The organism is Halalkalibaculum sp. DA384 (assembly GCF_043951955.1).
Classification (GTDB): domain Bacteria; phylum Bacteroidota; class Rhodothermia; order Balneolales; family Balneolaceae; genus JAMQKA01.
On record NZ_JBINJE010000009.1, the window covers coordinates 1 to 115,343 of the forward strand.

The 115,343-nt window shown below is 49.2% G+C and carries 69 protein-coding genes, 1 other RNA gene and 2 pseudogenes; 15 read left to right on the forward strand and 57 right to left on the reverse strand.

The features are described from left to right. The 22 genes and pseudogenes from ACG2E4_RS07055 to ACG2E4_RS07160 all read right to left on the reverse strand — a co-directional run. A pseudogene (locus ACG2E4_RS07055) lies at positions 1-191 on the reverse strand (sugar phosphate isomerase/epimerase); the annotation flags it as partial. Positions 192-512: 321 nt separating this feature from the next. Beyond that, on the reverse strand, positions 513-2,012 hold the full coding sequence (locus ACG2E4_RS07060) for a sulfatase-like hydrolase/transferase (RefSeq protein ID WP_395276117.1): 1,500 nt from the start codon (positions 2,010-2,012) through the stop codon (positions 513-515). Positions 2,013-2,082: 70 nt separating this feature from the next. Then, positions 2,083-5,280: a PVC-type heme-binding CxxCH protein gene (locus ACG2E4_RS07065; protein WP_395276118.1), complete on the reverse strand. Its 3,198-nt coding sequence runs from the start codon at positions 5,278-5,280 to the stop codon at positions 2,083-2,085. 137 nt (positions 5,281-5,417) lie between these two features. Beyond that, the gene (locus tag ACG2E4_RS07070) at positions 5,418-6,857 is read right to left on the reverse strand and encodes a RagB/SusD family nutrient uptake outer membrane protein (RefSeq protein ID WP_395276119.1); all 1,440 of its coding nucleotides are present in this window, start codon (positions 6,855-6,857) and stop codon (positions 5,418-5,420) included. Between the two features lie 114 nt (positions 6,858-6,971). Continuing rightward, positions 6,972-10,424 carry a SusC/RagA family TonB-linked outer membrane protein gene (locus tag ACG2E4_RS07075; RefSeq protein ID WP_395276120.1) on the reverse strand — a complete coding sequence of 1,151 codons (3,453 nt, stop codon included), beginning with the start codon at positions 10,422-10,424 and terminating at the stop codon, positions 6,972-6,974. Positions 10,425-10,437: 13 nt separating this feature from the next. Beyond that, on the reverse strand, positions 10,438-11,514 hold the full coding sequence (locus ACG2E4_RS07080; protein ID WP_395276121.1) for a FecR family protein: 1,077 nt from the start codon (positions 11,512-11,514) through the stop codon (positions 10,438-10,440). Between the two features lie 243 nt (positions 11,515-11,757). Further along, positions 11,758-12,414 (reverse strand): RNA polymerase sigma factor, encoded by a 657-nt coding sequence (locus tag ACG2E4_RS07085; protein WP_395259032.1) that lies wholly within the window; start codon positions 12,412-12,414, stop codon positions 11,758-11,760. A 960-nt stretch (positions 12,415-13,374) separates the two neighbouring features. After that, positions 13,375-14,784: a sulfatase gene (locus ACG2E4_RS07090; protein WP_395259035.1), complete on the reverse strand. Its 1,410-nt coding sequence runs from the start codon at positions 14,782-14,784 to the stop codon at positions 13,375-13,377. Positions 14,785-14,832: 48 nt separating this feature from the next. Further along, positions 14,833-16,221 (reverse strand): sulfatase, encoded by a 1,389-nt coding sequence (locus ACG2E4_RS07095; protein ID WP_395276122.1) that lies wholly within the window; start codon positions 16,219-16,221, stop codon positions 14,833-14,835. 30 nt (positions 16,222-16,251) lie between these two features. After that, positions 16,252-17,763 carry a RagB/SusD family nutrient uptake outer membrane protein gene (locus ACG2E4_RS07100; RefSeq protein ID WP_395276124.1) on the reverse strand — a complete coding sequence of 504 codons (1,512 nt, stop codon included), beginning with the start codon at positions 17,761-17,763 and terminating at the stop codon, positions 16,252-16,254. A gap of 24 nt (positions 17,764-17,787) precedes the next feature. Beyond that, complete coding sequence (locus ACG2E4_RS07105; protein ID WP_395259045.1) at positions 17,788-21,159, reverse strand: SusC/RagA family TonB-linked outer membrane protein; 3,372 nt, start codon at positions 21,157-21,159, stop codon at positions 17,788-17,790. Positions 21,160-22,191: 1,032 nt separating this feature from the next. Then, a complete protein-coding gene (locus ACG2E4_RS07110) occupies positions 22,192-23,559 on the reverse strand; it encodes a sulfatase (protein ID WP_395276125.1) in 1,368 nt (455 codons plus the stop codon). A gap of 1 nt (position 23,560) precedes the next feature. Next, positions 23,561-25,057 (reverse strand): RagB/SusD family nutrient uptake outer membrane protein, encoded by a 1,497-nt coding sequence (locus ACG2E4_RS07115; RefSeq protein WP_395259051.1) that lies wholly within the window; start codon positions 25,055-25,057, stop codon positions 23,561-23,563. Between the two features lie 42 nt (positions 25,058-25,099). Next, positions 25,100-28,603 (reverse strand): SusC/RagA family TonB-linked outer membrane protein, encoded by a 3,504-nt coding sequence (locus ACG2E4_RS07120; protein ID WP_395259054.1) that lies wholly within the window; start codon positions 28,601-28,603, stop codon positions 25,100-25,102. Positions 28,604-28,629: 26 nt separating this feature from the next. Then, a complete protein-coding gene (locus ACG2E4_RS07125; RefSeq protein WP_395276126.1) occupies positions 28,630-29,658 on the reverse strand; it encodes a FecR family protein in 1,029 nt (342 codons plus the stop codon). Positions 29,659-30,114: 456 nt separating this feature from the next. After that, positions 30,115-30,678 carry an RNA polymerase sigma factor gene (locus ACG2E4_RS07130; protein WP_395259060.1) on the reverse strand — a complete coding sequence of 188 codons (564 nt, stop codon included), beginning with the start codon at positions 30,676-30,678 and terminating at the stop codon, positions 30,115-30,117. A 332-nt stretch (positions 30,679-31,010) separates the two neighbouring features. Continuing rightward, positions 31,011-31,811: a DUF1080 domain-containing protein gene (locus ACG2E4_RS07135; RefSeq protein WP_395276127.1), complete on the reverse strand. Its 801-nt coding sequence runs from the start codon at positions 31,809-31,811 to the stop codon at positions 31,011-31,013. 116 nt (positions 31,812-31,927) lie between these two features. Further along, positions 31,928-33,640: a RagB/SusD family nutrient uptake outer membrane protein gene (locus ACG2E4_RS07140; RefSeq protein ID WP_395276128.1), complete on the reverse strand. Its 1,713-nt coding sequence runs from the start codon at positions 33,638-33,640 to the stop codon at positions 31,928-31,930. A 43-nt stretch (positions 33,641-33,683) separates the two neighbouring features. Further along, positions 33,684-36,812 (reverse strand): SusC/RagA family TonB-linked outer membrane protein, encoded by a 3,129-nt coding sequence (locus ACG2E4_RS07145; protein ID WP_395259067.1) that lies wholly within the window; start codon positions 36,810-36,812, stop codon positions 33,684-33,686. A 691-nt stretch (positions 36,813-37,503) separates the two neighbouring features. Next, a complete protein-coding gene (locus tag ACG2E4_RS07150) occupies positions 37,504-40,881 on the reverse strand; it encodes a VCBS repeat-containing protein (protein WP_395276129.1) in 3,378 nt (1,125 codons plus the stop codon). Positions 40,882-41,198: 317 nt separating this feature from the next. After that, positions 41,199-42,005, reverse strand: coding sequence for a DUF1080 domain-containing protein (locus tag ACG2E4_RS07155; protein WP_395276130.1), 807 nt, complete (start codon positions 42,003-42,005; stop codon positions 41,199-41,201). A gap of 155 nt (positions 42,006-42,160) precedes the next feature. Continuing rightward, on the reverse strand, positions 42,161-44,848 hold the full coding sequence (locus tag ACG2E4_RS07160; RefSeq protein ID WP_395259075.1) for a heme-binding protein: 2,688 nt from the start codon (positions 44,846-44,848) through the stop codon (positions 42,161-42,163). 429 nt (positions 44,849-45,277) lie between these two features. Between ACG2E4_RS07160 and ACG2E4_RS07165 the strand changes: the two genes are divergently transcribed. Then, positions 45,278-45,745, forward strand: coding sequence for a plastocyanin/azurin family copper-binding protein (locus ACG2E4_RS07165; protein ID WP_395276131.1), 468 nt, complete (start codon positions 45,278-45,280; stop codon positions 45,743-45,745). Between the two features lie 121 nt (positions 45,746-45,866). Here ACG2E4_RS07165 and ACG2E4_RS07170 read toward each other — a convergent pair whose 3' ends face one another. From ACG2E4_RS07170 to ACG2E4_RS07220, 11 genes are all read right to left on the reverse strand, one after another. Continuing rightward, entirely contained in the window at positions 45,867-46,307 is a 441-nt protein-coding gene (locus ACG2E4_RS07170; RefSeq protein ID WP_395276132.1) for a Dabb family protein, read from the reverse strand. A gap of 146 nt (positions 46,308-46,453) precedes the next feature. Further along, positions 46,454-47,377: a sugar ABC transporter substrate-binding protein gene (locus ACG2E4_RS07175; RefSeq protein ID WP_395259083.1), complete on the reverse strand. Its 924-nt coding sequence runs from the start codon at positions 47,375-47,377 to the stop codon at positions 46,454-46,456. 67 nt (positions 47,378-47,444) lie between these two features. Next, the gene (locus tag ACG2E4_RS07180; RefSeq protein WP_395259085.1) at positions 47,445-48,431 is read right to left on the reverse strand and encodes an ABC transporter permease; all 987 of its coding nucleotides are present in this window, start codon (positions 48,429-48,431) and stop codon (positions 47,445-47,447) included. 8 nt (positions 48,432-48,439) lie between these two features. Beyond that, entirely contained in the window at positions 48,440-49,942 is a 1,503-nt protein-coding gene (locus ACG2E4_RS07185) for a sugar ABC transporter ATP-binding protein (RefSeq protein WP_395259086.1), read from the reverse strand. A gap of 145 nt (positions 49,943-50,087) precedes the next feature. Further along, positions 50,088-51,305: a hypothetical protein gene (locus ACG2E4_RS07190; RefSeq protein ID WP_395259087.1), complete on the reverse strand. Its 1,218-nt coding sequence runs from the start codon at positions 51,303-51,305 to the stop codon at positions 50,088-50,090. Between the two features lie 50 nt (positions 51,306-51,355). Continuing rightward, positions 51,356-52,411, reverse strand: coding sequence for an aldose 1-epimerase family protein (locus ACG2E4_RS07195; RefSeq protein WP_395259088.1), 1,056 nt, complete (start codon positions 52,409-52,411; stop codon positions 51,356-51,358). Between the two features lie 137 nt (positions 52,412-52,548). After that, the gene (locus ACG2E4_RS07200; protein WP_395259089.1) at positions 52,549-53,703 is read right to left on the reverse strand and encodes a Gfo/Idh/MocA family protein; all 1,155 of its coding nucleotides are present in this window, start codon (positions 53,701-53,703) and stop codon (positions 52,549-52,551) included. A 43-nt stretch (positions 53,704-53,746) separates the two neighbouring features. Further along, positions 53,747-54,787 carry a sugar phosphate isomerase/epimerase family protein gene (locus tag ACG2E4_RS07205; RefSeq protein WP_395259090.1) on the reverse strand — a complete coding sequence of 347 codons (1,041 nt, stop codon included), beginning with the start codon at positions 54,785-54,787 and terminating at the stop codon, positions 53,747-53,749. A 462-nt stretch (positions 54,788-55,249) separates the two neighbouring features. After that, positions 55,250-56,539: a class II aldolase/adducin family protein gene (locus ACG2E4_RS07210; protein WP_395276133.1), complete on the reverse strand. Its 1,290-nt coding sequence runs from the start codon at positions 56,537-56,539 to the stop codon at positions 55,250-55,252. Between the two features lie 371 nt (positions 56,540-56,910). After that, positions 56,911-57,186: a hypothetical protein gene (locus ACG2E4_RS07215; protein WP_395276134.1), complete on the reverse strand. Its 276-nt coding sequence runs from the start codon at positions 57,184-57,186 to the stop codon at positions 56,911-56,913. Positions 57,187-57,324: 138 nt separating this feature from the next. Further along, on the reverse strand, positions 57,325-57,921 hold the full coding sequence (locus ACG2E4_RS07220) for an RNA polymerase sigma factor (RefSeq protein WP_395259093.1): 597 nt from the start codon (positions 57,919-57,921) through the stop codon (positions 57,325-57,327). A 384-nt stretch (positions 57,922-58,305) separates the two neighbouring features. Here ACG2E4_RS07220 and ACG2E4_RS07225 point away from each other — a divergent pair, with 384 nt between their 5' ends. Together ACG2E4_RS07225 and ACG2E4_RS07230 are read left to right on the forward strand one after the other, a co-directional pair. Beyond that, positions 58,306-59,265, forward strand: coding sequence for a sugar-binding transcriptional regulator (locus ACG2E4_RS07225; protein ID WP_395276135.1), 960 nt, complete (start codon positions 58,306-58,308; stop codon positions 59,263-59,265). A 273-nt stretch (positions 59,266-59,538) separates the two neighbouring features. After that, the gene (locus ACG2E4_RS07230) at positions 59,539-60,870 is read left to right on the forward strand and encodes an IPT/TIG domain-containing protein (RefSeq protein ID WP_395259095.1); all 1,332 of its coding nucleotides are present in this window, start codon (positions 59,539-59,541) and stop codon (positions 60,868-60,870) included. Between the two features lie 343 nt (positions 60,871-61,213). Here ACG2E4_RS07230 and ACG2E4_RS07235 read toward each other — a convergent pair whose 3' ends face one another. The 3 genes from ACG2E4_RS07235 to ACG2E4_RS07245 all read right to left on the reverse strand — a co-directional run bounded on the left by ACG2E4_RS07235 (position 61,214) and on the right by ACG2E4_RS07245 (position 64,493). Beyond that, complete coding sequence (locus ACG2E4_RS07235) at positions 61,214-61,603, reverse strand: L-rhamnose mutarotase (protein WP_395259096.1); 390 nt, start codon at positions 61,601-61,603, stop codon at positions 61,214-61,216. A 177-nt stretch (positions 61,604-61,780) separates the two neighbouring features. Continuing rightward, positions 61,781-63,070 carry an L-fucose:H+ symporter permease gene (fucP, locus tag ACG2E4_RS07240; RefSeq protein WP_395259097.1) on the reverse strand — a complete coding sequence of 430 codons (1,290 nt, stop codon included), beginning with the start codon at positions 63,068-63,070 and terminating at the stop codon, positions 61,781-61,783. 112 nt (positions 63,071-63,182) lie between these two features. Then, on the reverse strand, positions 63,183-64,493 hold the full coding sequence (locus tag ACG2E4_RS07245) for an L-fuconate dehydratase (RefSeq protein ID WP_395259098.1): 1,311 nt from the start codon (positions 64,491-64,493) through the stop codon (positions 63,183-63,185). Between the two features lie 704 nt (positions 64,494-65,197). Between ACG2E4_RS07245 and ACG2E4_RS07250 the strand changes: the two genes are divergently transcribed. Next, entirely contained in the window at positions 65,198-67,696 is a 2,499-nt protein-coding gene (locus ACG2E4_RS07250) for a hypothetical protein (protein ID WP_395259099.1), read from the forward strand. A 463-nt stretch (positions 67,697-68,159) separates the two neighbouring features. Here the strand turns inward: ACG2E4_RS07250 and ACG2E4_RS07255 are convergent, their stop codons facing one another. From ACG2E4_RS07255 to ACG2E4_RS07280, 6 genes and pseudogenes are all read right to left on the reverse strand, one after another. Further along, a complete protein-coding gene (locus ACG2E4_RS07255; protein ID WP_395276136.1) occupies positions 68,160-69,620 on the reverse strand; it encodes an arylsulfatase in 1,461 nt (486 codons plus the stop codon). A 138-nt stretch (positions 69,621-69,758) separates the two neighbouring features. Beyond that, positions 69,759-73,061, reverse strand: coding sequence for a VCBS repeat-containing protein (locus ACG2E4_RS07260; RefSeq protein WP_395276137.1), 3,303 nt, complete (start codon positions 73,059-73,061; stop codon positions 69,759-69,761). Between the two features lie 386 nt (positions 73,062-73,447). Continuing rightward, entirely contained in the window at positions 73,448-75,001 is a 1,554-nt protein-coding gene (locus ACG2E4_RS07265; protein ID WP_395276138.1) for a RagB/SusD family nutrient uptake outer membrane protein, read from the reverse strand. Positions 75,002-75,025: 24 nt separating this feature from the next. Beyond that, on the reverse strand, positions 75,026-78,088 hold the full coding sequence (locus ACG2E4_RS07270) for a SusC/RagA family TonB-linked outer membrane protein (RefSeq protein WP_395259103.1): 3,063 nt from the start codon (positions 78,086-78,088) through the stop codon (positions 75,026-75,028). Between the two features lie 334 nt (positions 78,089-78,422). Beyond that, a complete protein-coding gene (locus ACG2E4_RS07275; RefSeq protein WP_395259217.1) occupies positions 78,423-78,593 on the reverse strand; it encodes a hypothetical protein in 171 nt (56 codons plus the stop codon). Positions 78,594-78,751: 158 nt separating this feature from the next. Then, positions 78,752-79,285: pseudogene (locus ACG2E4_RS07280) on the reverse strand (alpha-L-fucosidase); the annotation flags it as partial. Between the two features lie 506 nt (positions 79,286-79,791). Between ACG2E4_RS07280 and ACG2E4_RS07285 the strand changes: the two are divergent. Then, positions 79,792-80,667 (forward strand): AraC family transcriptional regulator, encoded by an 876-nt coding sequence (locus ACG2E4_RS07285; protein WP_395259104.1) that lies wholly within the window; start codon positions 79,792-79,794, stop codon positions 80,665-80,667. Positions 80,668-80,712: 45 nt separating this feature from the next. Here ACG2E4_RS07285 and ACG2E4_RS07290 read toward each other — a convergent pair whose 3' ends face one another. The 4 genes from ACG2E4_RS07290 to ACG2E4_RS07305 are packed head-to-tail and all read right to left on the reverse strand — an operon-like array spanning position 80,713 to position 87,569. Further along, complete coding sequence (locus tag ACG2E4_RS07290; protein WP_395276139.1) at positions 80,713-82,872, reverse strand: TIM-barrel domain-containing protein; 2,160 nt, start codon at positions 82,870-82,872, stop codon at positions 80,713-80,715. Positions 82,873-82,921: 49 nt separating this feature from the next. Then, a complete protein-coding gene (locus tag ACG2E4_RS07295) occupies positions 82,922-85,300 on the reverse strand; it encodes a GH92 family glycosyl hydrolase (RefSeq protein ID WP_395276140.1) in 2,379 nt (792 codons plus the stop codon). A 14-nt stretch (positions 85,301-85,314) separates the two neighbouring features. Next, positions 85,315-86,145 carry an amidohydrolase family protein gene (locus tag ACG2E4_RS07300; protein WP_395276141.1) on the reverse strand — a complete coding sequence of 277 codons (831 nt, stop codon included), beginning with the start codon at positions 86,143-86,145 and terminating at the stop codon, positions 85,315-85,317. A gap of 53 nt (positions 86,146-86,198) precedes the next feature. Beyond that, entirely contained in the window at positions 86,199-87,569 is a 1,371-nt protein-coding gene (locus ACG2E4_RS07305; protein ID WP_395276142.1) for an Nramp family divalent metal transporter, read from the reverse strand. 566 nt (positions 87,570-88,135) lie between these two features. Here ACG2E4_RS07305 and ACG2E4_RS07310 point away from each other — a divergent pair. Beyond that, a complete protein-coding gene (locus tag ACG2E4_RS07310; protein ID WP_395276143.1) occupies positions 88,136-88,921 on the forward strand; it encodes an SDR family oxidoreductase in 786 nt (261 codons plus the stop codon). Positions 88,922-89,495: 574 nt separating this feature from the next. Here ACG2E4_RS07310 and ACG2E4_RS07315 read toward each other — a convergent pair. The 4 genes from ACG2E4_RS07315 to ACG2E4_RS07330 all read right to left on the reverse strand — a co-directional run bounded on the left by ACG2E4_RS07315 (position 89,496) and on the right by ACG2E4_RS07330 (position 95,288). Continuing rightward, positions 89,496-91,334: a rhamnogalacturonan lyase gene (locus tag ACG2E4_RS07315; RefSeq protein WP_395276144.1), complete on the reverse strand. Its 1,839-nt coding sequence runs from the start codon at positions 91,332-91,334 to the stop codon at positions 89,496-89,498. A 148-nt stretch (positions 91,335-91,482) separates the two neighbouring features. Further along, positions 91,483-92,652 (reverse strand): dienelactone hydrolase family protein, encoded by a 1,170-nt coding sequence (locus tag ACG2E4_RS07320; protein WP_395276146.1) that lies wholly within the window; start codon positions 92,650-92,652, stop codon positions 91,483-91,485. Positions 92,653-92,752: 100 nt separating this feature from the next. Continuing rightward, on the reverse strand, positions 92,753-94,561 hold the full coding sequence (locus tag ACG2E4_RS07325) for a TIM-barrel domain-containing protein (protein ID WP_395276147.1): 1,809 nt from the start codon (positions 94,559-94,561) through the stop codon (positions 92,753-92,755). After that, positions 94,527-95,288 carry a hypothetical protein gene (locus tag ACG2E4_RS07330; protein ID WP_395276148.1) on the reverse strand — a complete coding sequence of 254 codons (762 nt, stop codon included), beginning with the start codon at positions 95,286-95,288 and terminating at the stop codon, positions 94,527-94,529. Before ACG2E4_RS07330 ends, ACG2E4_RS07325 begins: the two co-directional genes overlap by 35 nt. Before the next feature lie 233 nt (positions 95,289-95,521). Between ACG2E4_RS07330 and ACG2E4_RS07335 the strand changes: the two genes are divergently transcribed. Next, positions 95,522-96,343: a tetratricopeptide repeat protein gene (locus tag ACG2E4_RS07335; RefSeq protein WP_395276149.1), complete on the forward strand. Its 822-nt coding sequence runs from the start codon at positions 95,522-95,524 to the stop codon at positions 96,341-96,343. A gap of 1 nt (position 96,344) precedes the next feature. Here the strand turns inward: ACG2E4_RS07335 and ACG2E4_RS07340 are convergent, their stop codons facing one another. The 3 genes from ACG2E4_RS07340 to ssrA form a co-directional block, all read right to left on the reverse strand. Next, positions 96,345-96,713 (reverse strand): hypothetical protein, encoded by a 369-nt coding sequence (locus ACG2E4_RS07340; RefSeq protein WP_395276150.1) that lies wholly within the window; start codon positions 96,711-96,713, stop codon positions 96,345-96,347. Positions 96,714-96,973: 260 nt separating this feature from the next. Next, positions 96,974-99,313, reverse strand: coding sequence for a TonB-dependent siderophore receptor (locus ACG2E4_RS07345; RefSeq protein ID WP_395276151.1), 2,340 nt, complete (start codon positions 99,311-99,313; stop codon positions 96,974-96,976). 320 nt (positions 99,314-99,633) lie between these two features. Beyond that, positions 99,634-100,003: a transfer-messenger RNA gene (ssrA, locus tag ACG2E4_RS07350) on the reverse strand. Between the two features lie 666 nt (positions 100,004-100,669). Between ssrA and ACG2E4_RS07355 the strand changes: the two genes are divergently transcribed. Continuing rightward, the gene (locus ACG2E4_RS07355) at positions 100,670-100,993 is read left to right on the forward strand and encodes a polymer-forming cytoskeletal protein (RefSeq protein WP_395276152.1); all 324 of its coding nucleotides are present in this window, start codon (positions 100,670-100,672) and stop codon (positions 100,991-100,993) included. A gap of 275 nt (positions 100,994-101,268) precedes the next feature. On the opposite strand, the gene ACG2E4_RS07360 is transcribed toward ACG2E4_RS07355, so the two are convergent. Then, complete coding sequence (locus tag ACG2E4_RS07360; RefSeq protein WP_395276153.1) at positions 101,269-103,857, reverse strand: bifunctional aspartate kinase/diaminopimelate decarboxylase; 2,589 nt, start codon at positions 103,855-103,857, stop codon at positions 101,269-101,271. 323 nt (positions 103,858-104,180) lie between these two features. On the opposite strand from ACG2E4_RS07360, the gene ACG2E4_RS07365 reads away from it, so the two are divergent. The 5 genes from ACG2E4_RS07365 to glyA all read left to right on the forward strand — a co-directional run bounded on the left by ACG2E4_RS07365 (position 104,181) and on the right by glyA (position 110,022). Further along, positions 104,181-106,439: a TonB-dependent receptor domain-containing protein gene (locus ACG2E4_RS07365; RefSeq protein ID WP_395259147.1), complete on the forward strand. Its 2,259-nt coding sequence runs from the start codon at positions 104,181-104,183 to the stop codon at positions 106,437-106,439. Positions 106,440-106,445: 6 nt separating this feature from the next. Then, positions 106,446-107,339 carry a DUF4249 family protein gene (locus ACG2E4_RS07370; RefSeq protein WP_395259148.1) on the forward strand — a complete coding sequence of 298 codons (894 nt, stop codon included), beginning with the start codon at positions 106,446-106,448 and terminating at the stop codon, positions 107,337-107,339. 117 nt (positions 107,340-107,456) lie between these two features. Continuing rightward, positions 107,457-108,137 (forward strand): DUF4159 domain-containing protein, encoded by a 681-nt coding sequence (locus tag ACG2E4_RS07375; protein WP_395259149.1) that lies wholly within the window; start codon positions 107,457-107,459, stop codon positions 108,135-108,137. A 140-nt stretch (positions 108,138-108,277) separates the two neighbouring features. Next, positions 108,278-108,724 (forward strand): ribose 5-phosphate isomerase B, encoded by a 447-nt coding sequence (gene rpiB / locus ACG2E4_RS07380; RefSeq protein ID WP_395259218.1) that lies wholly within the window; start codon positions 108,278-108,280, stop codon positions 108,722-108,724. Further along, positions 108,724-110,022, forward strand: coding sequence for a serine hydroxymethyltransferase (gene glyA / locus ACG2E4_RS07385; protein WP_395276154.1), 1,299 nt, complete (start codon positions 108,724-108,726; stop codon positions 110,020-110,022). Before rpiB ends, glyA begins: the two co-directional genes overlap by 1 nt. 11 nt (positions 110,023-110,033) lie before the next feature. Here the strand turns inward: glyA and ACG2E4_RS07390 are convergent, their stop codons facing one another. After that, positions 110,034-110,201 carry a twin-arginine translocase TatA/TatE family subunit gene (locus ACG2E4_RS07390; RefSeq protein ID WP_395259151.1) on the reverse strand — a complete coding sequence of 56 codons (168 nt, stop codon included), beginning with the start codon at positions 110,199-110,201 and terminating at the stop codon, positions 110,034-110,036. 422 nt (positions 110,202-110,623) lie between these two features. On the opposite strand from ACG2E4_RS07390, the gene tatC reads away from it, so the two are divergent. Further along, positions 110,624-111,463 (forward strand): twin-arginine translocase subunit TatC, encoded by an 840-nt coding sequence (gene tatC / locus ACG2E4_RS07395; protein WP_395259152.1) that lies wholly within the window; start codon positions 110,624-110,626, stop codon positions 111,461-111,463. Positions 111,464-111,568: 105 nt separating this feature from the next. Continuing rightward, positions 111,569-112,075: an FKBP-type peptidyl-prolyl cis-trans isomerase gene (locus tag ACG2E4_RS07400; protein WP_395276155.1), complete on the forward strand. Its 507-nt coding sequence runs from the start codon at positions 111,569-111,571 to the stop codon at positions 112,073-112,075. 174 nt (positions 112,076-112,249) lie between these two features. On the opposite strand, the gene alr is transcribed toward ACG2E4_RS07400, so the two are convergent. Further along, on the reverse strand, positions 112,250-113,329 hold the full coding sequence (alr, locus tag ACG2E4_RS07405; RefSeq protein ID WP_395276156.1) for an alanine racemase: 1,080 nt from the start codon (positions 113,327-113,329) through the stop codon (positions 112,250-112,252). Positions 113,330-113,629: 300 nt separating this feature from the next. Beyond that, positions 113,630-115,240 (reverse strand): phytoene desaturase family protein, encoded by a 1,611-nt coding sequence (locus tag ACG2E4_RS07410; protein ID WP_395276157.1) that lies wholly within the window; start codon positions 115,238-115,240, stop codon positions 113,630-113,632. Positions 115,241-115,343: the final 103 nt, after the last annotated feature.

The following is a 115,343-nucleotide window of genomic DNA, read 5'->3' on the forward strand; positions in this document are numbered from 1 at the left end:
TCCAGGGTGGCGGCCAGCTTCTGCGGGTCGGCCAGCTCCCCCATCCAGTAGGCGATCGGCTCGATCCCGTCAAACCCCGCCCGGGCCGTCACCTCAATCATATGGCCCAGTTCACCTTCGTGGGCCTCCCCGTTGCCATCCATAAACCAGGTGTACACTTCCGCTCCAAATCGAAATGGTAGGTCTGTCATAATGTTAAAGTTTGGTTTAATTAAAAATAGTTTTATTGAATTTCACTAATGATCTCTTCGTAAAAAGGGTTATTTACCGATATCTGTACACTCATTGAGGGCTTTGCAAAACCCTCACTTATTCGTTCTGAGGGAGTTGTACTCCCGTTAAAAGGTCAATAAGGTCGGCAGTACAACTACCTCCCAGCAAAATAGCAGGTTCTGCAAAGGTCTCTCATTATACGTTATATCTCAATATCTCATGAGCTATTAATTAAAGCTTAAAATATTCCCGGGAGCTATTCCTGAACAAAAAAGCCGGGCGGTTCAACGCTTATAAAATCAGAACCACTCAAGATAAAATTTGGAAAGAACAAGGTTATCCCCTGTCTCCTCCTGCAGTTCTGAAAGCTGCTTCATGAGCCGTTTAATAATTGGCGTTGAATCTTCCTGCCCAGCCAAATCCTCTGTTTCATATGGATCCTCTTCCAGATTATATAATCGGACCTTCGGAATATCGGGATACAAAATAAGCTTGTGAGGCCATTCAATGACGGATCGCTGCTTGTCCAGGTAAGCCCCGTATATCGCCGGATGAAGCTCCGTTTCTTCACCACGAATAAGTGGTAACAGAGATCGAAACTGATAGGAGTGGGGCACCGCGCCACCGGCCAGCTCAATCGTCGTGGGAACGGCATCCTGCAGGTATATAGATGCATCGAATACCTCTCCCGCGGGAAGACCCGGTCCCTTCATAATAAAAGGAACTTTCAGGGAATGCTCATACATATTCTGCTTTCCCATAAATCCATGTTGTCCTGCTGCAAGGCCGTGGTCCGAGGTAAACACGAAAATCGTTTGTTCCAACTCTCCTCTCTTCTCCAGTTGGTCCAGAATATACCCGATCTGTTCATCCATATGTGATATAATCGCGTAGTACTCCTGCCGGTGTACGCTGACGGCGTATTCGGTACGGGGAAACGGAGCCAGGCGTTCATCACGAAGGTATGGACTCGACTCTATCACTTCCCGTGGTGTTCCTGGAGGATGCGGGCGATTCCGTTCATTAACACGTCCGGCTCCAATCGGATTTTTAAAAGGGTATTCCGGAAGATAGTTTTCAGGGATTTCCAATTCATCCGGATTGTAGGATTCAACAAATTTTTTGGGCGACTGCCGGGGATCATGCGGGGCGTTAAAGGCCAGGTACATGAAGAACGGCTTGTTGCGTTCTGAGGCATCGTCGATAAAATTAATGGCATCATCGGCCAGTACCTCCGACCAGTGTTTGCCTCCCTCCCAGAATCCACCGAATGTTGTGTCATAAGGACTCCAGGGATCTTCTTCCCCCTTATGAGGACGATCGTATCCGGCCTCGGTCTGATCCGGCATTCCCGGACGAACGTGGACCACATGGTCAAACAGATCCCCGGGATCAAGACCCGGGACGTGCCACTTCCCCGTAAAATAGGTCTCATAACCTGCCGTTTTCAGCCTTTGACTCCAAAAATCACCGGACTGGCGAATCTGCCGGTAATCTTCGCTACGCGCTTCTTCAGCGTTCCAAAGATATCGTCCGGTGTTGAGCATCGTGCGGCTGGGCATGCAAACGGCCGGGGACCATGATCCCATATTGTAGGCGCGGGTGAACCTGATGCCCTCTTTCGCCAGTGCATCAATATGAGGGGTTCGAACCTCGCTGTTTCCATAGGCGCCGACGTCATGATAGCTGAGATCATCCGCAAATATGAATACAATATTAGGCTGCTGTGCCTTCCCAACTTGTGTTAAGAGCAGCAGGCACAGCGCCATTACTATGTTAATGCCCCATGATCTCAACATATCTTGTTCGCCCAATTAAAACCCATGAATTTATCTGGTCATTTCATATCAATTATTCCTTGACGCGGCATCACTCCTCAAGAGGATGCTCGTTCAACAACTCCTCCGGGGTATAAAAACCGGATTTATCCTGAACGGAGGCCCGCACCTCTTTTACCTTTTCCGGGGAAACGGGCGCGGCCTCGTTCCCGAATGCATTCCTGACGTAGGTAAGCACGGCAGCGACCTCCTCGTCATTCAGCATGCCGCCAAAGGGTGTCATCGGGACCTGCCCGGGATATTCTTCGCCCAGCACCTCTATGGGACCCTGCAGTCCCTTCAACACCAGTTTTATCAGCCGCTCCTCGTCTCCAAGGACCCACTGCGTACCCGCGAGGGGCGGAAATCCGGAGGCAGCCAGCCCTTTGCCGTTGGGCTGGTGGCAGGTCTCGCAGCTGCCATCGCGGCTATAGATCTTCTCGCCCAACTCATACAGCTCCCGGTCGGCCCCTTCCAAGTCAGTCTGGGCCATCTCCTCACCTTGTTCGGCCGGGATATAGGATTCGCCCTGGATATGGGCCATCGCCGCATTAAAGGTGGGGGCGATCCAGCGGTCGAGCGGTTTCTTGCTGGCTTCGGCCAGGATCGGCAGCCCTTCCTCTTCGTCCAGCCATGAGGCGGCCACAATCGCTTCCAGACGTACCCGCCCGTGATCATCGCCTGCGGCCTGCATCAGCAGCTCTTGCTGAGCCTCAACCTGATGCCCAGAGTAGCGCAGTACGCGTACCGCTGCTGCGCGCACCCGATGGTCACTGGATTCCATCAGCTCCCGAAGCAGCGTTTCATCTACGTCGTTGAGTCCCCATGTGACCCACAGTGCCTCCAGCAGGTGATGCTCGTATTGCGGATCTTCCTGGTCCAGGTCCGCAGTCCATTCTGTAATATGCGAACGGACCTCGGCAGCGTCCCGGCCACGCAGTTCGCGGCGGGTGCGATAGCGCGTCCGGTACTCGGGCAGCTTGAGATTATCGAGCAGCTGTTCGATGGATGCACCGGCGATCTCGGCCGGTTCCACCAGCGGTCGTGATGGATAGGTGATGCGATAGATGCGCCCGTGCTTGTGGTCGCGCAGCGGGTCACGCGCATTATGCTGCATATGCCCGACCAACACGTTGTGCCAGTCGACCAGGTAGAGCGAACCGTCCGGGGCAAATTCCATATCCACCGGCCGAAAATTCCCGTCAGATGACTTTACCAGATCCAGGCGGTGCCGGGTGCTGTACCCGGTTCCTTCCTCGATCACCTGGTGCTGCTTGGTTCCCAGGAAACCGATGGTATTGTTGATCAGCATGTCGCCCTGAACCTCTTCGGGGAAGTGGCGGCTGGAGACAAATTCCAGGCCGGAGGTTGGCCGGACCATGTGATCCTGCTCGATCAGTTGCTCCGATTTGGGAGAAAACTCACCGTACAACGGTTTAATGCTACCGGGCATCATCCAGCGTACGTTCGGGCTGGAAGTCTCGGCAAAAAAGTTTTGTCCCCACCGGTCAAAGGCGATACCCCAGGGATTGGGAATCGAAAGCTGGGCGGTACGTTCCAGGTGGCGGCGTTGCGGGTTATAGCGGTAAAATCCGCCGTTGGTCCCCCGGACCGGTCCATACGAGGTCTCCACATTGGTCCGCAGGAAGACCCCTTCCCCCATATAGACTGCCCCGGAGGGATCGGCCGTATAGGCACTGTGGGCATGGTGAGTGTCGTGATCATCAAACCCGCTCAAGACGATCTCCACGCTGTCAGCCTGGCTGTCTCCGTCGGTGTCAAAATACTGTTTAAGGTTTGTTCCCTGAGAGACCAGCACGCCATCAGAGGTTATTTCAAAACCAACCGGCAGGTGCAGGCTGTCGGCAAAGGTAGTCTGTTTATCGGCACGACCATCCCCATCCGTATCTTCAAGAATAAGCAGCTTATCGTTTGGCTTACCATCACCTGGTTTCCAATGTGGGTAGCTGGGCATGACCGCCACCCACAGCCGCCCCCGGTTGTCAAAGGAGAGCTGCACCGGGTTGGCCAGGTCAGCAAACTGCTCCTCGGAGGCAAACAGCTCAATTTCATATCCGGGGGCCATATCGAAGGTTTCTAGCGCCTCTTCCCCGTAAAGGTACCGGGTATCACCGGGTCCGTCCGGCTCATCTTCATAGTTGGTTTCTACCTCGGGGAGCTCCAGGGTATGGGCATCCGCGGCCGCCAGATCCGTCGTTTCTCCCCGAACTGCCTTCCAAATAGCCGTGTCCCGAATAGCGGTCATCTGGCGAATCTTCTCAATTTCGTAGGGATAATTGTCGGGTCCGAACGGCTTGTAACGCCGCCCGTATGCGTGGACCCCGTTGGGAATCTTGTAGTCGTTGTGCCAGGTCCAGTTTTTTTCCATCACCGCGTCATGGACCAACTCCTTGTGTTCTTCGGCCCTGGGCTCGACTTCGCCAAAGACCCGGTCGGCCAGCAGTTTTGAAAACCGCTTGTACCCCTCACCGGAGAGTTGGAACCCGTCGATCGTCAGGGGCTTTTCACTCTGTTCAAACCAGGCTTTCGTTGGCGTAAACGTATCTACAAAGTGCACATCGTCATACGCGGCGGTGACCTCTTCCATCGCTTCGGTGTACATCTGCAGGTTTGCGTTTTCCTGCTCCCCGTCGGGCAGGTCTTTACGGTCGGAAAGGTCTTCAAAGGCGATGGGAGAGACAATGGCCAGTTTGGGGGGCGTTTGCCCATTATAGGTCTGGCTCAGGGTGTGCTCGATAAACGCCTCGAGCTCCGCCTTGTAGGTTTCCAGTCCCTCTTCGCCCCGGAAAGACTCATTGTACCCAAAAAAAGCGATGATGATATCGGCTTCCAGCTGGGTCAGCCACTCGTCAGGTGTCGGGAAGTGGCCGATACTGGGAGCCTGGAATGCCCGGGCACTGTCCGCAATAAACGACAGATCATCAATAAACTGTTCGGCTCCCGGAAACGCCCACGGTGAATTTCGTGCCGCATGCGGCCTGAAAACGGGGGTATTTCCGGGATCCGACATATTCCGGATGTACAGCGTGCTGTCGGGATAGCGCAGATGCATCTCGGTTTCGAAATGACCGAAGTTTAACATACGCGAGCCGAGATTATTTCCCAGCAGGACAATATGGGAATCTTTATTTAAATCGACCCTGGGTTGATCCGAACAGCTGGCCAGAAATGTTGCCAGCCCGAGTGAAACTGCGAGCAAATGTATTATTCGCGATGAAAAATTATTCATAAAACGAACCTTTCGATAGTATTAATGGCTTTTTGATGATAGAATGAAGGATGGAGCCCACATTAAAGCAGACCCCATCCTGACATTCCTCATGTATTATAGTAGGTTATTATGATAAAGCCCAGAATTTTATCCCATTAATAACCGGGATTTTGAGTGAGGTTCTCGTTGTTGCGTCGTTCGGGGGCCGGTATCGGAAACAGCAGCTCCCGCTCCGAAAGCGTCGGGCCATAAACAAAAGTATGTCCGACATAATCCTCGAATTTTTCTCCATTTCCCAGGTTATAGGCCTTGCGCAGGCGAACCATGTCGAACCATGCTTTATTTTCGAAGCTGAGTTCGTGGAATTTCTCCTCCCAGACCTCTTCCCTGAACTCCTCCTGGGAAAGCCCGGCAAGATCCGGGATATCGGCCCGGTCCCGAATGGCGTTCACCGCATCGTAGGCGTCCTGTGTAGGTCCGCCGTTGACCTCGTTTTCTGCTTCCGCAAAAATAAGCAATACTTCCGCGTAGCGAAACAGCGGCCAGTTCATCCCGGAGACGGCAGTCTCAACATTAGCCTCCTCGTCAAAGAATTTCCAGAGATACCAACCGCCCAGGTTCTTGGTCACACTGCGGTCGGATGCCGGTGAAAACTCACTATAGTAGAACCCTTTTTCTTCGGCTCGCTTGTCACCGGATTCGTATGACTCCACAAACTCTTCCTGTGCAAAGATACCCCCAGTCTCGGCAGAGAACACCGATATATCCTGGTTGTAGGGAAGGGTTACATACTGCAGACCGTTGTGATCAACAATATCGGCATCGAACTGCACCATAAAGATGTGCTCTCCGGTATTCTCCAGGCTCTCCTGTTTGAGTTCTTCATAGGTATCAAACAGGCGGTATTCGCCGGAATCGATAACCTCTTTTGCTTTGTCCCTGGCAAGCTGGTAATACTGGTCGCCCCCCTGTAACGGGTAACCCGCCATCGTCAGGTAGACGCTGGACAGCAGGGTTTTAACGGCTCCCATTGTAGCTCTTCCGGTTTCATTATTAAAAGGCAACCCGGAGTTAGACTCCACCCACGTTAAATCACTGACTATTGCGTCGTACACGTCTGCAACCGGGGCCCGTTCCGGAGCCAGGTTTTCCGAATCTAAACCGACAGGCTCCAGAATAAGGGGGACATCCCCGAAGATCCTGACAAGATTATAATAGTAGTACGCACGCAGGAATCGTGCCTCTCCCAGCAACCTGTTTTCCGTGGCTTCATCCAACTGCTCAATATTGGGAATATTGGCCAGGGCCTCGTTGGCATTGGCGATACCGCGATAATGGCTGTTCCAGTAGGTTTGGCCATAACCGTTATCGGCACTGTTGTCCAGGGCCCGGATATCAAGGCTATTCGTCGCCTGGCCGAGTTCCGTGTTTGCCAACCCGGTTTGAAACTCCGTCATAAGCCAGGGAGCGCCCCCGAACCCTCCTCCTCTGACTGCTCTCAAGTCTTCATAAATAGCATTGACTGCAGCTTCAGCGTGGGCCGGTTCGGTATAATAGTTGTTTTTTGTAAAGCTTGTAGGATCCGAATGCGACAAGAAGCTGTCACAGCCAGAAGCTACAAGTGCAATAAAACTACCAAGTATTAAATATGAAGTTAACTTTCTCATAGGTATGGAAATAAAATTTTATAGTTAAAAAGGCGCATCATTTTATAATCCAAGGTTGACACCCAAAATAAATGTTCTGGATTTTGGGTATTCAAAGTACTGTGCCCTACCTCTGGAAAATGGCGCACCTGAAGTCGATATTTCAGGATCATATCCCCGGAATTCCGTAATAGTGAACAGATTCTGCGCGGTGGCATAAACCCTCAGATTACGTATGCTCAGGGGACTCAAAATGTCCTGGGGAAGATTGTATGACAACGTAAAGTTTCTGCCCCGGATGAACGAACCGTCTTGCATCCTGTGGGTGTCGTTGTCGGTATCATACCCCGCCTGTGTAGGCCGCAACTGTGCAATCGGGGTGTCCTGGTTATCCGGCGTCCAGGCGTTCAGTACGGAGCCCAGGCTGTTGGCGATTCCCACCCGGTCTTCCGTTGAGTGCACTGCTTCCCACATAATATCGTTACCATACATGAATTGGATATCAGCGGAGAACTCAAAGTTTTTGTATGTAAAGGTGTTGATAAGGCTTCCGTACCCATCGGGCACACCGTTTCCGATCGGAACACGGTCGTCCTGGTTGATAGCCCCGTCGTTGTTTACATCTTTATATTTCACATCTCCCGGAAGGCGATTATACTGGGCTGCTTCCTGAGCTTCATCGGTATTCCAGGTACCCAGGGAGATATAGCCCATAAATGTATTTACAGGCAACCCTTCGCGGATAATGCTTCCCGCACCGCCGCCGTGCACGCCGCCGCCGGTCTCGATATCGGATCCACCGTGAAGCTTGAGGACCTCGTTTTCATTAATTGAGATGTTGAAGTCCGTGCTCCAGGAAAAGTCGTTGCCCTGGACATTATACGTTGTTAATGCCAGCTCAATACCCCTGTTTTCCATGCTGCCTATGTTTTCAAACACGGTAGCATACCCACTTGTGCGGGGCAGAGGTCGTTCCAGAAGCATATCCTCCGATTTTCTGCGGTACACATCCGCTTCAACCGAGATCCTGTCATTAAAGAGTCCCAGTTCAATTCCCAGGTCAATCTGTTTGTTAACCTCCCATTTCAGGTCGGGATTGGCCAACCGCTGAACACCGACACCGATATTCCGGCTTCCGCCAAATATAGCTGTATAGGTTCCCAGGCCAGCCTCATACTGGTAGTTGGAAATTTCCGAATTCCCGGTCAACCCGTAGCTGGTTCGAATCTTCAGGTTGGATATCACCGAGTTGTTCCGCAGGAAATCCTCCTCGGATACTCTCCATCCCAGTGCAGCTGAAGGGAAAAATGCGTATCGATTGTTTGAACCGAACTTTGAGGATCCGTCCACACGACCCGTCACCGTAAACAGGTACTTGTCGTTGTAGGTGTAGTTGATTCTGCTGAATACCGATGACATCGAGTATTCGCTGGTAGACGAATTGGGCGGACGTGGATTGTCGGCTATGCCCAGGTTGTTGTATTCAAAATAATCATCGATAAAACCCCAGGCCTCAGCTGTGGAGCTGGAGCTGTGAGAAGTTTGAATCGACTGACCCAGCATGGCATTGAGTGAATGCACTTCACCAAAGTCATTACTGTAGTTCAGGATGTTTTCAAATTGCCAATTGGCATTTTGCGATGGCGAAATACTTGCAATACCGTTTTGGTCGCGTGACAGGAATGGAAGCGTGCGACCAGAATACCGATCCTGTTCCTGGGTAATCACATTTGTACCCAGCATCGTTCTCAGCTCCAAGTTGTCGGTAAAGGTGATATTGGTATGGATGTTGGCAAGTATATTCTGGGTATTCAGCAGGTGAATACTCTCCTCGGATACTCTCCGCTGGTTGGGTCCACCTTCCATCCCGGGATAATCTTCATTACCGGCCCATGTTCCGTCCGGGTATTTAACCGGTACAATCGGAATGGACTCATACAACATTCGCATGGACCAGGGATGAAGCTCTTTTTGTGATTGGTTGCTGTACGTGAGGCTACCTCCCGCGCTCAACCATCCTGCAATTTCTGTTTCCACATTAAATCGACCGGAATAGCGCTCTAACCAGGAATCCTTCATCACACCCTGCTCATCGTCATACGACAAGTAGAGTCCGTAGGTGGTTCCCTCGTCTCCCCCGGCAACCGAAAGGTTATGCCTGTGGGTTATCGCCTGTCGGAAGGCTTCATCCTGCCAGTCGGTATCATACAGCGGATTTCCACTTGAATCGAACAGGCGGGGATCGGTTCTCTTGTCCACCGGGTTGGTGTACTTGCCCGACGCAAAACCTGCGGGATCATATTTTTCCGCATTGGAGTAGGCGATCTCTTCAACCCTGAGAAACTCCTCGGCATTCAACACATCAATCTTTTTGGCTACCGTACCGGTACTGACAGATGCATCGTAATTCACACGCGGGCCTTCACGGGTTCCTTTTTTGGTCGTGATCAGAACGACACCATTGGCCCCCCGTGCCCCGTAAATTGCCGTAGCGGAAGCATCTTTGAGCACCTCAATGGACTCAATGCTGCTTGGAGGAATGGAATTGATTGCGTGTGTTCCACTCTGCATGCGTTCTACATTCAGCATCACTCCGTCAACAACATACAACGGGTCGTTCGTATTGCTTACTGAGCTGCTGCCGCGAATACGAATAGTGGGAGAACCTCCTGGTTCACCGGAATTCAGAGAGACATCAACCCCGGAAACGCGACCTGCCAATGCCTGAGAGACGTTGGTGGAGGGCCGCTCCTGGAGAACCTCCTCATCTACCGTTCCCACGGAACCGGTCAAGTCGGATTTCTGCTGGGTACCATACCCCACGACCACGATATCCTCACCCATAATGGCTTCGCTGGTCATGCTTACATCAATGGTAGTACGACCATCGATCGGAACCTCCTGTATCTCAAATCCGATGAATGAGAACACCAACGTATCTTGGAGAGAAGGTACATTTAACGAATAGGTGCCATCACCAGCGGTGGCGGTTCCCGTCGAGGTTCCTTTTACCGTAACGTTCACGCCCGGCATGGTGTCGCCGGTCTCGGCGTCTGTTACCGTTCCGCTGACGGATTCAATTTGGGTGGTTTTCTTGAAATCGTTTCCTCGAAGCACAACATAACCACCATCGAAAGCAAAATACTTGATATTTGTCTGCTCAAATATCTTGTCGAGAGCCTCACCCAGCGATACCTGTTCGAGGTTCACCGAAACGCGGGGATTCTCAGCCAACAGCTGCTTGTTGTATGAAAATTGGATCTCTTTTTTTTGCTCCAGGTAAGCCAGAAGTTTCTCAACAGTAACCTCGTGATATTTCAGCGTTACCTTCTGTTGTAGCAGTTCTGAGCTCGAACGCTCCAGGTTCAACTCCTGAACCCGGGCATCAGTGTACAGGTTCATCCTGTCCTGTGCCTCTGCTGTTCCACTCAACCCAACCGTGAGTATGAAGCAAAAAATCATTGCCCATATCGGTCGTTCCGATATTCGCATATTCCTATGGTATTTTTTTGTCATTGGTTCTATCCCTTTAGTTAGAATTAAATACTACTGTGTTTTCGCGTATTTCATAATCTATATCGAGAGAGAAAGCAATAATTCCAAGCACCTTCTCCACTCGTTCTCTTTTAAAAGAAGCTTTTAGCCGTTTTGTCAGCAGCGTGGAATCCGCCACTTCAAAGTTCATATTATATGCCCGTTGCAACCGTTTCATAACGGTTCGCATCGGGGTCCCGTCAAATATCATCTCTCCATTTACCCAGGCCAGGTGCGGGGCAAGCGACACATTTTCGGGAGTGGCAGGCCGGCCTCCCGGGACAACCGTTGTGCGTTGTCCTTTGTTCAGAATAACGCGATCGTCTTCTGGGTCGACTTCCGGTACCTGCTGCCTGCCCGTTGATCCGCCATCAGTCCTTACGGAATTGACCGCTACCGTCCCGTCTCGCACCACTACTTCAACCGCTTCATTTTCCTGGTAGCTGTTGACATTAAACTCGGTGCCCAACACGTTGACCTCGACCCCATTGGCATGCACCACGAAGGGGCGCTCCTCGTTGTGAGCAACCTGGAAAAAGGCTTCGCCCTCCAGGTACAACTCCCGGCTGGTTCCCTCAAAAGCTTTTGGGAAACGCAACGTACTCATGGAATTCAGCGTCACCTTGCTTCCGTCACTAAATTCCATGCTGGCGCGTTCTCCGCGGGCCGTCTGAATATTCTGCATGGCAACTTCGGTTTCAGCTGTAGTTTCCGGGACTGTACCTTCTGACGCGATAAAATAGTAGGCGGGTATTGCAATCAGCAACAAAATGGCCGCTACCCGCAGCAACTGGCGTACCGGGTGGCTTTTTGAACGTGGATGGGTACGAATTTTGGGGCGGGACGACTCAACTGACGAAGATGCCGTTTCTTCAAATTCTATTCCCAGGCGCTCGCTGAACCGCTTCCAGTCCTCGTCAAAATCGACCTCTACATTGTAGAGCGGGCTGATGCGCCATACTTTCTTTATTGCGTCAAAAAATTCCTGGTGAGCCGGATTTTCTGCCAGCCAGTTATGCAGCCGCCGCTCTTCCCGCGGTGAGCATTCCCCCGATAGATAGCGGTGAATCAAATTCCAAATTCTCTGATCTTGCATATAATAACAGCACGATTATGGGTTCTCAGTCTCTGCTTAGTCCTGCCAGGCAGATTATACATGATTTCCACTCAACAGAAACCGTTCAGTAACTAAGATCCACGCCAGTCCGGGCACCCTGTAATTTTTTTGAAAAAAATTTTAAGAGACGACTGTTACCATTAAGTCATGGAAGGGATAGGCTGCAAAAAACACACTCACGCCGTTCAAACATACTTTTCAACAAAAAATATACTCTGCAACCGTCATCAAAAGAAGGGTGGGAAGGTAGTTGGCAAGCCGTTCACGCAGTATACGGAGAGCCCTGCTCATCTGAGATTCCACCGTTTTGTGCGAAACATCCATCACCTGGGCGATCTCCTTGTAGGTCAGCCCGTCCCTGCGGTGCAACTGATAGGTCATTCGGGCACGCTCGGGGAGCGACTGTATCGCCTGTTGGGCCGCCTCCTGGAATTCCCGCTCTTCACTAATCTCCATTTGTTCCGGGTATATTTTCGCCTCGCCCCTCTCTTCCAGGTAAGACTCAATATATTTGCGTTCGGTTTTGCGATTGCGCAACAATTTTAACGCTTCATTTTTAACCGATTGATACAGATACATTTTCAACGAACGGTCGGGTGACCAGCTGCTTCGCCTTTCCCAGATATTCGCAAATACATCCTGCACAACATCCTTGGCCAGGTACGACGATTTCACATAGTGATGGGCAAAATCAATCAGCTCGCGATAGTAGGTTCTCATCACATTCTTAAATGCCCGTACGTTGCCCTCCTGAATTTCCCGTACCAGCAGTTTTTCACTCTGATTCTCCGGACATCTCCCGTCACTGCTGTTATCCTTTTTACGTATGGAAAAACTGACTGTACCGTTGTCCATTCCTAAATTCATATTTAATTATTCCCATCCTGAAAAGTCAGTTTCATCAAGGCTTGCTCGTTAAGATGCAAAGCAAAGGATCTCGCATGCTAAAAATTCAGATTGGAGTTGGAATTTCGCGAGATCTACTGATCACTTCTAACTTGTAAGAGACGGCGGGGATTCAGTTCTACTGCTTTTTCTTTGTCAAAAGGAAAATTCTTTTCAGTTGCAACATTTAGAACGGAGAACTAAACTGGATGAAGGGCCACTTTGACAAATAATCAGGGCTTCTCTCAAAAAGCCGCGAATCTCTTTTCTTGCCGGGGGCTTGCGAGTCAGCTTGTCTTGTTCATTTTTTGTACGGCCAAAAAATGAACCAAAAAAGCCGCTGGGGAATGGAAGATATTCGCCTTACCGGGTCGGTTCCGGTCAGTTGCTTTCAAGCGCCGGTCACTTCTCTGCCGTTGCGTGCCGCCATTCCCCAGACCCCGACGGCGGCTTGCTACTGGCCAACCCTGTCCACTGATAACCAGTCAATCAATAACTCCCCCCTTCGTTGTGTTTGCCCGGGCGGGGCACAATTTCATCGACCGGGAGGAGAGCATCTAACTTCTCTGGTAACCCCAAGTCCTGAAAATTCCGGCAGCTGATCCCGGTGGGGATGGTACGAGTGGACGCCCTCAACAGTATTAGTTTCCCAGCGGATTGCGTTCAATGGGTTTGTCGCAGGCGCAGTTTAGTTATTTGAGGACTGGTTATTAGTTAATTGTTAAGTAATAAGGACATTGCTGACAACCAGTAACTAATTCCTAATAACAAATAACTAATCTCCTGCGGTGGTTGTTGCGGTTCATTTTTTTTATCACTCAAAATGAACTAGCCTGCTACGGAAAAAGAGTGACCATGATTTTTATAGAGGCCCTAAATAGTCGTTTCGTCCTTTGAACGTCTTGGACAGCCCCTTTTGGCATATCGGATTTACCGCACCTGTTCCCTCCACTGCTTCCATTTGTCGCGCATCTGTTGTAGCAGGTCTGCATGCTCCGGGTCACCGGCCAGGTTCTCCGACTCGTCCGGGTCCTCCCGCAGGTCATACAGCTCCTCGTACAGCGGCTCGCTGTCCAGGTAGCGCAGGTACTTGTAGTGTTCGGTGCGGACGCCCTCCGTGCGCGGGATCCGGTCCGGGAAGCTGTGGTGCTCGTAAAAGAACTCGCTGCGCCAGTCTTCGGGACTCTGTCCAGCCACGATAGGAGCAAATGATCGACCCTGCACCTTCTCCGGAACCGGCAGGCCCGCCCAGTCCAGGAATGTCGGCAACAGGTCGATCATTAGCACCATCTGCTGGCGTTCAGTACCCGTCTCGGCCGCCCGCAGGCCCGGATGCCGGACAACCAGTGGAATGCGTATTGAGGTATCGTGGCCCAGCCACTTGCCGGCAAACCCGCGATCCCCCAGGTACATCCCGTGATCGGCGGTAACCACAACAATGGTATTCTCCAGGCGACCGGTCTCGCGAAGTGCTTGCATTATCTTTCCTACCTGCCGATCCACCCCGGTGACCATCCGGTAGTAGCGACGCATCGAGCGCTGGAAGTTCAGCGACTCCGGCGGCCCCAGCCGGTAGTCCCAGCGCACCCGGTTCAGCGACTGTTGTAAAAAGTCGGGCTGGGATTCAAAAAAACCGGGATCCGACAGTGGCGGGGCCGGTATTTCATCCCGCTCGTACAGCACTGCCGTGGCGGGAGAGGCCGGGTAGGGTTCGATCGGGTGGAACCCGTCCTGCACGTGCGGGGCCTTGAAGCCGACTGTCATCGCAAACGGCTTGCCGGCCGGCGCGTCGTGGATCATATCCACCGCCTGGTTGCCCAGCCGGTCGGTCAGGTGGGAGCCCCGCTCGGGGGGATACTCCTCCGACCAGAACTGCCCCTGTCCGTCATAGGCCCGGTCATCATCAAACAATCCCTCCCGGTACGTACCCAGGTGCCACTTGCCAACGTAGCCGGTGTGGTAGCCGTCCTGGCGCAACAGGGCCGGGAGGCTGGTGGATGCCTGCCCGGGGGTCAGCTGGTCGAACTGGTCAAAATAGATGCCGGTACGCGCCGCGTACTGTCCGGTCATCAGCGTCCCGCGGCTCGTAATACAGGTGGCCGTGGTGGCAAATGCGTTGCGGAAGACGACCCCGTCGGCCGCCAACTGGTCGATATGCGGGGTCTGAATGATTTCATTGCCCATAAACCCCAGCGGCTCATGGTCCAGGTCGTCCACAAACACCAACAGAATATTGGGCCGATCCTCTGCGCTGTCTTGAGCAGATACCGTAGCCCCTCCCGTGATATCGATTAATAGTAACGAAAACGTAAAAATATACAGGTATAGTAGTTGTCGCATCTCAGGTTAATTTATTGTTAACGAATATCTCCGGCTTTTCTCGCAATACTAAAATTCGGGGCTCCACCAGTTGTTTAATCGCTGAGTCAGTTCCCTGACAATTTCCGGGTGCTCCGAAGCCACATCATTCCGCTCATGCGGGTCGTTTACAATATGGTAGAGTTCCGGTTCTTCAATCATATCTATGAACCGCCCACCGCCGGATAGTTCTTCCTCCGGGGAGGTTCCCTCCTCTTTGGGTACGATCAGCTTCCAGGGCCGCTTCAAGACCACCCGGTGCTCCAGGCTTTTGGTGGGTTCATGAACATCGGCAATATCATGATTAAAATCCTCGCTATACACGGCCTCCCGTGCTTGAAGCTGCTCCTGGTCCAACACGTTGATTCCCGGCAGGGTACGTTCCGGTTCAATATCAATGATATCCAGCACTGTTGCGGCGATGTCGTTACTGCTGACAAACGTGCTCGTATCCATCCGGGCCGGTATTTCCCCCGGCCACTTGTAGGTGATGGGCGTGCGTATGCCGTCATCGTAGGGCGACTGCTTGGAAGGCCAGATAAACTGGTTCTCTGTCTCCGGGTTTTGGACCCATCCATTATCCGTTACATACACCACCAGGGTATTGTCCTCCAGGCCCCGGTCCTCAATCGATCCCAGCAACTGCCCGACCGTTATATCGAACCAGTCGATCATGGCCCAGTATTTGGCAATCGGCTCACTTGGTGCATCGGTCAGGTATTTCTGCAGTAACGAATCTGGTGGCGTATGAGGCGTGTGCGGCATAAAGGGAGCATACCACAGGAAAAAGGGCTTGTTTTCCTGTTGCGCCTGGTCCATGAAGTCCTCAATAGGCTGCATCCCCTCCCGGCCTATATCTAGGCCTTCATCGCCGTGCCGGCCCCCGCGGGCCGGATCCCCGTGGGTCATCCCATGGGTAAAGCCGCCGTCTTTCCAGCTGCCTTCCCACCATTTGCCGGTTTGAAGAGAGAGGTAGCCCAGCTCCGACAGGTAATCGGTAAGGGAGGGCAGCTCATTAAACCGGTTGGTGACCACATCATTCACCTCTTTTCGCGCCTGCAGCCACTCCGTACGGGAATTCGATTCCCGGTCAAACTCGAACGCCGGATCGTTACCCGTAACCCCGTGTTGATGCGGGTACAGCCCGGTAATCAAAGAAGCCAGGGACGGCCGGCACACCGGGGCCGGCAGGTACCCGCGCGTAAACGTCAGCCCTTCCGATGCCAGGTTATCGATGTTGGGCGTTTCAATATGGGGATGACCCATGAAGCTGTAGTCGGTCCACGCCTGGTCGTCCGATATTATGAATACAATGTTGGGAGGCCCTTGACTTGCATCCGCCGGCTCCTTCTCACCGGAACCCGAACAACCAATAAGTAAAACAACAATTAAGAGATAACTTTGACTAAAATATTTCATGATTCCTGATTTAAATAATCTTCAATACTCCTACCAACCCGGATTCTGTGCCAAGTCTGCGTTTAATGTTCGTTCCCTTTCCGGTATTGGGTAGAGCAATTTGTACTCTTCAATAATATATACCGGTTCAGTGAAGTGCGGCTGGATATCCTTAACATCCGGTGCATGCTGCTGCATAACCTCCATGGCTCTTCCCTGTCTTAACAGATTATACCACCGATGATTTTCAAAAGCCAATTCAACACGTTGTTCATGGTAGACCGCGTCCCTGAAATCAGCCTTTGACAAACCGGCGGTCAAAGGATCAAGACCCGCCCTCTGGCGAACTTCATCGATATAACCGTACGCCTCACTGGTGGGACCCTCAATTTCATTAATGACTTCAGCCATCATCAATAACACGTGGGCATAACGATAAACCGGTATATTGTCATTGGTTCTTCCAAGAACCGAATGATCGGAGGCATATTTATTCACGTACAGTATTGTATCCCCTATCGCAATACCAAATTCAGTATTACCCGGATCCACGTAATACCCTATGGAAGCGTCTTTTCTTAAATCGTCCTGCTCGTAGGCATTTAGGATATCCCTGGTGGGTATATTTAACCCCTGGGGAGTGCCCCCGTTGTCACCGGTAACAGCGGACCCGGAATTATGGGGAGCAAATTGATAAATTAAATTATTACCCAGCTCCCTGTTACTTTCCAATTCCGCATAACTGACATCAAATATATACTCCTCGTGATACTTGTTCGCCGGATCAAAAATATCTTCATAATTGTCCACCAGCTCATAGCCAAGCTGCATTACGCTTTCCAGCTCAGTACGAGCGGAAGCATACTCTCCCTGGGTTAAGTACACCTCTGCCAATAATGTCCTGGCGGCTCCTTCCGTGGCCCTGCCTTTATTTTCACCAGAGTAGCTTTGTGGCAACACCTGGGCAGCAGCGCTGGCATCCTGGATGATCTGGTCATAAACGGCCTGGGCATCAGCTCTGGATCCAATTACATCGAAGGCCTGCGATGGAGATTCTACCTGGTCCAACACAAGTGGGACCCCTCCAAACAGCCTTACCAGATGGAAATAGTAAAAGGCTCTCAAAAATTTGACCTCGGCCGTAAGCTGTTCTTTAAGCCCATCGGTCTCAAACTCGGCCCTGTCAATATTATTTAGAACAGCGTTGCATTTTTGAATTCCCTGGTACACATCTCCCCAATACGGTTCGATATTGGTATTTGTGGATGTCATCGTGAATTCATCTATTAACCAAATGGGGTGAGGACCAAAATTCCCAACATTATACTGAACGATGGTATTGTCAGAACGCAACTCCGAGAATTTCCACTGGTTTCCATACATATCCTGCAGCTTGGAATAGGCCCCGATCACCGCCTGCTCAACCTGCCCTTCATTTTGGAAGAATTCTGTCGAGCTTATGGCGTCTTCCGGGGAAGTCGTCAAAATATTATCACAAGCCGCAAAAGCAATACACAGAAATAAAACTACGCCAGGTAATACTATACCTTTAAACTTTTTCATGATATAAAACATGTAATTACCCAATTAAAAATTAATATTGATACCCAATGTGAATACCCTGGAAATAGGATAATTTGAATTTCGTGTTTCACCCGGTCGAAGTGGATTACCGGATAACAGTTGCACTTCGGGATTCTGAAGATTTGTATTTGATATCCAGGCATTATGCACATTTACATAAAGTCTCGCTTCATTAGCTCCGACAGTACTTAAGAATCCATGATTAGCAGAACTGAAGGTATGTCCCAGCGTTACATCCCGGATCCAGATATGTGAGTTATCAACGATCCAGGTACTTTGTGCATACCGGTGGATCACTCTGGACATGGCTCTCGGGATCAGTCCATCACCGGGATTTTCAGGCGACATCCATCGATCATTGGCCTCCGCGGATACGTTAAAAACGCCATCCAAATTCCAGAAATCCTCACGACCAGCCTGCATGGTTTCGCCTCCATGAGAACCCGTCATGGAGATGCTAAGATCAAAGCCTTTATAGTTCAGGGTATTGGTCAACCCCCAGGTGAAATCGGGATATGGATCCCCAATTCTGGCGAAATCGTCTATGGGCGTTATTTGACCGTCCCCATTAACATCCTTGTGCTTATAAGCACCAGGAATAAACAAACGATTGGTATTGGGAGCAGGACCATTGGGAATATGTTCAGCTATCTCTTCATTGCTGCTGTAAAGTCCTTCAACTACATACCCGTAGAATTGCCCAATGGGATACCCTTCCTCGGTAATGTGCTTAGCAACCGAGACGGGTGATATAATTGGGGCATCCAGTTCTGTAACTTTATTGGCGTTATGATCGATATTAAAATTCAGATCCCAATTAAATAATGAATTACTGACAACGGTTGATTGTATGGCTAATTCAATTCCTTTATTGGTCACCTCCCCCCTGTTGACGAGGGCGTTACTAAACCCGGAAGTAATGGGAGTTTCCACATTCAACAGCATGTTGCTGGTAACCTTGTTGTAGTAATCTACAGTGACATTTAACCGGTTCGCCAATAAACTGACGTCCAGCCCAACATTCAGCTGTTCAACTTCTTCCCATCCCAAATTGGGATTTCCCATGTTGGTAATGCTCCTGCCGGCAGCCTCTTGACTATTTAACGCGTAATCAGTTGATTCAACAACCCCCAAATGGGCATAATTGCCAATGTTGAAGTTTCCTGACTTCCCGTAACCCGCTCTTATCATCAGGTTGTCAATTTTATCTGCTCCGCTGAGGAACGCTTCCTCAGACAGCCGCCAGCCAAGAGAAAAGGAAGGGAAGGTCCCCCATCGATTATCGGATCCAAATCTTGAGGAGCCGTCTCTTCGTATCGTAGCTGTGACCAGGTACTTATCCTGGTAATCATAGTTGACCCTTGCCAGGGTAGACACCAGTCCCCACTCGGCCGTATTTGTTGCGCCGCTTTGGGTCGGGGCAGCTCCCAGCGTTCTAATTTCATCATCCGCAAATCCACGACCCGTGACGTTTGCAAAATCTGTAGTTTCCTGTTGAACCGAAAGCCCGAGGACGGCATCAACACTGTGGTTTCTCCCGAAATCCGCATTATAATTAAGGGTGTTTTCGCTTAGCCAGTTAATGGAATTCGATGAATTAACATATCCCACCGCCTCGGTTGGGGGATATGTGTTAAACGATCCAACAGTGGTGGGCTTGTAGTACTCAGTCCTTGTATCGGACCAGTCAAAGTTGATGGTGGAATTAAATTCAAGTCCGTCAATCAACTCATACTCTACAAACGCATTCCCAATAGCTCTGCCCCTTCGCAGGGTATTCTCCACCTGCTTTGCCTGTAAAACAGGGTTGGGGAATGCGAGCATGCCATCTCCGTCGACCATGGGATTCAAGTTCCCATTCTCATCTCTGACGTCGGCTATCGGATTTACGAGATAGGCACTTGCATAATCCCCTGTTCGATATCCATCCGTGTCTCCCAGTTCTTGTTTCTCCAGAGATGGCGCGAGACGTAATCCCACGTCCAGCTTGTCACTCAATGTGGCATTCACATTTACTCGAAAATTGTATCGTTTGTACCCTGTTTCCAACAGCGTTCCCTCCTGGTCCAGGAAGTTTACAGAAACCATCGATCTGATGGCCTCATTACCACCTCTTATGGTAATGTTTTGATTATGCATAAGCGCGTCCTCATGAATAAGGCTGGGCCAGTCGGTTCCCTCCCCATATTGTTCCGGGTTCCGATACATTTCAGGAATGTCTGACGGTTGGGGTTCCCTGTTTTCCCGCCATCGAATTAAATCCGAAGTCCTGTCATTCACAAGCTGAGCCCACTCCCGGGCATCAAGAACCTCGACCATGCCTCGCTCTCTTACACTTTGCAACCCGACAGAGCTGTTGATTTCAATCTGTGTCTCGGGAGTTCCACTTTTGGTAGTCACCAAAATCACGCCATTCGCTCCCCTGGAACCATAAATTGCTGTTGCTGAAGCATCTTTCAAGACTTCAATTGATTCAATCTGGTTTGGAGCAATGCTATTCAGCGGATTTGACTGTTGACTCGCTGAATTTGGAATGGGAAATCCATCTACTACATACAGCGGGTCATTCCCAGCACCAATTGAACCTATACCTCTGATGCGAATAGTGGGTCCCGCACCCGGGGTTCCGCTGTAATTATTTACCTGGACTCCTGCCACTTTTCCGGTAATCGCCTGGTCGAGGCCCGTTATCGGTTGTGAATCCAGATCCTCCATCGGTACTGAGGCTACAGAACCCGTCACATCTTTGCTCCTTTGGGTGCCATATCCCACGACCACCAATTCCTCCCCGCTCAATGCCTGCGGAGTTAATGCCACATCTAAACTCGTCCGACCATTAATTGGAACCTCATTCGTCTCGTAACCGATAAATGAAAACACCAGCGTGTCCTGCAGGCTCTCTACCGGCAGATCGTATTGGCCGTCAGAATTTGTGGCGGTTCCCTGGGTAGTGCCTTTAATTATGACGTTCACCCCGGGCAGCGGGTTCCCGGTTTGAGCTTCTGTCACCGTACCGCTGACACTTTCAAACGCTTTTTTAAAACTCTCCTCCAGCTTTTTACGAACGATTAAAACATCCCTGCTTGGAGGAAGCACAGCTTCCAAACTGGTTCCCTCAAGCAGTAAATCCAATGCTTCAAAAACAGATACTTCATTTACATTGACAGTAACTGTTTTATCGGGAATAGAACTCGTTTGCAGCGCCAGCCCGACATTGACCTCATCAGCCAGCATTTTGAGCGCAGTAACCAGTTTTACTCCGCTAAACTCAAGGGAAACGCTTTTTTCGTTTTCTGATGAAGATTCATTCGCTACCCACTGCTTGTCATAGCTATGTTCTTGTTTCTCTGCTACCTGTAGATGAAGAGCAGTCACATTACCCACCCAACATATTAAAAATGAACAAAGAACAAGTGCAGAAATACTTTTTTTCCCAATCCCTAACACTTTAAGTAGATTTGTAAGTTTATTAACCATATTCATAGGTTCTTAATTTTATTTAGGTGTGTTTTCCATTGTCTTTGCATTTTCTACCACTGTGGTCTTGTAAGTTACATTTCCCATCCATTGTCGCTGTCTCAAAACCAATTTTCAACCATTAAGAGCTTTGGAAAAAGATTTTCCCCGGTATATACATTCACCTTGACTCTGTCCTCTATTACTTAGTACGTATCTGAAGGAGAGAAGTATTAAAGTTTTTTTAAATCATTTTACTTTGGAACGTGAGTTCGATATAGCGATCTCAACCAAAATGCCTGTTTGTCTTGAAATGGCAAGAAAACAGTCCCTCCTCGAGGAGGGTGGGCCAATCGCGTGGGTTTCGCGATTGGGTCGGGAGGTGCAGGCCTAACATAGAATAACACCCCTCCCGCCTCCGGCGGGACTCCCCTCAAGGGGAGATTAAAGTCCAGCCCCCCAAGAAATTAAAAAACAATTTTAAAGTTGGACGTTATATTGAACTCAGGTTTTTGGAGGAAGCGTCATTCCGTGATTCCCCTTTTTTTTAAAAACATTTCACTTCTGGGAACCTTTGCAGAACCCTCTATATTTTGCTGGAAGATGGTTGTACCACCGACCTTGTTGATCGCTAAAACGGGAGTACAACTCCCTGAAAACGAAAAATTGAGGGTTTTGTAAAGCCATCTGTTAAATAATACCTCAAGGATGGAACATCCCTGTCTTGAAGAGAAAATGGACTCCTCCACTGTCCCGTTGACTGCACTGAAGAGATCAGCCCATTTGTTTATCAGGAAAAAACGGGTAACCCTTTGACCCGGATTATTCACGAAATAGAACAAATTACGGCTTAAGCCAATAATATTATTATATCTAGCGGAAGTACCCGGTAGCTCAAATTTGGGTATCCTCACAAATAGTTGCGAAATTTGGTGAATAATCCGGGTTAAATTAATCCTCTGGTTCCCACCACTGGTTAAGCCGGGCCTGCAGCCGGTCGACTAACTCAGGATGTTCGTCTGCCAGGTTTTGGGTTTCTCCCGGGTCATCCATCACGTTAAACAGTTCCAGTGGTTTGTCCGGCAACTGTTCATCGCCGGGAACAATCAATTTCCAGGGACGCTGAAGGATCACCCGATGCTCCAGGCTCTTTCCCGGGACTTTCGGATCAATCATATCATGGGTGAAATCTTCACTGTATACGGTAGTTCGGTCGCGGCGATCTGGGGAGTTAAAGATATTAATGCCGGGAAGGTTCGATGGTCCCTCCACTCCGGCAGCCGCGAGAATGGTGGGGACAATATCCGTGCTGCTGACGAAGCTCGTCGTGTCCATACGCGCGTTGGTATGGCCCGGCCATTTGTACATAATCGGGGTGCGGATGCCCAATTCGTAGGGTGCCTGCTTGGAACCGGTCAGGTACCGGTTGGCCTCCTCAGGATTCTGTGCCCAACCGTTATCGGCTACGTATACGATCAGCGTATTTTCAGTTAACCCGCGCTGATCCAGTATATTCTGCAGTTCACCAACGGTCTGGTCAAACCACTCACACATCGCCCAGTAGCGGGCTACCGGCTCACTGGGAGCCCTGTCTATATATTTTTCAAGGAGTGAATCCGGGGGCGTATGCGGTGTATGTGGCATAAACGGGGCATACCACAGGAAAAACGGCTGCTCCGCCTCCATGGATGTGTCTATAAAGTTGGAAATTGGCTCCATCCCCTCACGCCCGATGTCGAGGCCATCGTCCCCGTGGCGGCCACCCCGGGAGGGATCCCCGTGGGTCATCCCCTCGGTAAATCCTGCATCTTTCCAGCTTCCTTCCCACCACTTGCCGGTCTGGAACGAGCGGTACCCGGCCTGGCCCAGAAGGGTCGGCAGGTTAGGAATTTCCAAAAAATTTTGGGTGATCGGTTTATTTTGTTCTGCGCGCTCCAGCATCCACTCCTGGCCATATCGCTGCCCGTCAAAAGAGAATTCCGGGTCGTTGCCCGTTACCCTGTGCTGATGGGGAAACAGTCCTGTAGCCAGGGTTGCCAGCGAGGGACGGCACAACGGGGCCGCCAGGTATCCACGAGTAAAGGTCAGGCTCTCCTCGGCCAGCCCGTCGATGTTGGGGGTCTCGATGTGCGGATGCCCCATAAAGCTGTAATCCGTCCAAGACTGGTCGTCGGAGATGATGAGCACGATGTTGGGCGGCGTCTCATCAATCTCCTCCTGACTTCTGGACTCCTCATTTGAACTACATCCCACGAAAAGGAGCGAAAGTAAAACTACTCCCAAAAAGTTTTTTAACAGCATATAGTTAAGCTTCCCCATGCTAGTATCCCGGATTTTGTTCCATGTTGGGATTCAGAATTAACTCATTCTCCGGAATAGGATATAAGGTCATGTGAGATTCTACATTGAAAGCATTCTCATCCAGAGGGGTCGTTTCGGTAAAGGGCGTAGATGGATTTTCAACGGCCTCCTCACCATGGGCTCGCATGGTCTCCACCGCAGTGCCTGATCGAACCAGGTCATACCATCGTTTATTCTCAAACGCCAGTTCAAACCTCCTTTCGTTCAGTAATGCCTGCCGAAAGGATTCCTGGTCAGGTAAATCGACCGGTGTTAATGCCGACAATCCCGCCCGGTCTCTTATCTCGTTGAGCAGATCAAAGGGCTCTCCCGTGTCGTATCCTTGTTCATTAATAGCCTCTGCGAGCATGAGCTTAACATCGGCGTAGCGGATCAGCGGCCAGTTGTGATTGGTGCGGGGAAAATTCTCATCGGTGGCCTCATCCCATTTTTTGATATATGGAACATTGGCTCCACCGGGATCGAAATAACCAATTGAGACCTCCTTTCTCTCGTCATCTTCATCATAGGCATCAACCAATTGCCATGTAGGTAAATTTTTGCCCCATGTTCCATCGCCAACCAGGGTTGGAATTACTTCCGGAAATCCTCCCACGGGAGAGAACTGAAACAGAAAGTTACTGGATTCCCCTTCGGACCCCTCTTTAAACGGGACTTCATGAATCATTTCCGAATTAAATTTATTTTGGGGATCAAAAATATCAGAATAGTCAGCTAGCAGAGAATACCGATTTGAATTTATAATCTCTCTCAATTTTGTCTCGGCATCTGCGTAGTTACCTCGCCACAGGTGGACCTTGGCTAACACCGCTTTCGCTGCTCCACTTGTGGCCCGTCCCAGATTGGCGTTATCGTAGCCAGCCGGCAATAGCGATTCCGCATCCTGCAGGTCCTGAATTATAGCATCATACACTTCATCTGTTGGGCTTTGGGTAATCTCAAAGGTATTTAACCCACTGTTGAAAGGCTCTAAAATTAACGGAATATTGCCCCACAGCCGTACGGCTGTAAAATAGAAATAGGCTCTCAAAAATTTTAACTCGCCTTCCAGTCGCTGTCCCAGATCGGAATCAATGGCTCCATTTTGAATTCCATCCTCTAATTTTGACAACGGTAAATTCGCATCTTTTATGCCCGTAAACAGGGTATTCCACGCATTCTCGATTTCCGGTTCATCCGAGACCAACACGAACCAGTCTATACGAACCAGCGACCGCAACACGCCGCGATTTAGCCCGTTATCAAAATGGGTGTTGTCACTTCTCGCCTCCTCCAGTACATGGGCCTGGAGCACCCACTGTTGCAGCTGGTTATAGGCTGCATCGGTTGCCTGGATAAACTGGTCGTCATTCTGAAAAAAGGTTTCACTCGTTGCAATGGATTCAGGTTCCGGCTGCAAAAAATTCTCGCAACCCACCATTGAAACACCTGCCAGCCAAATTACTATTATCTTCAAATATATCATCCTTAAACCATCCATAATAAATCCCCTTTAAGTCTAAAACTTTAAGTTAATTCCAAGTGAATACGAGCGAGCCAACGGATTAACATAACTGTCAATTCCGGGTTGTACAGGATCACTGCTGGCCGAAACCTCAGGGTTAAACCCGGAATAATTATCGAACCGAGCAACATTGTCAATTGTAAATATGAAGCGAACCTGGCTCGTCCCTATTTTTTGTGAAATCTGGCTGGGCAAGCTGTAACTCAGCTTTATATTTTTAATCCAAAGATGATCGCCCGGCTCCAGCCAGTCATCCATCCATTCCCGAGAATTTGCATTAACCTCAGACCTTGGTACAAATCCGTTGCCCGGATTTTCAGGAGATTGCCATCTATCGAGAACCAATGTGCTGACATTCCAGCGAGCTACCTGGTTTAGGTCTACATCCCGGATTGTTGGCATAATTTGATATCCGAGCATGCTGGACAGCAATACGGAAAAGGAAAAATTCCGGTATGACAGTTGATTGTTAAAACCCAAAATCACATCTGGAGTCGGGTCTCCGATAACCGTCATATCATTTGTGCGATCGATAACTCCATCTCCATTCAAATCTTTATAATGGTTGGTTCCCGGCACTTTGGGGAGTCCTGCAAAATTAGCCGTATTTGGATCATTTGCTGTTTCCTCGTTGAATAATCCCACACGCACCAGGCCCCACAAGGCTCCCACTTCGTCCCCTACTTGCACGACGTTGGTACCGCCACGTCCTCCAAAACGCAGCCGGTCGATTTGTGCCGGCATCTTGGTAACTTCGTTTGTAGTCCACGAAATGTTTAAATTACTATTCCACTGTACTCCCCCGTTAAAATCCTTAAAGGCATTAATGGAAGCGTCAACGCCTTTATTGACCATTTCACCGATATTAACTCTGGTACTTTGGAACCCTGAAGCTCCGGGTGTATTAACATTAAACAGCATGTTTTTTGTGGTCTTATTCCAGTATTCAACCTCCATGGTAATACTGTTATTCAGCATGCGGAGGGTGGTCCCTATTTGCCACTGTTCGGCTGTTTCCCATTGCAGGTCTTCATTACTTATGGCCGATAGTGATTTGGCCTCGCGCACATTATCCCCAAATACCGCCCGCACGGAGGCAAGTCTTCCCAGGGCATCAAAATTGCCGATGGCATTGTTGCCCGTCTTGCCGTAACTCCCTCTCAACAGTATTTCATCAATGAAAGCGTCATCAGGATAAAAATTTTCATTGGAAATTCGCCATCCCAGGGCCCCCGACGGAAAATTTCCATACCTGTTGTTTGCCCCCAGCCGTGATGACCCCTCGCGTCTAAAATTAAGTTCTGCCAAATATTTGTCCTGATAGTCATATTTTATTTGGCCAAAGACCGCCAGCAGTGACCATTCATAATCACTGCTAAAACCATTCAGCTCTGCGGCCTCGGCAAAGTTTACGATCTCATCGGAGGGGAAGATGGCTCCATTCATTTGATCTGTAACGCCGGTCTCCTTTTGTGCGGTCTGTCCCAGTGTAACATTAAAGTCGTGCGCTCCCATAGATCTGGTGTAACGGAGTATGTTATCGATGCCCCAATTCTCTAATTTGAATATTTGGTTCGTCGCATTGTTATTCTGTGGAGGCCCGCCCCTGGAAAGATCACCCGGACCAGCGATACTGATTTGGCCTATGGTCGTAGGTTGGAATTGTTCGGTTTCACTGGTGAGCTGTCGCACATAAATGCGTGGCGCATAATGCAGATTGTCCGTTATCCCCACATCAAAGTCTAAATTAGCTTGTAAGTCCCGGTTAATAACCCTGTCGAGTTCTTCTTTAGCCTGAAATATCGGGTTAGGTCTGGCAAAAAAGCCCGGAGCGTCTCCCGGAACGAAAGGGATAAGATTACCATCCTCGTCATATGGAGATATGAGTGGGCTCCCTGTTATTGCAGCCCATAATCCACTCCTGTGTCCATCTGAAGGGATCCTGTTATTTTCCGTTCGCATACCATTTAAATTTAGTCCCATTTGTATGCTTTCAGAGAGATCCGCATCGATATTTGAACGCAAAGAAAAACGTTGGAAATCATCTGAAGGCAGCAGGCTCTTTTCTTCCAGATAACCGCCCGAAATAAAGGCCCTCAGATTTTCATTACCCCCTCGATAATTGAAATTGTGATTATGAGAGAACGAAGAACGGCCTTCCTGGATAAATTCATCGAGCCAGTCGGTCCCTTCCGGACTTAACTCACCGCGTTCCAGGGCTTCCTGTGCGTCAAGAAACCGCTGAGGTATTGGTGTGGGAGTGGAAACATTATTAAACTCATCGAGCTCCCGGATACGCTCTATATTAAATTGAACAGCCTCTTCAGCGTTTAACATCTGAGGCCTCCAGCTCTCCGGAAGCTCTTTAATTAGAAGGGATGAGCTATAGGTAAATTCGCTCATCCCGGAAGCAGCATTTTTAGTTTCAACAAGAACAACTCCATTGGATCCTCTGGCACCATAGATAGCCGTTGCTGCCGCATCCTTCAAGACTGTAATACTCCCAATGTCATCAGGATTCAGCGTCTGCGGGAAACCTGTTCCTACGGGAAACCCATCAACCACAATTAATGGTTCTACTCCGGCATTGACCGAGCTCGTTCCCCGAACTCTAATAATTGGAGGAGAACCGGCAGCACCGGTACCATCCTGAATACGAACACCGGAAACGCGGCCTTTTAATAAATCTCCCGCTTGTGGAGTATTTTGATCACTCAAATTCAAATTATCCGTATTAACCGTGGAAATACCTGAAACTACATCTTCCCTTCTCTGCGTGCCGTAACCCACAACCACCAGCTCTTCACCGGAAATGGCCTGGGATTGCAACGCCACATCAATATCCGTGCGTCCATTTATTGGCACTTCCTGTGTCTGGTACCCGATAAAGGAAAACACGAGCGTATCCTGCAGCGAAGGTACATTCAGCTCAAATCCCCCCTCACTGTCGGTAGAAGTTCCCGTGGTGGTTCCTTTGACCAGTACATTCACCCCGGGCAATGTCTCCCCGGTACCGGCATCCGTCACCGTTCCCCGTACCGTTTCCATCTGTTTTACCCTCTTGTTGTCAAGTATCCGTCGAATTACCAGGACATCACGGCTGGAAGGAAGCACGGCCTCCAATCCCGTTCCGGAGAGCAGGGTATGCAACGCTTTAAAAACGGAAACGTTCTCAAAGTCAGCGTTGACCTTTTTGTTCGGTACATGTCGAACTTCAAGCGCCAATCCCACATTTACCTCGTCCGCCAACAACTGAAGTGCCGAAACAAGCGTAACCTCATGCAGTTTTAGCGAAACCTTTCGTTGTGAATTGGAGGCAGGTTCATTCGCGACCAGCTGTGGCTGATGACGTTCATCCTCATCCGAAGTCTGCAGATAGGAACCTGAGGCAAAGCCCGCCTGGGCGAGCATGCAGAAACAAAGCAAAAACAGGGCCATCTCTTTGATCCAAATTCCAAGCCTGTCCAGTACTGTCACCGTTCTATTATATCTATCCATATCATCCCGTTATTTTTATTTACAGATCAAGATTTTACGTTATCTTTTACCCAAATTACGCTGTTGTCTTTTCTCTCATAATCTATGTGAAGCGTCATGGAGACCACCTCCAATACCTTTTCTACAGACCCATACTGGAAATCCGTCGAGAGAGTCAGCCTTTTCAACTCTTCATCCGAATAGTTAAATGAAAGGTCAAATATTCGACTCAACTGCAGGCTTACCTTGTCAAGCGGGGCCTCATTAAACTCGAGTCGTTTGTTCATCCAGCTCAAATAGTTGTTCACGCCAAATTCATCAACCTGGATCGTGCGCTGTTCCAGATCGATATAGCCAAATTGTCCCGGTACCAGCTCGGTGGCCTCCTCCTCATTCTGTCGCTCTGTCCACATCGAAACTTTTCCTTCTGTTACAGCTACTTGCACGTTATCTTCATCAGGATCCGCTTTGACGTTAAATGCGGTACCTAAATCCTTGATGGAAGCACCCGGCGTGTGAATTACAAAAGGCCGTGTTTCATCATGGATCACTTCAAAGTACGCTTCACCAGTCAGTGTCACCTCTCGCTCGGATCGCCCGTAGCCCTCTGATATTTGAATCTGGGCATTGCTGTTTAACCGGATCTTCGTCCCATCACTTAAGGAGAGAAGCTTGTGCTGATCTTCTCCCGCCTTATACAGTACAGGTTGTTCGGCGACCTGGGATTGCTGATTCATATCCGCCCAGTTGCTAAAAACTACAACGCTTGAGACCAGTACTACGAGAGCGACGGCTGCGACTTGCCAGTAGTAATTCGATTTTCTGCCAGAAGGAGTAAGGTATTTGTCAGTTGGAGTGGCTTCGATTCCACTTTCAATTGTATCCCACATCTTCTCCGACCGTATTTCTGACATCAGCGGCGTAATACGTTCATCCTTGAGGAGATCAATATCCTGGTCCAATTTCTTTTTCAGAAATGCTTTACCCTCCGGCTTGCTGAACCAGTCCAGAACCGCCCCGGCCTCCTCGGCAGAACACGTATTCCTAAAAAATCTTTCTACTTTTTCAAGATCCATATTAATTGTTACTTGGCTCTTTATTACTTAGTACGTTTTCACAAAGGGAAAGTATTAGATCGATTTCAAATAAATTTTAAAACGAGCTGCAGCTTACTTCTCTATGTTCCATACATTTCCGCTTCTGTTCTGTATCCTATCATAAATTCATGAGGGAGGGGAGATCAACTGGGAGAAGCCCGACAAGAGGGCAAAACAAGTTTAGGATGTCTCCTCGTTAAAGGCTAGGCTATTCTTGGCGAGAGAATTGATTAAATCCTTTTTTAAAAGCCATGAACGGCTTTTTGTATGAACACAAACGAATCCTAACCACGGGCGATTAGGTATCGGTTATCGGGAATTAGTTATTGGTTTTTTACCAATTAACGAAACACGCCTGCGTTGTGTTTGTTGGTACAGCTTACATACGAACCAATGTAGTTTGGGAAGAATGCAGACTAGGAGTCCGACAGACTCCTAGATTATGTCTCTCTTTCCCAGGTATTCCCGAATAAATTTTGAGCTGCGATAATATTGTGTTTTTACCGTATGGATTGACACGTTGTTTTTTTCAGCTATTTCAGCATTTGTAAGTCCCTCAAAACTGCGCATTTTGAACACTTTCCGTTGAGCGGGGGTCAGTTTTTTGAGAGCTTGAATCACCAAGTCTTTATATTCGGCCAGGATGAGTTCTTCAATAGTGGAATTGCGAAGGCGATTATCTTCTGAGAGCTTTTTATACCCGTCTTTGACTTTATTTCTGGTCTTTCTCTTTCGAATCATGTCAATAACATGATTTTTCAACATGGAAAAAAGCAGTCCCTTGATGGAGCGAGCCGGATCCAGCTCTTTCCTCTTTTTCCATAATTTCAGGAAAATATCCTGTATTGCGTCCTCGGCAAAGGCTTCATCCTTCAGGTAGCGTTTTGCCACGTAATAGAGCTGCTCATGATATCGTTCATAGATTTCTCTGAGTGCATGTTTCTTACCCTTCCGAATTTTTTTGACCAGTTCGCTGTCACTCATATTATTGATACTCATCCCATTCACCTTAACCAAATGAGTTCATCTCGAAAAATTCGGCAAGTCCCATTTATCTTCTGGAAAGACATGGAATCGCAAAATCCCCACCTACCTCTACACTGTATAAGAGACGACAGAGATGGGCTTCTACTCCTTTTACCGAATACAGCAGGACAAATAGCGGGATAAGCCTCTCTTGATGGCTTACTTAGAAGCACTCAACAAGTTACTATCTGAGGACGTTGCAAAACCCTTAATTCCTTGTTCTGAGGGAGTTGAACTCCCGTTTACAAGGGCGTTGGCAAATCCCCTCCCAACAAAATAGCAGGTTCTGCAAAGATCCCTGTCATTTAGTTCAACCTCTTAATCCTGAAATTTCGGTATTCCACCTTCATGGGAGGGCCAACATGTACCTGGACGCCAAGCCGACCATCAAACCGGCGGTTAACCGTATCCCGATCGGTCGCGTCGCTCATCAACGCGCCATTGACGTAATGTTGCAGATGATTTCCCCTTGCTATTATGTGGTACTCATTCCAGTTGCCATTATTTATATTGGCCTTCAGAGAATCCACATTTCCCAAAGAGCCAACGACATTTCTTGCAGTCCACTGATTATTCTGAATGTAGGTCTCCAGGGAGTCTGTTTCGGGCATCGGCGGGAGGATCACCTTTTCGCCAATTGCCGCCAGTGTGGTACGCCTGCGCTCTTCATAATTCATCCCGGTGTACCGGTTCTGGCCGTCCAGGTCTGCCTGGTATCCTCGCAGGGCATAGGGCACTCCCTCAACCCGTTCACTCCGGTAATTGATTCCGCTGTTTCCATCCGCCGAGATCCGGTACTCAACCTTGAGCTCAAAGTCAGATGGCATATCTCCCTGCCAGATGATAAAGCTGTTTCGGTCAAGTAGTGTACTGGGGGTCACCTCTCCGACCAATGCGCCATCTTCGACACGCCAGTAGGTTGGATCTCCTTCCCATCCATCTAGCGTTTTTCCGTTGAATATTTTCTTAAATCCGTCTTCTGCTGGAGTTGCCTCATCGGGTTCGCCGCAACCAACAACAGCAATAAGCAATATGGTCCAAAGGAAGCAATGAGCAAACATATTATGAGCGAACTTCGATATCTCTTCATTAATTCTTGTATACATGAGCTTCCTCAATCAAAAATTTCAATTAAAACAATTGTCTTGGGTAAAAAAATAGGGAGAGCTTTTGCAAGCCCTCCCTTTAAAAGATCTACATGTTAATTATTGGTTTAGATCACTTATTGATAGAAACTATTTTGTGTGATCTGACCCTGGGTATTCTGAATCTCACCTACTGGTATAGGCAGAACCAGTTCAGCTGGAGAAGAAATATCAATGTTGCTAATTCCTTCAACATTGCCCTCTTTTGCTATACGATCATCATGGAAGGTAACCAAAACATCATGAGCAAAGGAGAGCGTACCATCATTATAATGTGAAAATCGGAACAGGTCCATTATACTATGCCCCTCGGCCAACAGCTCCACAGTCCGTTCCATAAAGATAGCTCGGCCCAAATTATCACTATCCAAAAAGGTTCCTTCAAGGATAAATGGTACAGGATAATCGATATCAAGTGTCGCAATACTGGTAGGAGCCATACCTGCACGCTCACGGATATCATTGATATACCCAATAGCAGCAACGTCATCGCCCCCATCCCCTCGTTGCCAGTGCGCCTCTGCCAAAGCTAACAAGGCATCAGCATACCGGAATATTACAAGATTACCATCTTGTTCACTATCACTAGCGATCTGATTCGGCCAGTAGTACTTTTTAATTGTGGCAATAGAGTCACTTGACACAGAAAAAGGCGTATGTGCTACACCTCCAAAAGTTCTATTGGACGGATCAGCTGTCCAATAGAACATATCCGTGTATCGTTCATCATTGGCGGTATCAAAGAAATCCCAAACCTGGTATGAAGGATATATCCCCTCGTTGGATCCATCTTCCGTTGTTGGCATACCGGGAAAATTATCCTGCATAATGCCGTTGTCAGCGTAATGATGAGGAATAACCATATCCAAAAAATCTGCATCAGGCTGACCGGCCACACTATTTGAGTACTCGAGCTCAAAAATGGACTCGTCGTTATAATTATTATCAGGATTAAAGATATCGATATATTCACCCTGTGGCAGAAGCGAATATTCGCCAGCCAATGATTCCAGGGCAGAAATCGCACCTGTATAATCACCTGTTAATAACCGTGTTTTACCCAATAGGAAGTTTGCCGCCCCGGCAGTAGCACGTCCAAGATCGGTGCTACCTTTAGAGGGTAGTGAAGTAGCATCCTCAAGGTCACTGATAATTTGTGCATATACTTCACTTTCTGAAGCACGCACTTTATCAAGAGCTGCTGCAGGAGAAGAAGTCTCCTCCGTCACAAGCGGTACGCCTGTGCCGTCTACATCACTCCAGAGCTGAACCAGGTTGAAATATGATACAGCACGAATAAATTTGGCTTCGTTCAAGATCCGATCACGCTGATTGCTATTTTCCCATTCTATATCATCTATTCGGGTAATAACAGTGTTTGCAGTATTGACCGTCTCGTAAAATCCCCCCCAAATTTGTTCGGGTATGGTATTACTGGGGTTTACAAACCAGCCCATTACGTTCTGGGCATCAATACCCGGAAGATTGGGATCAAACATCCGGTTGGTCGCATAGCCACGGGTCTCTTTCAACAGTAAATTTGTGTTAACACCATCACCAAGTCCCAACACTCCTCTCAAATCAGTATAAGCAGCTGCTAAGGCCGCCTCAAAGTGAGAGGGTTGTTCAAAATAATTGGCTGTGGTAGTAAACGAAGCCGGGTCCGGACTTAAATAGTTGTCTGTATCGCACCCGGTCCAAAGGAACATGACCGCGCAGAGCATCACAGCCGCTGGCCACACCCTCAGAATTCGGTATCGAACTTTATTAGTTTTATTAGATAATTCCATAGTGATTATTCCATAATTTTTTTTGCAATTAGAAAACACCCTCTTACAGGCCTATTTCTAGACCTAATGAAAACGTTGTTGCAAGCGGATAAGAAGAAAAATCTCGTCCGAGAGAAAGGTTTCCGGTCTGCCCATTATCCTGTGCTTCGGGATTACCCGGATATGAGGTTATGATCCAGGGGTTATCCACCGACATGTACACATTAGAGTTTTTGGTGCCGGCAAATCCAGATGGCAGGTTATACCGGAGCGTTACATTACGCACCCACACATTCGTACCATCATAAATGTTGAGCGTATGCTGACCACGATAGCGCGTACGAGCCTCTGACGGTCCTAGAGGAGTTGGATGCCTTCCATCACCAGGTTCTGCTTCAGAACGGTAGAAATTATTGGCATAATCCGCGGCTACATTGAACAATCCATCGATGTTAAGAGCAGTACGGAAGTACTCTCTGCGATTGATATCATGGCCTATGCTACCGGTAACATTAAAACGGAAATCCCAGTTTTTATATCGTATGGTATTCACCATTCCAAATGTCCAATCGGGATGTGGATTACCAATCACAGCAAAATCACCTTCAGGAGGTGGACCAGGGGTAATCTGACCGTCCCCATTTACATCCAAAAATATCAAGTTCCCCGGAATCGCTCCTGAATATTTGGGCACATTGGAATCTGCTATCTGCTCTGGAGTGTACAGGGCATATCCATCGGGTACTACATGTCCGAGGTGTAACGCCATAGGATCACCCACGCGTGTAATGTGGGCAGGCTGTCCTTCTGCTCCTGCACCATAAATTGGAGCTCCATTTGGCAATGAAGTAATCTCATTGCGATACATTGACCAGTTCAGGTCTGTTAACCATGAAAAATCATCGCGTTCGACGTTAACAGTATTGAGAGTAACCTCAAGCCCCCAGGTTTCCATATCACCCAGGTTCTCGGTTACTGAGCCAAATCCGGAACTTGTCGGCAGGTTGCGGTTCAAAAGCATATCGGAGTTAGTCCGATTGAAATATTCGACGGTAAGATTCATCCGATAATTCAGTAAAGAAGCATCCACACCAACATTAACCTCCTTTAAACGCTCCCACGTCAGGTTGGGATTGGCAAGTGAAACAATTTTCCGTCCACCTGCAACCGAGCCATTGTTAAACATATAGTCCGCTTGCTCAACGGTTCCCAACGCAGAGTAATTACCTATTTGGTTATTACCACTGAATCCGTATGAACCACGCATACGCAATTCATCGAAGGTCTCGGAATTAAAAAATTCCTCGTTGTGCACATTCCATGCAACCGCAGCTGAAGGGAAATTGCCCCAGCGATTTTCACTACCAAAGCGTGAAGAACCGTCAGCGCGGAAGGTGGCAGTAAATATGTACCGGTCTAACAGGTTATAGTTTGCCCGCCCCAGCCAAGACATCATTGACCACTCTGATTCTAAACTATTACCGGTAAGATCAGAAGCAACGTTCAATGTACGTATCTCATCATCGGGAAACTCTCCATTAAATTGGGAGGTGTATCTGTATCCAGTCTGAACACTATATCCTGCTAATGCGTCCAATGTACCGGGACCAAGTTCCCTGTTAAAGTTGACGGTTATTTCACCCAACAGGCTGTTGTCTCTAGAATCGTTGATATATCCTATAGGCGTTACCGGTGGGTTACTATTAATTCCACCAAAAGTTGATGGCCTGAAGTACTCTTCTGTAGAAAGACCCCAATCCACGTTCCCACTGGCGCGTGCGGTCAGCCCTTCCATAAACTCATAGTTCATAAAGGCGGTACCAATTCCTCGTATACCATCAAAGCTTTGATCAAGATTTTCAAGTACGTAGAGTGGGTTCGGATGTTGCCAGGTTCCCGGACTTCGTACATGTTGCTGAGGATAAACAGTAAGTTCACCGTCGACATAAGCAGGTCCAAGAGGACTCATCATCATAGGAGAACCTTGTACTGAACCACGGCCCTCTTCAGCGACATCGGGAAGATTTCTTTTCGTATAACTGGGAGCTAGTTTTAGTCCAACAGTAAGTTTGTCTGACAGCGATGCCTCCAGGTTCGCACGAAGGCTTACCCTGTCAAACGAAGTATGTTTAATAACACCTTGGTCGCTACGAACATTAGCAGAAAAATAGGAGCGAATGGATTCGTTACCGCCACTGATAGAAACGTTAGCATCATAACTTATTGCATTGTCCTGGCGGACGGTCTCAAACCATTCGGTATCATTGTAGTTCTGCGGATTGGCATACACATCAGGTAAAGGCGTACCTGCACCCATTCTATCTTCCCAGATAAAACGCCAAAAGGATGCGTACTCTTCAGCATTGGCCATATCGAATTTCATCCGTTCAATATCTTGTGAAACTGAAGTAGAGACATTCACATTGACCTGTCGTGCACCGGCAGATCCGCCTTTCGTTTCAATTACAACTACCCCATTGGAAGCACGAGAACCATATATAGCGGTAGCAGAAGCATCTTTTAATACCGTAATAGATTCTATATCCGAAGCTGGAATATCAGAGAGCGGGCTCCTGTAGTTCGCTGCTTGTTCTTGGTCTGGATTGGGTTGCGGCAGCGCAAAACCATCAACTACATACAGAGGAACCACTCCTGAGCCAGCACTACTGACACCACGAATCCGAACCTGAGCTCCAGACCCGGGAACACCCGTGGTCTTCTGAACGGTAACTCCGGCAATCTGTCCTTGCAGGACCTGTTCCGGACTGCTTACAGACAAACTCGATATATTTGCATTGTCTACAACTCCTACTGATCCAGTTACATCCTCACTTCGCTGGGTACCATATCCAACTACTACGACATCTTCACCCATCACAGCCGCTGGAGTCATTTCTATATTGACGGTTTGACGACCGTTAATCGGTTCATTGACGGTTTCATACCCCACAAATGAAAAGACGAGTGTAGCGTCCAGTGAAGGTACATCTAGTGAATACTCACCATCTGCATCGCTAGAAGTACCAATCTGGGTGCCCTGAACTGAAATATTTACTCCCGGCATAGTGACACCGGTTTCAGCGTCTGTGACTGTTCCGGTAACTGTCTGGCCAAATGCAACAGAGGTCAAGAACATCAGTGATATCCCCAACATCCAGAAAGCCTTCAGCCTTATCCTGAATTGATTTAACATATATAACATGTTTATTTCCCTATTTTTTATGTTAATAGTATATAAAAAAGAATACGGTATTAGATTAGGCCTTTATCCCCCCTTACCCCTTTGATTTGTTATTATTTAAAATGAATCTACACTTTTTAAATCCTACTAAGTGCAAGCAGATTTCCCTAATTAACCTTATTATCTATATAGATAGAGGGCCCCATTATTAATTACTACTCTTTTTAAAAAAATTATTTTTTCCCGTCAATACCTTCCCTACTTAATTTGTTTACGACACGTTTAGAGAGTAGACTTTAAATACAAGGGGCTATTCAAGCTAGTGGTATACCAGGTAAAGGGGGGGGCTTTAAAAAGCCTGACTATCCATGACACTAAAACCGACTTCGACAAAATTTTATCATCCGTAAAAATATTCCAACCAATCAGCTTACTGTTTAGGGCAAGCTACATTTTCTCTGTGAACAACTTTAACGGTTATCACATTATTGGCTTAGTCCTGTTCTGGGCATCGACAGCGAATCCTGGTTATAGAGTAAGCTTAACGCGGATTACGAGGCTGACTTTTCCAACCTTTCTACCTGAACTGCATTACCTGCTGCGGAGTATATCAGAACATAGATCTGGCCAAAGCCAGTATACATAACGTCTATTTTTGCAAGGTATGAAACAGAGCTGGCACCCCAAATCGGTATTTTTAAATTTATTCAATCCTAAACACCTGGAGTCTATCATCATTGTTGGCAACCAATAACAGTTTATTTTCAGGTGTGTTAATAATTTTCAAAGTTTTTACATCTCCCGAGGCCCACAACCCACTTCTAAAGGGGGGAATGGGTTCAAAATTGCCATCTCCATCTCCTTTTAATAATAATCCATTACCGGCATCAGCTCTTGAAATATCAGGATGGGTGGCAAAAATATTGCCAGCTATAATCAAATCAAGGTTTCCGTCCTGGTCAACATCTTCTGATACAATTCCGTTAATCGGAGAGATCTGAGCATAATCCGGGAGTGTATTCATCGAGTACCCGCCTTCTTCTTTACTCAGGAGCACCATGCTGGCAAAGGTATCAGCCTGAAATTTTAGTGATTCATTTAAATCCCGCTCTTCGAAAATATCGGACATTGACTCTCCTTTCATTGATGAAAAAGTTGGATATTGCTCATGTATAAATCTCTGTTTCCCAAGCAATAATCTGCCCTTCCCAAAAAAAGGATAGTAAAGGCTATCTCTCTGTACAGTATAAATTAGATCTGTCGTCAGATCATTATTAAAATCGTTTGCAAACAGCCCGAACTTCTGTTCTCTTGAGGTACTAAAAGTGTGATTAAGCCCCAGATTACCCGCTACGATGTCCGGTTTTCCATCCTTGTTAAAGTCACCGGTTTCCAGGCTATACCACCAACCCCTAAGTGGCTGTTCTATGACTTCATCTGTTACTTCCTCCAGCTGGCCACTGCTACTCATTTGATAAAACTGAATCGGGAGCCAGGTACCGGCCATAACCAGATCTAGCTGACCGTCTCCATTGAAATCTATCCACTCTGCGTCGGTAATCATACCCGGTTCAACTAAACCGGGAGCCACATCTTTCGTTACATCCCGAAAAGTCCCCCCCTCGTTTAGAAGGAGGTAACTTCGTGCTGGGTAAGGATACTTTTGGGGGAATAGTCTCCCTCCGACAAATAGGTCCATCGACCCATCCCCGTTGAAATCTCCCGGAGTTACCACTGAACTGCTCGTATACATTCTGGGAAGTGCGGATTCATCTTTAATGAAGCGGCCCTCTCCCGTGTTGATATATAGGCGATCGAGCATGTTGTCTTCATGGGAAAAAAATTCATATCCACCACTTGCCACGTACAGATCAAGCGAGCCATCTCCATTCGCATCAAAGAAAACTGCTCCCATGTCTTCACTAGAAGCATCCGCCAACCAAGGCTGATTTTCATTCGCTTCTTCAAACTGCCCCGGTGACTGCTGCATATATAATACGCCGGCCGAATTAGCTGCCCCTCCCACATATAGATCTTCCAGTCCGTCACCATTGACATCACCTGTAGCTATCCTTGGCCCCAATCTTGACAATTGCTGCATAAGTAACGGCTGAACCTGATAATCGATAAAATTATTTTCATTGTGTTCATAGGTCAAACCCGTCTCATTTGTCACTTCTTTAAATAAATAGCCAATATTCTTTGGTGATCTGTCAGGATCTCTAGGATCTGATGCGTTATTATAATCAAGGGTTAATTGTTGATTTGCCTCTATCCCGGTCAACAACTGATAACTTCCATCCGGCCAAAATACTTCAAGTGAATCAATAAGGTTCTCTTTCTCTAATCCGAAATGAAGACGAGTATCAACAGATGACTGGTATCCACGGTAAGGCGATTGGTACAAATACTGTTTTTCTTCTCCTAATGTGATAACAACCTCCGTTCCAATCCCTATACTATTTTGTCCTGGCCCATTCAATTGAATAGTCAGGTAATGATTACCGGATTGTTCTATGGTATTATTCTTGTAAATCGAGGCGGGTTCATTCAGATTGTTAATAATCAGTTCAAGATCACCATCGTTATCCAGGTCGCCGTGGGCCGCTCCATACGAATAGGTGGAATCCCCAAAGCCCCAAGATTTGGTTACATCACTGAACTGCATTGTACCATTGTTTTGAAACAGATAGTTGGGTATCCGAATATTCTTTAGATTTTCTAAAATCTGGGATCGTTTGTCTTGGTCTGATGTATTGTGCATTTCGACGATGAAATCGAAATCGTTGGTCGCTTTCGGATAACCATTCGTTACAATGATATCTTTATGGCCATCATTGTCATAATCACCAAATAGTGTTGCCCAGCTCCAGTCTGTGTATGCTACTCCAGCTATACGAGCCACTTCACTAAATTTGAGATGTCCAGAAGGATCGATCCCATTGTTCAACTGTAATGCATTGAGGTTATAGGAATAGTTATAGCCCTGGTCAATTACCAGGTTGTTAAATTGCTCAAAGCTGGTACCGTAACTCATTCCCTTTCTTTCTTCAAGATCCTCCGGCATCATTCCAGTCTGAAAAATATCGGGCCATCCATCGTTATTAAAATCAGCTATATCCACCCCCATCCCGGCATAGGTAGTATGTTTTAAGTACGACCTTGATTGATCGGTGAACGTTCCGTCTCCATTATTCATATACAGCACATCGTCCGGTGCAATATCGTTTGATATATATATGTCAGGCCATCCATCACGATTAAGATCTCCTACAGCTACCCCGAGTCCATATCCCTTTCTTTCCAGGATACCCGCTTCCCTGGATACTTCGGTAAAGGTACCGTTCCCATTATTCCTGTATAACTGATCAAAACTTATATTCAAGCTATCCGCTGAAGGGTTTTGGGAGATGGCAATACTCTGGCCCATTTCCCTCGAAAATGTGCCCGGAGAGTGATTCAACAAAAATAAATCCAACAAACCATCCCGATTATAATCTAAAAAAGCTGCATGTGTTGTAAATCGGGTAGATGCAATACCATATTCTACAGCCGCCTCTGTAAATGTATTGTCCCCATTATTTAAGTAGAGTAAATTGGCTCTCTGGTTTTCCGGGTCTTCTTCCCTGCTGGCTACTGAAAGATAGATATCAATATAACCGTTGCCATCAATATCTACCATAGAGGCCCCAGTAATCCATCTCTCTGTCGTGATCCCTGCTGATTCTGTGATATCTTCAAATTCCAGTTCACCTTTGTTCAGATACAATCTGCTGGAAACCATATTACCCGTGAAAAAAATATCGGATAGCCCATCATTATTAATATCTGCTATAGCAACACCGCCTCCATTATACAACAAAGAAAAATCCAGCACATTTTCTCCGTCTCTTTCATCAATAACGTTGGAAAAGGTGATCCCGGTCTCAGAGGAGGGCAGTTTACTGAAAATACCGGTAACAGGTTCACTATCGGCCGAGGTTGACGAGTTTGGTGCAGGCTGTTTTTGCTGCTCCCCTGAGCAACTGCCCAGGCACACCAATACCAACAGTGCCACCAAAAGTTTCCTGCCATCCATCATATAGCCTGCCGTTTAAAATCCCGGGTCCGATTTAGAATTGTAGAAGGCTTTGAAATTCGCACACATTATTAATGTATTCGAGTTAAGTTGGTAAATTACGGTTTATGCATCTGTAGACCAATATTGCTGTCCAACAAAATCAGAGGCCGTTGTAAAACCGTTGTTTTGGCAAAACCCGGCATTGTTGCAAATTCGAAATCCTCATTAATGGGATAGAAACTGCGGTTTCGAATGCACTCAGGGGTTGGCCCTGGACAAAATCCCTGGTTTTTCAAAGGCTTCTATAAGAACTCAAGGATTTGACCTGCCGGCCCGGCCTAGTCTAACAACTTGAGTTCCACGTTTCGAATCTCCACCCGCATCGGAGGGCCGACATGCAGCTGAAATGCGAGCACGCCCTTCTCCAGGTTTTCTCCCGAATGATCGATCACTTCGTGCATTAACTGATTATTGATGGAGGCGCGCATGGTGTCGCCGTTGGCATACACGTGATACTTGTTCCACTCGTCGTGGACAATGTACTTTCCGAGCTCCGCCTCTTCAGCAAACCGTTCCTCTTCTTTTTCGCCCTCGCTGTCGATCACAACCCGCTGTCCGCGGCGTGCCAGGATACCCCGTTTTTTCTCCTCGTAGTGCAGGCCCGGAATCCAGTCGCTGACTGCAAAATCTCCCTGGTTCCCGCGGACTCTATACTTAAGATCGGGCTTGTCTTCGGTTGTAAACCGTTCCGAACGATACTGGAAACCGGAATTCCCCGACAATTCGCCCCCCGTTTCAACAAAACGATATTCAAAACGGGCTTCAAAATTAGCCGGTTCCCCCTCTTCCCAGATAAGGAAGGTATTCTCTTCAATGTTATTTTCTTCGGAGGTCTCTCCGACGATAACGCCCTCTTCAACGCTCCACAAACGGGGATCGCCCTCCCACCCGTCCAGGTTTTCACCGTTGAATATGGATTTGAAGCCAGATTCAGCATTTTCCTGCACGGCAGCTGTTTCGGAGTCCGCCTGCTCTGCTTCTTGACCTTCTTGTGCACAACCCATAACCAAACCCAGTATCAATACTGTTAAGAGCTTTTTAGATAATGAAGTACCTGACTGCATCGAGATCATATTTTCTTCCATAAGATTGAATATTGAATGATTCTTTTTTACTGCTTCCATATCCCTGCCTACTTATTCTCTAAAATAGCAGAGCCCGTCCCATGCAGCCAACAGTGCCGGCAGATGGAACGGGCGGGGCTATTATCTGCTACCTCATGTGTAATGAGTTTTTTTAATTATTCCGCGCTTTCTTCAGTGTTCTCCTCCGATTCCTCTTCACTTTCATAGATCTCGTCTTCCGGATTTCCTCCCGATTCAATATATCCCATCAGGTCGCGAAGCTCAGCGGGATTCAGCGTATTGATCAGGCCCGGCGGCATCTGTGAGATATCGACCGGCTCTATCGAAACCACTTCAGAACTGTTCACAACCGTGGGTGGTTCGTCCGGGTCGCGGGTATAAATTTTGATGCTTTCTCCCTCTTCGACGACCAGTCCCGTAACGGATTCTCCATTTTCAAGCGTAACTTCGGAGCTGCTGTACTGGTCGGAGATCAGCGTGTTTGGATTGATCGTTTTTTCAATCACCCCGTCGATACCGAAGCGCCGGGCCACGCTGTTCAGATCGGGACCGATGTTTCCACCGTAACCACCGAGCCGGTGACAGGATGCACAGCCTATTGCGTGAAACAGGCTGCGTCCGCGTTCGAAATCCAGCTCGCCCTGGATCTCTCGTCCCCATCCCTCCTGGTCGCCGTAGATCGCGTCCAGCGCACCGTTAACCGTCCACTCGCGCCCGGGACCTTCCGGGGGATGGATCTCGAAATCAGGTTCCTGTGCAAGGCTGACCCCCGTCAGGTCTGATACGGCTTCAATCTCTTCTTCACTGGCATTGGCCAGCGCCTCGGTGCGCATCCGCTCGAGGAAGCCGGTATAGCTGGCACCCCCCATAGCATCGGAGGCATTATTGATAAAAGTAAAGTATTCGCGCCGTTGCTCTATCGTCCAACCGTTTTCCATATTCCTGAGCATAAACGCATACTCAAGCTTGTTGGTAGGCGGCGGATTTTCAATCATGTCGTTAATCGTTCCGCCGTAGCGCTCGTTCCGCTCCAACAGGCTTTTATTCCAGTTCAGCGGCGTCGGCTCGGTGTCACTCTGCATCAGCGTAAGCGCCTTTCCGATCACGCGTGGGTCTTCAAGGTAGACCAGGACCCGGATAAGCTCTGTGTTTACCCGCGGGTCGTCGTCCGGCAACACCTCCTGCAGGCGATCCGTAATTTTGGCGTGTTGCTCATCACTGGGATCGCCGAGCCGCATGAAGATGAGTGACAACGCCCGCAGATATCCGAGCTTCTGCTCCGCATCGAGGGCATGGACATTCAGCTCCAGCAGTGATTTAATGGCGCCGTCCCGGTGACTTTCGGACCCTGTGCGGGCCAGTGCCACCATAGAGGTTATGCGCGCCTGCGGATTCATTTCAGCCATCGCTTTTCCGGCCCAGCTATCTACCGGTTGAGCCTCAATCGCGACCCGGGCTGCATGACGAATAAAACGGTCTTCGTTTGAGAGATAGGGCCATGCCGTTTCAACGGCTTCCGGATCCTGCTGCCCGTGATAAGCTTCCAGCATGCGCCGGGTTTCACGTGCTTCCTGCGCCTCGGGGTTGTCCACCGCCTCAGCGGGTGCGGTCGATTCATCTCCGGTATAGATTACGCGATACAGGTACGACTGCTGATTACGGCCTCCCGTGGCAAAATAGAGGGCCCCGTCCGGTCCGATCACGGCATCTGTCAGGGGAAGTGGACTTCCCGACAAAAACTCTTCTACTTCAGCCGTATAACTGGCTCCTTCCGGTTCCAGGTGAAATGCATACATGGTACCGAAGGTCCAGTCCAGGCCAAACAGCGCCCGCTGGTATCGGGCCGGGAACTCGGCGCCCGTACCGAATAGCAGCCCCGTCGGAGAACCCGGGCCGATATTTACAATGGGTGGAAGACTGTCTTCATAATATTGCTTCCATTTACCACTGCCGCTTCTCCAGCCGTAATCACTCCCGCTCACCGAATGAATCAGGCGGGTGGGGCGGTACCAGGGCATCCCCATATCCCATTCCATATCGGAATCATAGGCAAAAAGATCACCGTGGGCGTTAGTGGCTATATCATATGTATTTCGATAGCCCATACTTATCATTTCCCACTCGGTGGCTTCCGGATTGATGCGAACGATGTACCCTCCGGGCGCAAATATTCCACGCGCATGACCGCGGGCATCCCAGTTGCGGGGCAACAGAATATCCTCTTCCCAGCCAGAGAGCCGATTGGCTGTCAACGAAGGAGGCGGAGTGTGGTTTCCATTGACGATATATAATCCCTCTCCATCTTCCGTTGGGATAACCGAATGGTTGCCGTGCTCGCCACCAAACTTGGGACCGCCCATGTACTCCATCACATCAAACTCACTGTCCCCTTTTGTGTTTCGCAACCGGAACAATCCTTCCCCATTCAGGTTGGTGTAGAGATGATCAAATTGCCATAGCAATCCCTGCGCTCCATAAACGGGCATCACCATCTCCTCGACGGTCACCTCGGGATTTTCTCTTGAACCCTCAACTTTTACACGGAACAGCCCCTCATCCTCCTGGTCGGAAGCGATCAGGTTGCCGTCAGGTCCCACAGCCAGCGCAACCCAGGATCCCTGTTCTTCCCGCGGCACTTCATACAGCAGCTGTACTTCAAAACCGGGCAAGGTGTTAATATTGTCTGTCAGTGTATCCTCATCTGCTGTTGATCTCTCCTGAGTCAACGGCGCCTGTTCACTGTTGATGCCTGTATGTGGAATATTGTTCGCGATAAGAAAAAGAGGAATGAGCAGCACTATCAGCAGATACCCAAATCCCATTTTTGTATGATTTCTGTCCATGTCGGAATCCATTATGATTGTTTACGAGTGTACGATATTCAGTGTGTTCGAGGGCTTTGCAAAACCGTAGTTTTGCTCAATTACGGCATTTTCGCCTTCTACGAAACTCCTGGTTTTTCAAAAGCCCTCCGGTATGTTATGTCTGTGAGTTGGCATGAGTTTAAGCACAAAAAACTTCGGCCGAGGATCAGTATTAAATACTGATTGACCTATGGAATCTTCAGAATCTCCATTTAAATTTCCCACCCCGTATCTTGCTATTTCAATTTTTGTAATCCCTACAGTATCTAAAGAGTTGGTCATATCCTAAATCTACTGAAAAGAATCTCCATTTTTTAACCCGTTTAACAGGAAACATTTTTTAGAAACTATCCTGTAAATACTATCTTCACTGATCATTCTAAAACCAACAAACTAACTTATTACACAATGAAATTCTTACCTATAACCGGTTCACTGCTACTTTTATTTTTATTTCCCGTTATCGCCCTTCACGCCCAGGATTCTTCAGAGGAGATCAGGACGATTGAAATAATAGGATCAGACCAAATGCAATTTGATGTAACGGAGATCAATGCATCGCCCGGTGAAGAAATTAAAATTGTTCTCACTACCGAAAGTAATCTTCCCAAGGTGGCCATGGCCCATAATGTGGTCGTCCTGAAGCAGGACGTGGATGCGAAAGCCTTCGCTTCTGCAGCTGCCACGGCCAGAAACGACGATTTTATCCCCCCCAAATTGACTGACCAAATCATTGCCTACACAGGCCTTGCCGGCGGTGGCGAAACGGTTGAAGTCACATTTACCGTCCCGGAAGAGACCGGAAGCTATACCTACATCTGTTCTTTTCCCGGACACTTTGCGGCGGGCATGAAAGGGACGATCGTGGTTGAATAGTTACCAATCGTACCCTCTTATAGATAAAGAGCGCTGGCGATAACGCCCGCGCTCTTTATTTTTCAGTGCTTCCATCTATTCAGCACTCCCATTGAATAGAGCATAATCCCGGCAAGATTAATCAATTTTCCTGTGCCCAGTAGTCAATTACGAGTACATCCTCCATATGAGGTTCCAGAATATCGACAAAAGCCTTGTGGTCGGGGTGTGGTAAGTAGGTGGCGCGATCCTCTTCACTTTCGAATGTTACCAGGAAACAGTGGGTGAATCCCTTGTCAAGCCCTTCGGGACTGTTGTTCGTACCCCACTCATATCCCTTGATGGCAGAAATCTTGTCCGGCAGGGCGGAAAACGCTTTTTCAACTTTTGCTATCTCCTGCTCCGTGGCGCTCTCCTTAAACTTGAGCAGTACCACATGGCGTAACAGTTTTTCATCCATAGTGTCGGTGTCTTCCTCGTTTATATTTACTGTTTCCTCCGGGGTCGAACTTCCCGTTAGTGAGATCGGTGTATAATTTAGGACCAGTGCCATTATTGTGGCAGCAAATATTGAATATTTCATTGGTAATTATTTTTGAAAATTAAATGGTTGGTTTGCATTAGTGTTTACGGGAAAATCGCCAACAGGCTACAATCCCACTTTTTCGGACATCTCTTCATCATTCACCTCACGAATTTTGATTCATACTTCTCCAAAATCCGTGCGACTCATTCCTGTAAAAATTGGTCGACATTTTCCCGGGTTACCGTTTGAAACGGTATTAGCACCTCTTCTTGGTATGTACTATCTTCAGCAATAATCTTTAGCGCCGTTTGTACTGCGGTTGATCCCTGCCCGCGGGCATCCTGGAATACCGTCGCATCCAGCCGTCCATCCCGAACTGCCTGCAGGGCATCCCGGATGCCGTCAATACTTATGATAATGACATCCTCGCTCAACCCGGCATTTTCAAGGGCTTCAAGGGCTCCCAGTCCCATTTCATCGTTGTGGGCAAACACCGCGTCAATATCGTCACCATAAGACTGTATCCAGTTTTCCATCAGTGACATCGCCTCGGCACGGTCCCATTCTGCGGTTTGGGACGCCAGCAATGTAAGTCCCGGCGTCTGCTCCAGCACATTTTGGGCTCCCTGTTCCCGCTTAATCTGGGCGGCCTGCCCCATATAACCCTGCAGCATCAACACGTTACCCGACCCTCCCAGGCTTTCCGCGATAAATTCCATTGCCATCTCCCCGGCCCTTACATCGTCCGACCCCACAAATGCGGTAGGTTCCGACCTGGTTTCCGAGTTCACATTTATTATCGGGATGCCCGATCGCCGGGCCAGGTCTACTGCCGGAGAGCTGGCCTCCACCTCCACCGGATTCAATATGATGGCATCAACCCCCTGTGAGATGAAGCGCTCAACATGCTCCAGCTGTGTCAGTGCAGAGCGTTGGGCATCATTCACGAGCAGCGTAACCCCCTGTTGCTCCGCCTCGGTGGCCATCGCATCCCGCACGTTTACCACAAATTCATTCTGCATGCTCAGCATCGACGCCCCGAGGGTAATTTCCGGCTGCCCGTCGCCTTCCCGATCTCCCGATTGACTACAAGCCGATAACAGCAACATTCCGGACAGGACTGCCATAGTCACTGCCGCACTCATATAATTGCAAACAGAACACTTTTGTGCCATGAATCTCAAGATATAAAAATTAGTTGTCCAGGTTATTTCTCCGCAGGTTGTCCAGCAGAACCGCTCCAATGATAATCAATCCCATCACCACCTGCTGGTAATAGGAAGAAACATTCATTAAATCAAGTCCATTGCCGATTACCCCGATCAGCAATGCGCCGATCAGCGTACCGGTCATCGTCCCCACCCCGCCCGACAGACTGGTACCACCGATCACCACCGCCGCAATGGCATCCAGCTCGAAGGCGACACCAACATTGGGTTGCCCCGTACTGATACGGGAAGCCAGGATAATTCCTCCCACGGCAGACAGTGCGCCACAAAGGGTATAAACGGTTATTTTAATTTTCTTTACGTCGATGCCGGAAGCCCGCGCGGCCTCTTCATTGCCTCCCACCGCGTAGATATACCGGCCAAGCACCGTTTTTTTCAGAAGCAGCACGCAGGCGGCAAAGGTAACTCCCAATATCACGATTGGAAAGGGAATTCCCAACAGGTTTCCCCCGCCGATATAGCCGAACGATTCCGAAAGGTTTGAAATCGGGCGACCGTCACTGATAATCAAAGCCAGTCCCCGGCCGATGGTCATCGTGCCCAGCGTTACGATGAATGGTGGCACGTTTCCCTTCGTAATTACAATACCGTTGAACGCCCCGATGAGCACCCCGGCCGCCAGTCCGGCCATCAGTGGCACAATAAGCGGATATGTTCCCGGATGAGCAAAAGAGGCGGCCACCACTCCTGCAACCGCCACCACCGATCCCATGGAGAGATCAATTCCGCCGGAAATAATCACAAACGTCACTCCAAACGCCAGCATCGCGTTAATCGTAATCTGCCGTACAACAATTAGAAGGTTGGTTACGGTCAAGAAATTGGGACTCATGACGGAGATGCCGATACATATGAGTACAAATGCGATTAGTACGCCATATTTCTGCAATTTTTCGGAGTATGTTGACCGTTTCCCCATCGCTTCTGAAATTCTCTGTATACCTGACTCCATCCGCTCCTTCACCTGTTTGCTATTGCATATTTCATGATTATTTCCTGTGTCGCTTCGGCTGCGGGCAGTTCTGCCGTCACTTCCCCTCTTGAGAGCACCAAAATGCGGTGACTCAGTCCCAGCAGTTCCGGCAGTTCCGAAGATATCAAAATAACAGCTTTTCCCGCTCTTGCCAGTTTGTCGATCAGCTGGTAGATCTCAAATTTAGCCCCTACGTCGATACCGCGGGTCGGCTCATCCAGTATGAGCACCTCCGGCTCTGTCAGCAGAGATTTTCCGATGATAACCTTCTGCTGATTACCGCCGCTCAAAAACCGTACTTTCTGATGCATATCGGGCGTTTTGATACTCAGCCTGTTTATCATACCCGTGGCGGCTTTTTTCTCCGCCCTCTCATTTATCAGGATTCCTGAAACGAAAGAACGCAGATTTGAAAGCGTCAGGTTGGCCCGGACTGACAGATCCCCGATAATGCCAGACTCTTTCCGGTCTTCCGTAACATAGGAGATCCCCCGCCGGATTGCGTGCCGGGGAGAATTGATCGTCACCGCCCGTCCATGCAGCTCAATTGTGCCCTTGTCGTGGGGTTCAAGTCCCATAATCGCCTTTACGATATCGGTACGCCCCGCACCCATCAGGCCCGCCAGCCCGAGTACCTCTCCGCGCCGAACCTCGAAATTGATATCTTTGTAGCGATCTTCTCTGCTAAATCCTTTCACAGAAAACACGACCTCTCCGAGTTCGCTGTTTTTCTCGGGAAAAACAGTTTCAAGGGACCGTCCCACCATCATCTCGATCAGCTGATCTTCGTCAAGGGCTTTTGCGGGATGGGTGCCCATATGGCGGCCGTCTCTCAATACAGTGATTCGGTCACATATCTGGAAAATCTCCTCCATCCGGTGAGAAATGTAGATGACCGTGACGCCCTGTTTTTTCTGTCCCCGGATTACGCTGAACAGCTGCCGCACCTCCCTGTTGGAGAGCGAAGAGGTCGGCTCGTCCATAATGATAACTTTTGCATCATTGGAGAGTGCCTTGGCGATCTCCACCATCTGCATCTCGGCAATACTCAGCTGCTTCATCGGACGGGTTACGTCGATCTCGACGTCGAGTTCTTCCAGCTGTCGACGCGCTTTTTTAATCAGCGTTTGCTCATCGATCCAGCCCGGAAATGCCCGGGTATTTTCTTGTCCCAGGAAGATGTTCTGGGCGACGGTCAGCTCAGGAACAGGCATAATCTCCTGGTGAACCATGGATATGCCCCGGTCCAGCGCGCTTTTGACGTCGGTGTGATCCAGCGACTCTCCCTGGAAAATAATCTGACCCGCATCTGGTTGGACCAGTCCCATCAGGCTATTCATCAGCGTCGATTTACCGGCCCCGTTCTCCCCCATCACGCCGTGTACTTCTCCCGCGCGGATCCTGAAATGAACGTTCTCAAGGGCTTGAACGCCGCCAAAGGCTTTGGAAATGTTCTTTATCTGCAGTACAACGTTGGGATCTTCCTCCATATATCACACATAATTAAAGGTGCAGCCCACCAACTGGTTGACTGCACCAAAATGCCATCGATCACAGATACAGCGGCCTGGATTGGGCCAAGCCGGCGCTGGTATCCCTGATCTTCCAATTTGCTTACTGCTGAAATATCGTGCGTTACAGATCCAAATCCGGGTTTTCCGGCCCGAAATGCTTGAGCATCACGATGGGATCGGTGCTGGAGTGGTTGACAATCTTCACCCCTTCCCTGGCGGCCTGTTCGCTTACGAAATATTCATCGTGAGTAAGCTGGCCAAACCGGATAAGGGAGGGCGTTTCGATATCCCATTCGCCCATCGTACCGTGGCCCTGCATCATGATCATCCCGTAGGCGCCGGAGTCCTTGATCGTAACCGTTTCTCCGGGCAGTACGGTCAGTTCCTTGGCACTAAACGCTTCCGATTTATAGCAGATCCATTTTTCGATATATCCCTCCTGTTTCATCTGCTCTACAGGATGTACCGGAATCGGTTCCATGTAGCATTTTTCCTGCAGGTTTCCATCCACATTCAGGTCCCAGTCCAGTACTTCAATAAGAAAATCAAAATCGCCTTTCCGGTCTTCCGGAGTATCCTTCCAGAGCAGCTCCTCGTCAACGATTGAGTCTCCCACCAGCGATTGATACATCGCAAATACATCGGAGGCTTTTTGTGGTTCGTAGGTACAGAGACTGCCCGGTGCGTGCAACAGTCCGGGAGGTACGTTCCAGCCGGTTCCCGGTTGCAGGCGCTGGGCGCTGGAGAGGTTCGTTATCTTGTTATCGCCTTCTGTAAAATTCTTCAGGCACTCCAGCAGCTGTTCCCTGGTCGTACCCGGATTCAGCCCAAAAAACGTATATGGAAAATCGCCGCCGTGGTTGTTAACCTGGGGAGGGAAGTAATACGCTTCCGGCTTCCCGTTCTGGCCGGTTAACCGGGCATGCTCGTCCCGGTGATGGACATGGTGCGGCAGGGCTCCCTTGTTGTCAAAAAACTTCGAATACATTGGCCACGATTCATGCTCATCCCAGATACGGTCCCCGATCAGATCTCCCTTCAGGGCCTGAACGGCATCCCGCAGCAACACCCGTTCCGTGGAGCCGTTATCCTCAAACACCACTTCGCTCAACCCTTCGATCTCGCCGGTCAGCGGACCGTTATCAGCCGGGGTGGTAGAGGAAAACCAGCGCTCGTCGATACCGCCGCGCTCTCCACCAAGTGCGTAATAATCATCCGGGTGCAGCTTTATCCGTCTACCAGGCACACAAAATGACCGTGGTACCCAGTTTGGGGCCAGCCGTAAAATTCCTTTGCCTTGATCAAAGGCTTTTTTCGCAATATTCAGATCGTTGCTCATTGAACTACTATTTAAATGTTAATATTGATATTCTGAAATAGATTCTGCAATTACATTCTATTGATCCGGATTTCCGTATCATACGACCGGGTTTCTCCTACATCAAGTGTGATAAGATCCCCGTTTTCCCGCGCCGTCGACTGCCCGATCGGCGGATGGGTACCGGGTTCCAGGGCCGTTACATATTCGTTGCGTCCCCAGTGCTGCCAGTTGGTCACCCACGGCATCTGGGATTTGGGAAATGACAGCTCCAGATCCAGCCCAATGGTGGAATTCCTGATCCCGCAGTGGCAGATCCCCGCTTCATCGGCATCCAGGTCGAGGAAGGCGGCCGCCTCGCCGGGTCCGCTGTGAGCGTCCATCGGGGGCGGACAGCGCTTAAAATCGGTTCCTTCATTAAAAATTTTACTGCTCTCCTCATCGCGGGATTTCCATTTGCCCTCCCATACGATCTCGGCGCCTTCATCCACCAGGGGCCAGCCAAAATTCACATGATACAACAACATATGGGGTGCGGGGGTATTGCCCACATTCGTCACTTCGTCGTGTATCGCAATCGCCGCTTTTCCGAGCGTAGCAGATATCGTCCTTTTCAATTCCAGATGGGGACCGAAGACCGAGGATTGCAGCATCTTGCCGGTAATGCTCATCTCCAGGTTTTTATTTACAAGATCCGGCTGTATCACCGACTCTATCGTAGCGGGTATATTGCTTATACGATCGTGCAGCCCCCGTTTTCCATGCTCGTCCTCTTCCGGTCCGCCGACATGTGTCAGCCCGCAGGTGGTGACCAAACCGCCGGGAAATGAATCGAGCCATTTGATTCCTTCAGTAGCCGCCGGATTGGCCGGTGTTGTTCCCGAATGACTCAGCCAAGACAGGCTGTACTCGTTATAAAACGCCTCGGCGATATCCATCGCGCGGTCCAGCACTACGTTAAATCGCAACCCGGCGCCGGTGTCAACCCGTGCCACACGGATTCCATGCCCGTGGCCGTTGTCCAGTACCGCCGTTTCGATACCTCCCAGCTGCCTGTGGTTAGATACTTTTCCAGCCCACTGTTCAGAACTAATATGTTGATTTTCGGTTGTAGAATTACTCGGCATCAGATATGGTAAAATTAAATGTTGTAGCCAATTATCGATTTAATAATTGGCTACAACGAAATGATATACGTGATTCAATTGAGCACCGCCGATCGCAAGACCGGCGATGAACCCTCAATTTTTCTACTGTCCGGAAGCTACCAGTCAACGCCGGTATCTTTCCAGCTTCTTGAAGAAGCGGAATCAAGCACAGATTCACAAACTTTCTGTGTCTCCAGTGCTTCCTGGAAGGTGGGAGAACAAGGTTCGCCCGTTTCGATAGATTCAAGAAAAGCAGCTACCTGGTGCAAAAAGGTATGCTCGTACCCGATGGAAGTTCCCGGTATCCACCAGCGATCCATGTAAGGCTGTTCGCTTTCAGACACATGAATTCTACGCCATCCCCGAACGTTTGGATCATCTGAGTGATCAAAGAATTCGAGCCAGTTCATGTCATGCAGGTCCCACCGGATTGACGCATGTTCTCCGTTTATTTCAAACGTATACAGCGCTTTGTGTCCACGGGCATAGCGGGTAGCTTCAAATAGACCCAGTGATCCATTGTCAAAATGGCAATGGAACGTGCAGGCATCATCAATGGTGACCTCTTCCTTTTCACCCGTTTCCTGATGAACCCGCTCCTTCACAAAGGTCTCCGTCATAGCAGAGACATCCTTGATTCCACCGTTCAGCCACATTGCCGTATCAATACAGTGGGCCAGGAGGTCCCCGGTCACACCAGATCCGGCGACATCCTTGTCCAAACGCCACAACGCTTCTCCGCCCTGAGGCACATCCGGATTAATTGTGAAATCCTGCAGGAAGTTCGCCCTGTAATGGAATATTTTACCGAGCTTTCCCGAATCAATGATCTGCTTGGCCAGCGTTACCGCAGGCACGCGGCGGTAATTGTACCAGACTGTATTTGCGACTCCTGCTTTTTCCACCGCTTCCACCATCGGCCTGGCTTCGGCGACTGTGCGGGCCAGCGGCTTTTCACACAGAATCATTTTCCCGGCCTCGGCCGCTGCAATGGCTATTTCAGCATGCGTATCGTTGGGAGTACAGATATCGATGGCATCGATGTCATCTCGTTCAACGAGTGCCCTCCAATCTGTCTCATACGATTCGTATTCCCACTGGTCGGCAAATTTCTTCACCTTTTCTTCGGTACGACCCGAAACAGCTTTTAAGACGGGTCGATGTTCCAGTTCGGGGAAGAAATCATTCACTCGTTTATACCCATTGGTATGGATCCTTCCCATGAGTCCATACCCAACCATACCAATTCTTAATTCTTTTTTATCCGACATGTTACTTCTGCTTTTTTATTGCAATTTATTACGCTGTTCTTGCCTATTCGCTCCAGCCATGCTGGTTACGAACTTCGATCATAGCCTCAAGGATATCGTTCCAGGTCTGCTGCTTGGTCATCACCTCATTCGGGAACATGCAGCCATCCCAGCAGATATGCTTGAACGCCTTGGTAAGCTCTCCATTTTCGTCGCGCAGCCAGTGCCCGGCATCTTCCGCGATGTTCAGCTTTCCGTCCGGATCGTTTGGCAGGCAATGACGTCCCGTTTTTTCGTGGGTACCTGACCCAAATACGGTTGCGTCGTTTTGCGCAACATGGAAATCGATCGTCCAGGGGCGCAGTGCGGCCGTCATCTCTTTCAGGCCTTCCGTGAGCGTCTCGCGATCGTCCCAATCAAAATCTTCCGGAAGAATACGATCGTCCGGCGCATTATACCCGAGCAGGTACAGCAGGGTATGTGCCATATCCGCCTGGAACCCGATATTGTCGCGATCGACCAGCTCCAGCGTATTGACCATCGTTTTCCAGCTGTGCATTCCGCCCCAGCAAATCTCGCCCTCGGCAGCGAGGTCTTCACCGTAATCGGCGGCAACATCACAGGCTTCGCGCCATGTCTGGGCGATCAGCTTGGTATTTTCTTCCGGGTTTTCTGCCCAGGTACCGGGGTCCACCGCTGAGTCGATGCGGATAACGCCGTATGAGCGCACCCCGTGCTCGCGCAATGTCTTCCCGATCTCGCAGGATTTTTTAACCTGCGTTACAAAATTCTTGCGATCTTCCTCGCTTCCCATGGCGGAGCCTCCACCGATATCCGGCCATACCGGGGCCACCAGACTCCCGACATTCAACCCGAGATCGGCAATTTTATCGCCCAGGGCTTTGATCTCATCTTCCGAGCTGTCAATATCAATATGCGGATCGTATAGAAACAGGTCGATCCCATCGAATTTGGTACCGTTGACTTCAGCCGCGGCTGTCATCTCCAGCATTTTATCGAGGCCGATTGGCGGTTCCGAATCCGGCCCTTTTCCGACGACACCGGGCCACGCAGCGTTATGAAGTTTTGGATATGTATTACTCATAAGCAAAGGTTTAAGAATTGAATATATAGTTTACTTTATAGAGGACTTTGCAAAACCGTTGTTTTGCCCAATTTCGGCATGTACACATCTAAATACTCATTTAACGGGATATCCACTGCATACAGGATTGATCCTGAGCAAAATCCCTGGTTTTTCAACGTTCTCCACTTATTACATGGATTGAGTTCCATCTCCTAACATTAATTGCCTTACTATATATAGAGACGGCCGGTTTGGATATCTACTGATTTTCCACAGAAAAATCCCGGGACTTGTTGCTCTTGTTTTTAACAAAATCCCACATCCTAAATGGATAATTTTTGAAACTATGTCAAATAAATATCGGGGTGGGCTCCTTAAAAAAATGTAAATGTTTCCTGTCGTAGAATGGATCGGTTTTCCGTACTCTGTCATCCCCAAAGGGAGGTTCTGCAAACAACTTCTCGGTGAAATCCAACAAGATCAGCTTATAAATTTTTCAAGCCCGCGCAACTGTGTTTCATGCAGCGGGTTTGCTCCGCCCATAACCAGGGCATCAATGGCTGAGCGTGCACCAAATTCAGCGATCTCCAGCCGATCGAACGCCTCCTGCAGCGTTCGGCCCGTAACGAGCAGCAGCTCATTCCGGATCAGCAACATCGGCGTTTCGTATGAGATCATGCCGCTCAGTCTCCCTGCCTCTTCCGGATCGTTCAGCTCGCGGCTGCATGAAACCAGCGGAATATCGCGCAAAAAGACATAGCTTTCCGGAATCGTGCGGGTGTCCAGCGTGCGGCCTGTGATCCCCAGTGCAGAAAGACAGGGCGGACGCGCCGTAATTACTGTTCGCACACCCGGATGTTGCAGGTAGATCTGCTGATGCAACGTTGCCAGGCGGTCGGGCACCTTGCCTTTTTCGCTCTGTCCCTGGCGAAGCAGCACCAGCTCTTCCGGTTCCAGCAGCCGTTTGTTTATATTTTCGGGGGTGATCCAGCAGCTTTCCACGCCGGTACGAACAGACAGGCAGCCCCCGCTACTGGTCATAAGGCGCTGCCGGCAGACTCTTTTTGCGATTTCGGTAACAGCGCTTCGCAGATCCAGTTGTTCAGAGTGGTCTGGCGTATGATCCCCAGACGGCATCGATCTCGTTTGTAATCGGCGTTTCTCTATCTCTTCAATACTCAACCCCCGCCAGTTCCCTATTCGATTCGCATGAATGATGGTCTGGCAACACGCTTCAAGCAACTCAAACCTTCGGTATGCCTCGTCAAGATCCTTTCCTCCTACTGCCACCCCGTGATTTTCCATGACCACCGCTTGATGGCCCCGGGCAAACTGCCCTGCAATACTGCGGCCCAGCGCCTCGCTTCCGGGAATGCGATAAGGCGCAAATCCCACGTTCCCGCAAACCTCCCGCATGCGGGAAATGATATTGGTATCCGGTATTTCACCCGCTATGCTGAACGTAATGAGTCCCGGCGGATGGGCATGAATGACCGCCCCGATATCCGGCCGCTCCCGGTAGATGCAATAGTGCGAGGGAAGCTCGGAAGAGGGGTTTCCTTCAGAGATTACTTTTGCATCGGGATCAAGATGGACGATGTCATCGGCTCCGACTATCCCCTTGTCCATTCCGGAGGGGGTAACCCAGATATCCCCGCCAGGCTCTTTTAGTGAAATATTCCCTCCCGTTGAGGTAGTCATTCCCCCTTCATAGATCCATTTCATCGTCGTTACAATCTGTTGCGGGGGAGAAAGAGTGTGAAAGTGCATTGTCCGTGAGGAGTGTGTTTAGTAATCTATAACGAGCCTGCAATGGCTCCGAAGAAAAGCAGGCTGATCAAAAAGGAATTAGGAAATCGTGCTTTTGCACATCCCGGTCTCTAAACGTGCTCAAAAAAATACTGGCCTGACGTAATCAGGTCAGGCCAGAGGAAAGGACTGTAGATACTAAGGGAATATGGGTTATTCTACCTACAGTTAATCAGTAAGTGCTACTGATGTATTCATTTATAAAGAGCGGGTGCATCTGCAAATCTACTCCTACTTTTTTGAATTATTTGAAAAATGTTCAAAGAGAAAGACTTACGGCATGCGGCGGAAGGGAATCAACCATAACGGGAACTTTTTTCAGTGAGCGGTCGCTACCCGTCGTCAGTCTTGATGAGCTTCAAATTTCCGGTTTTATTAAGTACGTTCATTAACCTTTCGAGTTGTTGCTGTTTGTCGGACTCGCTGCCCCAATCTTTAAACGGCATCGAAACAACTATCTGGGCCCGGGCAACAAGTTTGCGCCGCTCAGGTGACCGCGCAACCCACCGGTTCCATTTAATTGACTGGCGCCGGGGAGCCTTATCTTCGAGCCAGCGTAAAAAGGATTCGTCATTAAGCAGGTCTGCCAATGTATAGTTCTGTTCCAAAACGTTACTCTGATCTAGCTTGACTTTATTTGAAGATAAGCCAAATTAGAAGTTTTTGAAAACAGGTCAGAAAAAACAGTGACAATAAGCTGCCAAAACAGGGAATGCGGAACCGGGCATATCCCCCGGCCTGAAGAACTACCGGTTCACCTGTATGTAATTTTGCATGTTGGATATCGCCTCCGAGACGTGGTTGTACACGCTTTGCTTGTTAACCTCCATCACGTGAGAAATCTCGTCGGTTGTCAATCCCTGGTAAAATTTCAGGTAAATCGACTCTTTCTGCCTTTTGCTCAGTGAGTTGAGCGCCTCTTTCAGCTTCCGTTTCAGCTCCCGTTCCGTTTCAAAGTGTACCATCAGCTCCTCCACGTTAAAGGGTTCTTCGAAGAAGTTTTCGGTATACACCTGGTTTCTCTTTTTCCGGTTCCGGTACCGCTTTAACTTTCGAAGAATGATGCGCCGAAACGATGATATCAGGTACGCCTTTACCGAATGGGGCTGATTGATCCCCTCCCTTTTGTTCCAGAGGGTCAGGAACAGCTCCTGGATACAATCACGCACCAGCTCCCGGCGCGGTATTATATTGTATCCATAGTTGTATAAATTAGAGTAGTACAGGCAAAATAATTTTGAAATAGCCTCTTTGTTTCCCATCTGAAGTTCTGACCAAAGCTTATCCGGATCGATGTCATGCGTATCATCCCATTCCCTGGGTTTTGTAACATTTACTAACATTTAGCAACCCTTCCTGTTTTTGATTGATAATAACTTCGTTGCGATTGCTTACTATCCACCGATTTGTATGGAAATGATCGGCATCCCTTTTTTTTAAATTCGCAAGTCAGTATATTGAACATATGTTCATGACTGAACTATTGTTCTATTAAGTTAACAAAACTGGCTTTAATGTCAACCGGAAATAACGGTTATGAGCGACTTTCATTCAGGCCGTTCGGTAAGCGAAACCGTTGACCTACTTGTGATAATCAATTTAATCGCTCAATTTTAGTCAGGGGTACAGTGACGTACTGAACCGGCAGGTTTCGTCTGGCGGTTCTGAACATACCGGACGCGTACCTGTACCGGAGCATGACACGTTAACCATCAATCTAATTTTCTATGCCCGGCAGCCAAAACTCGATCGATGTACGCCTGCTCAGCAAGGTGAGTTCACTATATTATGATCAGGATTATAACCAGCAGGAGATTGCCAACCGCCTGCATCTATCCCGGCCCAAAGTCTCTCGCTTGTTGAAGCAGGCGCGGGAACAGGGCATTGTTCAGATATCTGTTGTCACTCCCAATGCCAATTTCGTGGAGCTGGAGAATGCCATGGAAAAAAAATACGGCCTTCAGGAAGTCGTCCTGGTAGAATCCGACGAGCAGCTATCCTCACAGGTTATCAAACGACAGATCGGCTCCGCCGCCGCTGAGTACCTGCACCGTACCGTTAAAGAGGGAGATTTAATTGGAGTTACGTGGGGTACCACGCTGCAGGCCATGCTGGATGCGATGCAGCCAAAGTCTATTAACGATCTGCATGTTGTGCAGGCGCTGGGTGGCGTGGGGGCCCCTGAAGCAAAAGCGCACGCCACGGACATATCGCGCCGGCTTTCCCAGGCGCTCAACGCCAAACTGACCCTCCTCCCCGCTCCCGGCATTGTCGGAAGCGTACAGGCAAAAGAGGTGTTGCTGAACGACCGGCAGGTTAAGGGGGCTGTCGACCAGTTCGCTAATATCGATACGCTGTATGTGGGGCTCGGGGCTCTTCACACCAACCCGGTTCTCACGGAAGACACGCACGAGATATCCGAGAAGGTGCGCAGGGAGATCACCAACTCCGATGCGGTTGGCGATATCGCCCTTCGTTTTTTTGATATCAATGGTAAAGAGATTGACACTTCTCTTAAAGACCTGGTTATAGGCGTTTCTCCGGAAGAAATGATGGGGATTGACACCGTAGTGGGCATGGCGGGCGGTCCCGATAAAGTAGAGGTTATAGAGGGCGCCCTTAACGGCAAGAATATCGATGTGCTTATCTCCGACAGCCTCACAGCGAAGCGAATCCTGGAGCAGTAGGCGGGGACTTATTGATTGATTGAGTGAGTGATTGAGTGAGTGAATGAGTTGGGTTTGTGGGCTTGAACAGTTCCTGGGACGGATTCTATGGGTACATCCACTGGACAACCGAATGTGCCCCGGTCACCCAACACTGCTTCCCTGTTTTTAAATGCAGGGTCGGGAATGATCGGCTTCCCAAATAGCTTTTAAATTAACAACGAAGGGCTTTGCAAAACCCTCAATTTCTCGTTCTGCAAAGATCCCTGCCAATTAATACTCAGGGTTGGAACCATGTACCTGCCCAAACCATTCGCCCGTGGCATCATTGCCTTGACAGCTATTTTACCGATGGCATGCGGCGAGACCGGAACCGGTACAGATTCAATCATGGAGGAATCCCGGTTTCAGATCAGCTCGATCACTCCTGTTGAAGGCACTTTTGGTACGGAAGTGACCATTTCCGGTCGTGGATTCAGTGACATCCCCGCCGAAAACGTCATCACTTTCAACGGCCTCTCTGCAGAAGTACTGGCCTCTTCCCCCACCGCGCTCAAAACAACAGTGCCAAAGGGAGCAGGATCCGGTGCTGTAAAGGTACGTGTAGGTAAAAAAACGGCGACGGGCCCCTCTTTTATCTACCTCCCGACCGTTCATGTAAGTACCTATGCGGGATCAGGTTCCCTCGGTTTCAGGGACGGGGAGAGCACCCATGCACGCTTCAACTACCCGGTGGGACTGGAACTGGCCCCGAATGGTGAGCTGATTGTCGTTGACCACTGGAACCACAGCATCCGAATAATCACTCCCGATGGCTATGTGCAGACACTGGCCGGCGACGGTACGGGTGGATTTCGTGACGGCCCGGGATCACGGGCGCGGTTCTTTCGCCCCACCGATGCAGAAGTGACAGGCGAAGGGAACATCTTTATTTCAGATTTTGGCAATCATCGCATCCGGTACCTGGCAAATTCAGGTTCTGTAACAACTTTCTCCGGGACGGTCCCGGGATACCGTGACGGTCCGCCCAATGTGGCGCAGTTTAACTTTCCGGCCGGAATTGCCCTCGCTGAAAATGATACGCTCTATGTAAGCGACTCGGGCAGTAGCCGGATCCGCTGGGTGACGTCGTCGGGTGAGGTAGGAACATACGCTGGTTCAGGAGAACGGGGCTTTGAAAACGGCTATGGACAGATGGCACAGTTTCACTTCCCTTTTGGGATGGATCTCGGGCCGGAACGACGAATATTTGTTGCAGATTACGGGAACAACAGCATCCGGCTTATCAGTTCAAAGCGTGTAGTCAGCACCTTTTCCGGGGATGGAGAACCGGGGTACATGGACGAGGCGGCGCGTGAAGCCCGCTTTAATGCCCCTTATGATGTGGCAGTCGACAAACACAACAGAATCTACGTAGCCGACTTTTACAATCACCGTATCAGGCGCATCTCTCCACAAAGAGAGGTGATCAATATTGCCGGCAACGGCGAACCGGGACTGGTTGACGGGGAGCAATCCAACGCCCGGTTTAACGGTCCCATAGGGTTGGCAATCAACGAAGAAGGAACCGTTCTCTTTGTTGCGGACCATCACAACCACGTAATACGCAAGGTTACTATTCAGTAAAAAACCTGAGTTCTATATAACTTCCAGCTTTACATTGATTCTTAGTTTCCCGGGGCAGGCCTTTAATCTTTCCTTCAGGGGAGGGGTATTTATTCTCTATGTCAGACCTGCACCTCCCGACCCACTTGCAAAAACCACGCGATTGGTCCACCCTCCTCAAAGAGGGACTGTTTTCTTGCCATTTCAAGGAAAACAGGCATTCTGTTTGAAATCATCATCTCGAACTCAGGTTAAAAAAGATTTTTACCCATGGATAAAGCCCCAGATTCCGATGTGCTCTCGGAAACAGATTTTGTAATCCACAATCGTGCACAAGCCCGATCCCTCCAGCCGAAGCCAATCGCTACTTTTCCTGGTCCCCGTGTTCTTTGCGTTGATCTAGTTTGAATATCCGCTCCATGAGCTGCCATTTTTCAGCGGCAGAAGCCTCTTCCGTGGTTTCCTGGAACCGGGCTACATGGGCCTCCCACTCAGCCTGCCGGGGTTTGGCTGCCAGCCTTTGCATCGCTTTGTCATGGTCGAAACCGGGCGCGGTATCCATAATCATAAACAGCCGGTTGCCATGAATATAGATCTCCATGTTCAGGATACCGACCTCCCGCATCCCCTTTTTGATCTCCGGCCACACATTCTCGTGCACCCGCTTGTATTCTTCGATCAGTTCAGGATCATTCTTCAGGGTAAGCGTTTTACAATAGCGTTTAAACTGATAGTCTGATTTTTGGCTATTCATCACTACTCATTTTTTGGGTATTGTACATAACTGAAATGCTCTACAAAGCTTTTTATTGTTAATGGTAATTTGTGCCTTAGCAAAGCAACAGCCAATAGTTTTTCTGCTCAGATCGGCATAATCGGTGTTATATGCATTCTGTCTGGGAAAGCCCGGATCCAGTGTTTGATCACTATACTACAGTTTTGCCGGATCATATTTTTTATTCAGCCATCCGTACAGGGCGATAATGAAAAAACAGATCAGGGGTATCCAGTATGAAATATTAATACTCCCGGTGGCATCCGAAAGGAGTCCTTGCAGCGGTGGCAGTGCAGCCCCGCCGCCGATCGCCATGATCAGTCCCGAACTGCCGATTTTGGTATCTTGCCCAAGTCCCTCTGAAGCCAGCCCGAATATGGTTGGAAACATCAGGGACATAAAGCCCGAGATGGCCACCAGCGCAATGACTCCCAGGTACCCGCTGCCCACTATGACCAAAAACGTAGATAGAACAGCCAGTAAAGCCGACCCGATGAGAAGATTTACCGGTTTGATAAATTTCATCAGGTAGGTGTTGATAAACCGGAAAATCGTAAAGACGACAAGAGCGGCAATGTAATAGTTGGAGGCTGCTGACTCAACCAGGCTCAGCTCCTCCATCACGTACCGTATCGTAAACGACCATACACAGATCTGTGCTCCCACATAAAAAAACTGGGCTAACACTCCCAGAACGTATTGCTTCCTTTTGACAAGTCGCTTGAGGGTGGGCCACAGGTCGATCGTGGTGCTCTCGGTTGAAGCCTTCGGCATTTTGGTAAAGGCGATCACAAGCCAGATTCCCAGCAGTATCAATCCCAGGGTGACGTAAGGACCCATAACAGCATCCAGTTCAGCCTGCTGGATCTGCTGCAGCTTTTCTGCGGACATGGCCGCCCTCTCCTCTGCACTGGCCACATCCAGGTTCGAAAGGATATAGAACTTGCTGATAACAACACCTGAAATCGACCCGATCGGGTTGAAGGACTGCGCCAGGTTTAACCGGCGGGTTCCGGTCTTTCGATCTCCCATCGCGATGATATAGGGATTACAGGCCGTTTCCAGGATTGAAAGTCCGCCCGCAAGAATAAAAAGCGATCCCAAAAAGAACCCGTAGTCCATCGCAATACTGGAGGGGTAAAACAGGAGGGCCCCGGCCACGTACATCCCCAGCCCCAGCAAGACACCTGATTTATAGGTGAATCGTTTAATAAACACTGCAGCGGGCAGAGCCAGGCAAAAATAGGAGCCGTAAAAAGCCATCTGGATCCAGGAGGTCTGGAAATCACTCATGCTCATGATCCGCTTGAAGGCGGCCAGCAGGGTATCGGTCAGGTTATTGGCCAACCCCCACATAAAAAAGAGGCTTGTTATAAGTATGAATGGCACCAAGGGGGCCCTCAGCCCCTTGCCTTGCTTTGTAAATACCTCTTTAATTTCTGTCATAGAAATCGGTTTTATCAATATTGCTATTGCTGTTCATTATTCAGACCCGGATCAATGTTCAGAGGGCTTTGTAAAACTGTTTTATTTGCCCAATTCCGGCATTTTCTCTCATCTACTCTGTTGAAATCTCCTGCCAGATTTTACCCTGTGGATAGGCATACTCGCGCAAGCTATTTTTCTTCATTTCGATACTGTATCCAGGTCGTTCCGGGGGCATATAATGAGCGTTTTTGATGATTACCGGATCCAAAAAGTGCTCATGCAGGTGATCCACGTATTCGGTCACCCTGTTTTCCATGCTTCCGCTGATGGCGATATAATCGATCATGGAGAGGTGCTGCACATATTCGCACAGCCCCACCCCGCCAGCATGGGGACACACCGGGACTTCATTCTTGGCAGCCATCAGCATAATCGCCAGGTTCTCATTGACCCCGCCCACCCGGCAGCTGTCGATCTGGCAAATATCCAGGGCCCCGGCCTCGAAAAATTGTTTGAACATCACCCGGTTCTGGCAGTGCTCACCTGTAGCTATGTTGATCGGCTCAATAGCCTTGCCGATCTCGGCATGACCCAGGATGTCGTCCGGGCTGGTCGGCTCTTCGATCCACCAGGGATTAAACCGGGCCAGCTTTCGCATATTGGCAATCGCCTCATCCACATCCCAGGTTTGATTTGCATCCATCATCAGCACCCGGTCGTATCCGATCTCCTCGCGGATAATGGCGGCCCGACGCATATCGTCCTCCAGATCGGCTCCCACCTTCATCTTAAGATGGGTCCATCCCTCCTGCACCGCCTGGCGGCATAAATTTCGAATTTTGTCGTCGGAATATCCCAGCCAGCCGGCCGAGGTGGTATATGCCGGGTATCCCTGCTGTTGCAGTGTTTCGATGCGCTGCTGTTTGGTGGGTTCCAGCTTTTTGAGCAGCCCCACCGCTTCTTCCGGAGTTATCGAATCGGTGATATAGCTAAAGTCAACGCACCGAACCAGCTCTTCGGGAGTCATATCGGCCAAGAGTCGCCAGAGCGGCTTTTCTTCCACTTTGGCATACAGATCCCACAGCGCATTGACGACCGCCGCTGTCGCAAGATGCACCACCCCTTTTTCCGGGCCCAGCCAGCGCAATTTGCTGTCCCCGTTTAATTTCTTCCAGTATCCGCCAAAATCACCTGTAATGTTACCCAGTGGTTCGCCCACCACTTTTTCAGCAATTAATTCAATCGCCGCCCCACAAAGGTCATTCCCTTTCCCAATCGTAAAGGTAAGCCCATGCCCTTCCAGTCCATCCCTATCGGTTTTAAAAATGAGGTAAGCCGCCGAATAATCGGGGGCTGTATTCATGGCATCCGAGCCGTGCAGTTCACGGCTGGTGGGAAAACGGATATCGTGTACGCTGAAATCGGTGATTGTAATAGGCATAAATTATTTTCCTTTAATAAAGCTGATTAAATCAAATACTTGTCAGCATCTTTGTTGTTAACAGTATCTTTTGTAGCGTTCACAAAGTAAAATTCAATTATCTAATAATAAATTTACTCTTTACCCCTCTTCTGCAGACAGGGAAAACTACTTTTTTGCAATATTTGTTTCACTCAGAATCTCTCACACTTTACATTTATAACATTTTAGTGCAGTCTTTCCAGTCATCTTCTTACCAATGGCAATACATTCTTAGCGACACTTCATTGTCTTTTTTCAAATGTCATGCTGTATCAAAAGATCTCAAATTGATCTTTTCCCACTGTTCTACTTACAGGATATTTATTAAAAGTATCTCGAACTACTAACTACTATTTTTTCAACGGATGATCGTACTTTTTTTGCTTTTGCTGGTTTAGTAGTCCAGATATTATTACTCTCATATTTTAAAATTCATATAGTTAAATAACATGGCGATGGATGATAAAAATAAACTAGACCGCAGGGAATTTTTAAAGCGGTCATCAAGCTCACTCCTGTTTCTTTCTTTACCGTCAATTTCAATCATAGGATCTCAGAACCAAAAAGGAAAGTCTCCTGTTTCCCAAACCAATCAACCTGCAAAACTTTGGTACGATGCCTCTGATTGGGAAAGTCTGAATCCAGGATATTGGCAGGCACAGGAACAAACACTTCGGCGAAAATTGAAAAACGTGGGAGACCGTGCCCGCAACACCGGATTTCCTTTTCATTATGAAACGCACCGGTTACAGTCCGGTCCCGATTCTCCGGAGGGTATTATGGATGTTGACTACGATCCCTCCCTGCCACTGGGCATCATGTGGAACCGGAAATGGAAATTGAAAGAGAATTACGCGATTACCCTGAGTGGTACGATCATGGCTCTGGCTCACGATCCGTTGCCAGATGACAACCCCGAGTGGCGCATGTATAAAAAGGGGAACGGTGTTATCGGTATTGCCATCGGCGGAAAGACCCAATTTGACAGCTTCCATCCTCATGAAAATGCTCCCTGGATGGCGGTGTTGGATGATGCCTCAAATTTTGGCATAAAACGACACACCCAATGGGAGCTGGAAGAAGTCGGTGGCCAAACTAATACTGAAATGGCCTCACTCGCCAAGGGAGACACCTTTACCATACGAATAGAAGTTCGTCCAGAAAATAAGGAGCAATCACGGGTATCTGCCTCCATTACTATCAATGACGGGGATCAACAAACAATTACAGCAGTTACGGATGATCCTGAAATGATAACAAATGGGTATTTTGGTATTGCTTGCAGGGGCCTGCTGGATGTTGAAATTAGGGAACTGAGCCTGACTCCCTTAAACAATACAAAACTGAATGCTCCCCTCAATGAGTGCCACTCCTGCTACGTGTTGGGCGATACCTTGCAACAGGATACCGATGGCAACTGGCAAGCGCGTTTTATGGGCCTCTTCAGAAATAACGGCCAACAGGCTTCCATTAAAATTAGTGACTCTCCCAACCCCAGCGGTGGATGGGAGCAGGTAGAAACAGCTGGAAACGGTCAAATAGTAAATAATGACTTTCGACTCAACACAGCTGTCATTGATGCCAAACTTCCCTTTAGTCCTGCTGAAAAAACGATGTATTACACCGTGTGGAAAGATGGGAAAAATGTGACCGGGGATCCCCGTATCGGCACGGATTCCTGTGGACCGGGTACCGGTTTAGTTGGGGATGTGCCATCTAATGGCAACTATGTAGGTCGACTTCCACAGCTTAAAGCCCCTTATAAACTTTGTGGATTAAGCTGCCACGCTATTCACCAAAATCACACAACCCTGCCGCAAAGTGAGTCCGGGGAAGGCTTTTTTGTGCACGACCAACCTCGCTACGGCTCTTTCGAGCATCTGGATGAATATGATTTTCAAATAATGCTTTGGGAGGATGATATCTGGTATATGGAGCTGCTGCTATACCCACCCAGCACACCCGATGCCTACAAGATCGTTACGACTACTATATGTGGGCCAACCAGCCGCTGGCAGATGATGCGTCACTGGAATGTCCTAAACCCGGGCGATCACGATCACGGTATGGATGATGTAAAGGGACCTGAACAGATCGCCCTCCGTAATATGAAAAACCTGGGGCAGGATCCTGAATACATGATTCGCAACTTCCAGATTGTAAGTCACCTGATGACGGGGAAAGAGGATCCAAGTGGAACGGACAACCCCAAAAGATGGCGAAAATGGAAGATGCCCAACCAGGATTTCACCCTCATGATTATGGATTCCCGGTTATGGCGTACTTCCCAGGATACCAACATATGGGACGATGAAGGCTGGGGACATAAGGAAAGTATCTACAAGCGTACCGACCCAACCCGGGCCCTGCTGGGCGAAGAGCAATTTGCATGGCTACAGGAAAACATTCGTACTGATTCATCCAACATTATCTGCCTAACCGGCATTAACGGGTTACATACCATCTGGGCTGGGATTCCCTATGGTCAACCTAAACCATGGCCGGAGTTTGGTCAACGCGACCGCGTGGCCGCCGACTATGCAGGATGGGTGACCGCAGGCGCCGATCGTGTAATTGAATTACTGGGAAGTAGAAGTGGCGTTGTCAGTGTCTATGGTGATGTACACGCGGGGAGCATCATCAAAAACAGTACGTACAATTTGTATGAGTGCTCCTTTGGTCCGATTGGGAGACATGGCGGGCGATTACTAACGGAGGACTGGGGGCCTGAAATGGAGGATTACGATGGACGTAAACTTGAGGCCATCGCCCTCTATCACCAGGATTATGACAACCCCAAACTGGAGAAGAAAGAAGGTCCGGTATACTGGAATTTCCTGGAAATGAGTTTTGATCCGACGAAGAAGGACCCAGAAATTAGTTTTAATATCAGGAATATCGCGGATCGTCCGGACGAAATTCCCCGGGGAGGAGGCTACGTTAAGACTACAGCCCGTACAACGGGCAAGGCTCCCAACAGTCATCTTCCGGCTATTAGCACGCTGGCTAATGCCGACGTTCGCTTTATGAGGCTGGATGGAATTCCCATCAGGGCTTGCCGCAGCTTTGAAGATGGCACGCTACCCAATATTGGACTGCCGGATGTCGTACCCGGAACTCGTATCCTGATGGTTGCAGAAGATGATAAACAGAGCAGGTCAGAAATTATACGAACTGTTTGATGCAATTAAATCCATATAATTCTGATAAGTTTTAATCTTCACTGACCTCATCTTGTGCCATTGTACCACGGCGGCGACACTGTAGATACACTTCGTCTTTACGACTTTTCTCTCATTTCATCTTATTTATAAACGTGAGCATGATTTAAGAATTCAGCAGAATATATCTTCACTTGTCAATAAAAACTTTGTGTTGTTGTTCATTTTTTGAACGACGAAAAAATGAACCAAAAACATCGCCGGCGGGTGAAATTTTTATTGCGTTCCTTGTGCCTTCGCTAAAACCATTTAACTCGATCCGCTGAGAAGCACGGATCTCAGATATAAATGGTTTCTTAACGCTTAGGCTCCAGTCACTCGGCCAACAAAAATTTCAAAGGCCGGAAAGAATAATTGCAACGAAATAATTGAGTATCCTTATCCTCAATTAACGGTATCTTGAAAATCGGTATTTGATCATTATTCAAAGGTCCATCCAGTCGAGCTCGGCCCACCGTTCCGGGCCGTCATTTTCCTGTGGAATGCCGGGTGTACTACGACCTTCCCGGATGTACTTTTCCAGGAGTGCTTTCAGTTCTTTAACTTTTTCAGGATAAATATGAATTAAATTTTTGGTTTCTGCCGGATCCTGCTCCAGGTTATATAACTGAAATGGAGGCAGTCCTCTTAACTGTTCTTCTGTATTGGGATAGCTCCACCCGCCGGAACCCGGCCATAGAATTAGCTTCCAGTCTCCTTTTCTGATGGCAAAACGCCCTTCAACAGAATGAAATACGGTAGCTTCCCGGAGCGGTTTATTAAACTGCTGTTGCATCAACACTGGAAGGAAACTATAGCTGTCCTCTCCCTCATCTTCCGCCAGGTCTTCTCCCATAATGTCGGCCATCGTGGCCATCAGATCTACCGTACTTATCGTCTCATTGCTGACAGATCCATTCGTTATTTTGCCCGGCCAGCTTACGATGAAAGGAACCCGATGTCCTCCTTCATAAATATCGGCCTTGTGTCCACGGTAAATATAACTTGGATCGTGTCCGGCTCTTGCAAGCTCCTCGAAATCTGCCCGGGGTGATGCCCCGTTATCGCTGGTAAAGATAATCAAGGTCTCCTTGAGCATCCCTTGCTCCTCCAATTGGTTCACAATTTCTCCGACGACGAGATCCACCTGCATTACGAAATCCCCGTATAGGTTGGCATTACTTCTCCCGATAAATTCCGATGTGGGAAGTATGGGGGTATGGGGAGCGGGAAGCGCATAGTACAGGAAGAAAGGCTTATCACCCTCTTCCTGCCTGGAAATAAATTCCAACGACTTATCCGTCATGTGCGGCAACACCTTTGTATGGGTAAAATCCGGAGCCGTTAGTCCTTTCCGCCAAAAGCCCTTTTCATCATAATTGACGGTCTTTTTTGTTGGGATTGATGTGGGCCTGCCGTTCTCAACATAGACATAGGGAGGCATATCGAGTGAACCGGAGATCCCATAAGAATAATCAAAGCCGTGTTCAGAAGGGCCGTTTTGTATGGGTTGGCTAAAGTCGACTTCGGGCCGGCTATCCAGTGCATCGATATTTTCCGGCTGTCCGGTGCCGGTGAACTCCCAGTTCCATCCAAGATGCCACTTCCCTACAAAAGCAGTCTGGTAATTGCGCTGTTTGAGCAGCTCGGGAAGAGTTAGCCGCTCTTGCTCGATAAGCGACTTTGAATACCCGCTGAGCACAAACTTTTTTAGTCTTGATCGCCAGTTATACCGCCCCGTCAACAGGCCGTACCGGGTAGGCGTACAGACCGCAGACGTGGTGTGCGCATCGGTGAATTTCATTCCATCTTCTGCCAGTTCATCAATATTCGGTGTTTGAAAAGCTGCTTGATCATTGTAGGATAAAATATCTCCATACCCGAGATCATCTGCTAGAATAACCACAATATTCGGCCGCTGTTGGCCTGGTCCCTGGGCGAAGAGCGAATTAAATGAAAGTAATAATGCTATTAGCAGTAATAGTCTTTTAGAAACCATTTGTAATCGTTTTAATCGTGTTAAAAAACAATATCCCCGTACACTTTAATTCATCCTAAAGGCCTGTATAATCTCATCATTGTTAACTATCAGCAGAACTTGCTGATTCTTAGTATTTATAATCTCCATTTTGCTAACCTGGTATGGAGCCAGCAGCCCACTTTCGAATGGGGACCGCTCGTTAAAGCCACCGTTTCCATCTCCAATTAATATCAATCCATTGCCGGCATCATTGCGGGCCGTTTCCGGCTCCGTGTAGTAGTTATTACCTGCTATAATAAGATCCAGGTTCCCATCCTTATTGATATCCGTTGATATAATATCATTGACTGATGAAATTTGTGCTGAATTTGGAAGTTCAGATACCGTAAATCCATCTTCTCCCCTGTTTTCAATATAAACACTCGCAAACGTATCTACCTGCAGGTGCAGTGCATCCTTCATGAGTTTGCTGCCCAAAATGTCTTCTATAGTCGCCTCGGAGAAAGCTTTAAAGGTCTCAAAATTGTGATTAATGCCGGGGATGTGCTGTCCCAGCTTGGCCTTCCCGTAGTAAGGATAGTGCTCGCCGTCTTGCTGGATGGAAAACAGCAGGTCCATTGTTTGGTTTTTATCGAAATCAGAGGCATAGACCTCAAACTTTTGGTCTTCATTGGTTTGATAGGCGTAATTCAGCCCCAAATTACCCGCTACAAAGTCCAGGTCACCATCATTGTCAAAATCTCCCTGTTCAAGGCTGTACCACCAGCCGCGGTTGGAAGTCATTCCCATCTCTTCAGTGACTTCAGAAAACGACCCATCGACATTTTTATAAAATTGAACCGGCAGCCATTCGCCCGTCGTTACCAGGTCTACCTGGCCATCGCCGTTGTAATCACTCCACGCGGCATCAGTAATCATTCCCGGTTTTGTCAATTCAGGGGCTACCTGTGAAGTCACATCGGTGAATGTGCCATTATCGTTTCGCAACAGGTAGCTTCGGGGTGGGATGGGATACTGGCGCGGGACCATTCGACCGCCAACGAACAGATCAAGATCACCATCACCGTCAAAATCGGCGGGTCTAACGCAGCAACTGCTTGTCAACATCCGGGGAAGTGCTTTATCATTTTTCACGAAACTGCCGTTACCGGTATTGAGGTAGAGTCGATCCTGAAGCATGCTCGAAGCAGGTGAAAACTCATAGCCCCCGCTTGCCACGTACAGGTCGGGGGCACCGTCACCGTTAGCATCAAAGAATGTGGCCCCGACATCCTCAAAATCCCTGTCTTTAACCCAAGGGGCATTCAGTTTATATCTCTCAAACGTACCACCTTCAGTCTGTATGAAAAGGGTTCCGGACTGACCAGCTGCACCACCAACAAATAGGTCTGCCCGTCCATCGTTGTTGACATCAGCAGTTGCGGCCGGCGGACCTGGTTTCGACAACTGATATGGCAGAAGGCCTTGGATATTGTAGTCATTATAGGTGTTCTCCCGGTGGTTATATTCCAGCCCGGTCCGACCGGTAATATTTGTCATCATTTTATCTGTTGAACCAAAATTTGACGGTCGTTCTTTTTTGCCGTCTGCCTCTGCATCTTCATAGTTAAGAGTAATCTGCCGGTTGGCTTCAACATCCGTTAGCAACTGCCGGCGCCCGTCGGGCCATATCACCTGGAGTGAATCAACCTGCTTTTGATCTTTTAAGCCAAAATGAATGCGGCTGTCCATCGACGACTGGTATCCTCTATAGGGTGATACATACTTATACTGCTGAGCACTCCCGTTGTTAAGGATTATTTTGGCTCCAATTCCGTCAATATTTAAGGGACTTCCGATAAGCTCAATCGACAGGTAGTTATGATTCCTCAGTGTATCCGAATTATTCCGGTATATGGTCACCGGTTCATTTATATTGTTGACGATGATATCCAGGTCCCCGTCGTTATCCAGGTCGGATTGTGAGGCGCCGTAAGAAAAGCCTGGTTCACCGAAACCCCACCCTGATGTTTGGTCAGAAAATGTAAGATCGCCTTCGTTCCTGAAGATGTGGTTTGGCACTTTTATCTCCTTGAGGTCTTCCAATAGTTCAAGCTTTTCCTGCTGGCGGTATTCCCCCGTCCCAAATTGCTGGCGTTGATTTATTTCAGTCAGGTAGTCGTAATTATTAATCGCCTTTGGGAATCCATTGGTGATTAACAGGTCTTTATAGCCATCATTGTCATAATCGCCAAACAAGGTACTCCAGCTCCAGTCGGTGTAGGCCACCCCGGCCAGACGGGCGATGTCACTGAAAATAACCTCTCCCTCCATATTTACACCATTACTCAACTGCAGGGTATTCATCGAGTATTGATAGGTCAATCCCATTTCAATCATCTCCTGGTGACGGCTATAGCTGATACCGCCACTCATCTGCTTGCGCTCTTCCAGCGCTTTGGGCATCATGTCTACCTGGGAGATATCGGGCCAGCCATCATTATTAAAATCAGCGATATCGATGCCCATGCCCGCAAAACTGGTATGCTTCAGGTATTCATCAATTTTATCGGAAAACGTCCCATCCCCGTTGTTGATATACAGCACGTCATCCGGTAATATGTCGTTGGAGATGTAGATGTCCGGCCAGCCATCGCGATTGATATCGGATACTGCCACCCCGAGACCAAAGCCTACTTCTCTCGATAAACCTGCCTGCTCAGTCACCCGGGTAAAAGAACCATTCCCGTCATTTCTATACAGTTCATCAAAACTTTGATAGGCTTGACCATAAAGCATTTCCGGTCTGCGTGTATCCTGGTTTCGAGAAAAGGAGCCCGGGGAATGATTTAGCAGGTAAACATCAAGATCACCGTCGCGATCATAATCCAGGAATGCCGACTGTGTGGTAAATCCTTTGTAATCTAGATTATAATCTGCTGCGGATTCGGTAAATGTGGAGTCGCCATTGTTTATAAACAGCAGGTTCGCCCGTTCGTCCGGCTCAATGTATTCGGGAGAAACCATCGACACGTAAATATCCAGGTTCCCGTCGGCATTGATATCTACCATTGCAATCCCGGAGGCCCACCCACGGGTTTGTACCCCGGCCGACTCTGTAATATCCTCGAATTGCAAATTGCCTTTATTCAGGTATAAGCGGCTCGAGACCATATTACCGGTTAAGTAGAGATCCGGCAGCCCGTCGTTATTTATATCTCCGATAGCGACCCCGCCCCCGTTAAACATGAAGGGATAGTTTTGGATATTCAGCGAGTCGAATGAAGTGACGGTATTGGTAAAATGAACGCCTGTTTCCCGAGGCTCCAGCGATTCAAAAAGCGTAGGTTCTTCTTTTCCACTACAGGCAGAAATTATCAAGACCAAAAACAGGAATAGTAATGTATGTTGATACCCATCTGCCAAATCGGAATAATCCTTAATTCTTAATATTTCACAGTTTATTTCTCGCTGTATTGACTATACAACTTTGCACCATAGAGATCAAAAATCTAATTTTTTATTTATCAATTACACCAAGTTTTAGACAAATTTTATAAGTATCTACAAATAGTCTTGTGATTATGAACAAAGAAAGGACATTTTTCAATCTAATTTACCCAACGCCCATTTTGCAATGAGTACATATTAAAGAATGACCATACAAGAGCACTTCTGGGTTCCACTTTCTAAATGAATGGGAATCTCTTGTATGGTCACTAAATTAGCTGGTAAGAGGATCAACGACAGCTGATTCTCTTGTTCCGATATTTTTAGTATCCCGGGTTTTGTACCAGCTTGGGATTGGAGTCCATATCCTGTTGCGGTATGGGCAAATATTCGTGTTTACCTGCCTGGAAGTTCATGCCCGCATTCTCACGCAGCTCGGGATTGTTGGTAAAACGATCTGCCATGACGCCCCAACGCAGCAGGTCCAGTACACGATCGCCTTCCAAGGCCAATTCGAGCACACGCTCATCACGAATTTCCTGGCGCAGCTGTGATTGATTCAGCCCGGATTGGATATCCGGCATATTTACGCGCTGCCTGACTTGGTTAATCGCATCATAAACGGCACTAGAAGGGCCTTTAGCCTCATTTTCAGCCTCAGCATACATAAGCAGGACATCGGCATAGCGAATCATGCGGCGGTTGTTGTCGGAATAAGCCCAGCTGCCCGGTGTTAGCGAACTGGTTCGATCAAAATTCAGATACTTTCTGACAAAAACCTTGTTCAGATTGTCTCCACTAAACGCTTCGTCAAAATTTTCCTGGTACACTTTTGCGTCCGGGTAATTCCATAGCAATGTAGCATAGGCGCGGGGATCGGTTTCACCCGCATTGGTCTGTTCCTCCGTAAAAAGATCGAAAACCCAGTCATTGATGGTAACACTCTGCTGGCTGGTAAATCCGGGAGGTGCGATGTCGGGCTCCCAGGCCTGTCCCCGCATGGGGTTGGGCGTTCCACTCCGCCCCCAGTTTCCATTGGGCGTACTCTGATATTGCAACTCAAATACGGATTCGGCGTTGTTATTCGTTTCTGCCATGAAATTGTCCTGGTAGTTGTCGACCAGTTCATATAACCCGGAATCCATCACCTTTTTGAATTCTACAGCAGCAGAAGACCAATTTTCCTGGTACAAGTATGCTTTGCCAAGCATGGCCGTGGCTGCCCCCCAGGTGGCTCTTCCCACATCACTTTCTGGCCATTCATCGGGCAAACGCGACTGCGCCTCCGTGAAGTCCGATATGATATTATCCCAAACTGCAGAGGGATCTGCTTGTTCTACATTGAGTTCGTCGGCACTGGTAATGGCGGTGGTCAATAATGGGATATTCCGCCACATATTTACCAGGTAGAAATGAGCAAATCCCCTGAGAAAATATGCCTCACCCATGATTTCTGATTTACGAGTCTCATCCATCTCAATATTAGGCACATTCTCCAGTACCTGGTTAGTTCGGGCTACAATCGCATTTAATTCGGACCATCCCTCATTCACACGTGCATCGTTCGGAGTTAGCGTAAACGTCCCGATATCATAGACGTTCGGTTGCGGATTGGTGTCAACAATATCCGACCGGTGAATGGTTAGGATGGCTCCAAGCATTCGGCCCCATCCCTGTATAGTCGTCAATGGACCATACGCACCTACAATGGCCTGTTCTGCATCTTCCCCACTTTGCCAGAACGTATCCGGTGTTAAACGATTGGGATCAGTTACTTTCAGGCTTTCATTGGTGCATGTGTTGACGGACAAGAAGAAAAGGATCAGGCCTGTTCCAACGACAATTCTTTGTATAAAGTTATTCATTCTAAAATCCATAATAGATTCCTGTAATTTCAATGGTTAAAAGGAGATATCAATACCGAGAGTGTATGTTTTCGGGTGGGGATGTGCATTGGTATCAACCCCCTGGCCGAACAGTCCTGTATTGCGGAATCCGCTGTTTCTACCTACTTCAGGATCATAGCCCGAATAGCTGGTTATGGTTAACAGGTTCTGGGCCCTCGCATATATTTTAACATTGCTAAGGTTGGCAATGCTGCTCACTTTTTGAATCACATTACTCGGCAGCCGATACCCGACCTGCAAACTTTTTACCCGCAGGTACGATCCATCTTCAACAAAGAAGCTGGATGCCCGCTTGTTGTTGGCCGGATCAGAAAAGGTGGCTCGTGGAATATCGGTATCCGTGTTCTCCGGCGTCCAGGAATCCAGCACATCGGTGATCTTGTTTCCACCGGCGTTATCCAGGATATATTGGAATTTCTTGGCATTCCAGAGCTCATTACCCTGTACGCCCTGCACAAAAAGACTTACGTCAAACCGCTCATACGATCCACTGAAATTGACGCCGTATTCAAAGTCTGGTTGATAGGTCCCCAGGTACGTTCGGTCTTCGTCGGTCAGCTGCCCATCGCCATTCAAATCCTTAAACCGGAAGTCGCCAGGCTGTGCCTCACTACGCCCATCGGCATCTACTTCTCCCTGGTTCTGGTAAATACCATCAACGACATATCCGTAAAAACTGCCGATTGGATGACCGGGAGCCGTACGAGTAGCCTGGAATCCCTGCTGGGTAAAGTTACCCCCGGATATCGGATTCACACCCTCACCCAATGCCAACACTTCATTGCGTATAAAGCTGATATCACCCGTAATTGTATAGTCAAAACCCGAGGATGCCTGGTGATGATAGGTGCCTGAAAATTCAAAGCCGTGATTTTTTATATTGGCTGCGTTGGTCAGTACGCTGGAACCGACTCCACCATACACCGGAATTGGCACCTCTACCAACACGCCTTCCGAGCGCTTGTCGAAATAGTCTGCAGTAAATGAAAATTTATCTTCCATAAAGGCTACATCGACTCCAACATCAAAGGTTTTGGAGGTCTCCCAGATAATATCGGGATTTGTAAAACTGGTGAGTGCCGTACCCTGCTGAACTCCCCCGGCAAAAAAGTAACTGGCATCAATATTAAGCCCGGTAATGGTGGCATATTCAGCAATATTTTGGGATCCCAGCTCCCCGTAACTGGCGCGAATTTTTAACTCGTTGAAGAAATCCGGGATAAACGGTTCTTCACTGATACGCCAGCCAATGGATCCCGACGGGAAGGTACCCCACCGATTTCCTTCTGCAAATCTTGATGACCCATCCGCCCGGAGTGTACCGGAAAGGAGGTACTTGTTCTTGAAATTGTAGTTAATTCGCCCGAACCCAGACTTCAATACACTTTTCAGCAACTGGCCGCTGGCATCTACCACTTCGGTCGCTGCATCAACCGTTCTCAAATCGTTATTTGGGAAACTTGTCACCGACGCTCCCACGGTGCGTATACGGTTTGTCTCCTGCGTATACCCGGCCAGCAGATCAACATTGTGATTGCCCAGCGAGACATTATAATTGAGTGTGTTCTCGATAAGCAAACCGACGGCCCGGGTTGAATATTCACCAAGGTCAGCTTCATCGTTAAAGGCTTCCTGGGAACGACTCTGGAAAAAGGCGGGCATGTAATTTACGTTTTGGTTCATCCCGTAGTCTAGTCCCAGGTTCAACTTGTATTCGAGCCCTTCGATAATTTCGTACGTGGTGGTCATGTTACCCACGATATTATCGGTTGTGATCTCATGATCATTCAGAACAGCCACACCATACCAGTTAATACCTCTTGCCACACCATGATATGAAGGCCGTACGCCCGCAAATCCACCCAGGTTTTCTTCATTATAGACCGGGATTACCGGCAATGCTCCACGCTCTCTGCCGAAATAAGAGTTTGGATGATTTATTTCCCTTGTAGCAGAGAAGGACTGATCTATCGTAAACTTATCCAGGGAAAAACTGGAGTTTACTCGCAGACCAAAACGCTGGAAGTCAGCCTGCTTGACCAAGCCCAGCTGGTTGAGGTGTTCGCCGGAAACATAGTAAGATGAATTTTCACTGCCCCCGGACAAACTCAAGCTATTTCGAACGACCGTGGCGTCAAATGGATCGTTTAACTGTACATCCTGGAAGTCAGTATCTACAGAAGGATCAAAATTTTGATCATTGTAGGCGGGTGCTCTAGGCAGACCGTCATTATCGTGGAAAGCATTATTGTGCTGTGCATATTGGCTGGCATTCAGGAAATCATATGTACTTGTTGGGCTCTGTATGCCTACGCTACTGCTGAAATTAATTTGCGTGTCTTGCCCTTTAGTTCCACTTTTGGTTGTAATAATGACAACGCCGTTCGCTGCCCTGTTTCCATAGATAGCAGCCGTTGACGCATCTTTAAGCACCTCAATCGATTCAATATCTTTTGGATTTATAAATGACATCGAGTTGGTAATCATCCCATCAATGACATACAAAGGTTGGTCATTGCCAAAAGTTCCGGTCCCCCTGATAACCACTGTTGCTTCAGCGTCTGGGGCGCCACCGCCACTGGTAACCCGCACTCCTGAAACCCGACCTTGCAACAGAGACGCCGAGTTCGAGGCGCTTACGTTCTCAATATTTTCACTTGAAACCGATCCAACGGCACCCGTCACATCTTCCCGACGCTGGGTCCCATAACCGACAACAACAAGTTCTTCACCACTTACTAATTGTTGTGCCATGGATACGTCAATATTAGTGCGACCTTCGATCGGAATCGTTTGGGTCACGTATCCTACAAAAGAAAACACCAGCGTGTCTGATAATGAGGAAACGTTGAGTTCATAATTTCCATCCATATCAGAGGTGGTTCCTGTAGTCGTACCCTGCACGATTATATTTACACCGGGTAGTGTTTCCCCGGTGCTACCGTCTGTAATAGTTCCGCTAACCTGTTGACCATAAAGATTTGTAGTCGATACAAAGCATATGGTCAAGAGGGGAATCAGGTATTCTATTCGTAGTTTTCGTAAATGTTTACGCATGTCCCATCCCTTATTTAGTTATTGTGAAAGATAGATTTTGTCTTCTCCTATTAAAGAGACAACCGTTTTATGATTCTACTTAAACCAGAGCAATAAATTTATGAGCTGCTGTTATCCCTAAGTTTATTACTGTGTAATTTGGCCTAATTTTGATATTGGCGATACTCTTCTCAACAAAAAACATGACTACCCCTGATACTATTTTTGCAGTTGCACCTTATTTACCGCCCGTTTTTCATGTATTTCCGAGTTGTGGCATCTCCATAATTTTTAATCAACGCTATATTTTGCGTACAAATGCTGGATGGCTGGATCATCTGAAATCTAGTACCTGTTACTGAGAAGTTCTCATCATACTATAAGGCTCAGGGGTAATGTTAAAACTGTAGGCCGGCGCTCCACTTTCGTAATCAGCCGGGAGTACAATTTGCAGGTTGTTGCCCTTTTGGGACCATTCCAACTCTTCCGAGCTCCCGAGCATTTGGATGGGCGTGTTATCGTCCACAACCAGTGATTGTATTTCAATAGGGTCGCCTGATGGTGCATCCAAAGGATTGCGTAGGTTGCATTTCCCTTACTTGTATATCGTACACGCAGGCTATCCACAGTCTGTCCGTGCGCCTGTACCCAGGGACGAGTTTCAAAAATAGCTTCCCCATTTATATCCAGCCAGCTGCCAAGTCCACACAGTCGTTCAACCTGTAACTCCGGTATAGAGCCATCTGCACGGGGACCCACATTCAGTAACAGGTTGCCATTTTTACTGACGATATCCACAAACATATCTACCACTTCATCAACGGTAGGCATCTGCTTCGGGGTTGAATTGCGGTTGAATCCGAAGGAATAATCAACACCACGGGTGGACTCCCATTTTTCAGGGGTGATCTGATCATATTGAGCATATTCCGGCGTCGTAAAATCGTGCACATCCCGACCCCAGCGGTTGTTGATTACTCCATCCGGTTGTTCATTATAGTAATCGGCAAATATGTTCAGCGCTTCTCCCTTTTCCGGGTAATTGATGTCATTCCTGAGTATGGCCGGTTCATATTCGTCAATGAGCTCACGCCAGTGGGCATCAACGTAGTCGGCGTATTGACCCGATTGAGGCGTTGAGATCCCAAACATTTTCATCCCAGCAATTACTACAGGTTTGAACGACCAGTCGATGCCACCGGAATAGTAAAGCCCCAGTGAATAAAGATACCCGGTTTGGCATCTTCAAACCATTATGGCACCTCATGGCTTTGTAAAGATTCAACCGTTGACTGGTATTGCTGTTGTTGACTCTGGGCCGACACTTCCTGTAACCCACCAATTAATGCTACCATCATCAAAAAAATTATGATGGTATTATGCCCTTTTAATGTGACCTTTATCTCCTTACGAATGTCCACATCAAATTCCCCCAATTATAAATTAAGGTTGAAATTACCGGAGTTGAACTCATAAAATAGTAACAGAACCTGCTAACACTACCAGTATACCGAGCCGACGTATTCCTCTCGCAAGGTCAGGTAATAATTCAACCCTGACTGAATTATCATTTTTCGAAACCCGTCCCCATATTTCTACTATCTGATTGACATTTGATTGTACTAATATTGCTTAATAAGTGAAAAAGTTGACTTTTAAATCAAAATTGTTCAAAGTAGAGTATTGAATAAGGGATTATATCGTTTATAAAAAAAGGGATTGTGATGGAAGCAGAACTCTTAAAACGGTCTATACACCACAACCGCTCGTTTGTCGTAGAAAACCATTCCTATAAAAACTTTTTAAAAGTATGGCATTATCATCCTGAAACTGAACTGGTCATTATTTTGGAAAGTTCGGGCACGCGGTTTGTGGGAGACAGTATAGAAAGATTTAAGCCGGGTGAAATTGTACTTATCGGTGAAAGTTTACCTCACCTCTGGCTCAATGATGATAAATACTTTGAGGAGGATTCCGACCTACAGGCCAAGGCAAATGTTATTCGGTTCAATAAGCAATTTGAGACGGGCTTGTTAAGTATCCCGGAGATGAGACCTATATTGAACCTTTTTGGTCGGTCTAAACACGGTATCAAATTTGAAGGGACGTCGAATCCGAAAATCCGGGAGCTTGTTAATTCCCTTTTTGACCTGCACGGATTAAAAAAAGTTAAAGTGTTATTGGATATCCTGGAATATTTGGCCCTGCAGGAAGAGTATAGCATCCTTTCCAGCCCAGGTTTTGTTCGCTGTTTTGAAAGAAAGAAAGACAGTAAAATTCTGCAGGTGTATGAATATGTAATGGAAAATTTCACTAATGATATCTCTCTTGACGATGTGGCGGACCTGGTAAATATGAATCCATCTGCATTTAGTCGGTATTTCAAGCGGATCCAGAAAAAGACATTTACTCAATTTCTAAAAGAAGTAAAGATTGGGTATGCCTGCAAGCTGCTGTTGGAACAAAAATATAATATTTCAGAAATATGCTACCGATCCGGTTTTAATAATATTTCCAACTTCAACCGGCAGTTTAAATCGGAAAAAAATATGACGCCGACTATGTACATCGATAAACACGCCGCTGCGGCTACAGACTAATGCAGCAGTATGTCTTGGGCACTGAAACTGACGATGTTTAAACTTTTACTCTACTCCCTGGCTCATAAATTTCCAGGTCACCTCACCCACGGTATTGGGTTTCCCAGGTTCGGGTGGTGAGATACTACCTTTTAGCTTCCCATCGCGGGTCTTTATTACGGTAAGTTCACGAAATTGGTATTCCCCATCCTCATAATCATAGGTGGTACCGTCGTCATCATACAGCCTGTAGCTCCCCTCTCTTTGACCATAATGACGGACTTCTATATCCACTGTTTGGCCAAGTTCGGGAGCGTGCATCATCGCCGGCATCATTGGAATTATCCCACCGTCTTTTACATATACCGGTATCTTGTCCAGACCAGGAGAAACAGTAATCACTTCTCCGCCACCCACGTAATCGCCGGTATAAAAATCATACCATCGTCCTTCCGGCAGAACCACCTCCCGGCTCTCTTGGCCTTCAAACATCGGGGCTACCAGCAGGTACTGACCCGCCATGTACTGGTCTGTGATCTCCTGTCGAACCGCCTCGGCATAAGGGTTTTCTTCGAGACTGGTTTCTGCTTGCTCCATCTTTAGATTCGAGCTAAACCCCTCCTCCAAGTTCATCGCCCGAAATGGCGGGATGCCTTTGAAATGATATTTGGCGTATTCGCTGTACCAATAGGGCATCATGCGCATGCGTAGCAGGAACATCTCCCGAACTTCATCCGCTACCTCGGGAAACGACCAGGGTTTGGTGCCACTGGACCACGCGTTGATCATGGCCATCGGTGAGAATACCACTGATTGGACTCGCCGCAGCCACTCCTCACCTGTATCAGAGGCACGCACTTCCGGTGTCCACAGCACCCCGGCGAAGCTGCTGTTGATCAGGGCCGTGATAAAATTCCGGTGATTGTAATAGTCGTTGTAAATTACGTACGGGAAGGAGGTTCCGCCCCCATTGGATGCCCGCACAAGCCCGAACGTACGCCGGTTGCGTTCCTCAAACATATCTTCACTATAGCGTTGCACAAGCAGGCCATAGGTCTGCCGCATCTGTTCACCCGTCAATCCAGAAGGAAATGTAGCCACATCGGGCCAGAGCCAGTGATCATAACCATCCACCTCGTCAATTTTATAGCCGCTTACCCCGATATCCACTTGGTCTTCTTCCAGCTGGGAGAAAAAAATATCTCGGCTTTGTTCCATCCTAAAATCCGGGACCATGCCCGCCCAGACCGTGTGAGAGCCGGTATAGGGTTCTATCTCTTCTGCAAATGAAGCGTCCGGAGACACATAGGGATTGATCCACAGATTTAGCCGAATGCCCCTATCCAGCATCTCCTGGGTAAACTCTTTAGGATGGGGGAACCGCCCCTGATCCCACTCAAATGTCCCGGGGTACGACTTGCTCTGCCAACCTGGTTCCAGCCCGATGAAGTCCAGTGGATATCCCCTTTTTTCAAATTCGTTGGCTTCCTTCCGGACATCATCGGCCGTAAACAACCGGTGCACCCGCTGAGTGAAGCCGAGTCCCCACCGTGGTGGTAAAGGACCTCCACCGTTAAACAAATTATACCGGCGCACGGCATCGAGCGGAGTAGGACCACCAAAGACATAAATTTCAGCTCCTTCTGCTGGAACCAGCACCTCCACCACATCCGAGTACGGGCGGGAAGTCCAGTCGGAGTCGGTATTGCGGTCGCGGACCACCGGCGGGTGCTCGCTGTCTTTTCGTACGGCCGTACCGGCATACACCGTTATGTAGCGCGCCGAGTTAATAAACACGCCGTAACCATTTGATGAGATACAAAAAGGGGTGGGCACGTGCGTCCTGCCGTTGTCTTCCCCCCCATAATGGTCCACATGCAGTCGCAGGATGCGCCCGCGTTGGTGAACCGTTTTAAAATTGAGTCCAAATCCGTAAATCTGCTCTCCCCGCTGTAGGGGAAATCGCAGGTAGGTTTCCCCGTCAATGATCCGGACTTTGATATCCTGTTTCGGCAAGGGGAAATCAGCCTCTCCCATTGCAGCCAATGCTGCTAGGCGGGGTTCTGCCCCGGACGCAGTCAAAAGGTCATACTCCTCGGGTTCTCCTGCTTCCGCTTTCCAGATGCCCGGTTCCACCTGTTGCCAAGATAAAGTTTGGGCTTTTGCATAAGAAAAAAAATGCAAGATTATAAAACAGGAAAGCGAAAGAAATCTAAGAAATCTCATCTTAATTAGGTTAAAAACGCTTTTAGGTTTCACCAGTACTGTTCCCAAATCACTCAGAGTGGGATTCTCCTTTCACACCCCATTTCTCATTCGGTTCAGGGCCTACCTCCAATGTTAGTTCTCCACCCTCAACAATCTCCTCATGTCTAATCCAGTAACGATTCAGCGGCTTCCCGTTTAACCTTGCGGATTGGATATACACATTTTCTTTCGGGTCTCCCTCAACATGGATCGTAAACGTTTTGCCGGAGTAATATTCAGCATCGAGATGGATTGTAACTTTATCAAAAATCGGAGTCGTTATTTCCCACTTGGGATTCACATCAGCCCCACCCTGGACATCAAACAATCCTATCGCCATCAGTACGCCCAAAGCCCCCATCAGGCCCTGATCCTCATCGCTGTTGTACCCACCAAAAGGGGTGGTGTCTCCAAAGGTATGTTCTTTAACCTGGCGAACCCAGTACTGGCTCAGCCAGGGAGCACCCGCAAAATTAAACAGGTGAGCCATCTGGCAGCTCGGTTGGTTGGAATAGTCAATCCAGCTCTCGGCGTGAAGTTTATCTTCGGCTATAAAACGGCTGCCTTTGGCTTTTTCAAACTGTTCATTCAATCGCGCTACATAAGCTTCAGAACCTCCAAATGCCTCAATAAGTCCTTCCATGTCATGGGGGACGTAATGAGAAAAAGTGGCGGCGTTTCCCTCTACGAAACCCGGTGCGTTGAAGGAGTCCGGCAACACCGGCTGAAATCCCTCCAGCCACGAGCCATCCGGATTTTTCGGGCGTATCCAGCCCGTCTCTGAGTCCCACAAGTTTTCCCAATTGTCGGACCTCTGCAAAAAGGTATCATGATACTCCTCTTTACCCAGTCCCCTGGCAAACTGTGCCAAAGTCCAGTCCTGGTAGGCATAGAACAGCGTTTGGGCGGCTCCTTCCCGGTGATACCCCTGGCCTTCAGGATGAACGGGGATCCACCCCTGATCAACATAATACTGCATTCCGCCCCCTGTTGCATTTGGACCCGTCTCATACCCAGCATGACTCCGAATTCCCCCGGGATAGGCGTTCTTCAGTGCTCCCTGCCACGCCGCTTCAATATCAAAATTTCGAATCCCTTTGTTATAAGCCGCGGCAATAAGAGGCGTAACCTGGTCTCCCACCATCACGTAGGTATAATTTCCACCGCTCGGACCCCGCGCAATCATCCCGGCATTTTTATAATACTCTACCATTGTAGCCACAAAGTCATTCATAACATCCGGATAGGCCAGCGACCAGAGCAGGTTAATGGTCCATTCCGCGCCCCAGAAGCTGTCTGAGTTATACATATGGCGCTTTGGTTTCCCATTTTCATCCAATGGAAGTTGGCGGACTACCGGTTCGGGGCCTGTATTATCTGTATATTTACCATTTACATCGCTGTAGGTCCGCCTGCCAAGCAGGGAATGCCACAGATCTGTATAAAACTTGACCCGCTGATCATGGGTTCCTCCTTCTACCTCAATTTTTGAGAGCCAGCGGTTCCATTCCGACCTTGACTCCTTCACCACCCTGCTAAAATTCCAGTGTGCAAGCTCCGTTTCGAGGTTTAGCCGAGCCTGCTTTTCACTGACATAAGAAAGTGCCACTTTCATTTTGACCGTTTCGGGTTCGTCAAATGAAAATCGCATAAATCCACCACTTCCGGCTCCTTCAATGCGGTTCGCATTATCAGCAACCACCTGCTTTTCCCCTCCGATCGACCTCCAGCCACCAAATCCTGACATCGGCCGGTCAATCCGTGCTACAAAATAGACCGTAGAGGGCTTCTTACGTCGAAATGTGGGAGCCATTACTGCATATCCCGCCACCTCCCGGTCAGAAACACGGCGGATCATTGCATCCTGCATCTCACCATGGCCCAGCTTTGCACCGATATCAAACAGGATATGCGCCTCTTGCTCCCCCGGAAACCGGTAGCGGTGAAACCCCACCCGCTTGGTGGAGGTAAGTTCTACATCAATTCCATAGTCCTCCAGGTGCACCTTGTGATAACCTGGCTTTACGATTTCGTCTCGATGCGAAAACCTGGATTCATACGCATCATACCCCTGGTGCCCCTTTACAGGTCCCGTTGTTGGCATTACCGGCACCCCGGAGAGCTGCCACGCATGGATATGGCTAAACGCGCGAATGGTTCGGTCGCCATACCGATATCCCGAATTCCAGGTTCCATCCGTCTGCGTATCCGGACTCAGGTTGACCATTCCAAATGGGCGACTGGCAGATGAAAAATACAGCCAGCGTGGCTCAACCGTATCGATCAGGGGATCTACATAATCGACAGGTTCTTCTTGTATTTGTTGGGCACGTGCCGGTAGCATCGAGAGTGTGCTTAGCAGTACCAGTGTAGAGAACAAAACAGCTGAAAAATAATCTTTCATCATTGCCCGGCATTTAATCAGTACAGGTTATACGCAGCGATTGCATTTTTACCCATAATTAGTCCTTGTTCATATTGAGAGAGACCGGAAATATAATCTCCAATCAGTTCATACACCTCGCGATAGCCGGCCGCCAGGGTGCATACCGGCCAATCAGAACCAAACATCAGCCGATCCGCTCCAAAGGCGTCAAATACTACATCCAGGTAAGGTGTGAAATCCTTCGGTTTCCAGTGTTGCCAGTCCGCCTCGGTCACCATTCCGGAGATTTTACAATACATTTTGGGATGCTTCGCCAGCTCGCGTATTCCATTCTCCCATTCCTCAATCTTCTGGGTCTTGATCTCCGGCTTGGCGATGTGATCGAGCACAAATTTCTGGTCAGGGAACTTTGAGGCAAACTCCACGGCCACCGGCAGATGACGGGCGTAGATCAAAATATCATAGGTCAAATCGTAGTCTCCGAATGTCTTTATTCCCCGTAAAAAATCAGGCTGCAGCAGGAATCGGTCGTCCGGCTCATCCTGTACGATATGGCGGAGCCCCTTCAATGCTTCATGTTCAGCATAATGGTTCAACCGTTCTTCTAAATTATCAGCCCTGATATCCAGCCAGCCGACAACGCCTTTCACAAAATCGTGTTCCTCGGCTTGTTCCAGCAAAAAATCGGTTTCCCGTTCCGTCTGGTCTGCCTGGACGGCCACGCATCCCTCCACGCCCACCTTATCCATCTCCTTTTTGAGATGGAGCGGTAGGAAATCCTGTTTTAGAACCTTCATCTCCTCGTTAATCCACCCGTGGCGCTGCGGATCATAATTCCAAAAATGCTGGTGCGCGTCGATTTTCATTATACCGGAACTTTTGCTGTTAACGTTTACTTTCGCCTGGAAATGTAAAGCCTTCAAATCACCTGGATGATGCTGTACACTCCGGCAAGGAGAATGGCAACCACGCTGATCCAAAAGGCAATATCGTAAAACCGGCCGGGCTTCAATTGGTCATCCAGCCGCACATACCTGAAATTGATCGCTGCAAACACAACAATAAGCAGCAGTATGGACGTAAAAAACCCCCCGATTATCACCATCAGAACAGGGAGCTGCATAAACAGAAACAGCAGGGCCCACAAGACCGGGAACACCCAGGCAAAAATGGCGATCGCCTTCCTGCGCTGCTCGATGTCATAAAAATCAAACACGCCAAGGGTGCCGAAACAGTCTGAAAAGATACGTGTCCAGCTTGCCAGGGCCGAAAAAAGAGTCGAGAACAGGACCACGACAGCACAGATCAAAAATACATTTTGGGCACCGACACCCATCGTTTCGGTGTACATCCCCGATAACGTCTCTATCATCTGGTACCCCTCGGGTACCACGTTTTGGGCATGCAGCACCGCCGCACCCAAAATATAAAAAGCAGCTGTAACCAGGGTATATACAACCATTGACAAGAACGCATCCCAGTACATCACCCTGATCCATCCGCGGGCGCGGCGAGTCCACTCTTCACTCTTTTCCACCGGACCTGTATAGGCGGCATATCCCTTTTCAAGACACCAGTAATGGTAGTACATAATTTCGTCTCCTCCCACCCCGGTAATGCCGAAAGCCCCGATGGCGACTCCGACCATCGCCGTTGGCAGGTTAAATTCCAAACCAAACAGAATGTCTCCCCACCCTATGGCGTAACTGGTGTATTGCAAAAAATACACCGAAAGGAAGGTAAAGACCGTAAAAAAGGCGATCATCACCAGGCAAAAACGTTCAACAAACGTGTAGTATCCCCTGAAAACGAGTAGCGATGCCGTGATTGCGGTCAGGGCGGTCCAGAGGGTTACATTTACCGAGGGAAAGACGATATTCAGGGTAATGGCCACCCCACCGACAATGCCGCCCACCTGCAGCAATTTGAATACCTGGATAAACAGCCAGGTCCATATCGACCAGTTGACCTGCCGGTAGCTCCATCCCGGCAGCTTGTTAAATGCCGTCATTACCGTTTCACCGGTACTAATCGCATGTTTGCCGAATTCAAGTTGTAGTGTCACCTTGACAAGGCAGCTAAGTATCACCACCCAGAACGTAACAAATCCGGCCCGTGCCCCGAGGGTGGTCGTGGCGATTAATTCACCGGAACCCACTATGGCGGCTGACAGGACGAATCCGGGTCCCAGGTGTTTTATCGTTCCCCATACGGTTTTGGGAGGCTTTTTAATATCATCTTCTGTCAACAGGTAAGGATCGCGCGGGCGATCACTGTTTAATTCATCCATTTAATCGTATCTCCTGTAATCCCGATTTAGTATTCATTTTAAATCCCTTGCGAAACCAATCCCAGCTAAGAATACAAATTTCGTCTAACCAATAAAAGGGAGAAGAGGTTTTCTCAACCAGCCGTCATTTTAAACGAAACCATGTACTTTTTGGGAAAGCGAAGTAGTCGATAGTGGCTCCGGCAAAAACTGTGGCATCGCTGCCTCCACAAGCGCGTTGATCGTGCCGGACCGTTTTTTTTATTTAAATTCCAAATTTTTATCCCGTTTCAAACGGATATACAGATTTTTGGGAATTGAGTGCTGGTTTGTATTCCCGGAAAAACATAATTTATTTAACCACGGAACTATCGGAGGCAGAGAACATTGCCAAACCGTGCCGCCCGTTTGAACGGGATTTCAGGTTCACTGTCCGGATTTTTTCAGGCGGATACCAGATCTGCTTTGCCCATTAAGAGATCGAGACCGATCAACACGTATGGCTTGGGAAAGGGCTCCGTTTTCACCGGCAGATTTCATCTTTATGATTAAATCTTCATGATTAATAAGTTTAAGAAAACCTATTTATGGATCTCAATTTGACAGAAAAAGTGATCATGGTAACCGGCGGTGCGGGACTGCCGGGCAGTATCGGGGAAACAATTGTTCGACATATTGTGGAGGAGGGCGGCATCCCCGTCATTGTAGACAAAAGTACCCGCGGAAAAAAGATGGAGCAGGAGCTGTGGGAGCTCGGCCATAATGCCCTGTTTGTAGAAGCCGACCTCACCACGCCGGAGGGATGCCAAAATGCGGTAGAACAGGCCACCGATCACTTTGGACGGCTGGATGGACTGGTTAACAACCTCGGCGTCAATGACGGGGTGGGGCTCGACGCATCCTACGACGAATTTATTGATTCCCTGAAATTGAACCTGGTTCACTTTTTTGCCGTTACCAAGGCCGCCCTGCCCTTCCTGCGGAAATCATCGGGATCGATTGTCAACATCGCCTCAAAAGTGGCGCTGACCGGCCAGGGCGAAACCTCCGGCTATGCCGCTGCCAAAGGAGGCGTGCTCGCACTGACTCGCGAATGGGCGCTGGAGCTCCGGGATGATGATATCCGGGTGAACGCCCTCGTGATCGCCGAGTGCTGGACGCCGGGCTACCGCCAGTGGCTGGAAAAATTTGACGACCCGGAAGCCCAAAAGAAGGAGATCGTCGCAAAGATACCGTTTCAGCAGCGTATGACCACCCCGGATGAAGTCGCCGACACCGTGCTGTTTCACCTTTCGGACCGCGCCTCCCACACCACCGGGCAGTTCATCCACATCGATGGGGGATACATGCATTTGGACCGGGCCATCACGTAATGGAGGTATCTAAAACTACTCAGGGCTATCTCAAAAAGTTTTGAAAACCAGTTTTCTTGGCAAAAGTGGCCTTTTGTAAAAACATTCCCAAAATCACTGCCGGGGATTAGTTATTGGTTATCAGGTATTCGTTACTGGTTCAAGTAACGAATAACCAGTCCACAAATAACAAAACCGCGCCTGTGCTAAAACCATTGAACTTAATTCTAATACTGGTGCGAGCGTCTCGCTCGTGCCATCCCTGCATGCAGCGGAGTGGGGGATTATGAATGAAGGATTTCGAAGGAACAGGTCGTATGAACGGGGTATTGCACCATGCCCCGACCGAAAGAGTTTCTGTTTGATGTGGGGGGGGGGACGACAATAAATATCCTGCTTTCCCGGCCTTGAATGGGGTGCGAAAGCCGACCAAGATCCAGTACAGACCCGACATGTCGCATCTCAACGAATTTCCACGCCGGTTGAGACTGCAGCGGGTGGCCCCATTCACCGCCTTTATTTTTACGTTCCTTTTGTATCAAGACAAAACATCTGCATTGTGAAGAATAGTCTCCAGCTTTTTTGTTGGGCTTCTTCAATCAGCCAGTTCAATTTCTGGTGGAATGTTACGCTGCCTCATATCCTCTCCAATATAGAAACTGGTGTGAGGCGGCTGGTTGTAAGCCACATTTTGCCAGGCAATACTCAGGCGATAGGTCGGGTCATGCATCAAGGTATAAAAGCGGTGTTCAGTTGGAATTGCCGTGGTGTAAATACGGAGCTCGTCTCCCTCTTCCGCACGCCAGATCACCTCTTCACGCCAATCGCCAAACAGGTCTGCACTCAATGTCGGAGTTGCTTTGGTCCCGTTGTTCGAGGTGGCGCCTTCCGCTTCGAAGATCAGCTCCGTCGCCTCTGCTCTCCAGTTCCATTTTGTGATCCGGTTCCTGTTCAGCAACTCCCGTTGAAGGTCGCCATCCCACCACACAGCAAAATTGCAGGAAGCCGGCTTCTGTTCAGATATCTTTTCTCCTCTGGCATTGAACAGCCCCTCAATTCCACCGCCGCGCACCCACATTTCGGTACCCGGATAGCGCGGATCGATGTTGGCCGCCAATCCGCGTCCCGGTCCTTCGCCCTCGTCACTGGCGGTTACGGACGGCTTTTTCCACAGTATGCGGCCCGACTCCGCCTCCCGGAAGTTGGCCCCGGCATCATCAAAACGCTCTTGTATGTGGAATATCTCATGACCGGGATTTATCGGATCAAGGTCCCCGTAGTGAAGTGCGTCTCCGTGGCCAATACCAGTGGAATGCAGGCCGGTGCCATCATGATCAATCACCGCCGAGCCATAGATAATTTCATCCTTCTGGTCGGCATCGACATCACCCACACTCAGGCTGTGGTTGCCCTGCCCGGCATAGTCGGGATATCCCTCATTTGTATCAAATATCCACTGGCGCGTGAGCTTCTGATCCCGCCAGTTCCAGGCAACAATTACCGAGCGCGTATAGTAGCCACGGGCCATTACCAAGCTGGGACGCTCGCCGTCCAGGTACGCCACGCCCGCCAGAAAGCGATCCACCCGGTTGCCGTAACCGTCTCCCCAGAGTTCCTCCAGCTGCTCACTGGTTGGAGTGAGCGTATCCGGATGACGCGGCGGGATATAATCTGTTGTGACCAGCTCGGCTCCCGTTTCTCCATTAAAAATTGTCAGGAATTCTGGCCCCTCAAGGATATATCCATCTTCGTTGCGGTGATCAGCGTCGGGATCGCCAATTACTTTGCCCGCTCCATCTACCGTGCCATCAGCCGTTTTGCAGGCCACCTCTGCCTTTCCGTCGCTGTCCAGGTCATACACCATAAACTGCGTGTAGTGCGCTCCTTCCCGAATATTCTTGCCCAGGTTGATACGCCAGAGATGCGTACCGTCCAGCTCGTAGGCGTCCAGTATCGGCTCGTCGGTAAAGCCGGAATGCGAGTTGTCGTGGGCACGACCGGTCTGATGTACTACAATCTCATATTGCCCGTCACCATCCAGGTCCCCGGCAGATGCATCGTTCGAGGTGTATCCCCGGGGCACGTTCACCGGCACGGAGATATACGGTTTATCGGGATTGAGTGTATAGGACCCGCTGGTCTCACCCTCCCGGCCATCCACGACCGGCTTCACAAAGTATGTGATATCAGACGCCCCGGCGGGCACGCGTTCGTCCACAAAATTTGTACCTTCTGCCAGGGGCGACTCATTGAGTTTTACCGGGGGACGACCGTCTGATTTTCGGTATACATTGAATTTGGTGTCAAAGAAATCGGTTGCCAGCAGCCTCCAGCTGATAAAGGCGGAATCATCCCCGTCAGGTATCGCTACTACGCCGCGATCAATTTTCTCCATCACGCGCTGAGCCTGTCCGCCGTGCGCGCTGATCGCCATTAACAAAGCTGACAGGCAAAATACTAATGGTATTTCTCTGGACTTGATCATTAAATATTTATCGGCTTTATAAGGTTTATCACAAATTTCGAGCTGATTTCCCCCTGCTTGCGAATTTTTTTTACTGCAGCGTGGACCGAGGCGCTTGTTACCTCAGCCAGCGATCCAGCCAGTTTATGGCGTCGTCCTGCATCGGGATGGTCATGGAGTGGGGCTCATCATAGTAGCTGGCCCGGAATTTCTCCGGCGCCCCCATCTTTTGATAGATAGTGGCAAGTTTTTCCTCCGCTGCCTTCATCCCTTTCACGGTAAACAGCTGATCTTGCCGGGCGTTGAGAATCATAAGCGGTCTCGGGGCGTTCAGGGAGGCCACATCCGGCAGATCCAGGAAGCGATATTGACGGGGCACATACATCATCCAGGTATGGTTCCAGAAATGGCGCTGCAGCATCTCCCCGTATGTGCTGGAAAATCCCGCTATGACTCCGGCCTTGATGCGTTCATCCATCCCAAACAGGTACGTGGTTCGGAGTCCGCCGAGAGAAAGTCCCATCGCTGCTATCCGCGCCGTATCCACTTCCGGCCGGGAGTGAAGCAGATCGATCGCCCGGCAGTCGCCCTGCACGATGATGCCCGGCCAGGTGGTACCCGCCGCCAGGATCGTCTTTTCCACCGGCACTTCAAAGTCGCCGGCCAGATCGTTAAACGCCTCGATTTTTTCATTCAGGTCATCATGTTCCTGCTGAAGGTACTCGTCAATGCGGCCAGATGTAACTTGTTGGGGATCAAGACGTTGAGAACCGAAATAGATCGCATCCGGACTCAGTACCACATATCCGCGCCGGGCCAGCTCATCCGCGTAGGTGCGCCCCCCGTAAAGTTGACCGATATACTCCTTCAAAATGCGGGGCTGATAGTCGGTCATGTTATGCTTTTCCTTGCCGTAGTAGTAGAAGCCCCCGTGATCGTGCAGTGCGACAACAGCCGGGGCGGGCGCTTCCAGGTTATCGGGAATCAGCAGATACGCCTCCGTTTTTTGATAGGCATTTACATTATATCGTACCAGGTACTGCGTGTAGCCCTCACGCTGGTTTTTCTGCAGGACCTCGGTATCCAGCGGGGCAGGCTCCGGGTCGAACGCCAGCAGCGTCTCCATCCTGGAACGGGCCGTGGATCTCCACGTTTCCCGGCTGGTCCAGTCTTTGGCCAGGAACGAGAGGCTGTTCCGGTGTTGGGCGCTGTACTCTTTCAACAGGGGATAAAAATTGCCCACATCCGAAGATCCATCTTGTGCAGTGGAACGGCTGGTTGCTGCCATAGCTATCATCATTATGCTTAACATGAAGATTAATTTATGCGATCTTTTTTTCATACGGTCTCCCACGGGGGTTCAACGGTTAATATTCAATTTTTTAGCTTCACTTTAACATCGTAACCGTAATATCATGCCGGCTGCTGCCCTGCAGGCGCACCAGGAGCTCCCCGCTTTTCTCGTCATAAAACCATCCCGGCTGCCCGGAATCGGAAAATTTAGCGTACCCCGCGAATTTGGTCAGCCTGCGCTGCCCCTCGGCCATCGCCTTGGGAGATATTTCAGTATGAATTTTGAGCCTGTAATTCCGTTCGGGGACCTCATACTCTCCCTCCGGGGCTTGTATCTCTACCCGCAGCTGATCCGTATTGTCTATCGACCGGATCTCCGTAACTGCATAGTTCCCCTCGGTATACTCCTTGCTGGTACCGTCATCATCATATATTTCGTAGGAGGAGGTGTCGTGCGGAAAGATCTCCAGGGTCAGTGTGTCGGCGGGCATCTCACCCAGTTGCTCAATACGATTGCGCTGCGGAATAATACCACCGGCTTTTACAAAAATGGGGAGCTCCTCCAGGGGCGTGACAATATTGTAATACTGCCGGCCGGTGTATTGTTGCCCGCTCCAGTAGTCATACCATGTACCTTCCGGCAAGTAAATGGTGCGTGTTTGAGCTCCTTTCGTGATAACCGGTGCTACCAGCAGGTTGTCCCCGAACAGGTATTGGTCATCGATATCATAGGTGTTGATGTCGTCCTGGTATTCGAGGACCAGGGCCCGCATCAGTGGCATGCCGGTGTTGTGCATTTTCCAGGCTTCACTGTAGATATAGGGGATGAACCGGTAGCGCATCCGATCGTACTTCCTGAAAATGCGTTCTGCCTGATCCCCGTAGCTCCAGGGCTCCTTGTAGCCGGGATGATCCATCCCGAAAAGGTGCGCCACGGGGCTGAACATCCCGAACTGGCTCCACCGTATGTAGAGCTCCGGATCGGGTTTGTGTTCAAATCCCCCCATGTTGTGCGACCAGTAGCCCACGCCGGAGAGTCCCATGTTGAGTCCCGCGCGGATGACCGGCTCAAAATACTGCCACTCGCTGGGCCAGTCGCCCGCCCAGATGTAGGGATACCGCTGAATGCCGGCATAGCCCTCTCGCGTCAGGTTAAACCCGCGCATGTTGTTTTCTTCCTGGAATCGCTCAAATGGAACTTTTGCATAGGCGATCGGGAACAGGTTGTGCAGGCGTTCGGCCTCCTCCCCCTGTGGACCCACCTTGTCGCTTTCATTGGCTTTGTGACCAAAAGCGCTGCCTTCATCCGTCTTGAAAAACATCGCGCCCTGCTCCACCACCTTTTGCACGCCGTTTTCCCACCACCAGTCGACGGCGGCCGAATCAAAAAAATTGACAAATTCGCCCTTTCCATCGGGCTCCGGGTAGACGACTCCCGCCTCGCGGGCGCGGTCCAGCAGGTTATACTTTTCGCCGTTGTCGTACCGGGGACGCACATGCAGCCCCACCATGTCAAAGTTCATGGCATAAAGGCTGTCGAACATGGCGGTGGGATTGTCAAAAGTTTCTCTCCATTCAAATGTCGTGGAGCCGTGACCATTGGGCCCAAAAATACGCCAGGTGGAATCGAGATGGAGCAGGTCTGCCGGAATCCCGGAGTCCTTGAATTTACGACCCAGGTTGACCACGTATTCATCAGAGGTATGCTGCTCATGTCCCCAGGTGCCCCCGCTGTAGGTACCGACATGAAGTCCGTGGGCAAATTTGGGAATCAGCGGTGCCTTGCCGGTCAGGGTGGTATACTGATCCAGCAGTTTCGGAAAGTCCGGCCCGTATATAAAATAGTAATCGACGGCTCCCCCTTCGGCTTTAAACGAGTAGCTGTTTTCCCGGGTGTGTCCCATATCCCATTCGGTTGCATAGGGCGTGTGGAAAAAAGATGCCGTACCCCCTGGTGCTCATAAAAAACGGTACGGGTGCATAATTCGCCTCCAGAATATTATATGCTCCCACAATATGAGGGCGACCGGTGCCCCGGCCCACATTCAGCTGTATCTTCTTACCTCGCTGATCGACAAAATCCATCCGTTCGCCAAAACCGAAAAAGTGCTCTTCCGGCAACAACTTTTTCTGTACCCAAACCGCTTCCCCCTGCTTCTTCATGCCGCCGGCCGACGGCGTTTCAAGGATTGTCTCGGTATTGAGCAGCGTTCCGTCCGGCTTTCGAAATTCAACAGAAAGCGGATATTTCTTCACCCTGACCACAAGTTCCCCGGTATCGACAATGAGCTCCTGGTCCGTTTCATGCAGTTCCATGTTGACAGCCGCCCACCGGTTCTCCACCAGCATCCACTCTTTGCCGGCAGTATCAAACGATCGCTCCCAGCTGGCGCGGACCCGCACGATGGAAGGCGTACAAAATTGCAACTGGAGATCGGCATGTTCACCGCTGAACAGTATCACATTTCCCTCCCGGCTGAAATCCGACCGGAGATCTCCGAGAGAAGTCTGGGCCCTGAGGTTACCGGTTAAGAAGGCGCTAAAAAAGATCAGCACTGACAGTCCCCATCCTACGGTACTGCTGCGATGCCTGATGGTCAAAAAATTATTATCGTTTCCTGCAATTTTCATAATCCAAGTTGTTGCCGCTCTTTTGTATATTTACCACAGTAAAAATATGTTGTGTGTAAATAACACTATTTAGGGAGAACTAGCAACCTGGCCGCCACCCTGGCCGGGATGGAAATACTGGTCAGATGCAGCAATCCCACTTACTTATTCGGAATGATACTTGATTCTGGTTGAACAGATCGATATCAACCAATAGGATACAATAAATATTATCAACCTTTAACTACTCATATTTGATTCACCCACTCACTCACACCGATTATCGCGGAAATCGATTCACCACCTGTTTTATCCTGTCTCTTCTTTTTGTACTCTGGAGCGCTCCCCGAGGCGCCACTGCACAAAATCCTTACGAGACGGGCAAAAAGTGGTTCCAACAGCGTTCCGCAGAGGCCGATTCCTTTCGCGCCCAACCTGCCTATATAAATAAAGCGCTAGAGAGCTTTGAGGAGGCACGCAAAAAAGAAATCAATCCCGAAGAAACAGCTACATTTCTGCTACGCTCCTATTATTTCAAGGGAATGTTCCTGGGATTACCCGAAGAGCGACAAAAAGAGCTGTATGACCGCGGTAAAAAGCTTGGAGAAGAGATGATGGAGCGCTTTCCCAGGTCGGTGCCGATCAAATTCTGGTATGGGGCGAACGTGGGTCGGTGGGCGGATGTACACGGTTTTGTGGCGGCGGCCACCAACGGCATCTCCAAAAAGCTACGGGCGGTCTGCAAGGAGATTATTTCCCTGGATGCCGACTACCAGGGAGGCGGCGGCTATCGTATTCTCGCACAAGTGCATTTCCACTCCCCGAACATACCGCTGGTGATGGGCTGGCCCTCTGATCAAAAAGCCCTGGAGTTGGTGGAAAAAGCAGTCAACATCGCGCCGGAGCATCCCACCAACTTGCTGCTGTATGCGCAGCTGCTGCTTGAATTTGATCGCGGTGAGGAAGCCCGGAACCAGCTCAAAACCATACTTAATCTCGAACCGCGCCCCGACAACCTGGTGGAGGATCGGTATGTCCAGTACCGGGCGCAGCAGTTGCTTGAAGGGTCATTATAAGCTATCTCAGCAGGTGCAGCATAAATCCTGCCAGTTCCCGGCTGAGCATCTCGTCTTTCAGTCGACCGTTCACCTCCAGCCTACTCTCATCATTTAACACTGGTTCTGCAGGAGAGGAAAAAGTTGCTTCCCGCTTTCTCTCATCGGGAGTTTGCATGGTAGCTACGATATCACACTGATTGGCTGGCTTCTGAAAATCCACACCATTTTGGTTGGAAATACGAATCGTGAAATCGAGGATGGCATCCCGGAATTCGCCCCCGGTATCGATGGCGGAAAATTCCAGCTCTATGGTTTGGGAGGCGGGCAATTCCAGTGATCTGCCGTTCAGTGAAAGCGCCTTGAGCTGAGCCGTCGTTTGTATTTTCATCTGCATTATTTGCTTTTCGGCCACCACGGTGGCGGTCGTTAACTAAAACCTGACGTGAACCTGAACACTTTCTCCCTTGAATGCGGGAACGTATTTGACTGATCTTGAAGGAAGATAGAGAAACGACATGTTAAGTGACAAAAAAAGAGGCCGCCCTGCATGCTGCAGAGACAGCCTCTTAATCTTATTGATTATTGGAAGACTCTGTGAACCATCTTTTTGCCAATTCCGGCGTGTTTGGCCTTGGACAAAACCCTCAATCAGAAAGCATACTCAAAACTCAGGCGAAAGTTTCGGCCCGGCTCGCTTTGCCAGTACACATAGCTTCCGTAGTTGGCACCGGAATACAAGTATTCGTCCAGCAGGTTATTGAGATTCAGTGAGATGCTGTAGTTGCGTTGTTCCCATGAGAGGGCTCCGTCCATCCTGAAGTAGTCCGGCAGGTACGACTCGTTCTCAGCATTCCAGTTCCATGAGGAACGATCCACCTGGTATTGGTAGCCGAGTGAAAGTCCCAGTCCCTCAAGAGAACCTTCCCGCAGCGTGTACGTCAGCCATCCATTGGTCAGATGGCGCGCATGACCCGCCACCCTGGTTCCCACATTTTCCGGATTGGTGTCTTCCGTAATCTTTACGTCGGTATTGGCGTAGTTAAGCACCGCCCTGAGTCCGGGAGCTACCTGTCCGCGGAGGTCGAGCTCCACACCTTTGGATACGGCTTCGCCCAGTTGAATAGAGTAATTCTGGTTTTCAGGATCGCCAACCAGCATATTCTCTTTGGTCATGTGGTAATAAGTGATGGTGGAGTACCACCGCCCGTTGGCCCACTCGCGCTTGATGCCGCCTTCCAGGTTGTTGCCCCGCTCGGGATCAAACGCCTCGCCCCGGGCATTTTGGCCGGTTTGAGGGATAAAAGACTGATCGTACATTCCGTAGATACTGGTATTTTCAGTGACTGAAAAACTGATCGCGGCACGGGGCGAAAACACCTGGTCTTCCGTACCGGAACCATACGAGGAGCTCTCGTAATCGGTCAGCCGGCCCGCAAGCGTAACGCGAATGCGGTCGTCGAAAAAGCCGAGCTGGTCCTGCAGGTAATACGAAAAGTACTCACTGCGGACGATGTTGCCACCCGCCCTTTTTCTGAGACTGGTCTCGCGGTCAAACTCGGGAATGGTGGCATTGGCGTTACTCGGATTATAGATATTGAACGGTTGACTCTGGGAATCCAGGGCACCGGATTGATTCCAGTCGGCAAAGTAGTTTTTATAACCGAAATCCAATCCTGCCAATATGTTGTGAGAAACACCCCCGGTTTGCTCTTCCCCACGCAGAAACAGCTGTCCCAGCTTGGCTTCGTCACGGGCATCCCAGATGCTCAGGCGCCGGATCATATCTCCATTTTTCTGGATGCTGTCGAGCCACATTGAGTTGCCCACCTGGTCGTAATTCATATATCCCAGCTGACCAGTAATACTCCAGTTGTCATTAAACTGGTGCGTCAGGTTCAGATGGGCAAACTGTTCCTTCATTTCGGTAGGTTCAATTCGGGGATCAAAGATGGAAAAATCCCTCGGCAGGGTCCCAAAATCGGTCGGGGCAAACACATAGGCAGAACCGATATACATCTCAGAATACTGCAGCGAATACTGTGCCGTCACCGTGGTATTGTCGCCAATACCGTAGCTGAGGGAGGGTGCCAGGGTGTAGCGGTCGTTAAATCCATATTCCCGGTGCGAGTTTTCAGTGGTGCCCGCACCGTTAAAACGATAGAACAGACGGCCGTCTTCACTCAGTTTTCCACCAACATCTACCGTAGCTCTCAGCGTATTGTAGCTGCCTGTGGTCAAGCCGACTTCACCTATAGATTGACTGACCGGCTTTTTCGTGACCACATTATAGAGTCCGCCGGGCTCGCCGCTGGAAAGCATAAAAGCGGACGGACCTTTTACAAATTCAATGCGCTCAACCATCACCATATCTTCCGCAAGCGGTCCCCAGCTGGACTGCAAATTCATGCCGTTGCGGAAGGCCGGAATCCGGAAGCCCCGCATGTTAATCCGCGCAAAATTTCCCCAGTGCTCAATCATCTGTGCCCCGCTCACGTTTTTGCTGACCGACTCCAGCATATCAATTGATTGCTGGTCGTCGATCAGATCCTTGGTGATAACCTGAATATTTTGGGGAGCACTGACTAACTCCTGATTGAGCCGCAGCGACTGCGAAATGACCGCAGTATTGTAGTTCGCCATGCTTCTACCTGAAACGGTGACTTCCCCCATCGCCTCAACCCGTTGTTCCAGGGTTGCATCCAGTTCCAGGTTTCGATCAACAGCCAGGTTGTGGGTAAAGCGCTTATACCCCACTGTTGAGATCACGAGCGTATAGTCCCCTTCCGGGACGCCAGCAATTTCATACCTGCCTTCGACTGTAGTCGATGCCCCATGAGAAGTGCCCTCAAGTACCACATTGGCATTTACCACCGGATCGCCATTGACGGTGGTTACCGTTCCTGAAATTGAAAATTGCTGATTTTGCTGTGCCAGTGCTGAAATGCACGTAACAGCGAATAGAAGTAGTAAAGACGCAGCTCTTTTCATTTTCCTGCTTTATTTAGATTTAGTTTAAATAAGGGCGGGAATATACCTATGCCAGCTTAAACACAAAAAATTTTAGCGACCACGATCTCTTCAGCGTCCCCGCAATCGTCAGCCTGCACTATCGATCAGTGATGAAAAGTTCGGTTTAAAGAGAATGAGGACAGATCTCAACTGCTATCGATGGGAATAAACCAAGGCATATTTAGCTGGGCTGACGTGTTCTACTTGACTAGGAATAGTTTTGTGCCGTATAAATTGAACCGTGAGCAGGGCCACAAAAAAAGCTCATCCCAAGTAGCAGGATGAGCTATATATGGTGGTTGTGGAGGTGCGGGGAATCGAACCCCGGTCCGAAATGGTATATCGTTCAAGCATCTACATGTGTAGTTTCCATATTGGGTTTCGCCTGATGCTCTGCCTGGAAACTAGGCTAACACCAAGCTAGCCTGTTAAAGTTTTACACATGCCCCGACAGACGGCGGAGCACATGCTATCCTGTCATAGTCGACGTTCAAACGGCACTGACAGGCAAGAAGCCGAGTGAACGGCAAAGCTGCTTACGCAGCTAAGCTGTAAGAGTAATTGTTGTCAATTACAATATTTGCATGATGGTTTTTATACGAGTGCCATCGCTCGAACTCGACATGCAGCCTGCGATGCTACGCATTCCGTCGAATCCATTACACCCCCAGTAAGTGAAAGAACACAAAATCCATGTTGGCTCCTTGCTTCAAAGCCATTTATAACAACGTTCTGTAACGCGCCAAAATTCCCATTATTTCTGTGGAATCACAAACTATTTTTCAAGCCTTTAATGATCGAACCAATCCCGGAAACGTCGCTTTTCCAATCCGGATATGAACCAAAATAAGGCGGGAGGATTTGTCCTGAATAATATGGATGAAGTAATAGAACCTGCCGTATTAAAAAATCCAGCTAATCGAACGCTTAACAGTTCAAACATATTAATATGCAATGGAGAGGGGACAGAATGCCAAAGATCTGAAATTTTTATCCAGGTAAAAAAGTACGAACAAATTCTGAACCGGTATTTGAATAGTGAAAGAAGATCCTGGATCCACTAATGTGACCATTCCGCGGTCGGCAAATGGGAAAGCTTTCTTCCGACCGCCAAATGTTCATTGCTGGAGGTGTTTGACCATAACATTCCACAAATATTAATTTTTATTTATCTGCAAATTAATATTTAATAAAATTTTATACGTAGTTTATATTATAAGTGCACTGAAAGTAAATTACACAAATCAAGAAACGTTCAACGTATCTACAGCGGCTAGTTGACTTTCGCTAGCAGGTACAACAGTCAGCATTTTAACAAGCAAAGAGGGAGCGTTTATGACTAACGGCATAAATGGATATGTTTTTCTGGATGAAACCACCGATTTCGACGGCGACATTGAAGCGGAGGTAGTGGTTCTTGAAGGAAGAGTCAGAGGTGAAGTCCATGCCAGGAGAGGTCTGCATCTCAAACAAGGGGCATACATTGAGGGCGAAATCCACACCGAAAATTTCACCGCGGAAAAAGGCGCCTCATGCAAAAGTGAGTTGTATGTAAATACCAAAAAGCAGAAGGAAAATCCCAATACCGCGCCGAGTACCGGGTCTGAAGTGGACGTGGCTCCTACAGGTACTCAAAACGAAAATGGTTCCCTTTTCTAGCACTGCTATCACTACCTTCACAGCGGCCTTTATTTTTTCGTCCCTTTTGATCAATCCAAAAGGGACACCTCAATCGGGGAATAGCTTTTTTCTTGTTGGGATCTCCCCCTTTCCTTGTTCATTTTCGTCAGGGGCCCTGGTGGGCGCCATCCCTAATCAAATGCAACTTATTTGAAGAAAATAGCGGAAAACCGTGCTTGTGAACGGCCCTTTCAGCCTTGCAAATTGCAGTTACATCATGACTCAGGATCTGTCTGAGGATGCCCTGATCAACCCTATATGACCACTTCGCTGGCGGGTTCACGCATGTTATAGCTGGAGCTCATTACATGCCCATAGGCACCGGCGTTGGCAACAAGAATCACATCTCCCTCCCGTGATTCAGGTAAAAGGCGATCGATCCCCAGCTTGTCTCCAGATTCACAAATAGGCCCAACAATATTGGTAATCTGCGTGGAAGATTCATCGATTTTTGTCAGGTTTACGATTGTGTGGTGGGAGCCGTACAGGGCGGGGCGAATCAGTGAGTTCATCCCCGTTTCCACGCCCACATACCTGACCTTTCCTTTTCCCTTGATCTGGGTCACACGGGCCAGCAACACCCCGGCGGTGGCTACCATATACCGTCCCGGTTCCATCCAGATCTCATATTGAGGAAAACCTTTTTTGAATTCGGCCAGTTCTCGTTCGACCTCCTGCAGATCAAGCGTCGATTGCATCTCATTTTCGCGGACTCCAAGTCCTCCGCCCACATCCAGAATCTCCACATCCTCGAATTGTTCAGCTGCTCCGGCCAGCACCAGGGCGGTTCTCTTCCAGCTTTCGGGATCTTTGATTCCGCTGCCGACGTGAGCGTGGAGCCCTTTCACCGTGATACTGTGTTGATCCACAATCGATTTCACCTCGTCGAGCTCAAATTGCGGGATACCAAATTTCGAGTTGGTGCCGCCTGTTCGTACATGCTTGTGATGCCCGTGGCCATGCCCTGGATCAATACGCAGAAATATTTCATGCCCGCTGAACACTTCCGTCCACTCCTGCAGGGGAAAAATATTATCGAGGGTTACATGTACGCCCAGCTCAAGCGCCCGCTCATATTCCACCCGCGGGGCAAAATTGGGCGTGAAGAGAATCCGATCGGTGTCTATGCCCGGGAACAACTTCAGGATATACTCCACTTCTCCTATCGAAACACATTCGAAACCCAGTCCCCGGTCATGGAAAATATGCAGCAGCTGTTCGTTATTATTGGCCTTGATCGCATAAAAAAGTCGATCCAGGGAAGTCAATTGCTGAAGGTTTCCAACCGTCTTTTCCACCTGTTCCGAGTCATAAACATAAACCGGTCCCTGTTTGTCCGCCAACTCAACAAGTGTTTTTCGCTTTGCCTTCCACCAGCTATCCCTGAAGGGTGAGGAGTCGGAATGCGACCCATTAATTTGCTGCCAGGTGGGACCAAAGGAAATTTGTCCGGCAGACTTCGATATTACCTGCTCGTGCAGCTGCTGCACCAGTCGATCGGCCTGGCCTGAAGCTACAACAAAAGTAAAATTCAGGTCGTTTGCCGCTTGGCTGACCAGGTAGACCTCGTGCTCCTGGAACACTTCAAAAGCAGAACCGAGCTGATGCAGGATGGTACGGATATGACGACCCAGCAGGCTCACCGCGGAAGTCGACTCAATAATCTGGACCCTGCAGAGTTCACCCAGGTCGCTCACAAACTGATCCCTGATCTCATGAAAATGGGTGTTGGCCCCGTGATCGAGAGAGACGGTAACATTTGAATCCGAGGTTGAAACCAGATCAATTGAAAGCCCATGCCGCTTAAACACGCTGAACGCATCCGCAAGAAATCCCACCTGCTGCCACATCCCGAGGGTTTCCATACTCACCAGGGTCACATTCTCGCGAACCGAAATCGCCTTCACCAGCGCCTCATCATCGGCTGCGGCGGCAGAGATGGTCGTCCCCTCCTGCCCCGGATCCTGTGTCCATTTGATATGAATCGGGATATTGTGGATGCGCGCGGGCATGATACACCGGGGATGCAGTACCTTGGCACCATTGGTGGCGATCTCCTGCGCCTCGGCATAGCTGAGATGTTTCAACAGGCGCGCCGATGGAATTTCGTGCGGATTGGAAGAAAACATGCCCGGCACGTCGGTCCAGATCTCCAGCCGCTCTGCCTGCAGTTTGGCGGCAAAATAAGCTGCCGAAACATCCGATCCCCCCCGGCCGAGAACAACCGTCTTGCCATCACCGTCACTGGCGATATAGCCCTGCGTCAGTACCAGTTCGTCTTCTTGCCGGTCCAGTTCCTGCTGTAGCGGGCGGTCCTCCCCAGTATCGCAGATGGCGGAAAGTGCCAGTGACTTTTCACTGGCATTCTTTACCGGAATACTCTTCAACATCGATCGGGCATCCCTCCAATTGGCACTCAGCCCCTGCTGCTTCAGGTACGCTGCGCCGAGCCTGGTTGACATCAGCTCACCCAGCGCCATGATGCGCGCCTGCACATGGTATCCCGCCTCATTCAACAGGGCGATACCGCGTGCAAGCTGTTCGAGCTCCTTGAACTCATCGGCCAGCAGCTGATCTGCATCGAGCCCCAAATCTTTTGCAAGCGTGCGGTGTTGCTGTTTAATCTCCTCGACGATCAACTCAGAACTTTCCGTCGATCCCGGTTCAATCACCTTTTCCAGTTTGTTTGAAATGCCACTCAGCGCCGAATGAACCAGGCAAACACGGTACCCGTCGCGGAGCCGGCTTTGCAATATGGATGTGATATTTTTCCAGTTGTCCAGGGAGGATACACTGGTTCCTCCAAATTTCAGTACGATCCAGTTTTTGGTATTATTCGTCATTGTACGCCTGTATTACAATTTTAAATCTCGCAAAAAGAAAACAAATATCCAGCGTTTCTGAAAGCCCCATAAGTTAACACAAAAATAATTAGTCATTGGCACAAAAATTCGTGTAACTTTTTGTGCGTCCAATCGTAACCGAGACTCAATTTTTAATTTGTAGAGGGCTTTGAAAACCAGGAGTTTTGTTCAAAGCCAAAGCCTGAGCGGATTCGGAACCGCAGTTTATACCTCATAAATAAGGATTTCGAATCCGCGAAAATGCCGGAATTGAGCAAAACAACGGTTTTCAAATGCCCTCTTGTAACCATTTACTATTCCCCTTGAGAACTCTCACCATTTTCGCCGCCGTCATACTCCTGCCCGCTCTGCTCGCCGCCCAGGAAACCGCTTCCGTAAATGGATATGTGACCGATTCAGAAACCGGGGAGACACTCATCTCCGCCAACGTGGCCCTGGAAGGCACCCGGAAAGGGACCTCAACCAACACCTCCGGATACTACACGCTCACCGGTATTGCACCGGGCGAACACGTCATACTTGTCTCCTATATCGGCTACCAGAGTTACCGCAGGGAGATCTCACTGAAACCCGGCGAAAGCCTCCGCCTCGATATCGAGCTATCCCCGGAAGGGATCCAGATGGATGAAATTGTGGTGGAGTCGGAAATGGAAAAAGAGGAACAAAAAAATATCGGGATTTCCCAGGTACAAACCGAATTGATCAAGGAGGTCCCCTCGGTCTTTGAGGCGGATGTATTCCGCGCCGTACAGCTTCTGCCCGGCGTTAAAGCTGCTTCTGATTTTTCCAGCGGACTCTATATCCGCGGGGGAAGTCCCGATCAGACGCTGATCCTGCTCGACCGCACCACCGTCTACAATCCCACACACTTTTTCGGATTTTTCTCCACTTTCAATCCCGATGCAGTTAAGGATGTACGGCTCTACAAGGGAGGATACCCTGCAGAATACGGCGGTCGGCTCGGCTCCGTGCTCGACATCCACAACAAAGATGGAAATCGAAATGAATTTAACGGGTCGGCCTCCATCGGGCTGCTGGCATCCCGGGTGTCTGTGGAGGGCCCTTTTGAAAAGGGCTCGTACATGCTGGCGGTACGCCGCTCCACGCTTGAGCCGCTGCTGGCCGTCTTGCAGGAAAGCCAGGACAATATTCCCGAAAGTTTTTATTTCCTGGACCTGAACGGCAAAGTGAATTATGACGCCGATCCCGACAACAAGTTTTCACTGGCCTTTTACTCCGGAATCGACAACCTGTTGTTCCCGTTTGCCGAGGACGCCAGCATCAAGCTCAATTACGGAAACCAGACCATCAGCTCCACCTGGACCCATATTTTTTCAAACAAGGTGTTTTCAAACCTTACCGTCACCGGTTCGCGCTATTTCAACTTCCCGTCATTCAATATCGCCAGCACGCCCTTCAAGCGGTCCAACAACATCTACGATTTTTCAGTCAAGGGGGATGTCGAATACCAGCCCGGCGATCGCCATTCCGTCTCTGCCGGCTTCTGGAGCGGTCTCATGACCCTGAAAGTACAAGACCAGTTTGACGGTGAGGATACTTTTAGCTCGCGTATTCAATCGCATTACACCTCGCTTTATGCACAGGATGAATGGGCCATCACCGACCAGGTAGAGATGACAGCCGGACTCCGGCTCAACGGGTTCAGCGAAGGCAACTACTGGAAACTGGCCCCGCGCGTTTCCATCGAGTATCAGCCGGTCGACGAGGTGCGCTTTCAGGCTGCATACGGGCGATACAACCAGTTTCTGACGCTGATCTCCAACGAGGCGTTCTCCGGGTTTGACACCTGGCTCACCACCGATACCGGGGTAGAGCCCGCCTATGGCGACCAATATGTGGTTGGAGCCAAAACCCAGCCGTGGGAAGGATATGGACTGGATATGGAGATCTATTACCGAACCATGGAAGACCTGTTCGACCTCAACCCCTTCCTGCCCGATGTAGCCGGGCTCGACTACCCCGACCTGTTTCGGTTCGGGACCGGGTATGCCTACGGGGCCGAATGGATGCTGGAACGGCAGGTCGGGCGGCTAACCGGCTTCCTGGGGTACACCTTCAGCGTGTCGCGGCGAAAATATCCGGGCTTTAACACGCCCATCGGGCAGCCGGAACATGCGCGCTTCTTTCCGCCCAAGTACGATCGAAAGCACGATATTAACCTGGTGATGAACTACGCGCTGAGCTCGCGCTGGAAGGCCTCTGCCGTGTTCAATTATTCCACCGGCCAGGCGTACACCAAGCCGCTGGGGCGCACCGTCGCTTTTGATTTCCCCACCGAATCTCAGCCACTCGATGCCCTGGTCATCGGAAAAGTGAACGCTTCCCGCCTGCCGGCCTATCACCGGCTGGACCTGGGCTTTACCCGCTCCGGCAGCTTTTTTGGGATGGGTGAGGCCCGCTGGCAGTTTCAGCTTATCAATGTGTATTCCCGCCGTAACGTCTGGTTCTACAACTTCAACTTTGATGAAAATCCCATTGAGCGTGAAGAGGTTACCATGCTTCCCGTTCTTCCGAATATTTCATACACCGTCAACTTTTAGCATCCTATGTTCAGATACCTCGCATTAACATCGTTTATCCTTTTTATCCTCGCTTCCGCGGGCTGCGAACTCTACCCCCAGGATGAGTTTGAGGAGCAGTATGTAGTTGAATCGTACCTGGTAGCCAACCGCACGCTGCCCCAGGTCCGTATTTCCAGGACGGTTCCGGTCGACCAGCGATACAACTTCAACGACGCCGCCGTCAATGATGCCGATGTCGAGATCCGCCTGCTGGACGAGTCGGGCGAAACCGTCGAAGATCGCTTCTCCTTCAGGCGCCGGTCAAATGGAATATATGAAACCGGTAACCCTCACAAGGTCCTGCCCGGGCGAACATATCAGCTGCACGTCACGTTTAGCAACTCTGTCGAAGAGATCGAGGGCACCACGCGCATTCCCGGGGCTTTTAAGGCCGAAAATTCCACTGAAGACAGAATCACTTACCAGGATCCGAACCAGATCACCATAAATACCACGAGAAGTGCGTACCCCGGGCGGCAGGCATTTTTCATTTTTACGGTGGAAGCGGGGAATCCTGCCGTCGAAAACCTAACGCCCTTCTACGCCGACCAGGTCAACAACCAGGACCAGGAGATCGCCGGCTATTATTCCAACTCTTCTGGGATTGTAAATGAAGAAAATTATGAAGAGAACGAGGATGGGACATTAACCCTGCGGCTGCCCTGGCTGGCCGTCGCTTTTTATGAAGAAAATTATATCATCGCAAGCGCTATTGACGATAACATGTATGACTTTTATCGCTCCCAGGATGTACAGACCGGGGGCAGCACGCTCCCTCCCGGCGAACTGCAGAATATCATCTACAACCTGGAGGGCGGCATCGGCATTTTTGGCAGCCTGGCCAGCGATACGGTTGAAGTGTTTATTGAACGAAATTGATCCTCCTTGTCTGCCGGGATAGAGGAAAGCTCTTGTAAACGATAATAATTATTACACTCTCCGAGTTATACTTACATTAAAACCAGCATCAAACCACAAGGCGTAACGGCAACCCGCATGATCCAGAAAATCATAGTAGTTTCGATCAGCATCTTTTTCGTTACCGGCTTCCCGCACGTGGCACCCGCACAGTCTGAGACAGGCACCCCGATGGCACGCATTAAGTACCGCGGCGGGGGCGACTGGTACAATGACCCATCGGCCTTCAGGAATCTGCTTGAATTTGCCAACCAGCAGATCCCCGTCACGCTGGATCCCGAGTACGACGATGTGGCCCTGGGCAGCCGCGATCTCCACCAGTACCCGTTTGCTTTTTTGACCGGCCACGGCACCATCGCCGTCAACGAGGCTGAAGCCCGCAACCTGCGGGAATATCTCGACAACGGCGGCTTCCTGTATATTGATGACGATTACGGGCTGGACGACAATTTCAGGAAGATGCTCGACCAGGTGTACCCCGACGAGGAGCTGGTGGAGCTGCCGTTCGACCACCCGATATATCACCAGGTGTTCGACTTCCCGGAGGGATTGCCCAAAGTCCATGAACACGACAATAAACCGCCCCAGGGATTTGCGCTCTTCCGGAACGGGCGGATGGTGGCCTTCTACACATATGAATCGAACCTGGCGGACGGATGGGCCAACCCGGAAGTCCACAACAACCCGGAACCGCTGCGGCAAAAAGCACTGCAGATGGGGACCAACATCCTGGTCTATGCCCTGACCAGCGGCCGATAGACAACCGAAGACCGTAAAACACTTAAATTTTAAAAAATCATTATTCCTGTTTTGATATTCAACATTCCCTCCTTTTCAGTGAATAATATTTTCAAGATATTACGGAACTAAAATTTTAACCAAGCCAGCAGGTGATATTGATGATAATCCCGATTGCCAGTGATCATGCAGGGTATGAGGCCAAAGAAACTGTCGTTAAAATTTTGGAAGAGATGGGACACATGCCGGTTGATTTTGGCACCCACTCCGACGATTCGGTCGACTACCCCGACTTTGCGGTCCAGGTGGCCGAAAAGGTCGATTCCGGGGAGCACGAGCAGGGCATCCTCATCTGTGGAAGCGGCCAGGGCATGTGCATGACAGCCAACAAATTTAAAAATATACGGGCAGCCCTGGCATATAACGAGGCGTCTGCGGCCCTGACCCGACAGCACAACAACGCCAATATTCTCTGCCTTCCCGGTCGCGAACTCAACGAGGAGCAACTGCGCTCAATTCTGCAATCCTGGCTGGATGCAACCTTCGAGGGCGGCCGGCACGAACGCCGCGTCAACAAAATACATTCGCTAACCGAAAAAGACGATTAATGAAATCACTTTCTGATCAAGATTCTCAAATCTTTGCACTGCTAGATCAAGAACGTCACCGACAAAATGACAACCTGGAGCTGATCGCCTCTGAAAATTTCGCCTCGCGTGCCGTAATGGAAGCGATGGGATCGACCCTGACCAACAAGTATGCGGAAGGGCTGCCCGGCAAGCGTTATTACGGCGGCTGCGAATTTGTAGACCAGGTTGAAGAGCTGGCCCGCAGCAGGGCCCGGGATCTTTTTGGGGCCGACTGGGTCAATGTACAACCTCATTCAGGCGCCCAGGCCAACGCCGCGGTATACCTGGCATTCATGGAGCCGGGAGAAACCCTGCTCGGACTGGACCTGTCGCACGGGGGGCATTTGACCCACGGTTCGCCGGTCAACTTCTCCGGACTCCTTTACAAATCGGAATTTTACGGAGTTGACAGGGAGACCGGGCGCATCGACATGAACAAGGTGCGCGACAAAGCCAAAAAAGTGAAACCGAAACTGATATCCATCGGGGCTTCGGCGTACCCGCGTGACCTGGATTACGAGGCATTCAGGGCAATTGCAGATGAAGTGGGCGCCTACCTGTGGATGGATATGGCCCACACGGCCGGGCTCATCGCCGCCGACCTGCTGAACGATCCACTGCCCTGGTGCGATGTGGTGACCACAACCACCCATAAAACGCTGCGCGGCCCGCGGGGCGGCATGATTCTGGTGGGAAATGACGGGGAAAATACGCTGGGAGTGACCGCCCGGAAATCCGGCCGTACCAAAAACTGGAGTGAAGTGCTGGACTCGGCCGTCTTTCCCGGCACGCAGGGCGGACCACTCATGCACGTAATCGCTGCAAAGGCGGTGGCCTTCCAGGAGGCACTGGAAAAGGATTTCAAACAGTACCAGCAGCAGACCAGGGACAATGCACAGGCCCTTGCCCGCAAGTTCAAAGAGATGGGCTACAACCTGGTAAGTGACGGAACGGACAACCACCTGATCCTCGTGGACCTGCGTAACAAGGGGCTGACCGGCAAGCAGGCTGAAGAAGCGCTTGAACGAGCCAATATAACCCTAAACAAAAACATGGTACCCTTTGACGACCAGAGCCCGTTTGTCACCTCCGGAATCCGTATCGGAACCCCGGCAATGACTACGCGCGGACTGGGTACGGGCGAATTCGAATATATTGCAGAACTAATTGACAAGGTGCTGCAGCAGCCTGAAGACACGACAATCCAACGGAACGTCAAATCAGAAGTCCAGGAACTATGTAACCGTTTTCCGCTGTACGACTTTGTTACCGCGTAATACCGGGTCAGCTATTTCTCGACTGACTGCTCAGGTTTTTGCTCGGAGGTTTCGGTAGTCTTCTTGAACTCCTTGATGCCCTGGCCAATACCGCGGGCCAGTTCAGGAATTTTTCGTGCGCCGAAAAACAGGATAATAACCGCGAGTATCAATACAATTTCAGTTGCTCCAAAAGTCATAATCGCATTCTTTTATTGTTCATATTAAAGCTATCTTTGCACTGCCGGTTGGCAAACATCACCGTTGAACAACCTGGCGATGTATAACGAGCAGTTCAACAGTTGGCAACACAGCATATGAGTATCGTTTGAATCTGATGTTGTTAAGATCTAAAAATATTACCATCTATTTAAATCTTTTACAGATTACTGCATTTAAATTATGCTGGGTTTCGCGAAAGGGTTTAATCGATCCCGGACGAGGTATTGATTCGACCGTTTCTTTGGTAATTTTGAGCACTTGCCGGAGATTTCTGAATAATTGAACTCTCTTAGTCATACCCAGAAAATAAATATAACCACTGACTACGTTACAGTTGGTCCGGGTTATTCAGTAACATCCATTTTTTGAAGAACAAATTTAATTTTTAATGTAAGATATTGTGGAAGACCGAGAAATTATGGCACCCGATCCGCCACAGGCCACGATGCCGAAGGATCGCACTGATGAAATGTCATTTCTGGAGCACCTGGAAGAGTTGCGCTGGCATCTCATCAAAGGATTTGGAGGCGTGGCGTTTGGTATGTTAATCGCATTCATCTTTGGAGATTTCCTGGTGAACAAGATTATGCTGGGACCGACCCGGGCCGATTTTGTTGTTTACCAAATGCTGGGTATAGATGCGGTAGACCTGACCCTGCAGAGCCGAAAACTGCCCGGTCAGTTTTTTACTTACTGGGGAACACTCATTGTGATGGGCGGCATTATCGGTTCTCCGATATTCTTTTACCAACTGTGGGCGTTTGTGGAACCGGCCATGGAATCAACCGAGAAATGGAAATCACGCTTTAACGTTGCTTTTATAAGCCTGTTTTTCCTGCTCGGCGTCAGCTTTGGCTATTTTGTACTGGTTCCCTTTGCCGTGCAGTTTTTCAGCCAGTTTCAGATTGCCGATGTCATCCACAACGATTTTGACATTAATGAGTATTTCAGTTCGCTCACCATGTGGATCCTTTCCTGCGGCGTAATCTTTCAGCTGCCGGTCATCAGTTACTTTCTATCCAAATTCGGGCTGCTTACCCCCGACTTTTTACGCGAATACAGGCGGCATGCCATCGTAACCTGCTTTATACTCTCCGCTTTCCTGACACCACCGGATCCGGTCTCCCAGGTACTTATTGCCATTCCCCTGCTGCTGCTGTACCAGTTTTCGATCTGGGTGAGCAAGATGGGTGTGCGCCAGCGAGAGAAAGAGCTCAGAAGGGCGTGGGGAGAAGAATAATTCGCCCGGACCGTGTGCGTTATTAGCACGTGGAGACTAATTCCCTTACTTTCGGTACGAAATGAACAGTTGCTAGAATCCAAAGAAAAGTTGTTAACACATTTAATGAGATCTTCCATTACTACTAAACCGTTTCTCCCTTTTGTCCTTGGCATCGTTATTTTCATCGCATTTCAGGGTTGTGGGGACAATGATACCATATCGGGCCCGGATTTCTCAACAGTTCCCGCCCCCTGGGACATCTCGGGGGCTGACAGCAGTTTCACTCTTGCGGACGGCGATATCGCGGTTTATGTTCTCGAGAAGGGAAATGGGATTTTCGAGGTTAACGAACGTGATCAGATTTCGGTCTATTACACCGGACGGCTTAAGGATGGGACCGTTTTCACCAGCACGTGGGCCAACGGGAACACCGCCCCGCGCTTACTGGCCGTATCGGAACAGATCGAAGGATTCAGGAGGGGCGTGATAGGCATGTCCGAGGGAGAACGACGCACGGTGATCATACCTCCCAGCTACGGATACGGAAACAGCAGGCCGGGAACCAACGGTTACAACTTACGCAACGACACCCTGATATATGACATTGAACTGGATGAAATTGACGGCTAGCCTGCATTTCACCAGGAAATTTAAAGGGATCTTTGCAGAACCTGCTATTTTGCTGGGAGTTGGGTTATACCACCGACCTTATTGATCTTGTAAACGAGAGTGCAACTCCCTCAGAACGAGAAATCGAGGATTTTACAAAGCCCTATAACATTAATTCTGACAAAAATATGCAGGTTAGTCGGCTACATGCCTTCGGGGGACCCGTTCGGAAATACCCGTTAATATTTCGTATGCAATAGTCTGGCTGCGCCGGGCCCACTCGTCAGCGGTTTGTGCATGGGGTCCCAGCAGCTCGACCGGCGTTCCCGTCTCATATATTTTTGACGGACCCAGGTAGACCATGATAAAATTCATGGTCACCGTTCCCACCACAGGATATCTCGTTTCTGCAATCGCGACATCCAAATTTCCTGTCAGCAACCGGGGAATGCCCTCTTCATAGCCAACGGGGACAGTACCGATATAGCCGTCCTCCGGCGCCTTCCAGCGGGCACCGTAACTGACGGTTTCGCCTTTTCTAATCCGCCGTACCTGCGCCAGGTGCGAGACCCATCGCAGGCACGGTTGCAGTTCCCTTACGGGCGCATCCCCCGGGGCATATCCATAGAGACCAATTCCATTTCTCACCATATCAAAATGAGAAGAGGGATAGAAGACAGTTCCTCCGGTATTGGCCATGTGTGCAATCCAACCACCACTGAACCTTCGGCGAATGGTACGAAAACGTTCAAGCTGCGTCTCCGCCATAGCGGACCCCGGTGCCTCGGCCGTGGCAAAATGTGAGTAAATTCCGGTACAGGTGATCGATTTTCGCTCTTCCACCAGCTTCTCCGTCTGCGGGATCTCATCCTCTGCCAATCCGAGTCGTCCCATACCGGTATCAAAATTGAGGTGATACTGTGTACCCCCGCGCAAAATACCGAAATGCACCAGGTCGCTGACGGTCGCCGTAAGTCGATATGCTGGATACGCCGGGGCAGTCTCATCCGTGGGAACACCAAAAACCAGGATGGGTGCATCAATTCCACCCTCCCTTAAAGCGATCCCTTCATCCACATCATTCACGGCAAACCACGCCACCTGATCCTCAATGGCCCGGGCCACGGGCACTGCCCCGTGTCCATAAGCGTCGGCTTTAACCACGGCCATCTGTTTAACACCGGGAGAAAGGTAGCGCGCCAGTACTTCTGTATTGTCCTTTAATTTTGAAAGATTCACCTCAACAAATGAGTTCACAGAAACTTTTTTAGCCATCTTGAATTCCAAAAAAATATCTATTTAACGTAAGTTCCAGCTTTAAGCTTTTTCATAATTTCTTGGGGCAGACCCTTAATCTCCCCTTCAGGGGAGCGCCGCCCAAGGCGGGAGGGGTGTTATTCTCTATGTTAGACCTGCACCTCCCGAACCAATCGCGAGAGCCACGCGATTGCCCCTCCTCAAGGAGGGACTGTTTTTCTTGCCATTTCAGGGCAAACAGGTATTCCGCTTAAGATAAATATGTCAAAATCAGGTTAGTTACTTCGGCATTTTTCATTTTTACGGTAGTCTGCAGCGTCAGAAAAACCATCTGTCTTTCCTGTAGTCCTTCAGAATAACCTGTGCCGCGTTATACCCGGCGGCCCCGAACACCCCCCCGCCCGGGTGACAGGAAGCACTAGACAGGTACAGATTTTCGATCGGGGTTTTGTATTCACTCATTTCCGGGATCGGGCGAAACATAAACATCTGGTCAAAGCTCATCTCCACATGCATCACATTACCCCGCGGCATGGCGTGCTTGCGCTCAATATCCAGGGGACTCTGAATATACCAGTCAATTAATTTCCCTTTCATATTGGGAGCATACCCTGTAACGACATCGTATATCTTTTGGGCTTCCCGTTCCCGGATCTGGTCCCAGTGCTCCCCGTTACTCAGCTCATACGGGTGCCACTGAGCCCAGGCAAACAGGGTGTGCCCTCCGTCGGGCGCGACATCCGGATCAATTTTAGAAAATGTCATGGCAAGCACTGCCGGATCCTGTGGCGGGACACCCCGCGTGTGATCGGCAATGGCATTCTTCAGGTATTGCCGGGAGGGGGCCAGCAGCTGCATTCCCTTGTGGATATCAGGATCTCCGGGGCTGGCGCTGTATTCGGGCAGCTCTTCCACCGCACAACGAATCACCATTCCAAAGCCGTTGCCCACGTTGATATTCTCCACTTTCTCATATAGAGAAGCATCCAGGTGCTCGCGGCCCACCAGGGCCATCATTGTTTTTTGGACATGCGCATTAGAGACAATGACATCGGCAAAAAACTCCTCTCCCCGCCGGGTTCTTACTCCTGTTGCCCGGCCCTGTTCGATGATAATATCCGCGACAGGGGCATCGGTCTGAACAGTCCCTCCGTGGGCCTCGATATAGTTGGCCATCGCCCGGGTGAGCATCCCACTGCCCCCTCTCGGGTGCCTGGCTCCACTCTGGTGCAACATCGATTGCCAGCCGGCAAAATCGCCCGTAGCGGGGTGGTCCGGCGTGGGACCAGACTGGGCTGCAAACCAGATGAGTGCGGTCTTCAGCCAAGGATTTTCAAAAGCGTCGTCCACCACCTTGCCGTAGCTGCTGAAGATCTTCTGGAGTCCCGCGGCCTGCTCCCCTTTTTTAAACATCGACCCATTTCGAACCTGTCCCTTGATCAGCTCACTTACAATATTTTTACCGGTAGGCGGAACCATAAACGCCTTCAGCACGCCCTGGTTGACCCGCCCCCAGAACTCCACAAAATTCCGGTAGTTCTCAACATCTTCGGGTGCCACCCGGGCGATCGACTCCAGCGTGCGATCCAGCTCCCTGTAGAAATGAATCACCCCTTTTTCCGACTGTGCGGGCGGCAGGGGGTAAGACATGATCGGGTTCATTTCGATATATTCCAGCCCATATTTTTCCAGCTCCAGTTCCTCGACAATCCCGGTTTGATGAATCATAATATGTACCGACGACCCGACATCCATTCGGAATCCCCCGGGGTATTCCTCGGATTGAAACATTGTTTCGGTGCACACGGCCCCGCCGATATTTTCCCGACGCTCCAGCACCTGCACGGAATACCCCGCCTTTGCCAGGTAACAGCCCGTAACAAGGCCGTTGTGGCCGGATCCGATCAAAATTACATCGTAATTGCTCATTGTAATATATATTCGCTTTTTATAACATCAGTCAACTTATATCGTGTAATGCGTGTTGCATCAACCGAAGGATCTGCAAAACGTTGAGTACCTCATTTTGAGC

Coding starts and splice junctions, on each gene's coding strand:
- ACG2E4_RS07065 (WP_395276118.1), bottom strand. CDS start 5,280: ATGAATAATTTTTCATCGCGAATAATACATTTGCTCGCAGTTTCACTC.
- rpiB (WP_395259218.1), top strand. CDS start 108,278: ATGATAATCCCGATTGCCAGTGATCATGCAGGGTATGAGGCCAAAGAA.
- ACG2E4_RS07340 (WP_395276150.1), bottom strand. CDS start 96,713: ATGAAAATACAAACGACGGCTCAGCTCAAGGCGCTTTCACTGAACGGC.
- glyA (WP_395276154.1), top strand. CDS start 108,724: ATGAAATCACTTTCTGATCAAGATTCTCAAATCTTTGCACTGCTAGAT.
- ACG2E4_RS07370 (WP_395259148.1), top strand. CDS start 106,446: ATGTTCAGATACCTCGCATTAACATCGTTTATCCTTTTTATCCTCGCT.
- ACG2E4_RS07185 (WP_395259086.1), bottom strand. CDS start 49,942: ATGGAGGAAGATCCCAACGTTGTACTGCAGATAAAGAACATTTCCAAA.
- alr (WP_395276156.1), bottom strand. CDS start 113,329: ATGGCTAAAAAAGTTTCTGTGAACTCATTTGTTGAGGTGAATCTTTCA.
- ACG2E4_RS07290 (WP_395276139.1), bottom strand. CDS start 82,872: ATGAGATTTCTTAGATTTCTTTCGCTTTCCTGTTTTATAATCTTGCAT.
- ACG2E4_RS07225 (WP_395276135.1), top strand. CDS start 58,306: ATGCCCGGCAGCCAAAACTCGATCGATGTACGCCTGCTCAGCAAGGTG.
- ACG2E4_RS07095 (WP_395276122.1), bottom strand. CDS start 16,221: ATGAAATATTTTAGTCAAAGTTATCTCTTAATTGTTGTTTTACTTATT.
- ACG2E4_RS07150 (WP_395276129.1), bottom strand. CDS start 40,881: ATGATGGATGGCAGGAAACTTTTGGTGGCACTGTTGGTATTGGTGTGC.
- ACG2E4_RS07195 (WP_395259088.1), bottom strand. CDS start 52,411: ATGCCGAGTAATTCTACAACCGAAAATCAACATATTAGTTCTGAACAG.
- ACG2E4_RS07130 (WP_395259060.1), bottom strand. CDS start 30,678: ATGAGTATCAATAATATGAGTGACAGCGAACTGGTCAAAAAAATTCGG.
- ACG2E4_RS07400 (WP_395276155.1), top strand. CDS start 111,569: ATGAGATCTTCCATTACTACTAAACCGTTTCTCCCTTTTGTCCTTGGC.
- ACG2E4_RS07310 (WP_395276143.1), top strand. CDS start 88,136: ATGGATCTCAATTTGACAGAAAAAGTGATCATGGTAACCGGCGGTGCG.
- ACG2E4_RS07200 (WP_395259089.1), bottom strand. CDS start 53,703: ATGTCGGATAAAAAAGAATTAAGAATTGGTATGGTTGGGTATGGACTC.
- ACG2E4_RS07285 (WP_395259104.1), top strand. CDS start 79,792: ATGGAAGCAGAACTCTTAAAACGGTCTATACACCACAACCGCTCGTTT.
- ACG2E4_RS07220 (WP_395259093.1), bottom strand. CDS start 57,921: ATGTTAGTAAATGTTACAAAACCCAGGGAATGGGATGATACGCATGAC.
- ACG2E4_RS07305 (WP_395276142.1), bottom strand. CDS start 87,569: ATGGATGAATTAAACAGTGATCGCCCGCGCGATCCTTACCTGTTGACA.
- ACG2E4_RS07170 (WP_395276132.1), bottom strand. CDS start 46,307: ATGAAATATTCAATATTTGCTGCCACAATAATGGCACTGGTCCTAAAT.
- ACG2E4_RS07135 (WP_395276127.1), bottom strand. CDS start 31,811: ATGTATACAAGAATTAATGAAGAGATATCGAAGTTCGCTCATAATATG.
- ACG2E4_RS07165 (WP_395276131.1), top strand. CDS start 45,278: ATGAAATTCTTACCTATAACCGGTTCACTGCTACTTTTATTTTTATTT.
- ACG2E4_RS07330 (WP_395276148.1), bottom strand. CDS start 95,288: ATGAAAATTGCAGGAAACGATAATAATTTTTTGACCATCAGGCATCGC.
- ACG2E4_RS07320 (WP_395276146.1), bottom strand. CDS start 92,652: ATGGCAGCAACCAGCCGTTCCACTGCACAAGATGGATCTTCGGATGTG.
- ACG2E4_RS07155 (WP_395276130.1), bottom strand. CDS start 42,005: ATGGAAGAAAATATGATCTCGATGCAGTCAGGTACTTCATTATCTAAA.
- ACG2E4_RS07410 (WP_395276157.1), bottom strand. CDS start 115,240: ATGAGCAATTACGATGTAATTTTGATCGGATCCGGCCACAACGGCCTT.
- ACG2E4_RS07375 (WP_395259149.1), top strand. CDS start 107,457: ATGATCCAGAAAATCATAGTAGTTTCGATCAGCATCTTTTTCGTTACC.
- ACG2E4_RS07390 (WP_395259151.1), bottom strand. CDS start 110,201: ATGACTTTTGGAGCAACTGAAATTGTATTGATACTCGCGGTTATTATC.
- ACG2E4_RS07295 (WP_395276140.1), bottom strand. CDS start 85,300: ATGATGAAAGATTATTTTTCAGCTGTTTTGTTCTCTACACTGGTACTG.
- ACG2E4_RS07090 (WP_395259035.1), bottom strand. CDS start 14,784: ATGCGACAACTACTATACCTGTATATTTTTACGTTTTCGTTACTATTA.
- ACG2E4_RS07180 (WP_395259085.1), bottom strand. CDS start 48,431: ATGGAGTCAGGTATACAGAGAATTTCAGAAGCGATGGGGAAACGGTCA.
- ACG2E4_RS07300 (WP_395276141.1), bottom strand. CDS start 86,145: ATGAAAATCGACGCGCACCAGCATTTTTGGAATTATGATCCGCAGCGC.
- ACG2E4_RS07235 (WP_395259096.1), bottom strand. CDS start 61,603: ATGAATAGCCAAAAATCAGACTATCAGTTTAAACGCTATTGTAAAACG.
- ACG2E4_RS07060 (WP_395276117.1), bottom strand. CDS start 2,012: ATGTTGAGATCATGGGGCATTAACATAGTAATGGCGCTGTGCCTGCTG.
- ACG2E4_RS07085 (WP_395259032.1), bottom strand. CDS start 12,414: ATGGACAACGGTACAGTCAGTTTTTCCATACGTAAAAAGGATAACAGC.
- ACG2E4_RS07230 (WP_395259095.1), top strand. CDS start 59,539: ATGTACCTGCCCAAACCATTCGCCCGTGGCATCATTGCCTTGACAGCT.
- ACG2E4_RS07075 (WP_395276120.1), bottom strand. CDS start 10,424: ATGACAAAAAAATACCATAGGAATATGCGAATATCGGAACGACCGATA.
- ACG2E4_RS07205 (WP_395259090.1), bottom strand. CDS start 54,787: ATGAGTAATACATATCCAAAACTTCATAACGCTGCGTGGCCCGGTGTC.
- ACG2E4_RS07245 (WP_395259098.1), bottom strand. CDS start 64,493: ATGCCTATTACAATCACCGATTTCAGCGTACACGATATCCGTTTTCCC.
- ACG2E4_RS07210 (WP_395276133.1), bottom strand. CDS start 56,539: ATGCACTTTCACACTCTTTCTCCCCCGCAACAGATTGTAACGACGATG.
- ACG2E4_RS07355 (WP_395276152.1), top strand. CDS start 100,670: ATGACTAACGGCATAAATGGATATGTTTTTCTGGATGAAACCACCGAT.
- ACG2E4_RS07325 (WP_395276147.1), bottom strand. CDS start 94,561: ATGGGACACACCCGGGAAAACAGCTACTCGTTTAAAGCCGAAGGGGGA.
- ACG2E4_RS07265 (WP_395276138.1), bottom strand. CDS start 75,001: ATGGATTTTAGAATGAATAACTTTATACAAAGAATTGTCGTTGGAACA.
- ACG2E4_RS07140 (WP_395276128.1), bottom strand. CDS start 33,640: ATGGAATTATCTAATAAAACTAATAAAGTTCGATACCGAATTCTGAGG.
- ACG2E4_RS07345 (WP_395276151.1), bottom strand. CDS start 99,313: ATGAAAAGAGCTGCGTCTTTACTACTTCTATTCGCTGTTACGTGCATT.
- fucP (WP_395259097.1), bottom strand. CDS start 63,070: ATGACAGAAATTAAAGAGGTATTTACAAAGCAAGGCAAGGGGCTGAGG.
- ACG2E4_RS07160 (WP_395259075.1), bottom strand. CDS start 44,848: ATGGACAGAAATCATACAAAAATGGGATTTGGGTATCTGCTGATAGTG.
- ACG2E4_RS07190 (WP_395259087.1), bottom strand. CDS start 51,305: ATGAGCAACGATCTGAATATTGCGAAAAAAGCCTTTGATCAAGGCAAA.
- ACG2E4_RS07125 (WP_395276126.1), bottom strand. CDS start 29,658: ATGGATCTTGAAAAAGTAGAAAGATTTTTTAGGAATACGTGTTCTGCC.
- ACG2E4_RS07100 (WP_395276124.1), bottom strand. CDS start 17,763: ATGAAAAAGTTTAAAGGTATAGTATTACCTGGCGTAGTTTTATTTCTG.
- ACG2E4_RS07145 (WP_395259067.1), bottom strand. CDS start 36,812: ATGTTAAATCAATTCAGGATAAGGCTGAAGGCTTTCTGGATGTTGGGG.
- ACG2E4_RS07315 (WP_395276144.1), bottom strand. CDS start 91,334: ATGGCGATCAGCGCGCACGGCGGACAGGCTCAGCGCGTGATGGAGAAA.
- ACG2E4_RS07270 (WP_395259103.1), bottom strand. CDS start 78,088: ATGCGTAAACATTTACGAAAACTACGAATAGAATACCTGATTCCCCTC.
- ACG2E4_RS07175 (WP_395259083.1), bottom strand. CDS start 47,377: ATGGCAGTCCTGTCCGGAATGTTGCTGTTATCGGCTTGTAGTCAATCG.
- ACG2E4_RS07110 (WP_395276125.1), bottom strand. CDS start 23,559: ATGGGGAAGCTTAACTATATGCTGTTAAAAAACTTTTTGGGAGTAGTT.
- ACG2E4_RS07360 (WP_395276153.1), bottom strand. CDS start 103,857: ATGACGAATAATACCAAAAACTGGATCGTACTGAAATTTGGAGGAACC.
- ACG2E4_RS07120 (WP_395259054.1), bottom strand. CDS start 28,603: ATGGATAGATATAATAGAACGGTGACAGTACTGGACAGGCTTGGAATT.